Source organism: Aeromonas sp. MdU4, assembly GCF_041929505.1.
GTDB lineage: Bacteria > Pseudomonadota > Gammaproteobacteria > Enterobacterales > Aeromonadaceae > Aeromonas.
On record NZ_JBHFMW010000025.1, the window covers coordinates 1 to 113,068 of the forward strand.

Here is a 113,068-nt window from a genome sequence, read left to right on the forward strand (position 1 = left end):
ACCTTGAACAACTCACCCGGCTTACCTTCGGCTTTCGCAACCCTGACTATCAACCTCAAAGTGGTGGGGTCCATCCGGTTGAGATCCAGCTGATACGTGGTCTTGATGGTTGGCTATTCGACTACGTCACTGATTTTAGCTACCAAGGCTTGGGACAAAATACCGAGCTCTGCAAAGAACTCGACTTCAACTTCCTGGATAACGAGCACTACCTGCAAGGCTGGGGACCGTTCCCCATGGCGGATGCCCAAGAGTTATTCAACATGTGGCAGAACAGTTTTCTTGCCTACGCCCAGCTGGGCTTTTTTACCGTCTCCGTCAATAGTGACTGAGGAGGCATGATGCCCAAACAACCGATAGCCGTTGAGTTGGAGGCCATCAATCGAGAGGGAGAGACACAGGTGGTACGTGACAGTGGCCTGACGGTTCAGGGCTACAGCGTCTACCTGCGGGCCGTCGAAGCCAGTGGACTGGCAGAACGGCTGAGTGTGGCACTCGCTATCCCGCTCAACGTACTGGTACCCGAATCGCTGATGCCGGTGAAGCGTGAACCCGCAGCCACGGCAGGCCCCATCACAACGGACAGCTGAACCCCCCTCAAGATGAACCAACAACCTCTCTGTATTTAGCCCCGGTATGCCTCGCGCTGCCGGGGTTTTCTTTTTCAGGAGACCACCATGCGTTACCACAAACTGACAGCCGGGGAATGCCCCGGCACTTATGTCGTCACCGAACCAGTGACCGAGCAAGACCTGCTGCGTATTGCCAACCAAATTGCCCGCAAGCGCCTAGCCAAAGGCACCGCTATTACCAGTACTACAGAGGCCGCTGAGCGACTGCAAACCCTGTTGCAGGATCGGGAGCACGAAGTGTTTGGTGCGCTATTCCTTGACTCCCAGCATCGTGTCTTGGCCTTTGAAGAGCTGTTTCGGGGCACCCTCGACAGCGCCAGCATCTACCCACGGGAAGTGGTCAAGCGTGCCCTGCTACTCAATTGCGGGGCCATCATCGCGGTGCACAACCACCCCAGTGGTGACCCAGAACCCAGTCACTCTGACAGGGTATTCACCCAAGCCCTCAAAGAGGCCTTGGCGCTGGTCAATGTCCGGTTGCTCGACCATCTGGTGGTCGGTGCCGAGGGCGTAGTCTCGCTGGCCGAGCGAGGTCTGCTATGAACACTCCCCCTAGCAAATCACACCTCACCGTCCTCGATATCCTCATCGAGCTGCGCTGCTGGCTTGAAGATAACGTTCAGATGCAGGCCGAACCCGCCATCGTGGCTCACCTGCCTAACGGCTACCTGCTCACCCAGAGCGATTGTGTCGATGCTATTGATGCACTACTGCATCAGCTACGTCATTAGTCCGTTCCAAAAGAGAAATGAGCGATGCGATTACCTAATCCTTATTCCCTGGAGGAAACCCTCGAGAAGCTGCGCCATCGTCTGGCTGCCGCCTACAACGAAGATGCGCTGACGTTGCTGGAGAAGGCCGTCACCAAGGCTCGTGATGACCGGAGTTATGCCAAGCAGTTTGAAAAGACCTTGCAACGGGGATCCACTATCGAGCTCCGCGAGTGCCTCAGCCGCTTTGGCGACTACTTCGAGCACTCCCGCGACGCACCGTCCTATTACCCGCACCACGATGCCGTCAACGGTATTGATTGTGCGTTCTACGCCATCCTGTTTGAGGCTGCTCACCCCGACACACGCCAAGATCACCAATAACGAACCGTCGATCGCCCAATAACATGCCGATCACGTTTCCACCCGATCACCCGGATCATCAAACCAGGATCATCAAACCAGGATCATCAGCGCCAACACCATGATCCTGATATCCCGACACAACCCACAGGGCCACCTCACCGAAGGTGGCCTTGTTCATTTCAAGGAGTCATTCCCATGTCTGCCTTCATGATTGACCGCCAGGATTACCTGGCCTTTGCCGTGCAGTTGCACCGCTTTTGCAATGCCCCCATGCCACCGCACTACACCCTTGAGTTGCTGCGCACCCTCTGGTGGCTGCCGCCAGCAGACACGACCAGTACCTGGACATGGCGAGTTGATCGGTTGGTACGGTTGATGATGCTCGCCAACAGGCGGGCGGTCTGGCATCGCTATCAGTTAGGACGCCAGCAAGACCAGAAGGAACCACGCCAGCATGGCTCAACCAAACTGGGACCGCTTAAACCTGTCCACCGTTACCACCAGGCACCACTCACCGATGCCGAACTAGTGGCGCTCTACAAATTCACCTGCTGCGCCCTGTACCAATCGAGTGAATGGAGCGGGAGCCCTGAGCAGGCACCTCGGCTTGTGCAGGTACTACAGCAGTTGCAACAGGCTCTCGCACAAGACGTGCTGACCCGGTTGTCACTGTGGGAGCAAGCCCCTTGGGGAGAGATGTGATGAACCTTTCCATCACCCTGACGGTGACGAGCTCACCACCGAGCTCAACCGCCCAGATAGCCCAGCGTATCGACGATGACATGGCACACCAGCATCACCGTCTAGGGGATGGGGCCAGTGATGAACTGAGCATCAGCATCAGTTACCTGGTTGAACAGTTTGCACTGCTGGCAGCGGCTTACCGTTCACCTGCAGAAAGAGAGAAACACCCATGATCGAATTCAACGATAGCTTCACTCAGGTCGCAGTAGCTCAGGCCATGAGTGCACATAGCGATTTGCATAGGCTCATTACCTATCACCTATCAGCTCACCTTCCCGAAGTGGGCACACGACTATGACGAGACCGGCAAGCGCACTGGCCCCGACAAGATCAAGCCCGTACCAACGATGCACAAGACCACGCTGTTCGTGAGTCCACTGGACATGGTGGACAACCTGCCCCGCGAGATTAACTTTGCGTGGTGGGAGCGTGAGTGCAACGACCTCGGTTATCCCGTTGGGGAGTGGCGACGCACCATTGTGGGTGCCTACTTCAACCACGGCACCAACGACAACCCAAACTGGAGCAGCCACACATGAGCATCTTCGAGCACATGACATGGGGACTGGGCACCCCGAACCTGCCCAAGCTGGGGGCTCGAGCCATTCTGCAACGTGGTTATGTTGATTTCTTGGGCGACCGTGCCGGTATGTACGGCGAGCCAGACGAGGCGTGGCGGGCCGAGTGCGACACGGTGCTGCCGCACTTCCTGCGTGAGTTAACCAAGATGGCCAAGGCATACCAGATATGCACCGACATGGACGAGGTGTTTCGCCTTGAACACAAGGGCTGGGTGTGTGAAGCCAGTCCGAGGCGCAGCTACGGCTACCTCTACCTCGACATCTACCACCCCGTTAACTAGCGGGGTGTTTGTTTCAAGGATAAATATCATGAACAAGTTCTATCACGTGGGCACACTGGCCCGCCGTGAAGTCACCGCCCTGCTACACACGCTGACGCGCAATACAGCCGCCAATGCCGAGGGGATCCTCAACTATGTGGGCAGCAAGCTGACCCCCTACGACCAGCGCAAAGAGAAGGCCAAGGCACGGCACACATTGCGCCGGGTCAAGAAGGCTCTGAAGGTAGGGCGTATCCCGCTTGAGCTCACCGTGACCGGCTGCCGCATCGACCGGGAGAGCCATCAGGCAGACCGTTACTACTACGACCGCACGCTGCTGGCCCAAGGCTGGCAGCAGTACGATACCGAGGAAGACGCCCGGTATTTCGGTATCTGGATTCACACCGAGAAGCTGGAGACCTTTACTTACGCCGAGGGGGATACCAGTCATGTGATTGCACCGAACGTCGAGGCGTTTCGCGCTGAATTGGCGCGGCTCTACCAGTACCACCCGCAGGCACCAGCCTTTATCAGTATCGACCCGGAAGCGGGCGTTGTAACCCGCCACTTTGAACGCAAGCCGGAGGTGTGAAATGGCGAAAAACATCACCATCAAGGTACCGGGCAAGCACCCGCAGACCGGTGAACTCGCCACCTTCGAGCTCAAGGGCCAGCGCATGGATATCGACATCGGCGGCCAGGCCGTGCCCTTCCTTATTCACGGGAGGGGCATCGGCACCTCGCTCACCCACATCCCGAGCGGCTATCGCATCGCGCTGCTCGGCGGCTGGCTCACCGCGCGTTACGCCATACCCGAGAATAAACCCAGCAGAACGGCCTGCGCCCAGATGGCCATAGACCGACTGGTAGCCCAGTACGGTTCGCTGCATCTGCTGGACCGACTCAATTGCAAACCAGTTATCAATCAGATGTAACGCCCAGCCCAGACAACAAGGAACGTTGCAATGACCAACACCATCCCTGCAACACCTAACCCACTGGCAGGCCATTCGGTGATGCAGATGCTGGATGTCGCCATGAGTTCAATCCTCGGCGATTACGATGACGCAGACCTGGTGCCAGAATGGCAATGGGTCAAGCGTATGGCCTCCCATGAACATGTCGGTGTGAAGGATGACGCCGCATATTAGTTCACCCTGAACCTGGCCATGGCCCTCGATGCCATCCCGCCAGTACTGCACCCCTTGCTCACTGCCGCCCAGCAGGCTGGCGTGAACTACATCCTGTTTTACAACGACTAGCCACCGTGACCTGGTAACGGTCAACAGCCACAACAACCCTGCCACGCTTATCCACAAACAGCATAAAGGGCCAGCCCTCACTGGCTGGCCCTTTGCATCATTGGAGTCACCGAACATGACCCGTCTTATCACCGGGCTCGAATGCCCCCGAGCTCAACACACTGCATCTGCGCAACCGGAAAACGTTACCAGCCCCCGGCATCACCACCATCAAAGATGCGAAAGCTCGCCTGTTTGGCCGTTGGCAGCTAGGGCATCAGGTGACCATCACTGTGAGTCACCCTGACTACGTCAATCTCTCCCGGCTCTACCGGAGGCAGTTGGCCAGCCTGACAGAACTCCCGGAACATCTGAACAGACTGCGCCAGCGCCACAATGTGCCCGGCACCATCATCGACATTCAACTGAGGTATCGCTAATCATGACCACGACAGCTATCAACACCAATGACCAACAGCCCACAGCTCCAGACCAACCCACTCGAATTTTTGCACAGAGGGGCTTACCCCATACCGTGACGCCACGCTTTGGGCTCGTCTTATTCAAGAACATCATCGTCTGCTCTTTTTATCAGACCGAGCCTCATTGATTGGCGGATGGGAGGAGAACGCTATCGACCAACTGGAAATAACCTTCCCGGCCATCATTAAGGAACTGGAGAGCAAAATGCTGACGGGCGAGCTAGATGCCCGATGCCAGCAGCGTATCACCGTCCATCACCGCGGTTTCACCTGTGACGCCGATCCCCTTGGTAGTCACGGTTACGTCTACATAGCGGTTTATGCTGCATCTGTGATTGAGGTTACTCGCATAGCCAAACCCTAATCTCACTCATGAATAAAGAAAACCAATTTGTAGTTTTCTGAGTTGCCATATGTTCTGCCATACAACGCGTTCTCGTGCTAGCAGGTCAGGTCCTTAGGAGGCCTTTGCAGCTAACTCAGTTCGCATCTCTGATGCTGCACGAAGTATCGGCAGGCCTATCATTGCGATCACCACCATCGATAGCCCAGAGACTATCGCCACGCCGAAGCCCGCTCGCACACCATAGGTATCGATGACAAGGCCTGCCAACAGTCCGCCAAGCGCGACACCAATGCTGATGCCCGTCGTCATCCAAGTTAGCCCCTCGGTGAGCTTGGTGGGCGGCAGAATGAGAGTGCCAAGGTTCATAACAATGATCATCGTTGGTGCGAACGAGAGGCCCGCGATGAAGAGGATGCCTGTCATGATGTAGACGTTCGGAGAGAGGATCGGCAATAGCGCTGTACCGGCTGTGACCAGTATCCAAAAAATGAACTGCCTCTCAATCGGTAAGGCAATTCTCAATGCGCCGAACGTCAGGCCAGCAACCAACGATCCCAAGGCATAAGCAGCCAGGATGAAACTGGCGGCAGTTGGCCAACCTTGTGCATTGGCAAAGGCTACGACGGCTACATCGATCGAGCCTCCGATCACGCCCATTGCCCAAAGCGCCAAAATGATGATGCGAAGGCTGGGGATCTGCAAGATTGACTCACTGCTCCCCTTACTGCGCTTGACCACCTTTGGCTCAGTTTGCCGTTGCAGGACAAAGGCTGTTACACCAATAGCGAGCAGTAAGATGGCAGCAAGAGGCCCAGCTTCGGCGAAGGCACTCGTACTCATGCCAATTGCCAGTGGAGGGCCAATGATAAAGGCCATTTCCGTGAGGACCGTATCCAGGGAAAATGCTGTGTGCAACTGTGGCTTCCCGCGGAAAAGTTCTGTCCAGCGGGCTCTTATCATGGCCGGCATCGTTGGCATCGAGCCGGCCAATGCCGCTAGGATAAATAAAAGTGGCTCAGGAGCGGTCATGTAGGCAGCCGTCACTAGCATCAACAACATGCCAATACTGAATGCGGTCACGAATGGTAGAACCCGGCTCTGGCCATGTTGATCCACCAGTTTTGAGATCTGAGGACCTATAAGCGCATTCGATAACGTAAATGTGCCTGCGACCGCACCAGCCAGCCAATAGAGACTACCTTGTTGTACCAGCATAGTGATGATACCAATGCTAATCATTGCGTATGGCAGACGGGCTATCGAACTCGAGATCACCAACCCTTTTACACCAGGGATTGTCAGAATTTCGCGATAGGGGTTAGACATCATATTCTCACGTTGTAATTTTGTGTTGATCGACGTCCTGTAGTCAGGCCGATTTTTAGCTATGTTGTCGACAAGACAGGGGCAGAAACTTGTACATGCCCCCCATAAAATCACCGGAGAGAACGTTTTACCAGAAACTGGTGGTACTGATTTACAGGTCGAGTTGAACTATTTGCCCTCAGATCACTGTAGAGTTCCTTACGACGAGCATGGACACCAATCCAGACCGCAAGGCGTGACCACACATCCGCTTGTGGTAACATTTCGACACCTACTCATCCGTGATAAGTGTGTAGGTGTGAGGGGGAGACCAATTAGTGACCTTCCCTTTGTTTTTTATGGCCTTCACCCCAATGCCACCATCGCCCCCATAACCTGACGGGTGTCAACTTTTCCAATATCATACGGGCCATGTTTCATCATCAGTGATGGCATTTAATCACTGTGCCGCGACATACCAAAGCCGATGCAACGCTGGAGTAGATAAGTATGCAACCGTTTGAAATTCTGAATAATTAAGAGCTCGATTTGTTGGAAGCGCTGCTGGAGCGCTTTATCGATCTGGTGATGCACCACAGCAATGACATTGCGACCACTGACCTATGCAGCAGAAGACTATTCCCCGGTCGCGCCGGAGTTTGAACGACATGGTGAATGGGTCCCTCTGACCCACGACAGGAGTGGTTACCTAGGCGGTCTTGAGCTGGCGCCGTAGCAGACGCTACCGGCTCCTGAAACTGCTGCGCTGACGACGATCAGGGAACCGCTGGAGATCATGCCTGCGTCACTAGAGGCGCTCAGCAATGAACATCTGCAAGAGCAAGCCACCAAGGCCCGCTTTGCCGTTCGTATCCTGCATGCCTACTTTCTGGCACAACGTAGTGAGCGACCGGCACGCTCTCAACCATTGGTAAGGTTGGCCGCAACGAGCCGTGCCCCTATGTCAGCGGCAAGAAGCGAAAACAGTGCTGTTTGCACTGACCAACAAAATAGATAGCAAGAGAGGGCCATTGGCCCTCTCTTGCATTTGCTCACATCACGATGATAATCCCATCGCGTCGATAAAACGTTCGGTTATCTGTTGTGGACGAGTAATTGCGCCACCGACAACGACAGCATGAGCGCCTAGCTGCAAGCAACGGGCTGCCATTTGCGGGGTATTGACGTTCCCTTCCGCAATCACAGGCTTATTGACCGCCTCAAGCACAGAGCGCAGAAAGGCAAAATCATTGTCATAAAGCTTGTGGCCCCGAGTCTCGGCTGTGTAACCATGAAGCGTCGTGCCGATACAGTCAAAGCCCAGTACCTCTGCATGCTGTGCCTCTTCCACGGTTGCGATGTCGGCCATCAGCAGTAACTGTGGATAGCGTGCGCGAATTGCCTCCACCATCTGAGCTAATGTCAGTCCATCGGGACGTTGATGGAATGTGGCATCAATCGCAATCATCTCGGGTACTGCAGCCATTAACTCATCTACTTCCTGCATCGTTGCGGTGATATAGACATCAGAGCCTAGATAATCCCGTTTGAGGATCCCAATGACTGGCAAAGAGACCTCCTGCTTGATGGCTTTGATATCCACCACGCTGTTTGCCCGGATAGCACTGGCACCACCACGGGCTGCTGCCAGTGCCATCTTGCCCATGATGAAGTCACTGTGAAGCGGTTCATCTTCCAGCGCCTGACAGGAAACGATTAACTTGCCTTTGATCTGGTTCAGCATTGTACAACTCATGCTCCCAATAACTCCTCGATCTCGTTCTTGATAATGGTGACATGCGGGCCATAGATAACCTGAATACCATTGCCCTTGGTGATCACTGCAAGTGCCCCAGTCTGCTTTAACAGGCCTTCACTGACGCTCTCCCCGTTATGTACGGAGACGCGCAACCGGGTCGCACAACAATCCACATCCTTGATGTTGGTCGTGCCGCCAAGCCCGATGATGATGGCTTTGGCACGATCGGCGCCTACAGCTTCCGTTGTCTCTTCCTGCTGATCTTCGCGTCCCGGTGTTTTGAACTTGAAGCGCTGGATCATGAAACGGAATGAGAGGTAGTAGAGGCAGAACCAGGGAATGCCCACCAACGGAACCAGCATCCAGTTGGTTTTAGCTTGGCCTTGCAACACACCAAACAGCATGAAATCAATAAAGCCACCGGAGAAGGTCTGCCCGATAGTGATGTTGAGCATGTGCGCCAGCATGAATGCCAGACCGTCGAAGAAGGCGTGCAACACATAGAGCGGCGGTGCAATAAAGAGGAATGAAAACTCGATAGGTTCGGTGATCCCGGTCAGGAATGAAGTCAGGGCAGCCGAGATGAGCAGGCCTGCCACCCGCTTTTTGTTCTCGGGTCGAGCGCAGTGATAAATCGCCAGACATGCGCCCAACAGACCAAACATCATGGTGATGAAACGGCCGGACATGAAGCGGGCCGTGCCCTCATAGAACTGCACCGTATTGGGATCAGCCAGCTGCGCGAAGAAGATGCGCTGGGTTCCTTCCACCAGATGACCGTTGATCAGCTCGCTGCCACCCAGTGCGGTGGTCCAGAACGGGAGATAGAAGATATGGTGCAGACCAAATGGACCGAGCATCCGCAGCACAAAGCCGTAGATGAAGGTACCAAGATAACCGGTGGCATCGACCAGCCCACCCATCCCGAAGATCAGCTTCTGGAAATGGGGCCAGACGACATACATGACACACCCCAGCACTATGGCGGCGAGTGAACAGACGATAGGCACAAAACGGGAACCGCCAAAAAAGCCCAAAAACTGCGGCAGTTGTACCTTGTTGTAGCGGCTGTGCAGCCAATAGCTCATCAGTCCGACCACCACGCCACCGAATACGCCGGTCTCCAGCGTCTGGATCCCGAGCGCCATTCCTTGACCTGCCGCCCCCAGATTACCGCTCGCCAGGGTATCGGAGAGCTTGAGCAAGGTGCTGATACTGGCATTCATTACCAGATAGGCCAGCAACGCAGAGAGACCGGCGGTCCCCTTGTCAGAGCGGGCCAACCCCACTGCAACCCCCACGGCAAACAGCACCGCCAGGTTGGCAAACACAATGGCACCGGCATCGGCCATCAGCATAAACAGCCCCTGTAACCAGGGCACATCAAGGAATGGATAGGCAACCAGCGTGTTCGGATTGGAGAGCGAGCCACCAATCCCCAGTAACAATCCAGCAGCAGGCAAGACGGCGATGGGCAACATAAATGATTTGCCAAAACGCTGCGCCTTTTCGAAAAACGGGCTGCTTCCCGTCTTCTCGGACAGTGACATGATAAAAATCTCCATGAGTGAATCACATTGATGATAATTTTTACCAATACAACCCAAATGTCATGATAATTATTTTTATGCCGTGACCGCTCTCACATTCATAGCGTGAATCGCGTTAAAATCATGGCAGTTTGAATCCTCTCCCCTCCGAAGGAGTTCCCATTGAATCAACCTGTAGAAGCACCACGTGTTCTCTTACTGCTTCGTCATCAACTCGCCACATACAGCCAGACCCTGCAGCGGTTGGGACAATTCGTGCTGGAACAACCCCAGCGGGTGCTCTACCTGACCATCACCGAGCTTGCCCGTGAAAGTGGCACCAGCGAAGCCAGCGTGACTCGTCTCTGCCGTGGTGTGGGTTGTCGTGGTTATACCGAATTCAAAATGGCGCTGGCTCTGGAAACCCAGCAGGAACAAGCCAGCCAACCTCAGGCATCGGCGACCAGTGCATTCAGCACTCTGATTGAAGAGAGTGTGGCGGCATTGCGTGATACCGGGGCCTTGGTCAGCCAGCAGGCACTCTTACAAAGTGCCGAACTATTGGAGAAGGCCCGCCAGATCCAGATCTATGGTGTAGCCGCGAGTGCCATTATCGGGGAGTATCTAGCCTATCGCTTGTTGCGTATGGGTATATCCGCCCAACAGTTCAGTGATATGCATCGAGCCGCGATGAACGCGACTAGTCTAAAACCGGGGGATGTGGTGATAGCGGTCTCCAGTTCGGGCTCGACCAAAGACCTGCTTCATGCGGTACAACTGGGCAAAGAACATGGCGCTAACATCATAGTGCTCAGTAACACCAGTCGCAGCCCGCTCGCCACACTAGCAGATCAGTTGCTGGTTGCAGCAAAACCGGAAGGTCCACTGACAGCAGGTTCATTTCACTCCAAGATCAGTGCAATGCTGGTGATCGAGCTGCTGAGTCAACAGCTATTGGAAAATAGGCCGGAGCTGGGGGGAGCTATCTCGGATAGCGCCAAGGCCACGTTGCCTTGGTTGATATAATTGTTAAGCGAGGGAAGCGCCAACACTCCATGGATACCTGACAGGATCGGAGTCCAAAGTAATCCATCCAGATAGCACACTAGCCAACATCAGATGGCATAGTGAATGGCATGTCGAAAATCGCACATAAAGAAAAAGCCCAAGCAATTCAATTGCTTGGGCTTATCATTTGGCGGTGAGGGAGGGATTCGAACCCTCGATACGTTGCCGTATACACACTTTCCAGGCGTGCTCCTTCAGCCACTCGGACACCTCACCAAATTTTGGTCTGTGGTTTAACGTGTTCAGCCAACACGATGTTCACTGCGCTGTTGCGTTGGAACGGGGCGTAATGTAAGGGATACGATGGCTTTTGGTCAATGCAATTTTTTACTTTTTGCGTTCGTTTGCTCAATATCCGAACCAAGTGACCAAAAATATGCCGTTTCGTATCCCTTTCAATCAATTTACCGCCGCTTCGTGCAAATGTTCACCTTTGAGCGCCTCTTCCAGCGAACCGTAAAATTCCAGCTTGCCGGGCTGTGGCCGCACCTTGGCACGGGCCAGGGTCTTGAGCGGCTGGAACTGCAATTCAGCCACCCGCAACTCGACACCGGCTTTTGCCATCTGCTTGCCAAACTGGAGGAAGGCAGAAAGACCGCCCGCATCGAGGATGGAGACCGCCTCCATCTGCAGTATCAACACCCGGTGTCCTTTCACTTCCGCTTCCAGCTCGGCAAAAACCCGCTCTGCCGCAGCGAAGAAGAGCGGGCCATTGATCTTGTAGAGCAGACCGTTGTCTGGCACTTCATGGGCGTAACGCTTGTGCTCTGCCAAATCGTGCAACTTGGTCATCTTGGCAATTTCACGCATAAAGAGCAGGGAAGCGAGGATCACCCCGAAGGTGATGGCGATGACCATGTCAAAAATCACGGTGAGTGACAGACAGACCAGCAGCACCAGCACATCCGCTTTGGGGGCGCGACGCACCAGTTCCACGACCTTGTGCGCTTCACTCATGTTCCAAGCAACGATAAGCAGCAGGGCAGCCATGGCCGAGAGCGGCAGCCAGGAGAGCCAGGGTGCCAGCACCAGAATGGCGGCCAGCACCACCAGCGCATGGATCACGCCAGAGAGGGGCGAGGTCGCGCCGGCACGCACGTTGGCCGCCGAACGGGCGATAGCGGCGGTGGCGGTGATCCCGCCAAAGAAGGGGGAGAAAATGTTGCCAAGCCCCTGCCCCAGCAGCTCGGCGTTGGAGCTGTGCTTGCGCCCGGTCATGCCATCGAGCACTACGGCACAGAGCAGCGATTCGATCGCCCCCAGCATGGCCATGGAGAAAGCGGCGGGCAGCAGCCGCTCAAGGGCGGCCAGATCCCACACCACTGGTGCCCCATCCGGTCCGGGCAACGCCCAAGGCATTACCAACGTCGGCGCGATGGGCGGGATCCCCATCCCTTGTGTGCCATCGGCCAGGGTATAGCTGAACTTGCTGCCAATAGTGGCCACATCGACCCCAAAGTAATGCAAGCCAAAGCCAAGGCCCACACCGACCAGTACGGCAGGCAGATGGCCTGGTACTGGCAGACGTAACCGCGGCCACAGCAGCAGCACAGCCAGCGTTGCGATCCCCACCAGCGTATCACCCCACTGCCAGCTTGGCAGGGCGGCGGCCAGTGCATCGACCTTGCCCAGATAGGTTTCCGGCATGTGGGGGACACTCAAGCCAAAGAAATCCTTGATCTGCAAAGTTGCTATCACAATGGCGATACCGCCGGTAAACCCCAAAGTCACTGACGGCGGAATGTACTCAATCAGGCGACCAAGACGGGCCAGCCCCATCGCCACCAGAAAGAGGCCGGAGATAAGCGTCGCCATCAGCAGACCACCGACGCCAAACTGCTGGGCTACCGGATAGAGGATCACCACAAATGCAGCAGTCGGGCCAGAGATGGAGTAGCGTGAACCACCGGTTACAGCGATCACGATCCCGGCAATGATAGCGGTATAAAGGCCGTGTTGCGGCGGCACACCGCTGGCAATGGCAAGTGCCATGGCAAGTGGAATGGCGATGATGCCCACCGTCACACCGGCGATCAGGTCACGGCCAAAACGGGCCATGCTATAGGGCTCATCAATACAGGACTGGCGCAAGGCTATGGCGAGCTTCACGCTATTCAAAGGGGTTTGCTTGTGCATGTATATCGTAATACCAGAAGAGGGAGATAAAGGCCGGAGAGATCCGGCGCCCGATCATCATCAAGGGCCGGCAGAGCTGTCGACGCGGCGATGGTATCCTGCGTTACGTTACCCCAAACGGGCCTTTTTTTCGATGGGCAGGATCAATGAAACGTTCCCTCTCCTATTATTTGGCCTATTTCCCGCCAAATCGCCGATATTGACCTCTGCTCCAGCTCTTTTAGCTGCAAAGATTACCATTCGAGCCTCATTTGATGGCTAACACGTCTGCGACATCAGGTTCGGACTATTCGAGCTATAACGCTGACAAAAACAGGGTTCACCGACGCGACGCGGTTTTGTCCGACGAGATGACAAGGGACTGATTGTGCTGAAAATAAACCGAAAAGCGCAAGTTTTCGGCAAACAGTCCGAAAATCCGGTTTTCAAGAAGATCGCGGGTTGACACCCGTCTCCCCGGTCATTAATATTCGCCCCGTCTCAACGAGACAGGCAATTCCTCCTTAGTTCAGTCGGTAGAACGGCGGACTGTTAATCCGTATGTCACTGGTTCAAGTCCAGTAGGAGGAGCCAATTCCCTCGTAGTTCAGTCGGTAGAACGGCGGACTGTTAATCCGTATGTCACAGGTTCAAGTCCTGTCGAGGGAGCCATCTTCTAAAGCCCAGCCTTTTGGCTGGGCTTTTTCGTTGCTGTCGCTTTGATTATTACAAGCTGATCCAACCCCTCATCGACTGCATGCTCTCCCACAATATCCTTTCGGAATAAGCAACCAACTCGCCCTGATTTATCTCAATTCAAACCCTGACAAAAAATTGCTCCGGTACCTATCCGATCAGCTCAGATTGTCATATTTCCATTCTGTAGTCTGAACAACGACCAACCCCCTCCCCTTACGTCAATTCTTCCTGAAAGCACCTCCGGGCACCGCTTCCTGTCTTTCGACTGAGGAACCTTGGGGATGCTCAGACCAGAACTGGCTGCACTAGCGTGGAGATAACGCAGACTAAAAGATGAAGGCGCTCACCAAGAGCAAGAGAAGAAGAATGGTTAGTGGGCAAGACCGGAGCTGCTCTGGACCATATCCGGTCTTTGTGGCTGAGTTTGCCAAAGTTGCGAAAAATAACGTCGATGCAGATAAGGTGTCGGAAACGTACGCTGCGGGAGTAGGTACATACTCTAACACCAAGGGCTTGTTTGCACCCTACTAGGGGATCAATACACCTTACTGAAGTTTCTGCGCCATTCAGGCTGCTTATCTTGAAATGCCCAGTAGGTCTCCATATTGGTGATAACACCCGATGCAAAACTAAAGATGCTCGTCGCATAAAAACTGTCTGGACAACTGGGACTTGAAACATGAACAACACTAACTACCTTGTCACTAGTTGTTTCTTCCAGTGACAGGATTTCGAACGTCCAGTCTTTGCCAAAAGCTTCATTGACCACAATAAAATCATTTCGGCTTTCATAACACTCACGGCTTGTCGGCCACACAACTCTCAGATTTTCATGTAGTAATGCCTCACAGTCAACGTACTTGCCTAGGCTAAACCTAGCCCAAAGTTCTTTTACTATCTCTGTAGTTTTCATACACAAACCATTTGCTATGAGGGGTTTCTGAACCATGAGTACCATTTCTGGCTGAATGTCTAATTCTCCCAGACTTTATCAATAAAGCCCCTCCGCATCTTATTAGATTTTATATATCTACTTCTAGATGATGCATATTTAATTTTTTATGCCCATCACTTAAGAGGGGTCTATTGCAATAAGGGAGTGAGATCGACAAAAGTCCAGCTGCCGATTTTTCAGGCAACCAACAGATAGAACTGTTCTGCTGGGGACAATCCGTCCCCTTTCGGATAATGCAGGCTCACGCTTTTTGCTTCGCAAGCCAAGCCTGCTCGGACCGTCGAGTAAACTCCAGCATGTCATGGCACTCTTGTTGAGCTTGCTGAATCATCTCTGCCGTTAACACATCATAGACAGGTCTGTAGGCTCTCTGTATCGCTCGTCGCATTGCATCCCCAGGCCAGGGGTAACCTGCAACGTTTTCACTCTCAAAATCCGGTTTTGGGTTGAAGCTGGGAAGCACATATCCATGTTGCTCCAACTGCTCAACGAGTTGTTTAAGTTGCGTCTGCAATACCAGAGCTTCCGCTTCTGTTTGGGGTCGACTGCTTGAAAACACATACCGAAAGTTAAATTTCAGCACATCAACAACGGAAGGTTCATTAGACATAAAATTTTCCATGGCGTATCTAGTATCTAACTGGGCAATACAAATCACTGGGTTTATTGGCACCATTTATCCGCTGATAGACTCAGAACTTGCTCAAGTCCCTCATTAATTTGCGAATAACACGCTAGATGATGGATAAGTTCATTAGGTCTAAATGCGGCTGAGTTATGTCGGCCTGCAACCGACCACCGACAAACGTAACAGGTGCCATTCAAAGCGTGGACGGTCATAACGAGACCATTACCATCCTTCAAGCGGACAAGTTCCCCAACACTAAATTTTTCCATATACAACTCTCAAAATGAGCCTAGATACCATTAGCTAGGCAGGGTTGGCATGTTGCCAAATGTATCCTTAACCAGAGCTTGAGCACTGAACATAATTAAAAGAGATAACCCTCCTCCGGTGCGGGCGCATGGTTGTCTAGAAATTCTCCAGATCGTCAGGCCGCCGATAGCACAAAGGTGCCGTAAATCTCGGTAAGGCGATGAAGCGCCAAAGTGCTTGACCTGTCCATAAGGTTACGGCTTAGTCTGGCTGTGCTCCTCTGTGTAATAAGGATTGACTCATGCAACGCCGTGACTTTCTTAAACTTTCTGCAGCACTAGGGGTTGCTACGACTGTCCCTTGGTGGGATCAAGCTCTGGCAGCTGAACGCCCCATCCTGCCCATCCCAGCCTTACTTAAGCCCGATGAGGCTGGCGTGATAAAGCTGAACGTACAGCAAGGACAAATACAGTGGCGACAGACACCAACCCGAACCTGGGGCTATAACGGCAACATGTTGGGGCCCACCTTGCGGGCAAGGCAGGGACAGCAGCTCACTATCCAGGTCCACAACCAGCTAGCAGAAACAACCACGGTACACTGGCATGGTCTTGAAATCCCGGGCACTGCTGATGGAGGCCCTCAAGCGACCATTGCGACTGGTCAACAATGGCAAGCAAAATTCACTATCGAACAACCCGCTGCGACATGTTGGTATCACCCTCATACACATGGAAAAACCGGCCATCAAGTCGCGATGGGGCTAGCAGGGCTGTTCATTCTTGATGATGAGGAGAGCCTACGCCTCCCCCTGCCCAACCGCTGGGGTATCGATGACATTCCTGTCGTGATGCAAGACAAGCGCTTGAATGCAAACGATCAACTGGACTACCAGTTGGATGTGCTGAGTGCATCTGTGGGATGGTTTGGCGATATGATGCTGACGAACGGTGTCGAGTATCCCGGTCATACCGCCCCCAGAGGATGGCTGCGTCTGCGGTTGCTTAACGGCTGCAATGCCCGTTCTCTTACGGTAGCGGCCAGCGATGGACGTGCACTGTACGTTATTGGTAGCGATGGTGGCTTGCTGGCAGAGCCAGTGGCATTAACCAGACTCGACCTGCTGCCGGGAGAACGGTTTGAGGTGATGGTTGATCTCCGTAATGGTAAATCATTTGATCTCGTGAGCCTGCCGGTTCAACAAATGGGCATGACCTTAGCCCCGTTTGATGTCTTACTGCCCATTCTGAAAATTCAGCCGTCGCTCATCGAAGGCAAAGGCCTGCTGCCAGACACCTTGGCCAATCTGCCCCCCTTGCCAGACCTAAAAGGTGTGACAACGCGCACACTGACGCTATCGATGGATCCCGAACTGGATCACCAGGGCATGCAAGCCTTAATGGACCGCTATGGTCATGAAGCCATGGCAGGGATGAGCATGCCCGATAATGGCCACGACAAGATGGCCAATATGGACATGCAGGGTATGGATCACGGTGCAATGGATATGGGGGAGTCCGATATGCAGCACAGCACGATGGCTGGCATGAGTGATGACAAGAAGCCTCTTGATCTCTCTAACGGTAACAAGATCAATGGGAAAGCATTTGCCATGGGTAGCCCAATGTTTGACGTCAAACAGGGTCAGACCGAGCGCTGGGTCATCTCTGGGGAAGGAGATATGATGCTTCACCCCTTTCATATCCATGGCACGCGTTTTCGCATCTTGCGGGAAAATGGACAACAGGTCGCCCCCCACAGAGCGGGTTGGAAAGATATCGTTCGGGTTGAGGGAGGACGAAGCGAAGTTCTGGTGAAATTCGATCACCCGGCCCCGAAAGAGCGAGCCTACATGGCCCATTGCCACGTGCTGGAGCACGAAGATACAGGCATGATGCTCTCGTTCACGGTCAAACCCTAACCAGCAAAACAATGAAACGGGTTGCCTTCGCGGCATGCCCGGGTTCGCAATCGTGGGGACGCCTGTTTCAACAGCCAGGGTTCGTCCCCACAATCATGACAGCTCCCAGTGTTAAACCCTGCACACATCTCTTGAATACGCAGCAAAGGCTACCGATGTGACAGGGATCAAAAACGGTAAAGCAGCCCCGTAGCAATACCGCTGGAGCGAATGTCGTAAAAGTCGATCCCGGAGTCTGCATTGGCATAGCTGGCGCTGAGGAGTGCAGAGAGCGGCGCGATGCCAAACAGTTGGTGCCAGAAGAGGGTGGCATCGATGGCCATGTCGCGGCTGTCGGCACGCTGGCCAAACAGCGGGTTGGCCTCCTCATAGTCACGCTTGCCCAGATAGAGATTGCTGACAAATGACCAGCGGGGCGAAGTTTTGGCGTAAGTGATCTGCAACCCCTTACTCACATAAGACTCGGCGCTACCCGCCAGATCCGCCTTCTGATAGCGCAATGCTGGCTCGAGGAACTGATCGTCCGCCAGCCGGAACTGGTAGGAGAGCTCGGCGGAGTTGACCCGGCCATTACGATCCAGCATCCCCATCGCCGCGCGACCATATTGCTCGCCACTAGTCTCCCCATCCACCTTGACGTCGCGGCTGGTGACACTGCCACTGAGCGCACTGCCCCAGATGTTGTCCCACGCCAGACGGGCACCGTGGGAGCGCACAGCGCTCTCCTGACGCACCACCCCCAACGCAAAGGGATCGCGCCACACCTTGACCGGGGTGGCATTGAACACCAGCGAACCGGCCACGATCCCCTTGTCACCCAGCTGCTGACGCAGCCCGAACTGCTGGGTACCGTCGCCGCGGATGGCATCCTGAATGAGGTTGCCCAGAAACAGCTGGCTACCGGTAGAGGCAAAGGTGTAGCGCAGATCGCCGTTAATCACCGGATCAACGTGACGTTGCGGCGCCGCAGCACCCAGAGCGTCAATCCGCTCGCTACCTGCACTCCCCGTGGCAAAATTGGACTTGGTCTCGCCAACGCTGGCCCCCGCCAGCACACTGCCGGAAAAGCCCGACTCCCCGGGAATCGCCCCCAGCTCTTGTGCCTGAACCCCGCTTGCAACCAGCATCCCCATACTCAACAGCAGACCAATACGCATCGCAACACTCCTGGCAAGCGGCTACAAGCGTGAGCCGAGCCTGATAGATAGGAGGGAGGCTATCGCCCCCCGGAATCGAGAAGCGGCATGTTACGGCAGGGAAAAATCACAAATAAGACAGCGGGATGCGGTTTTATTTTTTATGATGGCTTTTTATTTTTTTATAGGCGCGAGCTGGGGGCGACCCGGCATAATGAATCCCGACTGTCGTGCAACGCTTCAGGCTGCTCGCGTCATACTCACTCTATTTACCACTGTTCCCAACATCGGAGTTCTCATGCGTCGATTCAATTTCATGCTCAATGGCAGCCGATTGATGATGTTCCCCTTCTACGTCTGCATTCTGGTGTGCGTGGCCCTGCTGATGGTGAAGTTTGCCATGCAGCTCTATCTGCTCTGCACCAACATCATCGAGATCCACTATATGGACCTCATCACCGGCGTGCTGACCCTGGTGGACTTCGTGCTGGTGGCCCAGATGCTGATCCTGGTGGCGGTCTGCGGCTACGTGCAGTTCATCCAGACCCAGGAGCAGCGCGAGGCCATCGGCGACAACTGGCTCAGCAAGATCAACTTTGCCTCTCTCAAGCTCATCGTCATCAACTCGCTGGTCACCATTGCCGGAGTGGAGGTACTCAAAGCCTTCCTCGAAGATGGCATCACCAACGAAATAGAGATGAAGTGGTCCGTGGTGGTGTTTCTCGCCTTCTCGATGGCGGCGCTTATCTATGCCGTGACCGAGCGGATGGCCGAACACAAGTCTTGATGCTCTATCACATGTGCTATTCAGCCTATATTCATCAGCAATACAATTGATAACTCTTTTCATTACCCTTTCTGCGTTATAAACTTGCTCCCCCCGGGCTGCCCCGCCCGGGTGCTGGAGCCGTTATGACAAGCCTTTCTCTCTCACCCCGACAATTCTGGCAGTGGCTGGCATACCACCATCAGGCCGCCGAGGGCACCCTCTATCTGATGTTCTTCTCCGGCCTGCTGCTGTGGGAACCGCTGACCCCGCTCTGGTCGCTGGCGCGCTGGAATCTGTTTTTCCATGTGATGCTCTCGCTCACCCTGTTTCCGCTGCTGTTTGGCGCCTTCTGGCTCTCCCATCGCAGCTTGTTGAACCGCAGCAACAAACCCTTTTTGCGCACCACGGGGCGGATTATCGAAGCCCTGCTGCTGGTCTGTCTGGCCAGCGGCCTGCTGCTAGTGCTGCACGGCACTCCGGGCGATACCATGGGCAACCTCGCCAGCTGGGCCCACTGGCTGAGCGCATTGGCGTTAACTCCTCTGGTGCTGCGCCACGCCTGGCGCTGGACCATCTTGAAATGGCGCTCCTGATCCCATGTTGAAGTCATCGTTCTCTGCATATTTGTCACCCCTGCTGGCCCTCGTCCTGCTGCTGGCCAGCCCCTTCGCGTTTGCCCAACAGATGGGCGCCGGGATGATCGCCTATGAGGAAGGAAGTGCCCCGCGCCTCGTCACCGCCAACCTGAGCGCTGGCTCGGTCACCCTGCTTGAGCGCGATAGCGGCAAGCGGCTGAAAGAGGTGCAATTGGGGGGCGATCTGCGCCAGCTTGCCCGCGCCGATGACGGCACCCTGCTGATCACCGACTACAGTGGCGATCGCCTGCTGCTGCTGAATGATGAGCTCGGTCTGGAAAAGGCGATCCCCACCGGCCATCGCCCCTACGGGGTCATCTTCGATGCCAAGCGGCAGTGGTTCTGGGTCACGCTGTTCGAATCAGCTCGCCTGCAGGCCTACGACACCGCCGGCAACCTCCAGCTGGATGCAGAAACCGCCGAGACACCCCGCGGGCTGGCCCTGACCGACGATGATCGCCTGCTGCTCACCCACGCCATGACAGGCCAGCTCGCCATCTATGATCTCGCCAAGCTTGGCCACGGAGCCAAGGGCTCCTCCCTTCCCAAGCCCAAGCTCATCACCCTGGCTGAAACCCACAGCAATACGCCAAGCGACTCGCAGGGTTTGCCGCGCCTGCTCGATGGCATCGCCCTCTCCCCCGATGGCAGCGAAGCCTGGCTGCCCCATGTGCTGTGGAGCTTCGATCACCCCTTCCAGTTTCAGAGCACCGTCTTTCCGGCAGTCTCCATCATCGATCTCGATGAGGAGAAAGAGCGGGTAGATGAAAGAAAACAGCTCTTTTTGCAGATCAACCTGCCAAGCGTCGGCAACCGTAGCCAGATCGTCTCCAACCCGTTCGCAGCGCGCTTCGCCGCCGACGGCAAGCGGGTCTATCTGACCCTGGCGGGCTCGGAAGATCTGCTGGTGTTTGACCTGTCACGCAGCGGCAAACAGAACAGCAACCGCCACCGCCGCAAGAAGTTTCAGGGGGGCGCCAAGGCGACCCAGCTCTTGCGTCACCTTCCGGGCCAGAATCCGCGGGATCTGCTGATCGACGGCGACTATATTCTGGTGCACAACGCCATGGGGCAGGATCTCACCCGCCTCAATAGCGGCGGCAGCGGCCCGTTTGCCCGGGTCACCGTCGATGTGCCCCACTTCGCCAAGCTGGTAGAGACTGATCCGCGCCCCGCGGCGCTTCAGCGCGGCGAGCGGCTATTCAACCTTGGTAACACAGCGTCCAACTCACGCTTCCCCATGGCGGGGGACAACTGGATGAGCTGCAACTCCTGCCATCTGGACGGGTTCAACTTCACCAACCGCTATCTGATGGCGGCCCATCGCCAGAAGAGCGGTGACAACGCCATCAACGGCCACGCCAACCTCACCAACATGGTGGCGGGGGATTTTGTCGGCGAATACCTGCGCATGACCCAGCAGACCCAGGGCGGCATGGGCCATGACACCCGCGATGGGGCCGAGGCGGTTGACCCCGCGAGGCCACAACCCGAGGTGAAGGCGATGATGGAGGACCTGCACGCCTTTGTGACCGATGATGGCAACCTCCCCTATCTCGCCAACTGGCTGCGGCTCGATGCCCCGCGCACGGATCCCGCCAAGGCGCCGACCACTCACCCGAAGGAGTGGCTCAACTCCGCCTCCTGCCAGAACTGCCACCAACAGGCGTTCCAGGATTGGAGCGAGAGCAACCACCGACTGATGGGCAACTCCCATCCCTATTACAAGGTGGTGCAGGCGCTGGCCCGCGAAACCGAAGGGGAAGCGTTCGGCCAGTGGTGTCAGGGCTGCCATATGCCCCAGCAGGTGATGAACGGCCAGATGGAACTGCCCAAGGGCTCCCATATGTTCGAGCAGGGCGGCGCCTCGCTCATTGCGGCCCACCAGAAAGGCGAACCTGTGGTGGAAGAAGGCACCGGCTGCGTGCTCTGCCATCGCATCACCAAGCTCGAGGATGCAGGCGGCAACAGTGCCTTTACGGTCAATTTGAAAGACCGCGAGAGCTATGTGTTCGAGGATGCCCCGGGCGGCAGCCTCCAGCACTGGCTGGCCGAGCGGCAGATCAACGCCCGTCCGGCGGCCCACAAAGCCTCCTATCAGAAGGATTTCTACCGCGACGCGGCCCTGTGCAAATCGTGCCACAACGAGTTTGCCCCGGGCACCGGCGCCAATATCGTCAACACCTGGGATGAGTGGGAAAAATCCAGCTTTGCGAACGCGGAAGACCCTGCCAAGCGGCGCACCTGTATCGACTGCCATATGAACCCGGAGCCGGGCAATAGCGGCGCGCCGGTGGCGGGCCAATCCACCGAAAATGGCACCATGAAAACACGGCTCTATCGCCACAACTTTACCGGCGCCCAGCACCAACTGGTGGGGCTGCGCAACCCCGACCTTGAACAGGAGAGTCTGGCCCTGCTGCGCTCAAGCGCTACCCTCTCGGCCCGGATCGAACAGGCTGCCGATAGTCAGCGGCTGGTGGTGCGGGTCGCCAATACCGGCGCAGGCCATGCCCTGCCCACCGGGGTGGCCGATTTTCGTGAACTCTGGCTGGAGCTGACCGTCACCGACGCCACTGGCAAGGTGGTGCTTGCCAGCGGCCAGCCGGTGGATGGCGCCGTCCCTGAAAATGCGCGGCTGTTCAGAAAAGTGTTCGGCGATGCCGAGGGCAAGCCGGTGGGGCTCAAGTTCTGGCGTTACGCCAAGCTCTTGGAAGATACCCGCATTCCGGCCGATGGCTGGCGCGATGAAGCCTGGCCGCTGCCCGCAGAAGCCCAAGGGCCCTTCAAGGCCGATATCAAACTTAATTTCCGCACCTACCCCAAGTGGGTCAATGATGCGGTGCGCACCGCCGAGCCGAGCTTGCCGGAGCCACCCATAGTGCTACTCAATCGGCTGCAACTCACCTTGCCGCCTCTTCCCGTCACGCCCGCTATGGAGCCTCAATCCTGATGTTTGCAAGTTTTCTCATTACCCTGCGCGAGGGGCTGGAAGCCTTCCTGCTGGTCGGCATCTGCCTCTCCTACCTCGCCAAGCTGGGGGCGAGCCGCTACAACAAGTTCATCTATCTGGGGGTGGGGCTTGGCCTTGTCGCCTCCCTTGTCGTCGCCTTCCTGTTCCAGGTGGTGGTGAGCCAATTCGAGAGCGAGCGCTACAACCACCTCTTGATGGCGGGGATCCTCATCTTCGCCACCTTGGTGCTCACCTATATGGCGATCTGGATGCAAAAGCAGGCCAAATCCCAGGTGGGAGCCATGACGGCGCGCATCGATGCGGCCATCGATGGCGGCAACCTGTTTGGTCTGGTGTTGCTCGCCTTTCTGGCGGTGATGCGCGAAGGGTTTGAAACCGTGCTCTTCTTCTCTGCCCTGCTCTACTCGGGCCAAGGGGTGGATCTGCAATCCGGCCTGATGGGTGCGCTGGCGGGGCTGCTGGTCTCCATCGTGCTGGTGTGGGGGCTGCTGCGCTCCACCCGCAAGGTGGCGCTGGCCCCCTTCTTCCGCTGGACCGGCCTGCTCATCATCATCATCGCCGCAGGCTTGCTCTCGTCCGCCGTCAACATGTTGCAGGCGGCAGACATCATCACCTTCTGGACCACGCCGGTGTTCGATATCAGCCACATTCTCGACGATCAGGGGGTATTTGGTACCTTCCTGCGCGCCCTGTTTGGCTACAATGCCTCACCGGCGGGCTTGCAGCTGCTGACCTGGGCCCTCTATCTGGCGATTTTCGTTACCCTCTGGCAGCGCAGCTACCGCCCGCAGGTGAACGCCGCGTCCAGCAAGGGCTGAGCCAACACTCCCTGTGGTAACAAGACCACGGGGTAACAACACCATTCGGGAGCCGCGCCCTGGTGCGGCTCCCTTATCTATCAAGCAGTTTCGGAATAGGTCATGAGCGATAACAACAAGAAGCACATTGCGGTACTGGGTGCCGGTCCTGCCGGTTTGATGGCCGCCTGGCGCCTGCGCCGCGCCGGTTTTGCAGTCACCCTGTTCGAGCAGGAGCCGGTGGTCGGCGGCATGTGTGCCACCCAGACTTTCCAAGGGCTCGATGGGGAGTATCGCTTCGACTACGGCGGTCACCGCTTTATCACCAAGAACCCCGAGCTGCTCGCCTTTATCGACGAGCTGATGGGGGACGACCTGCTCCACGCCGAGCGCAAGAGCGTGATCCGCTTTGGCGGGCGCACCTATGACTACCCCTTGAACCTGCCCAACCTGCTCAAGACGGCGCCGCTGGCCCTGATGGCCGGTGCAGTGAAAGACTTGCTGCTGTTGCCCTTTAGCAAGAAGCCCACCGATTTTGCCAAGGCGAGCTTTGCCGAGTGGATCCAGAGTCACTTTGGCCGCACCCTCTATCGCCAGTTCTTCGAGGGCTACACCGGCAAACTGTGGGGCATCAACCCGGACAAGCTCTCCGCCGACTGGGCCGGCCAACGCATCAGCCTGATCGATCTCAAAGACGTGGCGCGCCGCCTGCTGCCAAGACGCAACGGCAACCTCTCGGTGCGCACCTATGCCCGCAAATACCGCTACCCCAAATATGGCTTTGGCCAGATCTTCACCACCCTGGGCGAGCGGCTGGTGGCCGAGGGCGTTGAGCTGAAAACCGGCGCCACCATCACCCGCCTTGAGCAGGCTGATGGCCACATCGAACGGGTTTATTGGAAACAAGATGACGTTGAGCAGAGCGAGCAATTTGATCAGGTGATCTCCACTCTGCCGCTGCCGCTCACCTGCCAGCATCTGGGCTTGCCGTGCGATCTCCACTATCGATCGCTTCGCTTCGTCAATATGCCGCTCAAACAGGAGAACCTGTCGGACAACACCTGGCAGTACCTCTCCGACCCCCATATTCTGGCGACCCGCCTACAGGAGCCGCGCCGCCGCAGCCCCTTTATGGCGCCCCAGGGCCAAACCTCGGTGATGCTGGAGATCCCCTGCAATCCGGGGGATGCCACCTGGCAGGCACCGCTCTCTGATCTGCGCGGTCGGGTTACCGCTGATCTCGCCAGCCTCGGCGTCGATACCGCCAAGCTTGGCGATGAGACCTTCGAGGCCCGCAGCGAGTATGCCTATCCGCTGATGGATCTTGGCTATCAGACTCGCCGCAACGAAGCCATCAAGGCGCTGATGCCCATCACCAACCTCATCATGACCGGCCGTCAGGGGACATTCCGCTATATCTTCACCGACACCGCCATGGAGATGGGGATGATGGCCGCCGACATGGTGATCGACGGGGTGGACAGGCGCCACGCCATCTTTAACCATCGCAACGAAAATACCGTGATTGAAACCCAGAGCGTGGCCTGATGGCAGCGCCATTGGCATAACCTCTTGGCATAAATAAGGAGAACAGGATGACTATCCGCCCGGGTTTACTCGCCCTCACCCTGCTGCTGACCCTCAGCGGGCAGGCACAGGCTTACTCCTACGCCGCCGCCGGCAAGGAGCCACTGATCGACGCCCGCGAAGCGCTGCTGGGCGCCGCCACTGACGGCAAAGATGCCAGCGCCACCTTGAGCGAGATTGCCGAGGAGCTGACCTATCTGGAACAGCACCACCAGGTCGAGCTGCAAGCACCGCTGGCCGCCGCCATCAAAGCCAAAGACGCCGCGGCTACCGCGGCCCTGCTCAACCGGGCCTACAAGGCGGAGATCGAGCGCCGTCTCGAGGGGGCCAGCCAGAACCTTGGCGACTACCAGACCGCCAAGGTGCTGGTGGTCAAGAGCAAGCGCTTCCTCGACTTGATCCTCCCCTCTCTCAGTGAAGGGGATCGCAAGGCCGCCGAACAGGCGCTGGCCAAGGTGCTGGATGCCATCGGCAACCCGGGGGTATTCGGGGTAGGTGCCAAGCCCGCCGACGCCGCTGCCTTTGCCGCAGCGGAAAAAGCGCTGATGGCCGTGCTGGCGCCGCTTTGATGACCTCTCATCGATGATGACGGCCCCCCTTATCCCCAACCCTTCTCCCGCAAGGGGAGAAGGGGGGCGTCACCACGGCCGATTACGCTTCGCTAATCGACCCTACTTGCTGATCCTGCTGCAACTGGTCTGGCTTGGCTGGCTGCTGGCCTTCCCGGTGGCACTCGATTCCGACGATGCCCTCAATTTCGCCCATGGGGTGACGCGCTTTAGCGTGCTGGAGTTCTCCCCCCACTTTCCGGGCTATCCCGCCTTTATCTGGCTGGCGCGGCTGATCAATCTGGCGGTGGACGATCCGGCCCGCGCGGTGCAATGGGCAAGCCTGTTGGGCACAGCACTGCTGGCACCGCTCGCCGCCTGGCTGGCAGTGAGATTGTGGCAACGGTCAAGCCTGCTCGCCCCGGTCTGGCTACTGGTACTGGCTCTGCCGCTTACCCCGACGCTGGCGCTGTCCGGACTTTCGGATGGGCCCGCGCTGGCCGCCTGGCTCGGGGCACTGCTGGCCTTGCAGCATCGAAAGATTGCACTGGCAGGCCTAATGCTGGGCTTCATGCTGGCCCTGCGCCCCTCCTACTTTGTGCTGGCGCTGCTACCTCTGTGGCTCGGGATAGGACAGAAGGGAACGCGCGTCAGGTTTGTGCTCCCCATCGCGCTGGTGGGGCTTATCAGTCTGCTGTTTGTCTGGCAGGCCGACGGCTGGGCCTATTTTAGCGAGGGGCGCCGCTTTACCGACGGTCACTTTACCCTGTGGGGCAATACGGCGGCGGCCCACGGCGATCGGCTGCTAAGCTGGGCGCGCACCTTCAACGATCAGCTCACCCCGCTTTGGCCCCTGGCTGTCGGAGCCTTGCTGATGCTGCCACTTTGGCAACGGTCAAAGGATCACAATACAGCCTTCTCCCCGCTCTGGTCGCTCTACTGGCTTGCCCTGCTGCTCTGGACTCTGTTTGGCCAGAACCCGGACAATCCCCGCCATCTGGCGCCCGTCACCCTGCTCGGTATTGTGCTGCTGGCAGGCTGGCTGCCACGCCGTGGCGAATGGGTGATCGCGATGGCCGGATTGCTGCTGCTCGCGGCGACCTTCACCCTGCCCCGGCCGCCCGCCATGGTACTGGCGGCCAGACTGGCAGAAAAAACCTGCCCGGCACTGGTGACCCAGTGGGGGGTAAGATTGCTGCGGGAGACCACGGCACTGCCGGTGACGGACGGCTGGTACAAGGGGGATGCAAACCTCGCGCTGGCGCAAGGGGCTTGCCGCCTTAGCCGTCGATCCATGAGTGCGACCAAGATGCCAGCCCCGGTCAAACAGCACTGGTTTGCCCCACGCTTTCGGGCCGAGCCCGGACTCTGGCTTGCCATACCGGATCCATCCCGGCAACAAAACTGGTAGACTGCTCTTTTTCCGCGCTTTTCAACCGGACGTTTCGAATCAACTGGACACCCTATGCCCCAATCGCCCACTGCTCAGGCTGCAGCCCTCTCCCCCCGTTTCCTCTTTATCCTGCTGGGCGCCCTGGCGGGCCTGACCCCGCTGGCGGTGGATATGTATCTGCCTGCTATTCCGGCCATCGCCCGGGATCTGGCCACCAGCATCGACGGCGCCCAGCTCACCATCAGCGCCTTTTTGGGCGGTTTTGCCATCGGCCAGCTCTTCTACGGCCCGCTCGCCGACAGCTTTGGCCGCAAGCCGGTGATCCTGGCGGGACTCACCATGTTTGCCATCGCCTCGGTCGGTTGCGCCATGGCAGACTCCCTGCCGGAACTGCTGGCCTATCGGATGTTGCAGGCGGCAGGCGGCGCTGCGGGGTCGGTGGTGGTCAATGCCCTGCTGCGCGACCTGTTCGAGAAGGATGCGTTTTCCCGCGCCATGTCGTTCGTCATTCTGGTGATGACCCTGGCGCCACTGGTGGCACCGGTGGTGGGCGGCTATATCAGTGCCCACGCCAGCTGGCGGGTGATCTTCTGGCTGCTGGTGGGGATCAGCCTGCTGGTCTGTCTGGTGATGCAGTGGAAAATTCAGGAGACCCTGAAACCGGAACATCGTCAGCCTCTTAATCTGGGTCAGATCCTAAAGAACTACTGGGGGGTGCTCTCCCATCGCGGCGCCATGGGCTATGTGCTGTGCGGCTCCCTCTCCAGCTCCGGCATGTTCGCCTTCCTGAGTGGCTCCCCTTACGTCTATATCGAGTATTTCAAGGTGCCGACCGAGCACTACGGCTGGCTGTTTGGCCTCAATATCCTGCTGATGATGGTGGTCACCTTTGCAAATAGCCGACTGGTGAAGGGGTTGGGTGCCGAGCGGATGTTGCAATACGGTCTGCTGATCCTGCCCTGTGCTGGCGGCCTGCTGATCTACAACGCCTGGAGCCAGACCGGCGGTCTGTGGGGCATCGTCATTCCAGTGGTGCTCTTTATCGGCCATATCAGTCTGGTGGGGGCCAATGCCATGACCGGCCTGATGGGCCACTTCCCGCAATCTGCTGGCACCGCCTCGGCACTGGCGGGCACCTTGCGCTTTGGTATCGGCGCCGTGGTCGGCATTCTGGTCAACCTCAATCCACCCCAATCGCCGCTGCCCATGGCCATCGCCATCGCCTGCTGTGGAATAGGCTCCACCTTGAGCTACTGGCTGCTGACCGGCAAAAAATAAGCCACAGACAGCACAACGCCGCCCCTGTTTGGCCAGAAAGTCGACCAGAGGGCGGCGTTGCGGTTTTCGCGGTGGCTATCTGCGCCAGATTACTTCTTGCCAAAACCCGACTGTTTAAGGGTATAGCCTGCGCTGTTCTGCCAGGCATCCAGGCCACTGCGGTTATTGCCTGCCACCAAACTGGCGGCAAGGCTTGGGCTGTTGAACAGCTGATCGGCGGTAAAAACAAAACCCCCTTCACTGCGAGCCACCAGGATCCCCTTGTTTAACAACTCCAGCCGTAGATCGATCACCGCTTCACGCAGGGAGGCGGCATCCTCACCATTGGCGGTGGAGCCCGCCAGCACCATAAAGCCCGGATTTTGCCGCTTGCCTACCGGATAACCGTGGGCTTCAGCCCCTTTGCCGTTGAAGTGGTAGAGCTCTCGCTCCCCCGGCCGATTGTCGGAGAGCGCCTTTTGCAGGGTCATCAGCTCGTTGTAGATCTCGATGGGGACGACGGCAGCCTGCTTGTTGCCCTTGCTATCGATGATAAAACTGACTTGCTTGTGTAACATCCTTGCTCATCCTGTGACCCATGGAAGCCTCTATTCTAACCACCTCAGGCAACCATGATCCAGCAAGGATCCCCATCTCTTTTGCTGCATCGATCACTAACTGACGCACTCGCTGCCCCGCTGAAAGCCATTGGCCATCAAATGGTTATCTGGCCCTATATTGCTCTTCCACCATCTGGTTGAGCAGGTGCATCACCTGTTTGCTGGCCTGTTCCGCACTGTCCATCTCACTCAGGATCGTCTTCAGCAAGGTGTCATTATGCAACCAGTCGCCACGTGCTGCGGCCAGCGCTTTGTTAACCGCACCGTGTACCTGCTTGTGGGGAATGTCGAGCTGTTTGAAGCTTGGCAAGGCACCAAATTGCCCAGCACCCTCCCCTTCGTAATACCAGCGCCCCAGGCGACAATCGGCATGACTGGCCACGGCTCCGCTCTCACTCCCTCGGGATTCCAGCCCATGGTAACCACTCTGCATGAAGATGATGTGATCAAGCTTGATCAACGATGCAAATGCCAAGCCTCTGGCATAGTGCAGATGACCAATATTGGACTTGGCTCCCTCGGCAACCGCCTCGAAACTATGGCGGAATCCGTCCACATTATCGCTGATCCGCTGACTGCGCCCCCCGAGCGAGAGCACGCTGGATACGATCGCTTCGATACTGGTCGTCAACCCTTTGACCACCTCGCGGATCTCATTGGTCGACTGGCGAGTGCGCTCGGCCAGTGCCCTAACCTCATCAGCCACCACGGCAAAACCACGTCCCACTTCACCCGCTCGCGCCGCCTCAATGGCTGCATTGAGAGCCAACAAATTGGTCTGTGCGGTGATCTCGGTAATCAGGTTGACCGTCTCGGTGATCCGGGCGCTTTCACCCGCCAGTGCCGTAGCCACACGCCCGGTATCTTGCATCTCGCGGTTAATGCCGAGCAGCTCCTGACTCAGTTCCTCGACCACCGTCATGCTGTGTAGCGAAGCATCCAGTCCCTGCTGGGCAGTGCCGAGCACATCCTCAATCTTGTCGCTAAGGGTCAGCAGATCTTCCTGATTACCCGCCAGATTGCTGCGCAGGTTGTGGTTATTGGTCTGATGCAACCGGTTGAGCAGATCTCCCTGACGGGAGAGCTCAGTGGCTTCCTGAATGGCATGCAGGGAGAGATTGATATTATCCGCCGTTTTGGCGAACTCCCCCGGCAATCCCTGCTTGAAGGCGTGTCGATAGTAGCGTCCCTGTCCGGCATGCTCGAAACAGGAGACCATGTCCTTGATGTTGGCCTCGACGATGTCTAGAAAACCGTTGAGGTTCCATGCAATCTTGCCAAGCTCGCCGAGCCCCTTGGTTCGTGTCACCCGAACATGGGTTTCGCCCGAACTGGCTTTTACCAACACCTCGTTGATCTGATCCATGACCGCCACCAGACGCCGCTGCTCACGCAATGCCAATACGATAAAAAGCAGTGCCAGGGCCGGAATACCCAGATTGAACCAGGTTACCCCTACCGTACTGATGGAGAAGATCGCCAATGCCAGCACAGACAAACCAAACACGGTACAGATCAACAGAAACTTCTGGCTGATAAAAAGATGCTTCTTGCTGGCACTACTGGTTTTGGAGAGAACGGTAGACATAGGCTGACTCCTTAATCCTGTTGCACCAGATTGAGAATAAAGCGTTCATAATCAGTCCCCTGCGAGGCAAGATGTTGCTCAAGCCAACTCCAGGACTGCTTGGGGACATCACCAGCCATGCCGCGCTCCAGCTCGCGCATCTTCTGGTAAATCGGTTCAATCGCAGCAACAGCTTGGCGTGACGGGCAACGACGCACCGAAAAATAACCGATCGCCTTACCATCGCGAAAATCAGGACGCACGTTGGCCAGCACCCAATAAAAGTCGCCATTGGCTGTCATGTTCTTGACCAGACCGAAGAACTCCCGATTTCCCTTAAGGAAATGCCAAAGCCCCCAGAAAACACCACGAGGCATATCGGGATGACGCACGATATTGTGTGGGGCGCCCAGCAGGGTCTCTTCTGAAAAATCGCAGAGTCGCATGAAGATTTTGTTGGAGTAAGTAATCCGGCCTGCCAGATCGGTCTTGGAGACGATCAGCTCGTTTGGATCGAAAGTGACTTCTCGCTGGGTAGGAGTAATGGTCTTGCTCATGGTCGATATCCCATCCTTAGGTCATTGATAAACACTATATCTCTACCAAATCGTAATGCACATGAAAGGCATGGTTATTTGCCTTGCATCCTACCGGGAGAAAAGACGCCACATACATGTATGGGTAATGGCTATATCCATCTGAATATCGGCGACACCCGAAAAAACCTGAGCACACCAGATGAAAAGCGGGTCAATTGTGTGGTGTATCAATGAGAGCGACGAGCGGCCGACGTATAGCAAGTCGGCATCTTAGTTCAGGAAGGAAACTCGTTCGTAAACGGGCACTGACCGACCCGTATTCAGCAGCGGCGGCCAGTCAGAGAGTTGAGAAATGCCAGTGTGCGGCGATTAAACTGCTCCGGCTGCTCCACATTGCAGACATGGCCGCACTGTTCGATCACCGCCAGCGAAGCGCTGGCATCGCGGGCCACCTGCTCGCGGACCGGCGCCAGAAACATATGATCCTCCTCCCCCATCACATAGAGAGTGGGAATAGGCAGGGAGCGTTCGCGAAAATAGCGCATCAGCGGGTTGACCTCGGTTGCAAGGCGGAACCAGCGTTTGAACTCCTTCTGGCAGAGCTTGCGGGCCTCGCGCACAAAGAGGTTGCGCGACTCCTGATGGTGCTGGCGCGGCATGATGATGAAGGCAAACAGCCGGTAGAGCCACATATAGGGCAGGATATGCTGGCCGAGTCGACCGAGCTGTACCAGCACCCGCGAACGAATATCGAGCCGCAGGATGGCTCCGCCCAGTACCATGCTCTTGACCCGCTCCGGGCAGAGCTCGGCCAGATGGCGAATAAGAATAGTGCCAAGGGAGATGCCGACAAAGTGGGCACGGCGGATATTGAGATGATCGAGCAGCCGAACGATATCCTCGGTCACCGCCCGAAAGCTGTAGTGGCCCTGGATCACCTGCTGCAACTGGTGAGACTGGCCGTGGCCGCGCAAGTCCAGCAGCAGCACGTTGAACTGCTCGCGATAGGCGCGCAACTGCTTGAACCAGATGGAAGAGCTGCCACCGGCACCGTGGACAAACACCACCCAATCTCGCTCTGGACCCAGTTCGAAAGTCTTGTGATACAACATCAATAGGCTCCCTTGGTGATGGGGGGTATACTCGGCTGCGCGCATGTTAACAGAACATATTCTGTTAAAGATATGTGCCTGACATGACCCGGATCCCCCCTTGAGCGAGACCCCTTGATGGATTTGACCCGTTTGCGCCACTTTTTATTGACCCTGCCGGGCGCCACCGAAGACACCCCGTTTGGTCCGGAGATCCTGGTCTATCGCATCGCGGGCAAGATGTTCGCATTGGTGGATTGGCAGGCCGAACCGCTGACCATCAACCTCAAATGCGATCCCGAACTGGCTCTGCTGCTGCGCGAGATCCACCCCGAGGTCAAACCGGGATGGCACATGAACAAACAACACTGGAACACAGTGACCCTGAACCGCACCTTACCAGAGGATCTGTGGCAAGGCTGGGTGCACCACTCCTATGAACGGGTTGTTGCGGGTCTGCCTAAAGCCAAACGGCCACAGGCACCGCTGCCCCTCCAACCCACTGACGACCAGACCCCATGACGCCAGCACTTAGTCCAGCACTTTGCATTGTCCCGCTCAGCGAGCCACATATCCCCGCCCTCGCGACCCTGTTCGAGCTGGCGGTGCGGCGCAGCGGCCCCGAGCACTACAGCGCCGAACAGGTGGAACAGTGGGCCCTCGGCGCTCGCCATCCCGGTTTTGTCAGCCAACTGCGCGAACACCACGGCTGGGTAGCCGAGCTGGGAGAGGTGCCCCTCGGTTTTGTCACCCTGAGCCCCGATGGCCACCTCAGTCTGCTCTATGTGAGCGCCGACCATCAGCGGCAAGGGCTGGGCAATCTGTTGCTCACCACCGCCATGGCGGGTGCCCGGGCGCTGGGTCTGAAGAGTATGACGACCGAGGCCAGCGCCTTCAGTTATGAGCTATTTTTACGTCATGGCTTTACATTGACCGGGCTGGAGTGCGTGGAGCGGGGCGGCGTCAGTTTTACTCGCCATCGCCTGCACTGCTGCTTGCCAAGCTAGGGCAAGCCACTAAAATACGCTTAATTTTCGTATTGTTACTGTATTGAGGCAGCAACCATGGTGGTAGAAAGTGAAGGTTATATCTCGCTGATCGAGTATCTGGTGGAGAGTCTGGGATTGTTTGAATCCCAACAACAGAGCAACAGTAACGGTGAAGAGACCATCGAAGATCTGGTCAGTGGCCGTGTTGCCAGCAACCTGATGGCCATTTGCGAGCAGAACCCACAGCTCGATCCCAAGGTGCGTTTTGCCATCATGCAGGAGGCCGATGCCGTGGTCGCCGATCTGGAAGAGGTGCTCTCCGCCGTCTGGCTGCGCGCCCCAACCCCGGAGCAAAAAACCTTCCTCATCGAGTTTATCGACCTTATCAAAAACCTGTTCGACAGCACGATCGCCTGATCAAGCGCTGACGTATTCTGACAATACAACAAGGTTTCAAATCCAGCAGATATGAAAAGGGCCGCCTTGGTGGGCAGCCCTGCTTGCTATCATTTTCAACCCACCCATGCGTTCATTCATTGAGTGGCTATCAAGGCAAGAAATGTGTCTGGACTTTGCATCCGATCCCTGGACGCTAACTGGTTAGTCTTGCCCCGTAGCAATAAGTTCCCGCCAGACATCATTTATTTTCACTTTTTTTAAGAAAATCCCTACAAACCTGTTCAGCGGTTCAGGTTTGGCGGCAAACAGACTCCTATGCCACCCAGTCCGCAGTATCCATCCGGGTTCTTCTCCAAATATTGCTGATGGTAATCCTCGGCGTAATAGAAGGGCGCCAACGGCAGAATGCGGGTGGTGATGGCACGGCTGTCGCCGCTCGCGGCCATCGCCTGCTGATAGGCCGCCATGCTCTGCTGGGCGATGATCTGCTGGCTCTCGTCGCCATAGAAGATCACCGAACGATACTGGGTGCCGACATCTCCCCCCTGCCGCATCCCCTGCGCCGGATCATGCTGCTCCCAGAACAGTCTGAGCAAATCGCCGTAGCTGATAACGGCTGGGTCAAACACCACCTGCACCGTCTCGGCATGGCCGGTCAGTCCGCTGCACACCTCTTTGTAGGTGGGATTCTGGGTGACACCGCCCTGATAGCCGGCCGCAGTGGAATAGACCCCTGGCTGCTGCCAGAACAAGCGCTCTACACCCCAGAAACAGCCCATACCAAACCAAGCTACCGCCATCCCTTCTGGCCAGGGGCCCTGGGTCGGGTTGCCGTTCACCGCATGCTGCTGACCAATCACCATCGCTTCGCGTCGTCCCGGCAGGGCATCTGCCGGTGAAATAATCTGTTCCATGAATCCTGTCCTTGTATAAAACCCTGTGAAATCACACAGCTGACGAAAAGGAGCATCGAAGATAGCAGTTTATCGCGGCGGATCAACCGGCGAGCCTATCCTCGCTCACCCATCCTGCCATCAACGCCTCACGGTCCGCTTGCCCGATCTGAACAGCCCGGCCCTCCCCCATAGACCAGCAACAACCAAAATCAATATTTAGTCTTGATTTGTGAATTAATTTTCATATATTGAGCCAATCGCTGTTTTTTTATGGAAGAAACCTCAAGTGCGTGAACGCGAACCCAGTCTGGTCAATGCCTTCCGGCAATCCACCCCCTATGTCAATGTGCATCGGGGTGCCACTTTTGTGCTGATGATGGGGGGAGAAGCCCTCTGCCACCCCAACTTCGCCAATATCGTCAGCGATATCGCCCTGCTGCAGACACTGGGCATACGCCTAGTGCTGGTGTTTGGTTCACGCCCGCAAAATGATGAGGCGCTGGCCCGCGCAGGTATCGAGGCCCAGTACCACAAGCGGATCCGGGTCACCGATGACGAGAGCTTTGCCATCATCAAGCAGGTGTGTGGCGGGTTGCAGTACGACATCACCGCCCAGCTATCCATGGGGCTCGCCAATACCCCGATGCAGGGGGCGCGGATCAGCGTGGTGAGCGGTAACTTCGTCACCGCCCAGCCGCTCGGGGTGGATGACGGCATCGACTTTTGCCACAGCGGCCGGGTACGCCGCATCGACGTGGAGGGGATCACCCGCCAGCTCGACCAAAAGAGTCTGGTACTCATCTCCCCCATCGGCTGCTCGGTCACCGGCGAGAGCTTCAACTTAAGCTCCGAAGAGGTGGCCCGCCGGGTGGCAGTCGACCTCAAAGCAGACAAACTCATCTGTTTCAGCAGCACCCAGGGGGTAATGGACCGCCACGGCGAAGCCATCTCCGAGCTCTTCCCCGAACAGGCTGAAGAGCTGCTGGTGGAGCTGGAGCAGGCGGGCGAAGAGATGTCTGGCACTGCCCGCTACCTGCGTGCAGCGATTGCCTCTTGCCGCGGCGGGGTACCCCGCTCCCATCTGGTGAGCTATCAGGATGACGGCGCCATGCTGCAGGAGCTGTTCAGCCGTGACGGCCTCGGCACCCAGATCGTGCGGGAAAGTGCCGAGCAGGCGCGGGCCGCCAGCATCGAGGACATCGGCGGCATTCTGGATCTCATTCGCCCGCTGGAGGAGGAAGGTATTCTTGTACGCCGCTCACGCGAGCAGCTGGAGATGGAGATCGACAAGTTCACCATTATCGAACGCGATGGCCTGATCATCGGCTGCGCGGCGCTCTACTGCTTTATGGAAGAGGCGATGGCGGAGATGGCCTGCGTCGCCATTCACCCCGACTACCGCAACTCCAACCGGGGGGATCAGCTGGTGGCCAAGGTGGCTGAGCGGGCCAAGCGGCTCGGCATTCGCCGCCTGTTCGTGCTCACCACCCGCTCCATCCACTGGTTCCGCGAGCGGGGGTTCGAACCGCTGGAGGTGGAGGATCTGCCGGTGGCGCGCCAGCGCTTCTACAACTGGCAGCGTCGCTCCAAGGTTTTGTCAAAAACCATTGCCTAAGCCGTTGATTCTGTGCTGAGTTAGTCGATAAATTGAACTTTTTTACAAACTCGATTGACAGTCCAATCCAACGCAAGGTATTTCTAAATGCACTCCACCGCCATGGTGGAGCCAGAAGAGGAGCGCTGCCCAGGCAGCCCAAGGGAGGACACCAGCGTCCGGTGAACTTGGGTCAGGGGGAGCAGCGCCGAGACATCTGAGGAGACTGGAAAACTCAGTGTCGGCTGCGGGGGCTGAATCCCCCGGGTTGTCATCGGTAGTGATCATCCCCCACCGCGCTCTGTCAGGGGCGGTACGGGATGGGCTCTGCAGGTGGAGTGCTTCTGGCCGGGATAGTTTCGATCATTCCTGCCATTTTCAGCCTCCTCCTCTCTTATTTGCCCGATGGAACCGGAATCTTGAATTAAGACAGGAGTAAGCAATGAGCCCGATCAATGTCGCCAAGTTTGGCGGAACCAGTGTCGCCAACGCCGCGGCCATGAATAATTGCGCCGATATCGTGCTGGCCAATCCCGCCACCCGCGTCGTGGTACTGAGTGCCAGCGCCGGTGTCACCAACCTGCTGGTGGCGCTGGCGCAGGGAGAGTTGGACGAAACGGGCCGCGACGAGCAGCTGGCCAAACTGGCCGGGATCCAGCAGGCCATTCTGGCCGATCTCGGCCACCCCATTGATGTGAGCGCCCTCATTCATGGCCAGTTGGGCGAGATCCGTACCATGGCGCAACAGGCCAGCCAGCAGACCGATGCAGAACTGGCCGACCGCCTCATCGCCTGCGGTGAACTGATGTCGACCCGCCTCTTTACCGAGCTGCTACGCCAGCGCGGCGTCAATGCCCACTGGCAGGATGTGCGCCAACTGATGCGTACCGACAGCCGCTTTGGCAAGGCCACTGTCGATATCAATGCCACCCGCACACTCTGTCAGCAGACGCTAGCGCCCCTGCTTGGCGACACTATCGTCATCACCCAGGGCTTTATCGGTGCCGATGGTGATGGTCGCACCACCACCCTCGGCCGCGGCGGCTCCGACTACAGCGCGGCCCTTTTGGCCGAAGCGCTCGATGCCAGTTCCATCGAGATCTGGACCGACGTGCCCGGTATCTACACCACGGATCCGCGCCTGGTCACCCGGGCCCGCCCCATTCCCGAGATCAGCTTCGTTGAAGCAGCCGAGATGGCCACCTTCGGTGCCAAGGTGCTCCACCCCGCCACCCTGCAGCCAGCGGTGCGCCAGAATATTCCGGTGTTTGTCGGCTCCAGCAAGGATCCGCAGGCAGGCGGTACCTGGATCCGCTCCAGCACCGATTCGAGCCCGCTATTTCGCGCCGTTGCCCTGCGCCGCCAGCAGGTGCTGGTGACCCTGCACAGCCTCAACATGTTCCACGCCTACGGCTTTCTGGCCGAAGTGTTCGGCATTCTGGCCCGTCATCGTATCTCGGTCGACCTCATCACCACCTCGGAGGTGAGCGTGTCACTCACCCTGGATCACACCGGCAGCCAGAGCAACGGCGAGCCGATCCTGAGCGACAAGGTGCTGGCGGAACTGGGGCAACTTTGCAAAGTGGAGGTGGAAACCGGGCTGGCACTGGTGGCGCTTATCGGCAACCGGATGAGCGAAGTGAACGGGGTTGGCAGTCAGGTCTTCTCCACCCTGCGAGATCACAATATCCGGATGATCTGTTATGGTGCCAGCGCCCACAATCTCTGCTTCCTGGTCAAAGAGAGCGAGGCAGGCAATATCGTCAACCACCTCCATCTGGAGCTGCTCGACTAACCCTCGCGACCATGCAACAGGGTACCGTCAAGGTACCCTTGTCATATCTGAGTCGCCGTGATCACCGCTCAGGCAAAGGCGGTTATAGGTAGCTGACAAGCCACAACTTCGCGATGCAACTGCTGCAAACGGGCCAACAGTCCGCTCTGACCCAGTGCAGCGTCCTGAGACGATAGGTTATCCACCAGCTGCGGATAGTGGTCGGTCACTGCCTGCTCCAGCCAGTCGAGACGGCGCAGGGTCAGCGGGCCGCAGCTCTGACCGCTCAGATCATCGGCCACATCGAGCCGGTGGCTGCGATACATGTCCCGCCACCAATTGGCTGCCAGCGCCTCATCACTGGCCAGTGCCGCACTCCACTCCCCCTGCAGGGCGTGCAAGCGGGCCAGCACCGGGGCACTGGCCCCTTCGCGGATCAGGTGATGGATCTCCCGTTTCACCCATTTAAGACAGAGCTCGCGCCAGTAGCGAAACTGCGGCATCGGGTCGGCTTCATCAAGCCATAGCCCGGAGAGGGTGCGGGTCTCCAGCCGCTCCGGCACATGAAATTGCGGGTCGACCAGACCGTTGGAGTTGTACTCAAAACGGGGATCAAAGGGCCACATATAACCAAAGTCAAACACGCTGATCTGATCGCCATCGTCCAGCAAATTGCCCGGACTCGGATCCCAGTCAAACCAGCCCCAGCGCGCCAACTCTCCCTGCACCTCCAGCATCTGCGCCAGATTGCGTTCGTTGAGCTGATGCACCGGCACACCCCGCAACCAGGGAGAGACCAGAATACCGGCGCGGGCCGAACCAAAACTGGTGCAGACCACGTGAGAGAGGATGGTGGGGTGGAGTTCGCGCAACGCCTCGATTTCGCGCCGCCGCTCCAGCTCGGTGAGAAAAGCCGTCTTGCCGTCGAGGTTGGCCACCAGCGAATCCTGACGACGACGCTTGAGGCACCAGTGATGGCCATCAACCTTGAGGTGAAACACCTCGGCGGTGAGACCGTGGCGGTAAACCTTGAGTACTGACGGATGGGAATCCTTGATCCTGACCAGTTGTGCCAAAGGAAGCGGACAGTCACGTTCGCGTCCGATCCGGATCTCTTCCTTGCTCTCCAGCATACGCAACAATCTTGCCTGCCGCGCCATCACCTTGGGATTCATACATGTACCTCCTGTCGCTATTGAGAGACTAAACAGCGCCCTCCTCACAGGCCAGCAGCAAAACACCATGATGACGCTTTCATCACATATTCCGTACAACCTCTGGATCGGGATCACATTTTGCAGGGTTGCACGGTAACCAAATATTCATTAAATGGTCATTAAATTGACAACCGGGAACCGGCCCCGCACCATCGGGTCAAACAGTATGCAGCCCTACTGCGTCTCTCTTACTTGCTCAAAGGATGAGCTGATATGACTCTCTTTCGCTCTGGTCGCTGGCATCTGCACGTCCCGAGCCTCTCCTCTCTGCTGCTGGCCCTCCTAAGCGGCTTGCTGCTGCTGACCCTGCTGCTGCCGCTGATCAATCCCGGCAGCTGGCTTGGCCGGGCTCAGCCACTGGTACTGGGGCCTGCCGATCATCCTCTGGCTACCCTCACCCGCCACGCCCTGCTCTATAAAAGCGACAGTCGCGGCCTCTATCTGGTGGTGCGCAGCCAGTGGCAACTGCTCAATCCCCTGCAACCGGGTGACAAGGTGCGGGTAGAGCTGCTCAACGATCAGGGCAAACGGATCGATGAGCTGAGCCAGCCGGTAGACAAGCGTCAGGTATGTCGCCACACCCGTTGCACCCTGGATCTCAACAGCACCCTGCGCGCGCCGGACGACGCGCTGGCCAGCCGTTATCAATTGCGGATCGGCCTGCTGCTGGCCGATCGCCCCGAGAGCGGCGACTTTAGCCAGATCCTGCAGACCCTGCCGGAGCAGGGTTTCAACCTCACCTATCTGATGGTCAGCCTGACCCTGGTGCTGGTGCTGAGCGCCGCCGTGCTCAGAGCCGTGCTGCCGAGGCTGCGCCGCAATCTGCGCTGGCGGATCATCGGCAGCCTGCTTTTGGGCAACCTCACCTTCGTGCTGCTGCACGGCTTCGTGGTGTTCAAACTGGGAGAATTTCTGCTCTGGTCAGGCTTTCGGCCGGAGCACTACTACCTCGCCTGGGGCAGCATGGTGCTGGGCTGGAGCCTCTGTGCGCTGGCCGGGTTTAACCTCTATATGGGGCTGGTCTTCACCGCACTGTCCGGCATAGGGCTGCTGGCCAACTTTATGAAGATCGCCATCTACGGCGTGCCGCTCGGCGGGGATGACTTCGGCAACCTGCTGGCACTGCTGCGGATCCTGCTGGATCAACATCCGATATTGCCCATCTTCGGCGGCCTGCTATGCCTGTTTCTCTGCTGGCGTTTCGCCCTGTCACGCTGGATCCTGCGCACAGCCGCCGCCACCGTGGCCTTCTTTGCGCTGTGCGTCTTTGCCACCCAAACCAGCAACAAGCTGCTGGGGGCCAACATTCGCTACGTGGACCGCGCGGTCAACTATCACAGGGATATCATCCGCTCCGGCCCCGGCCTCTATCTGTTCAATCTGGTGGACGAGATGCTGCAAAGCGGCAGCGTATTTCGCTACCCCTTGCAGATCAACGAGCTGACCCCGCAGCTGAGCCATCCACCTCAGGGCATAGCACCACGCTGGGATCTGGTGATCGTGCTGCAATATGAGTCGCTGATGCTCGACTGGCAGGGGCGGATCTGTGCCCCCGCGCCCACCCTCAACCTGCCCGCCAGCGTGCAGCAGTGGCACAAGACCATCCACTCCCCCACCACCGGCGGCATGACGGTGCTGGCAGAGTTCGAGATGAACACCGGCCTGCCGGTGGGGCTGCTCAAGCAGGGAGTCGTGCCCTACTACTACCTCTCGGATCAGGTGCCGGGCCTGGCCCGCAGCGCCAACCAGAGCGGCTACCAGACCCTGTTCGTCCACCCCTATGTGGAGAAGTTCTGGGGCCGCGCCAAAGCGATCCCGGCGCTGGGCTATCAGGAGCGCTGGTTCGACACCCGCTTCACCACCCTTGAGCACAAGGGGCTCTATATCTCCGATGATGCCCTCGTCGATCACCTGCTCAAACGCAGCGAACAGGATGACAAGCCGCTGTTTGCCTACGCGGTCACCATGCAGGGGCACGGCCCCTTCGATGGTCCCCGCTATCAGGGTCAGGAGCGCAATGGTGCCTGCCCGAACGAGAGCGAGAGTGACAAACAGCAGCTCAACACCTACTACACCGGTGTGGTGGATGCCATGGCCTCGCTGGAGCGGCTGCTCAAGGCCCTCGATCAGTCGGGCAAGCGCTATCTGGTGGTCGCCTTTGGCGATCACCAGCCATTTTTGATGTCGGCAGGCAAAGGCATTCATGGTGACAAACCGGCGCGCGATGCCACCTACCAGATCCCCATGATGGCCTTCGCCCGTGCCGATGATCCCCTCAATCTGGCGACCCAGTTTGCCCCGGTGCGCCAGCTTTATCAGATGGGTCAGGCGACCCGCCAGCTGCTGGCGGGGGATCTCACCCCCATCGAGGACAAGCCCCTGCTCCATCCGGTGCTGGGGGAAGAGAAGGGATTCGACGTCTCGCCGCTGGTGCCGCAGATCCGCGCCAGCTTCCGGGCCGATGCCCTGCCCTGACAATGTCATCCTCCAACAACAGACAAGGCCGCATCAGCGGCCTTGTTGTTTGACATCCATTTTTGACATGCCTGTTTTTCACATCAATTGTGACGCTCACCCGGCTTGCCACCAGGGCTGCAGCAAGGTGAGCTGCTGGCGGTCGAGATCCAGCTCAGCCTCAACGCCCAGCGGCAACGTCAGCATAGGGTGGGTATGGGCGCAATCAAACTCCGCAAGGATGGGGAAGGTCGGCTCCCCCACCACCTCCAGCAGGATGTCGAGTGGCCGCCGACCGCTGCCCTGGCTGTCGAACAGCTCGTGTTTGCCAAGCACGAGGGCATCGATCCGCTCAAACACCCCGCACAGCTTGAGGTGGGCAAACGAGCGCTCCACCGTCTCTGCCAAATGGAGGCTGTCCTCCAGCAGCAGAATGTCCCCTTGCTGGATGGCTGGCATATAGGGGGAACCCCAGATCCCCGCCATGGTGTTGAGGTTGCCGCCGATCAGCCGCCCCTGCACCCGACCAGAGCCCACCGATATCAGCCGATTGGGCTGACAGAGCTTGGCCCGGGTCTGGTTCTCCCAATCCAGTCGTTCATCAGTCCACTGCACCGGGGTCGGCACTGTGTGGGGCACGGCGGCGCCACCGGCCTGGCAGATCTGGCGAAAGCCCGACAGCGTCTCGTCCACCAGCGGCGGCAACTCGCCAAAAGAAGCCACCAGCGCCGGGCCATAGAAGGTAACCAAGCCAGTTTGGGCATAAATACCGAGCAGCAGCGCCGTCACATCGGAGTAGCCGACGATGATTTTGGGATCGCGCTTGAGCGCCTCAAAATCGAGGTAGGGCAGCAGGGAGTTGGAGTTGCTGCCGCCAATCACCGACATGATGCAGCGCACCTCGGGGTCGCGAATAAGGGCGTTGAGCTCTTCGGCCCGAGCAGCGATGGAGCCGGAACGCCAGTGATCCTGCTGGCCAGTCAGGCTACCGGCCTTGAGTTTGAAACCCTGCCCCTCAAGAAACGCCCTGGCACGGGCAAAACGGTTGGGGGCCCAGGCGGTCGCTGCACTGGAGGGGGAGAAAAAAGCGATGGTATCGCCACGTTTAAGCAGCGGGGGAACCAGTAACGTCATAAATTGCTAATCCTTGCCAATATCCAGCCATCACAGAACCTTTGAGACTCCTACAAAACCCCTGTTAGTACAACGAGTTTCACCTCTTTTGTTTAGAAATACGAAACGCTTAATTCATTATTAACAGATATTCTAAACGCCACGCCCTTCTTAGAATGACCTCATTGCGATGGCCAACCCCGGTTGGCAATCAGAACGGTCGGCCTGACAGCCCGAACGTGTTCTCTCCGACTTATCAATGAGGTGCCTGTCATGAACAAAACCGCATCCCCCAGCGCATTGGTTGTAGAAGGCGGCGCCATGCGCGGCATATTTGCCAGCGGCGTGCTGGATGCGTTTATCGAGCATGACTATCGCCCCTTTGACTTCGCCATCGGCGTCTCGGCGGGGGCCACCAACTTGCTGGCCTACCTTGCCAGCCAGCATGGCCGCAGCCACGACATCCTGACCGAGCTGGCCTGTACCCAGGAGTTCATGGATCCCCTGCGCTTTGCCAAGGGGGGCAATCTGGTGGATATCCACTGGCTGTGGAACACCAGCTGCCGCAAATACCCCCTCGATATTCACACCTACCGGGAGACCGGCATCCCCTTCTATGCGGTGGTGACCAATACCCTGACCGGCAAGGCGGAGTACATCCGGGTCAAACCGGAGAACATGAACGAGGTGCTGCCCGCCAGTTGCGCCATTCCCCTCGCCTCCCACGAATACCCGGAGGTGAACGGGGTGCCGATGACCGATGGCGGCGTCGCCGACTCCATCCCGGTGATCGAGGCCTACCGCCGCGGTGCCCGTCATATGACGGTGATCCTCTCCGAGCCGCTCGGCTATCGGCTCAAGCCGATGCCGTTCCCCTGGATGATCCGCACCCTGCTCAAGACCCGTCCCGCGCTGGCCCATGCCCTGGAGCAGCGGGATCGCAGCTACAACGAGGCGCTCGATTTTATCGCCAATCCGCCGGAGGACTGCCAGATCGAGGTGATCGCCCCGGCCGACTACTTCCCCGTTTCCCGTTTCACCCGCGATATCAACAAGCTGGAGATGGGATACGTGATGGGCAAGTGCGCAGGCTATCAGGCCGCCCTGCTCAATTGACAAGGGTTTTACAGGCATGACCCGACCTGCCGCGACGCAAGCGCCGCCCACAACAACAATCGGGTCAGTTGAGCAACATGAGTCATAAAAACAGACCGTGGCGAGGCAAGCGTGGCCAGCACAGGTGCCAGACACTCTGAGCGGCCTGCTCCTCATCCCTATGCCAGGGCAGCTCGCCCTCATACAAGGTGTTTATTTATGTCGTTTCTTCTCACCCATCCCGCGCTGGCGCAGCTGTTCGAACGGCTGCTGCCCGATTACCGGATCATGGCCCCCGCGGCCGAATATCGGGGCGGCCGCTTCTCTGACACCGACAACGTCACCTACCACAGCATCCGTCATCCGGCCGATCTGGTGTGGCAGGAGAAGTCCCACTTCTCCCCGAAAGAGGTGGTGCTCCCCATCACCCAGACCCTGTTTCACTTCGACAATCTGGAGCTGCGCGAATCCAGGGTGGAGGCCAAACCCACCCTGCTGTTCTTGCGCAGCTGCGATATTCACGCCCTGCGCCGACTGGATCAGGTCTACCTGAAAAACGGCCAGAACAGCGACGTCTACTACGCCCGGCTGCGCAGCAAGCTCAAGCTGGTACTGCTGGAGTGCCGCGAGAGCTTCGAGAACTGCTTCTGCGTATCCATGGGCAGCAACGAGACCCGAGACTACGCCGCCGCCATTCGTATTAGCGATGAGGGGGCCCGCATCGAGGTCAAGGATCCGGAGCTGCTCGGCTACTTTGCCGAACTGGGTGAATCCGACGACTTCACCCCGGAGTTTGTCCAGAGCAACCCGGTCAAGGTGCGCACCCCGGACAGCGTCTGTGACGACCCCCAGCGGATCCGCCAGATCCTCACCGCCCATCCGGTCTGGGCCGAGTACGACAGCCGCTGCATCGGCTGCGGCCGCTGCACCACCTCCTGCCCGACCTGCAGCTGCTACAGCGTGCACGACCTCACCTATGCGGAGAATCCCAAGCAGGGTGAGCGCCGTCGCCAGTGGGCCAGCTGCATGGTGGATGGCTTCAGCGACATGGCCGGTGGCCACGGTTTTCGCGCCAAGCATGGCGAGCGCTTGCGTTATCGCGCCCTGCACAAGGTCAACGACTACAAGGCCCGTCAGGGGGAGGAGCACATGTGCGTAGGCTGCGGCCGCTGCGACGATCGCTGCCCTCACTACATCTCTTTTAGCAACATCATCAACAAGATGACCGATGTGGTCGAACAGACCATCGCGGCCGACCACGCGCAGGGGGCGAACTGATATGTGCCAGTGCCAACAAACCGCAACAGAAGAACAGCAGCAGGACGTGGTCGAAAACCGCCTGCTGCCCAAGGCCTACACCATTCTGGCGATCGAGCGCCACACCGAGCTGGAGTGGAACTTTCGGGTCTCCCGCGACTTTGATGTCCACTACGGCCAGTTTGTGGAGATCTCCCTGCCCACCGTGGGCGAGGCGCCCATCTCGGTCTCCGACTATGGCGATGGCTATGTGGATCTGCTGATCCGCAAGGTCGGCAAAGTGACCGATGCGCTGTTTGCCCTCGAGGTGGGCGATCAGGTGTGGATGCGCGGCGTCCACGGCAACGGTTATCCGCTGGAGACCTATCGCGACCAGCACCTCATCGTGGTGGCGGGCGGTACCGGCGTTGCGCCGGTCAAGGGGCTGCTGCGCCGCTTCAGCAAACACCCGGAACAGGTGAAATCCCTCGACATGATCCTCGGCTTCAAGAATGAGCAGGCGGTGCTCTATCGCCACGAGATGCCGCTCTGGGCCGAGCAGCAGAACCTCATCGTCACTCTGGACGAGGGCAAGGAGAGCGAGCAGTTTCGCATCGGCCGGGTCACCGACTACATCGATCAGCTGGATCTCGCTGACAAGGAGGATATCCAGGTGATCGTGGTCGGTCCCCCCATCATGATCCGCTTCGTGGTACTCGCCTTCCTCGAGCGCGGCATCCCCAAGGATCGCATCTGGGTCGACTACGAACGCCGCATGGCCTGCGCCGTGGGCAAGTGTGGCCACTGCCGGATGGGCGACACCTATATCTGCGTGGATGGACCGGTCTTTCGTTTTGACCAGGCCCAGCATCTGATCGACTGAGGGAGAACACCATGAGTCTCGATATCGACATCATCAAGGCCCGCGCCAAGAACGAATACCGCCTCTCCAAGGTGCGCGGCGAAGCGATGATCAGCGTACGCATTCCCGGCGGGATCATGCCCGCCCACCTGCTGGCCGTGGCCCAGCAGATCGCCGAACAATACGGCAACGGTCTGATCCACCTGACCACCCGCCAGAAGCTGGCGATGCCCGGCATCAAGTATCAGGACATGGACAAGGTCAATGCCGCCCTCGAACCCTTTATCAAGGAGATAGAGGTAGAGACCTGCGGCATCGAGGTAGAGGACACCCGAGCCGGTTACCAGACCATCGGCGGGCGCAATATCGTCGCCTGTCAGGGCAACACCATCTGCCAGAAAGGCAATATCGACTGTACCGGGCTGGCCCAGCGGATGGAGAAGCACCTCTACCCCAACCCTTATCACCTCAAGATGGTGATCGCCGGCTGCCCCAACGACTGCGCCAAGGCCAACATGGCCGACTTCGGCATCCTCGGCATCGCCAAGATCAACTTCAATGCCGAACGCTGCATCGGCTGCGGCGCCTGCGTCAAGGCGTGCAGCCACCACGCGGTGGATTGCCTCGCCATCAAGCATGGCAAGGCGGTCAAGGAGGAGAGCAAGTGCATCGGCTGTGGCGAGTGCGTACTGGCCTGCCCGACCATGGCCTGGCAGCGGGATCCCAAGCAGCTCTACATGGTCAAGCTGGGGGGACGCACCAGCAAGAAGACTCCCCGTACCGGCAAGCTGTTCCTCAACTGGGTGACCGAAGAGGTGCTGCATGCGGTGATCAAGAACCTGTTCGAGTTCGAAGCCGAGATGCTGGATGGCAAGCCCATCTACCTGCACATGGGTCACCTTATCGACCGGGCCGGTTATCACAAGTTCAAGGAGCGGGTGCTGCGCGGCGTCACCCTCAATCCGGAAGCCATGGTCGCTGACCGCATCTTCTGGGCCGAAGATCAGTACGTCGCCAACATGCACGTCAAAGCGGTGCAATAGAAAAACCTCGTTTGGGGAAGCGTGATCAAGTGGCCGACACCGGTGGGGATCTGTCGTTGGCCCGGGCGTAGATCACCCTTCCCCTTTTTTATTCCCGTTGGGGGGCCTTTCCCCCAACCATCCCGGGTGCGTCACGACGCGCCCTGCTATCTCGCCCGACGCGGCATTGCGAACGGGCCAGCATCCGGAGCCTGTTATGGACTTTCTCCCTCTCTTTTGTCAGCTGCAAAACAAGCCTGTGCTTATCGTTGGCGGCGGTGAGGTGGCGGTGCGCAAGGCGCGCCTGCTGCTCGATGCCAAGGCGAAGATCACCATCAATGCCCCGCACCTAGAACCCCAGTTGATGAGCTGGGCCGAGCAGGGTCACCTGACCGTCTGCGCCGCCGATTTTCACCCCGAGCTGCTCGATGGCAAGTGGCTGGTGATCGCCGCCACTGACAACCCAGAGGTCAATCATCAGGTCTTTCACGAAGCAAACCTGCGCCAGATCTTCTGCAACGTAGTGGACTCACCCGCCCACTGCAGCGCCATCATGCCCGCCATCATCGACCGCTCGCCGCTGATGGTGGCCATCTCCAGCGCAGGCGCGGCGCCGGTACTGAGCCGTCAGCTGCGGGAAAAACTCGAAGCCATGCTGCCGCAGCACCTCGGCCAGCTCGCGGCGCTGGCCGGACGCCTGCGCGAGCGGGTCAAACTCATTCCGGACAAGCTGGCCCGCCGCCACTTCTGGGAGCGACTGTTCCGGCACGAACGGCTCGCCCGCCAGCTGGCCCGCGGCCAGCAGCTGGCTGCCGAAGAGAGCATCAACAAGCTGCTGCTCGAACCACAACAGAGTCAGGGCAGCGTCACCCTGGTGGGAGCCGGTCCCGGTGATGCGGGGCTGCTCACCCTGAACGGCTTGCAGCAACTGCAACAGGCGGATGTGGTGGTCTATGACCGGCTGGTATCGCAGGAGGTGCTAGCTCTCATTCGCCGCGATGCCGAGCGGATTTTCGTCGGCAAGGAGGCGGGCCGCCACTGCGTACCGCAACAGGCGATCAACCAGTTGTTGCTGGAGCAGGCCCGACGGGGCAAGCAGGTGGTGCGGCTCAAGGGGGGCGATCCCTTTATCTTTGGCCGGGGCGGCGAGGAGCTGGAGACCCTGGCCGAGGCGGGTATCCCCTTCTCGGTAGTGCCGGGCATCACGGCTGCATCGGGCTGCGCCGCCTATAGCGGCATTCCCCTCACCCACCGCGACCATGCCCAGCGGGTGCAGTTCATCACCGGCCATGATAAAGAGGGCAATATCGCCCAAGAGTGGTCGGCGCTGGCCGCCCCTCATCAGACCCTGGTTTTCTACATGGGGCTGGCCCACGCCGCCCGCATTCAGGATGAGCTGCAGACCCATGGCATGCCCGATCACACCCCGGTGGCGCTGGTGGAGCAGGGAACCCAGCTCAGTCAGCGGGTGGTGCGCGGTGAACTGCGGCAGCTGGCGGCACTGGCTCGGCGAGTGAAAAGTCCGAGCCTGATCATCATCGGCTCTGTGGTGACGCTGGCTGACAAGCTGGACTGGTATGGCGAAGCCAATACCATCACCAGCATCTGACGTGGCACTGTGCCCCGAGCAGCTTTGACAGCTGCGCAAACTGATAAGCCCCCAGACACAAAAAAGCAGAGACCGGCCAACCGATCTCTGCTTGTTGCATCACAAGGCGCGCGTTACACCGTGTACAGGTTACTCCAGCGTGATGGGGCCGGTATTCTGAACATCAGTGTCGTTCCAGTCACTCTCATCGCGAATGTGCGGATCCCCCTGCAAAGTGTAGAGGATGGTGCCCTGACGAAACTGCAACGCACCGTCGGTACGTTTAGCCTTCACCTTCACATCGTTTACCCATACCTGTTCTTTGCCATCAACTTGTATGATCGCGACGGTCGCCCCCGTCTCGCTATTTTTGGCGATCCATTTGCCCTGATAAGGTGAGTTACCCTTGGCCATCGGCAACGAGGTAGCCTTGCCCGCTGACCAGGATTGCACGGTGCAGATGCCGTTGGCGCGACGATCGTGTTTGATCGCGTAATCAATGCTGGGTTCACTGTCGGCAGAGTCAGAGGTAATGCCGATCATGATCTTGCCGCTCTGGGCAGAATAAGCGGTCGGAGCATCAGTCTTCAGAGTGGCCTTCTTGCCATTGATGTAAACACTGCCTCCCTGCGACTTGACCTGAATGTTCATCGGGCAACTGGCGGTAAAGTTAGGTACCGCTGCCGCCGCGCTACCAGCATAAGCAGCGATGGCCAGAGTGATAACAGTCAACAGAGCAGATTTTTTGTGCATCTTGATACGCCTTCAAGAAATAGTGGTTCAAGCAAAGTGGGTTCATCCGTGATGAGGTGTCGTCCTGATGGCATCCACTCTAGTTCAGCGGTTCAAGGCGACCCAGTTAAAAAAAATAAAACCCGCACCATTGGGTTATGAAAAAATATAAACATTTAAAATCATGACGTTACCGTCATTCTCACCTGTTTTTTTCAACACGCGAAACTCGCATCTTTACTCACTGTTGGGCATCAAAAAAGCCGATAACCCGGTTATCGGCTTCTTGTCTGAGCGGCGGGTGGCAGAATATCAGACCACCACAGCGGTACCGCTGATGCTCACCATCAGCATGCTGCCATTTTGCCCCACCACCTCGTAGTCGATATCGATGCCGACCACCGCATTGGCGCCAAGGGCCGCGGCACGCGCTTTCAGCTCGTCGAAGGCGATCTCGCGAGCGCGAGCCAGCTCTTTTTCATAGGCGCCAGAGCGGCCACCGATAATGTCGCGGATCCCGGCAAAGAGATCCTTGAAGATATTGGCACCGAGGATGGCTTCGCCCACCACGATGCCGCGGTATTCACGAATGGTTTTGCCTTCCAGCGTGGGGGTAGTAGATAGGATCATCTTGAACTCCTGTGAGTAGCAGAAGGCCCCAGACTACCCCAACGGCCCGCAAATCCCAACCGGGTGGTGGCCTGTACGACTCCGACCTTAAAAATCACGACGGCCAGATAAAAAAACACCGCGCACGGGGCGCGGTGTTGATGGCAGAGGGTCTAGCCCGCAGCAACGCCGTTACGGATTGTAAGAGACCACCGAGCCACTGAGGCCGGTCATCTGGGAGATCCGCCCCTGCATCCCCTGCAACTTGGCCTTGGAGACATCCGGCCCGATAAAGACGCGGTTGAGTTGACCCTGCACCGGTGTGCGTGGCGAGGTGTGGGCAGAGTAGCCTGCCGCCCGCAGCTTGCTCACCAACGCATTGACACTGTCGACGTTCTTGAAGGCGCCAAGCTGGAGGATCCAGCTGCCTTGCGCCGCGGCTGGCGCAGGTGTGGTCGGCTGGGTCATCTTGCTTTCAATCAGATCGTCGAGGGACTTGATCTGACCCGCCTGCGGTTTGGTCGGCGCGGGCGCCTTGGCCACTTCAACCGGTTTGGCTGGTGTCGGCTTGGGTGCAGGCTTGGGCTGTTCGACCGGTTTTTTGGCCACCACTTCCGGTTTGGGCGCAGGCTTGGGTTGTGCATTCGGTTGCGAATTGCCCGGTGCTGATGCGGCAGGGGTTGTCGCCGACTGCGCGCCACTGCCCTGACCGGCGAGGGTCATGGGATCGGCCACCTCTTCCACTTGCCACTGCTGGGCTGCAGAGGCCTGTTGCTGGCTGGCCAGATGATCGGCAGGCAAGGTGCTGGCCGCCGAGACCTGCAGCGCAGGCTTGGCAGGCTCCAGATCAGGACGCAGCGGGATCTTGGCAAACGCCTCCTCCTTTTGCGCCAGCTTGTGACCATCCAGCAAGTCCGGCAGGAAAATAACAACCAGAGCCACCAGGATGACGGTGCCCACCAGACGGTTTTGAAACTTCGAAGCCAAGTTGAATCCTACCTTTACCTAACTCAATACACGATTTGACTCCCCTGCTGCAGGCAGGGGAGCAAGGGTGCAGCCTAGGAAGCAACACCCGCCAGAATGTCGGCGACAGTGTAAAACGAACCAAACACAATGACCATATCGTCCGGACTCGATGCGGCCAATGCTGCATGATAAGCGGCGCTGACCTCATCAAACTCCCAGGCAGGCCCCTTGCCTTCCCCCAGCGCAGCAGCCAGCTGCGTAGCGGTGGCGGCGCGCGGGCCGGTCAGGCTGGCCAGATACCATTCACCGATCAGGCCATCGAGTTCGGCCAACGATCCCGCCATGTCCTTGTCTTTGAGCATGCCGACCACGGCGCGGCGCACGCCTGCGCAGGGCATTTTACGCAGCTGGGCAGCCAGATAAGCCGCCGAATGGGGGTTGTGGGCCACATCGACGATAACCAGCGGCGCATTTTGCAGTTGCTGCATCCGGCCAGCCAGTCGGGCATTGGCCAACCCGTCGCGAATGGCAGACTCCGGCAATGGCAAACCGAGGGATTCCAGCGCTGCCAGCACGGTCACCGCATTCATCAACGGCAAGGCGGGTTTGGGCAGATCCCGCCACTGGTGGAGACCGTGGTAATCCCAGCAGCTCTCGTGCTCATCGCCACGAAAATCGATACCGACCTGACGCAGGTTGGCGCCGAGGCGCTGCGCTTCGCTGGCGATGGTCGCAGGCGGATTGGGCTCACCGCTGATGGCGGGTTTACCGGCGCGATACACCCCGGCCTTCTCCACCGCCACCGCTTCACGGGTATCACCCAGCCAGTCGCAGTGATCGAGGGCAATCGAAGTGATCATCGCTACATCAGACTCCACCACATTGGTGGCGTCGAGCCGACCACCCAGCCCCACTTCCAGCAGCAACACATCGGGCGCGGCGCGGCAGAAGAGCCACAAACCGGCCAGGGTGGCGAATTCGAAGAAGGTGAGCGCAATCTCGCCGCGGGCCGCTTCCACTTCGGCAAAGGCCGCGCAGTGCTCGCTATCGGCCAACTCTTGCCCGTTGACCCGCACCCGCTCGGTAAAACGCAGCAGATGGGGCGAGGAGTAGACGCCGACCTGATAACCTGCGGCCATCAGAATGCTGGCGGCCATGGCACAGCTGGAGCCCTTGCCGTTGGTGCCCGCTACCGTGACTACCTTGAATGGCAGTTGGGTAAGCCCCATACGCCGGGCAACGGCACCGACCCGATCCAGCCCCATGTCGATATTGACCGGGTGGATCTGCTCCAAATAAGAAAGCCAGTCGACAAGCGACCGGCTTTGGGATTGTTGCATGTTTGAACTCATCTTCACTCTTCGATGACGTGAGTATTCAGCATTTTGGCAAGCAGGCTGGCCAGACGGTTACGCATTTCGCGGCGATCGATGATGAGGTCGATGGCACCCTTCTCCAGCAGAAACTCGGAGCGCTGGAAGCCTTCCGGCAATTTCTCGCGCACGGTCTGCTCGATAACGCGCGGGCCGGCAAAACCGATCAGCGCCTTGGGTTCGCCCACGTTGATATCACCCAGCATCGCCAGACTGGCAGAGACGCCGCCAAGGGTCGGGTCGGTCAGCACCGAGATATAGGGCAGACCTGCCTTGGAGAGTTTGTCCAGCGCCGCACTGGTCTTGGCCATCTGCATCAGGGAGAACAGTGACTCCTGCATACGCGCCCCACCCGAGGTGGAGAAGCAGATCAGACCACGCCCTTCCTTGATGCACTCCTCGACGGCACGCACGAAGCGGGCACCGACCACGGAGCCCATGGAGCCACCGATAAAGGAGAACTCGAATGAACAGGCGACAACCGGTACCCCTTTAAGGGTCCCTTTCATCACCACCAGCGCATCTTTCTCTCCGCTCTCTTTTTGAGCAGCAGACAAACGATCCTTGTAGCGCTTGGAATCCTTGAATTTCAAGACATCATGGGGCTCCAGCTCGGCACCGATCTCGGTACGACCCTGCTCGTCGAGGAATCGCTCGAGACGGGCACGGGCGCTGATGCGCATATGATGATCACACTTGGGGCACACTTCGAGGTTGCGCTCCAACTCTGCCCGGTAGAGCACCTGTTCACAAGCACTGCACTTGGTCCACACCCCTTCCGGAATGTTGTGACGACGAGGTGTAGTGATCTTGCTCTTGGGAAGAATCTTCTCAAGCCAGCTCATGGAATTCCTTAATGCTTTTGTGCCTGACAACACGCATCGAGCCTAGGTTGTTCAATGACTTACTAGCTCGATGGCAACAAATGACGGGTCATTAAACCACAATTTTTCGGGCGCAGTTACTAAAAACTGGTCGTACCCGGTGCCGAGTCCGGCAGCCACAGCGGGCCGAGCGGCAACTGCGGCAGGGCGAACTCTGCCGGGTAATCAACATCGACCAGATAGAGACCACCCGCCTTGGCGGTCGGCCCGGCCAGATTGCGATCCCGGGCAGCCAGCACCTCGGCAATCCACTCCACCGGTTTGAGGCCCTGCCCCACCAGCAGCAGTGAGCCGGTGATGTTGCGCACCATGTGGTGCAGGAAGGCATTGGCCTTGATGTCGAGCACGATGTAGGGGCCGGAGCGGCTGACGCACAGATGGGTCACATTGCGCCACGGGGTATTGGATTGGCAGGCGACGGCACGGAAGGTGCTGAAGTCGTGCTCCCCGAGCAGGCTCTGGCCCGCCTGATGCATCAGGTCGGCATCAATGGTCTCGTGATAGTGACTGACGCCACTGCCGAGGATCGCCGGACGGTAGTTATGGTTGTAGATAACATAACGGTAGCGACGGGCGGTGGCGCTGAAGCGGGCGTGGAAGCTCTCGTCCACCTGCTTGACCCAGCGCACGGCGATATCTGGTGGCAAGTTTGAATTGAGCCCCAGGGTCCAGGCCCCTTCGGCACGGCTGGCATCGGTATCGAAGTGGATCACCTGACCGGTCGCATGGACACCGGCATCGGTACGCCCGGCACACTGGATGGAGACGGGGTGGTTGGCGATCCGGCTCAGAGCCTTCTCCAGTTCAGCCTGGACGCTGATCACTTCACGCTGACGCTGCCAGCCGAAATACCGGCTGCCGTCATATTCAATACCTAGGGCAATTCGCATGGATAAACTTGTCTTGTTGTGAAAACGCAGGAAAGAAACGGGGCGGATTATACGCGCTCAGCCCGAAAAGTCCCATAAAGCTCACAATTGGCTGGCACGCCCGGCCTCAACCCCATTAAACATCACCATAAAGAAGAGGGCAGCCCACTGGCTGCCCTCGTTATGCTCATCCCGTTATAGAAGGTGACTCACCCCAGCCGTTTGAGCAGTTTCTCAGCCTCGGCACGCTGATGATCAGTCCCCTGCGCTGCCGCCTCTTGCAGCAATTCGCGGGCACTATCCTTGTCATCAATTTCAAGGTAGGCGCGAGCCAGGTCCAGTTTGGCTCCCACACCGCCGTCATCGGCGTCCACATCAAAGCCGGTCGATTCCGGCAGCACCTCGGGGAAGCCATCCAGCCCCACATCCAGCGAGAACCCCTGATAAGGCTCCTGCTCCGGTGCCGTTTCATCTGCTTCGGCCAGCAGCTTGTCAATCTCGACGTAACCGCTCGCCTGAGCCTGTTCCCGTGGCTGCAGATCTGCCGGATGAGCATCCACTTCGGCAAAGGCATCCTCAAAATCGGAGAGCGCCAATTCGTTGGGATCCCACTCCAGATCCAGTTCAGCCTCCTTGAGATCCAGCTCAGCCTCTTTGGCCTTGGGTGGCTCCAGACCGAGCTCTGCCAGCATCTCGTCGGCACTGGCCTCGTCACTCAAGTCGTCACTCAAATCAATGGCGTGCTCATCCTTGCTGGCCACCGCTTCATCAAACGCATTTTCAAAATCGCTCAAATCAAAGCTGGCAAGATCATCTTCAACCGCGGCAGTTGAGCCAGCAGCGCTCAGCTCAGGCTCCAGATCGGCCGCAAGATCCGCATCAAGCTCAGCAAACAGGGCTGCTTGCAGCTCCTCTTCGCTCATGACTTCATCAGCCGCCTTGGGCTTGGCACTGACCTGATTCGCCAGCTCCAGAGCTGGTTCGTTGGCCAGAGCGACAGGTTCGTCATGGGAAAGATCCAGGTCTGGCACCAGATCCGGGTCACGACTTACCCCCTGAGGAGGCATCCGTTCCGGTTCAAAACCTTGCAGATCCATCTCGTCATCATCGCTAAACACCAGATCGACATCCGGCTTGCCCTGCTCAACCGGCATGAAACCATCAGGGGTATTGAGATCCGGCACCGGACGCACCGGTTCGTTATCGGTGATATCAACACTGAGCAGATCGTCGAACTCGCTCTGCTCCTGATCCATCATCATGGCGGTAGATTCAGAGAGGCTCTTCTCCTGCTCTTCCAGCTCACGACGGGCACGAGCACGCAGCCACAGGGTCACCAGTGCCAGCACCAGCAACACCGGCAGCAGGATAATCATCGCCAGGTTCAAAGGCGACGAGAGCAAATCCATCAACCAGTTCTGCTTGGGCTCTGGCGCAGGCGCCACCGGCGGAACCGGTCTGGCCTTCAGCTCGGCAATCTCTTTTTGCAGCGCGGTCTGATCCAGCAGTTGAGCCTTGAGAGTCTCCACCTCTTCAGTCAGAGATTGCAGACGCAGCTTGAGCCTGTGGTTCATCTCGGTAACTTGGGCCAACTGGGCATTGGCATCTTCCAGCGCGAGAGTCATCTCGGTCGCCGGTTTGCCTACCGGTTTATCCAGATCAGAAGGCAAAGGAGCCGGAGTTGTGCCTTCTGCGGCGCTCGGGACAGGCGCGGGCACCACGGCCTCTTTCGGCTTCGGTGCTGACTCGCTCACCTTGGCGACTTCTTTTGTGTCCGCAACCGGTGGCGGTGTCACCACAGGCACTGGAATGGGCGCAGCTTTAGCCACAGGCAATGGCGCTGGCGCAGCCTTCGCCGGTTCGGACTTGGCCGCCTCGGGCTTCACTGGCTTGGTCTTGGTGGTATGCGCCTGCTTGTTGGCCAGATATTTGGGGCTGAGACCTTTCCAGCTGGCGTTGTCGCTACGGAACTTGGCGCGGGCTTCGGCATCGGTGATGACGCGCGCCTCCGCCTCGGTGGGCAGTGTAATACGCGAGCCCACCAGAATATGGTTGATGTTGCCATCGGCAAAACTGCGGGGGTTTTTCTCGTAGATCGCCACCATAGTCTGGTAGACGCTGACACTACTGGAGGGTCGATACTTGCTCGCCAGACTCCAGAGGGTATCGGTAGGACGAATAGGGCCATAGCTGCCGGGATTGGCGGTTGCCACCTGACGGACAATGGGCTGAGCGGTTGCCCGAACCGGTTGCGCCACGGGCTGGGCCAGCGGCTGGCTATTGACAGCGGGTGGAGCGGGCTCGTCAGGGCCTTTCAGTTCGACAAAAAACGGTTCCCGCGCAGAATCTTCAGCCTGGACGGTGCCCAGCAGACCCAATGCGAGTAGCGTTGCCAATGTTATGCGGGAATGTCCCATATTCGTTCCTTCGTAAGACGGCCCTATCACATTGAAAAATCTGGATAGTTACCCCAAAACAGTCGGTTCAATATAAATCAGGCTCGCCTTGCAAGCCAGCAATCCGACACATTTAGCACCCAACTTGCCTTTGAGTGTAGAAAAAAACTTAATCATTTGATATCACAAAAGAATCTTGAAACACCGCAGTGCGGTACCGGTCACACACCACGGTGTTTCCTCATCGGAGGCGCCCTCTTCTTTCAGCGCCCCCTCGTGGTTATATGACCTTACAGATAGTCACGAACCAGCAGTTCGGCAATCTGGACACTGTTGGTGGCGGCACCCTTACGAACGTTATCGGCCACGATCCACATATTTACACCATTGGGGTGAGAAATATCCTGACGAATACGGCCAACCAGCACCTCATCCTTGCCGGTGGCATCGCGCACTGGCGTCGGATAGTCCCCTTCATCCTCGAACAGGGTGACACCCGGCGCTTCGCGCAACAGATCCTTGACCTGCTCGGCATCTAGCGGTTGGTGCAGTTCGACGTGGACCGCCTCGGCATGGCCGTAGAAAACCGGTACCCGTACACAGGTAGGGTTTACGGCGATGCTGGCATCTCCCAGAATTTTCTGGGTTTCCCACACCATCTTCATCTCTTCGCGGGTGTAGCCGTTATCGGTAAAGCTGTCGATCTGCGGAATAAGGTTGAAGGCGATCTGCTGCGGGTAGAGCGTCGGCTCCACCGGACGGCCGTTGAGCAACTGCGCGGTCTGGCCAGCCAGCTCGCTCACCCCCTCCTTGCCAGAACCGGAGACGGATTGATAGGTGGCCACGTTAATGCGGGCGATGCCCACCTCGTCGTGCAGCGGCTTCAACGCCACCAGCATCTGGATGGTGGAGCAGTTGGGATTGGCAATGATGTTGCGATTGCGAAAATCGGCCAGCGCATCCGGGTTCACTTCCGGGATCACCAGCGGAATATCTTCGTCATAACGGAAGCAGGAGGTGTTGTCGATGACGATGCAGCCGTGCTCGGCAGCAATCGGCGCCCACTTGGCAGAGACCTCGGCACCGGCGGAGAACAGCGCGATCTGCACCTGACTCCAGTCAAACTCCTCGACATCGAGGATCTCGAGGTTCTTGCCGCCAAAGCGTACGGTATCACCGGCGCTGCGGCTGGATGCCAGCGGATAGAGGGTCGCTATCGGAAACTCACGCTCTTCCAGGATCTCGATCATGGCCTGGCCCACGGCGCCACTTGCGCCCAATATCGCGACATTAAACTGCTGGCTCATTCTGTTCTCCTCTAATAAAACTGCGATGACGCTGGCTAGCGCCATGGTCGGCAGGCGCTCGCTGCATGAGGTTGCGCTGCCTGATATGGCCAATCCGGTACAAACGTGTTCGCACCGTATCAGTAAAAACGGGGGTCAATGTGGCCAGAGCGGTTCACATCTTCCGGGTAATCAAAAGTGCCGATTCAGGGGCGTGGCAGCGCAAATCCCAGCGCACCCAACCTCTGGCTGGCAAATGCCCCCTCGACCTGCAGGGAGGATAGTTCACGGCGCTCCGGATAGTGCTTGCGCTGCTCATCAAAACTGCCGGGCACACCTAGTCGGGCACGGAAACGGGCATCGTCACGCCGCACGTCGTAGACCAGATGCACCAATTGCTTGATCAGCGCCTGATCCGGTGAGCGCCCTGGCACTACCGCCTGCACATCAGCGGCAGGCAATAGCTGGCTCAGATCCTGACGTGGCTGACGCCCCAACTGCTGGCAGAGCGCTTCATAGAGCATCCAGGTACCACGAGCCTTGCCCTCCAGGCTATAACCGGCGATATGAGGGGTCGCCAGTTCGGTATGAGGAACCAGTGCCTGCAGTGGCTCGGGTTCGTTTTCCCATACATCCATGACCAGTCGCAGCGGCTGATCGCCCAGCTGACGCATCAACAACGCCCGGTTATCCCACACCTCGCCACGAGATGCGTTGATGAGGATCTGCCCGGCCGGACGCGCAGCAATCTGCTCGGCATCCAGTAGATGGTAGGTGGCATCCATCCCATCACGGGTAATGGGCACATGGAAGCTGACAATGTCGGCGCCAAGGGCCGTCTGATAGTCAACAAAACCGGCATCTGGAGCCTTGCGCGCCTTGGGAGGATCGCAGCGCAGCACCCGCATGCCGATCGCCTCGGCTTTACCGGCCACACACTCACCGGTATTGCCCGCCCCGATCACTGCCAGCGTCATGGTACCGAGAGCGAGCTCGTAACGCTCCGCCAGCACCAGCAGGGCCGAGAGCACGTAGTCTCCAACCGAATACTTGTTGCAACCGGGGGCGCTGAAGAAAGGAATATTGCGACTCGCCAGCAGGGTTTTATCCACATGGTCAGTCCCGATGGTGGCGGTGCCAACAAAAGAGAGTTTGGGGCTGGTCGCCAACAAGTCGGCGTTGACGCGGGTCACCGAACGCACCAACAACACATCGGCATCTTGCAGATCGTGGGCCTGCATCTGCCGCCCTGGCAAGGCGACGACCTCGCCAAACTCGGCAAACAGCTCCACGGCATGGGGCATATTCTCATCAACGACTATTTTCATCGGGTTCTCTTTGGTCACTGCACGCCACGGGGGCGCCATTCTAGCGTAAAGTAGCCTTATATTTCAGCCTGCGATGCAATAAGGAAACACTTATCCGCTCGAAGCGAGCGGGCAACCAGATCCGCTGACACAAACCGGTACCGCAAGCAAATATGTAAGCAGAGGTAACAAGGTGGTGGGTCTGCTTTGCCCATGCCGTGACTGGTGGCACAATGAGACTCTTTTTCACTTGCCTCTTAGCCATCAGATATCTCATGCCACCTCACTCATCTTCACTCTCCCGCAGCCAGGTGCTCTGCTTCACCGCCCTGTTGATCCTGCCGCTGCTGTTGCTTGCTCTGCTCCCCTGGCAGCCTTTTTTAACCGGCTCTCTGCAGGCAGGCTGGCTATGGTGGTCTTATGCCCTGAGCCGCATGGTTGATATACCGGGGATCGCAGTCAGTGGCGTGCTGCTGCTGCTGCTGACCCATTACAAGCTCAGGCTGAATGTAACGTCATTGATTGCGCTCGGTTGTGCCCTGGCGGCCCTGCTCGCCAGCGACTGGGTGCTCAAGAGCCTTATCAAACATCTGACCGAAGAACCCAGACCCTATCTGCTTTGGCTGGAGAGTCAGGCACTGATCCCGGCTATCAAGACTTTCTATGCCAATACCGCAGAAGTGCGCAGTGAACAGGTCCATGCCGCCAGCCAGTTACTGGCGCTGCCTGAATGGCTCGGTAATCACTGGCAACACGAAGTGAACTACGCCTTTCCCTCCGGTCACAGCATCGCAGCCATCAGCCTTGCCCAGTTCTTTGGCCTCATCTGGCTGGCCCGTGCACCGGCAGGCGTCTGGCTGCTTCCGCTCTGTGCCCTCGGGGTCGGATTGTCGCGCATGGTGATCGGCATGCACTGGCCCACCGATGTATTGGCCAGTGCCATTCTTGGCAGTATCACGGCGCTGCTGGCTGCCCGCTGGTGGCTGCACCGATATTGAACCCTGGCCCATCCCGCACGGGCTGCCAGTGTGGGATGGGAGGACAAGCCTGTGCTTTTTTGCCATAATGCCGCCTCATTTTACCCCGACCGAGATCCCATGACCGACGCAGTTCATACCCTAAAGGGCCGTTTTCGTGGTTTTTACCCCGTCGTCATCGATGTTGAAACAGCCGGGTTCAACGCCAAGACAGATGCCCTGCTCGAAATCGCAGCTTACACCCTGAAAATGGATGAGCAGGGCTGGCTCGTCCCCGATCAGGTTTTCCACTTTCATGTCGAGCCCTTCGAAGGGGCCAACCTGGAAAAAGCGGCGCTGGAGTTCACTGGCATCGACCCCTACAACCCGTTGCGTGGCGCAGTCTCCGAGAAAGAGGCGCTGACCGAGATCTTCAAGGGGATCCGCAAGGGGATGAAGGAGCAGGATTGTGGCCGTGCCATTATAGTGGCCCACAATGCCACCTTCGATCACGGTTTCGTGATGGCCGCCGCCGAGCGGGCTGGCCTCAAGCGCAATCCGTTCCATCCGTTCGCCACCTTCGACACCGCCGCACTCTCCGGGCTGGCGCTGGGTCAGACCGTATTGGCCAAAGCATGCCAGAGCGCCCGGATCCCGTTTGACAATAAAGAGGCTCACTCCGCGCTCTATGACACCGAGCGTACCACCGAGCTCTTCTGCCATATCGTCAACCGCTGGAAGACCATGGGAGGTTGGCCTCCGGCTCATCCGGATGATGATACGCCAGATGCCCCTGCCGATGATGGCGGGCAAGAATAGATAGATGAAGGCTGCCTCAGGCAGCCTTCTCTCTTTTAAACCCGGGATACCCCACCTGCATCACCAGAAACATCACGCTACCCACAATAAAATCCGTTCACAGTGACAAACAGGTCACAAACCCTACCTTTGATCAACTTTGTGCCACATGCTGCTGCGATATACGGGGTTTGACTGATTTTTTTCTCGACATTTGTCACGTTTTTCGCAAACTTACTCCCCTTCACATGACAGACAGCAATAACAAACTATAAGGAAATCAAATGAATCCAGTTGTTATCGCAGTCGGGCTGATGCTGGCGCTCAGTCTACTGCGGATCAATGTGGTGGTCTCACTGGCGCTGGGAGCCATTGCTGGCGGCCTGGTCGGGGGACTGTCGTTGACGGATACGCTCAGCACCTTCAGTGGCGGCTTGGGCGGCGGTGCCGAAATTGCCCTCTCCTATGCCATGCTGGGCGCGTTTGCGGTTGCCATCTCCCGCTCCGGGATAACCGACCTGCTGGCCCGCAAGGTGATCAGCCAGTTGGGCAAAGATGCCAGCAGTAGCCGTATTGTCTGGGTCAAGACCCTGCTGCTCACCTCCGTACTGGCAGTGGCCATCTCCTCGCAAAACCTGATCCCGGTTCACATCGCCTTTATTCCGATCCTGATCCCGCCACTCCTTCACGTGATGGCGCAAATGCAGATCGACCGTCGGCAGGTAGCCTGTGTCATCACCTTTGGCCTGACTGCCACCTATATGGTGCTGCCGATCGGCTTTGGCGGCATCTTCCTGAACAATATTCTGGCCAAAAACCTGATCGATAACGGTGTACCAATCACCGCTAGCCAGATCCCGCTGGCGATGGCCATCCCGGGCTGTGGCATGATACTTGGTCTGCTCATCGCGGTGTTCTTCAGCTATCGCAAACCCCGCCAATACAATCTCGACAAGATCCTGGAAGCAGAGCCTGAAACCGTTGAGCTCAATCTCAACCATATCTGGGTCGCGCTGCTGGCCATCGCAGTCGCACTCGGGCTGCAACTGATGACCAACAGCATCGTGCTGGGGGCATTGGCCGGTTTCGTCATCTTCACCTGCGGGGGGGTCATCAAATTCCGCGAAAGCCAGGATGCCTTTACCCAAGGGGTGCGCATGATGTCGCTGATCGGCTTCATCATGATCTCCGCCGCTGGTTTTGCTGCCGTAATGAAAGCAACCCACGGGGTAGAAAGCCTGGTGCAGGTCGTCTCCAGCTCCATCGGCCAGCATAAGGGCATTGCCGCGTTCCTGATGCTGTTGGTGGGTCTGCTCATTACCATGGGGATCGGTTCTTCCTTCTCCACCGTGCCCATCATCGCCACCATCTATGTGCCGCTCTGTCTGCAACTGGGCTTCTCTCCCATGGCGATCATTGCCCTGGTCGGTACTGCGGGCGCGCTGGGCGATGCCGGATCACCCGCCTCCGACTCGACCCTCGGCCCCACATCGGGTCTCAATGCCGACGGCCAGCATGACCATATCTGGGACAGCGTGGTGCCTACCTTTATTCACTACAATATCCCGCTGGTGCTCTTTGGCTGGATTGCCGCCATGGTGCTCTGATTACACGCCAGGCTGATCCCGATACACAACAATAAGGCGACCTTATGGTCGCCTTATTTATGAGAAGCTCTCTCGCTAGCCAAGCCATTTTTGATACAAGAAGCGTATCACGATCTAGCCCAGAGCAACCTCCTGCATGATGGAACGATTGATAAAATAGCGGTGGCAGAACTGTAGAAAATCATTCAGAGTCAGCGGTCTGGAATAGAAATAGCCCTGTATCTCGTCCACGCCTATGCTCAGTACCGCCTTGAGTTCATCATGATTCTCAACCCCTTCTGCGACGACTCGCACCCCGAGCTGATGCGAAAGCGAGGTAATCGCCTCAACAAAGAGCGCCTGGCGAGTATCGTTATCGATGGCAGTAATGAAGGACCTATCGATCTTGAGCTTGTCAAAGTAGAGTTCCCGCAAATACGAAAACGATGACCAGCCCGTACCGAAATCATCCAGCGCCACTCGCACTCCGATTTGGCGCAAAGAGTTAATGATCTGTTTACTCAACTCGATGTCATCCAACGCAATCGTTTCGGTCAACTCGACGATCAGTTGCTGCAACCCCAGCGGGCCATTACTCATCCTGTCTTCCACTTGTGTGGCCAGGCCCATATTGAACATGGAACTGGAGAGGTTGACCGATATTTCCAGCGGCTCGATCAAGTCGCTCGGGAATATTGCCAAATCATGCTGCAGGCGCCGAAAAATCCATAATCCCAGCGCCTCACCCACGCCGTTCTCCTCAGCGAGCGAGATGATGTCCAGGGGTGGTATAAAACCGTACTCAGGATGATTCCAGCGGATCAGCACCTCAGCACCCAGCCGAACAGCCCCCTGACCACGAACAATGGGTTGATAATAAAGGGCCAGTTGCTGACAATCGACGCAATTAATAAGCTCGCGCAGTTCTGCCGATAAACGGCGATTACGCAGATAGTGCTGATACATGACACTGGAAAACACAACGTAGCGGTGCAAACGCCTGCGCTTGGCGCTATCAAGAGCAATATCGGCAAACAGCAGCATCTCTTCCGGTGAATTGACCGGACGAACATATTGGCTAATTCCCATAAACACCCGGACTCGATGGGCTGGATCTGCGGCGAATGCCAGCTCTGCCAATTCTGTCCGCAGTTGCTCAAGAAAGGGGAAACGTAAATAGGAAGGCATTACCCCGGAAATAACGATGGCAAACTCATCACTACCGGTTCGGGCGGCGAAGATTCCATCAGCAGACACGCCGCGTATTCGCTCGGCCAATTGGGCCAGTAATGCATCCCCTACCTCATAGCCCAAGCTGTCATTGACCTCTCTAAAATGGCCAAGGTCAACCAGGCAAACGGTAATACTGCTTCCACCTCCCCGATAAGCCGAACGCTGTTTGAGGTGCTTGATTAGTGCGGCCCTATTGGGGAGACGGGTCAAGGGATCGTTCCATGCCAGAAACTGTTGGTGGCGAACTTCGCGAAACAGCATCACCAGCATCACCATGGTCGCCAACATCAGAAAGGCAAGAATGACAAAATTCTGGGTGCGAGACTCATTAAGCAGATCGCGTTGGGCAATGGCCGACGGGCCCGTGAAGTTCTTGACCATAACATCTCGAATTGCCGCCAGATCATGGGTAAGCTCCACCGAGAAACGGGCCAGACGCGCCGAATCGCGCTTGCCACTTACCACATCCTGCTCATACTCCTCAAACAGGAACATCAGCTTACCCGCCGCTTGATCCGCCCCGAAGCGAGACCTGACCGACTTTGCCTCTTCACCGTGCAGAAAGACATCCAACCGGTTCCAGGCAATATCAAAGCGCTTGTTCATCTCCTCCTGGCTCGCCGAGCCAGCACGATATAGCTCAAGCGCCTCGCCAAAACCATGTACTTCCAACTCCAGCTGAGCCAACGCCCAGGCTGACAGCTGGGTATATCGAGTCACGGCATTGAATGCGCGGTCATAGTTCCAGACCGACCAGATGGCAACCCCCAGAAAAGCGGTCACCATCAGGATCAGGCTGACAAACTTGCCGCGCAGCATGCTATTTGCTCTCGATGCCGATCAATTGCCACACCATGCGGCTGTGATAGACCTCTTTGTTCAATTCTGGATAATCAGAGAGCGGGTAGATCACCCAGAGTGGCCCCTTGTTACGCAAAGTGAGCACCTTGCCATCCTGCTTCTCTGCCACCAACACCGGATATTTATCGCCATCCTCCAGCGGCACCGCAGCCCAGTAATCATTGACGGCTATCGCTTTGACTTCAGTGCTCTTGAGACCATATGTTTTGACCAGATCTCGTAGCAGCACCCCGCGGTAGGTATGCTCCCCCTCCGTCCAGGGAGTTTTTGTTGTCACTTCATTCTGTGGCAATGCCTCAAACTCTGCCCGGGTCAGCACTATCTGCCCCTTACCATTGCAGCAACCATCTCCCTTGATAGTCAGGAATGCGTCATCAGCCAACACCATTCCCGACAAGAGACTCCCAGACAACAGCAATACTCTGCCAAACCATCCACCCATGGTGAACCTCCATGTCATATTGAGCGTTTTATCAATCTCACTCTACTACATCAGATGCAAATAACAGTGCCTGAATTGAGACCAAAGTAGTAGCCATACAGATACATCACAAAAGCACCAAATGGCCCACAACCAACCAAGACCGAAGAAAGCATGGCATTGACCCAGTGTGAGCTGCAACTGTCGCAAGCAAAATTTAATTCTCTTTTGGCTCTCAAATCAACCTGTCACCTTGCTATCACGGTGCCGCCACACCTTATAGACTGACGATAATCAGCCATAAAAAAAGCCGCTCAATGAGCGGCCTTCTTCATTACGGGATCAGCAATCAGCTTTCGCGACGCTTGCCACCGAATTTACGATCTTTGTTGAAGCCACCTTCGCGACGCTCACCGCTCTTGTTGAACGGGCGGTCACCTTGCGGACGACGATCCTTGTTAAAGGAGCGCTCCTTATTGAAGGGACGATCACCACGGGGCGGACGGCTGGCAGTATTGCTACCGGCAGGCACTTCGGTGTAGCGGGTGATTTGCAGCGGACGCTGGCAAACACGGGCTTTCTTGATCACTTCCAGCACATCGGCAGTCATGCCTTTCGGCAGATCAACGGTGGAGAAGTCATCAGCGATGTCGATGTTACCGATGAAACGGCTCTCGATGTTCGCTTCGTTGGCGATAGCACCTACGATCTGACCCGGTTTGACGCCGTGATGGGCACCTACGTCTACACGATAGCGCTCCATCTCCACATCCGGATTGTCTTTCAGCGGACGCGGCTCGAGGGATGGCATACGGCGGGCAGGACGATCGCCACGATCACCGCGGTCACCGAAATCACGGCCACCACGATCATTGAAGTCACGACGCTCGAAGCTACCGCGATCATTGCTGTTGTTGAACAGCGGATCCGGGATGGAATCATCCAGCAGCAACGGCTGATCACCCTGTACCAGCTTGGCTAGTGCAGCAGCCAGCTCCAGCGGATCGGCAGAATCTTCTTCGATCAGCTCATTGACCAGGTTCACATAGATCTCAAGCTCTTCGCCCATCATGGTTTCCCGGATGCGCTCTTTGAACTTGGTCAGACGATGCTGGTTGATGTCATCGGTGCTCGGCATCTTCATCGGCTCGATGGCCTGACGAGTTGCGTGTTCGATGGCGCGCAGCATACGACGCTCACGGGGAGCAACGAACAGGATAGCTTCACCTTTACGACCGGCACGACCGGTACGGCCGATACGGTGTACGTAAGATTCGGTGTCGTACGGAATGTCGTAGTTCACTACGTGAGTGATACGCTCAACGTCCAGACCACGGGCAACCACGTCAGTGGCGATCAGGATATCCAGTTGGCCCTGACGCAGCTTGTCAACGGTACGCTCACGCAACTTCTGCGGAATGTCGCCGTGCAGCGCTTCACAAGCGTGACCACGGGCGGCCAGCTTGCCAGCAAGTTCTTCGGCAGCATTCTTGGTGCGCACGAAAACCAGTACTGCTTCGTACGGTTCGACTTCCAGCAGACGGGTCATGGCGTCCAGCTTGTGCAGACCGGTTACCTGCCAGTAGCGCTGACGGATAGTCGGTGCAGTGGAGGTCTTGGAGATGATTTTGATCTCTTTCGGCTGCTTCAGGTGTTTCTGGGCAACACGGCGGATCTGCTCCGGCATGGTGGCAGAGAACAGGGCAACCTGACGGGAGCTCGGGCACTGTTCCATGATCCAGTCCACGTCATCGATAAAGCCCATGCGCAGCATTTCGTCTGCTTCATCCAGCACCAGAGCCTTCAGACCGGAGAGGTCCAGGTTTTTGCGACGGATCAGATCCATCACACGGCCAGGGGTACCAACGACAACCTGGGCACCACGACGCAGGGCGCGGGTCTGGGTTTCGTAAGAGGAGCCACCGTAGATCGGCAGTACGTGGAAGTCCGGCATGTGGTGGGCGTAGCGTTGGCACGCTTCGGCAACCTGCAGCGCCAGTTCACGGGTCGGTGCCAGCACCAAAACCTGGGTATTGCGGTTACCAGCTTCCAGACGAGACAACAGAGGCAAGGCAAAAGCAGCGGTCTTCCCTGTACCGGTTTGCGCCTGCCCCAGCAGATCGTGTCCCGCCATCAGGTGGGGAATTGCTGCGGCCTGGATCGGTGACGGGCGCTCATAGCCCACGTCTTGCAGCGCTTTCAATACAGGCGCGGCCAGTCCAAGCTCACTAAAAAGGGGCAGTTGTTCGGTATCAGACATAGATTCTTCCAGATTAAGGCAGGCGGCTAAGCACCGCGGAATAGCAAAAAGGCGGCGATTATAGCGCCACTTTGTTCTGCTGTCTTGAAAAATGTGATAAGCGTCTCAAGACGTTGGCAATTATAGAGGGATCTGACGAGTATGGCTTGCTTATTTTGCACTCATAGTGCGTTATTGCAGATCACTCCTCGCTGGAGTCCTTGCCCCGCTTGTGTTTGAGCACCGCCATGGTCAGTCGGCTGGTGCACAATAAACGCTCACGTTCGTCCCGAATTTCAATCTGCCACACCTGGGTCGTTGCCCCCAGATGCAACGGCGCGCAACGTCCGGTCACCACCCCTTCCCGTTTAGCCCGCAGATGGTTGGCGTTCACCTCCAGTCCCACACAGTAGCTGTCTGGCCCCACCGCCATGTTGGCGGCCAGCGATCCCAGCGTCTCTGCCAGCACCACGGACGCGCCGCCATGCAGCATACCGAGGGGCTGATGAGTACGGTGATCCACCGGCATGGTGGCTTCCAACCAGTCGGGGCCAAAGGCGGTATAGATGATATCGAGATGGGCCATCAGGGTGCTGCGAGAAGTGGCGTTGAGCCCCTCCAGGCTCATGGGTTTACGCCAGATGGGCGCAATATCGTGACTCATTGCGAGCTGACTCCTTGGATGATCAATTAATGAGTACCGATGTGGGCACACGCTCACCATCGGCAAAATGATTCGGTTACTTGCTATTCACGCAACGCAACTCCAATTCGGGGCTGCGTGTTACATCATACCTTTCACCCGGATGTCACCAGGGATAGGTGACGCCAGGCCACTCGTCCCAGGGTACTTCTCGTCCCGGCAGACGGGGCGCTGGCCACTGCCACACCTTGGCAAGCCAGTCGCGCAACTGCGCCTCAAGCTCTTCATCCGTGATGGGCGCCTCGGCCACCTTCCAGAAGAAAAGCTCCACCGCCACCTCCGGCAACACCGAGGGGTAGAGATAAACCCCGCCCCAGAACTGCGGCTCCCGATCCGGGCTCCAGAGGCCATAGGCGAACGAGCGCTTGGCCAGAAATTCTGACTGCTGCCACTCCAGATCCCCTTCGTGCTGGCTCAGGCTGAAGTTGGCGGAGGGCCAGATATCGTTCGGACGAAACAGCTGATGGAGTTGTTCCCGCTCGCGCAACATGGCGACAAACTCCACCACCGCCTGAGCGGGGGTGGCAGGCAGCAGCAAGAAGCATGGGTGCCGATAGGCCTTTGGCACCCGAAACCGCTTGGGAAAACGCAACATCAGAGCAGCTCCAGCAGGGCTTGCAATGGATGTTTCAGCTTCTCCCCCTCCATCCGTTTGACCTGACTGCGGCACGAATAGCCGGTCGCCAGACAACGCGCTTTGGGCAGGCGGGCAAGGGGGTCGGCCCAGCTCAGCCCATAGATCCCCTTGGAGTTTTCCACCTGTTTGACATCGTGACCATAGGTGCCCGCCATGCCGCAACAACCCACAGAGACCGGCTGCAAGCTGGCGCCAAAACGGCTGAACAGAGTGCTCCAGTCACCTTGGGTCGAGGGCTTGGCAGTCTTCTCGGTGCAGTGGGCAAACAGATACCAAGGCTCTGCCGTCTGATCTTCACGTTTCGGCAGCACTTCGGCTGGCAACGACAGCAGCCACTCCTGCGGCAGCAACACCTGGAAATCGCCGCGAGCCAAACCCAACGCCTTGGCATACTCGTCGCGGTAACAGAGCACCATGGCCGGATCCACACCCACCATGGGGATGCCAAGCGCCGCCACCTTGTTGAGGAACTGGGCGCTGTTGGCGGCGGTGCGGGCAAAAGCGCGCAGGAACCCCTTGATATGCTGGGGTTTGCCGTTGGGTTTAAAGGGCAGCAGATAGGGCTGGAACCCGAGCTTGCTTGCAAGTCTCACCAGATCGCGCACCACGGGGGCATCGTAATAGCTGGTGAAGGGATCCTGCACGATCAGCACCACCTGCTTGCGCTGCTCGGCACTCATCCGCTCCAGTCCCGGCAGATCAAAATAGCGAGCGCGGTTATCGTGCAGGCTCTCGGCCAGGGTCGGCACGCTCAAGAGCGGCACATCGACCATACCGATGCTCTTCTCGGTTGCCTTCCGGGCCCACTCTTTTTCGAGGAAGAAGTTGACCAGCTTCGGCGCTTTGGCGAGCAGCGGCGCATAGCTCTCTACCGTGCCGACAAAGTAATCCTTCGGCGCGCGCAGGTAGCGACCGTGATAAAGCTGCATAAAGCGAGCGCGAAAATCGGGCACATCCACCTTGATCGGGCACTGGCTGGTGCACGCCTTACAGGCCAGACAACCCGCCATCGCCTCCATCACCTCGTGGGAGAAGTCATACTCGCCACGCCGTTTGGCCCAGCTGTTGCGCACCTTGTCCACCAGCTGTTTGAAGCGCACGCCACCGGATTGCAGCGCCACCTCTTCCGCCAGCGGGTCGAAACCCTGCTCAGCCAGCTGACGCAGCCACTCGCGCATCAAGCCAGCCCGCCCCTTGGGAGAGTGGCGGCGATCGCGGCTGATCTTGACCGAGGGGCACATGGGGGAGTCGGTCTCGAAGGTGAAGCAAAGACCGTTGCCGTTGCAATCCATGGCGCGGGTGTAGCTGGTGCGCACGGCGAGCGGGATCTGGCGGTCATACTTGCCGCGCTTGGGGCCGTCTACCGACACCAGCTCGGCATCGCTGCCATACGGAATACAGATCTTGCCCGGGTTGATGCGGTTGGCCGGGTCGAACGCCCCCTTGACCCGCTGTAGCTCCTCCCACAGCTCGCCAAAGAAGGCGGGGCTGTATTCGGAGCGAAAACCCTTGCCGTGCTCGCCCCACATCAGGCCGCCATATTTGGCGGTGAGCGCCACCACCTGATCGGAGATGCGGCGCAGCAGCACCTCCTGCTCGGGATCGCACAAGTCCAGTGCCGGGCGCACGTGCAGCACACCGGCATCAACGTGGCCAAACATGCCGTAGTCGAGGCCGTGGGCATCGAGCAGGGCGCGAAACTCCATGATGAAATCGGCCAGCGACTCCGGTGGCACCGCGGTATCTTCGGTGAAGGCCACCGGCTTCTTGCGCCCTTCGGCGTTGCCTAGCAGCCCCACCGACTTCTTGCGCATGGCATAGATAGTCTCAATGCTCGGCAGGTGGTCACACACCTGATAACCGATGATCCCCGCCTCGCCTCTGGCCAGCAGCTCGTCGATACGGCGGCAGAGCTCAGCCACCTTGGCCTGATGCGCAGCCTCGTCGGTGTCGGCAAACTCGACAATATTGAGCCCTTGCAGATCCTTGCCGGGCACATCCTGAATAAGCTCTTTGACCGAATGCCAGATGATGTCGGCGCGGGCCAGCCCCAGCACCCGGGAGTCCACCGTCTCCACCGAGAGCGCCTCGGCCTCAACCATAAAGGGGGCATTGCGCAGGGCGGAGGGGAAGCTGTCGTATTTAACGTTAACGAGCGTGCGGTAGCGCGGGATGGGAGTGATGTTGAGTCTGGCTTCGGTGATAAACCCCAAGGATCCCTCCGAGCCGCACAGTACCCGACTCACATCCAGCGTATCGGTATCGGGTTGATAGAGGTGCTTGAGATCGTAGCCGGTCAGAAAACGGTTGAGCTTGGGGAAGGTCGCCTCGATGTCGGCACGGCGCTCCTTGCCGATGCGATAGAGGGTGCGATAGATCTCCCCTTCACGATTTTCCAGCGCCAGCTTGTCAGCAAGCCGTTCGCCGTTTAGCGGCTCGGTCGCCATCATGTCACCGTTCTCCAGCACGGCTTTGAGGCCCAGCACGTGATCCGAGGTTTTGCCGTAAACCAGCGAGCCCTGCCCCGAGGCGTCGGTGTTGATCATGCCCCCTAAGGTGGCGCGGTTGGAGGTGGAGAGATCCGGCGAGAAGAAGTAGCCGTGAGGCTTCAAATAGGCGTTGAGCTGGTCTTTCACCACCCCGGCCTGAGCGCGCACCCACCCCTCCTCCAGATTAATTTCCATGATCTGGTTCATATAACGGGAGAGATCGACGATAATGCCGCCGCCCAATGACTGACCATTGGTGCCGGTACCGCCACCACGAGGGAAAAAACTCAAGGAAGCGAACGCCGGTTCCGCGGCCAGCTTGAGCATCACTGCTATATCGTCCGCACTGCGCGGATAGAGAACCGCCTGAGGTACTACCTGATAGACGCTGTTATCCGTCGCCATCGCCAACCGGCTTGCATAAGACTTTTCGATATCACCACGAAATGCGCTGCGCTCTAGCAACTCAAGAAACTGCAGGGTTGCGGGTGACAAACTGTCCTGGTAATCGAGTCTCGGGATCATGAATCCTTGTTCCCATCCTTTGCTTGATGCCGGTACTCCGGCGACAACGACTGGCCAGCCATCTCTTGGTACGCTCCGGTTTTGGAGCCATCAGGCCAGCCCGCTCACATGTGAGCGGGCAGTATATCAGCTAGAAAACCGCTTGCGCTTGGCAATATTTATCATTTGAAAGGAGGACTTTTATGGCTCACCACAGCCATGTTATCAGTACGCTGGTCACCACCGAAAAACAGGCGCTCACCCTGTCGCTGTTCGGTTGTATCACCTTTGCCATCTTCGGCATCGGCTACGGCCTCTTCGTCGGCTCCAACGCCATCATGCTCGACGGCATCTTTACCCTGTTCAGCATGGGCATGACGGGCCTCGGTCTGGTCACCGCCTACCTCGTTACCCGCCCTTCCGATGCGCGCTTCCAGTATGGCTACGCCCACTTCGAGCCCATCACCAACGTCATCAATGGCACCATTATCCTGCTGCTCTGCCTTGGCGCCCTCTATAACGGCATCACGACTATGCTGGCTGGCGGACGAGAGATCGATCTTGGCCATGCCCTTATCTACGCCGCCGTCTGCACCTTTTTCTGCGCCATCATCTATCGCATCGAAGCCAGGGTCGCCGAGCAGATTAACTCCGAGCTGGTACGGGTCGACTCCAAGGAGTGGCTGGTCGATACCATTTTAAGCGCCACCCTGCTGATAGGCTTTCTGGTCGCCATCGGCCTCGATGCCATCGGCTATGGCCAATACAACCGCTACATAGACCCGGTACTGGTCTCGCTGCTGGCCCTCTGTGCCACCCTCATTCCCATCAAGGTGCTCGGTCGCAACCTGCGGGAAGTGTTGAAGATCGCCCCCAAAGGCGATGTGCCACGGCAAGTCGAGCAGGAGATCGAGGCGCTGCGCCAGCGCCACGGCATCGAGTGCTACAGCCATCTGGCGAAAAGCGGTCGCCGTTTTGATCTCGAACTCAATATTCTGGTCGCCCCGGGTCAGGAGTGGCCTGTCGAACGGCAGGATGCCCTGCGTCAGGAGCTCTGGTCTCGCCTCGGCGATACCTTGGGCGATGCCTGGCTCTCGGTCTGCTTCACCCGCGAAAAGCGCTGGTTGTAACCACCGAACGGGGGAGCGCGGCCCGGCCGCCTCCCCCTGCGTCAATACTGCCCAATCGCCTCCCCTGACACCGCACTTGCCAAATTGGCGCCAATCGTTATCATCAGGGCTCATTTTTCACCCGAGGTTTCATTGCCCATCATGGACAATCCCCGAAGTTGCCCTTCGTCTCTTTCTGTCAAAGCCTATCTGTTTCTGCTTCATCAGCGCCTCTGAATAACGCCATTGCCTTGCTGTTACTGCGGCCATCGCGCGCCGTGATCACTGTTTGCTCTGTCTGTTTTTATTGAGGTCATCACAATGGAATTGCTGCTGGATCCCCACATCTGGATCGGTCTGTTTACCCTGATCATTCTGGAAATCGTACTCGGGATCGACAACCTGGTCTTCATCGCCATTCTGGTGAAAAAACTGCCCCCCGCCCAGCGGGACAAGGCGCGTGTACTCGGTCTTGGCCTCGCCCTGCTGATGCGGCTGGTGCTCTTGAGCGTGATGTCATGGCTGGTCACCCTGACCACCCCGATTTTGCATCTGTGGGATCACCCCTTCTCCGGCCGTGATCTCATCCTGATGGGTGGCGGTATTTTCCTGCTGTTCAAGGCCACCTCCGAGCTGCACGAGCGGCTGGAAGCCAAACCCCATGACGATGGCCCGGTCGGTGCCTACGCCAGCTTCGGCGTGGTGATCGCCCAGATCCTGGTGCTGGACGCGGTCTTCTCGCTCGACTCCATCATCACTGCCGTCGGCATGGTGGAACACTTGGGCGTGATGATGGCCGCCGTGACCATCGCCATGGTGGTGATGGTGCTCGCCTCCAAGCCGCTGACCCGTTTCGTCAACGCCCACCCGACCGTGGTAGTGCTCTGCCTGAGCTTCCTGCTGATGATCGGCTTTAGCCTGGTGGCGGAAGGTTTCGGCTTCCATATTCCGAAGGGTTACCTCTACGCGGCCATCGGCTTCTCGGTACTGATCGAGTTTTTCAACCAGCTGGCCCAGCACAGCGCCATGCGTCACGAAGCCAAGCTGCCGCTGCGCGAGCGCACTACCGCCGCCATCTTCAAACTGATGGGCAGCAAGGCCTATCAGGACAGGCCGGATGACGATCTCGATGCCCCGGCTGCCGCACCGGTGAGCTTTGGCGAAGAGGAGCGCTACATGGTGACCGGCGTACTGTCGCTGGCCGAGCGCTCCATCCGTACCATCATGACACCGCGCTCCGATATGGCCTGGATCGATATCAACGACTCCAGCGACGAGATCCGCGCCCTGCTGCAGCGCGAGCCCCACAGCCTGTTCCCCATTTGTGACGGGGATCTGGACGAGGTGATCGGGGTGGTCAAGGCGCGCGATCTGCTGTTTGCCCTCAACGAAGGACAATCCTTAAGCGAACTGGCCAAGCAGAACGACCCCATTATCGTGCCCCAGACCATCAACGTGATTAAGCTGCTGGCGGAGCTGCGCAAAGCGAAGGGGAGCCTCATTCTGGTGGCTGACGAGTTTGGCGTGATCCAGGGGCTGGTCACCACCCACGATCTGCTGGAAGCGATCGTTGGTGAACTGCCAGATGAGGACGAAACTCCCGATATGATCCGCGATGGCGAAGGGTGGCTCATCAATGGCAGCACCAACATCCACCACGTGGAGCAAGTGCTGGAGCACGAGGGGCTGGTGAGCGAGAGTGACGAATACGTGACCCTCGCCGGTATGCTGCTCTCCCACTTCGGCACCCTGCCCACTCCGGGCCAGCAGTTGCAACTGCAGCAGCTCAACTTCGAGGTGGTCGAGGTGAGCGAGCGGCGCATCGAGCGGGTACGGGTAATGCCTGTCGCAGGCTAACCCTGTCGTCATCTACCATCAAGAGAGGGCCAGACGGCCCTCTTTTTTTATGTTTCAACGCCTCCGTTCTCGGCTATTTGCGATTATTGCTGCGTCAAGCGCAATTCTCTTGTGCAATTACCCCTCTTTTTCACAACAAGATGGCGGCATAAAGTGGCCTCACTCCCACCATGAGGAACTCAAGATGAGCCACGATCACCTGTTTTGCCCGCTGCGCCTCGGCCAGCTGCACCTTGCCAACCGCATCGTCATGCCTCCCATGACCCGCTCCCGTGCCAGTCAACCCGGTGACGTGGCCAACGCCATGATGGCCAGCTACTACGCCCAGCGCGCCGAAGCGGGCCTGATCATCAGCGAAGGCACCCAAATCGACCCCATGGGCAAGGGCTACGCCTGGACGCCGGGGATCTACAGCGCCGAGCAGATCGCTGGCTGGAAGGGGGTGACCGATGCCGTGCACGCCAAGGGTGGTACCATGTTCGCCCAGCTCTGGCACGTCGGCCGGGTTACTCACCCCGACAACATCGGCGGCGCCCAGCCCATCTCCTCGTCAGCCATAGCGGCCACGGGCGTCAAGGTGTTTGTCGATAACGGCAGCGATGCGCCGGGCTTTGTCGAGACCGTCACCCCGCGCGCCATGACTCAAGACGATATCAATGCGGTGGTGGGCCAGTTCCGTCAGGCGGCTCGCAACGCCATCAGCGCCGGTTTTGACGGCATCGAGCTGCACGCTGCCAACGGCTACCTCATCAACCAGTTCCTCGACTCCGAGTCCAACGCCCGCACCGACAGCTACGGCGGTTCGCTGGAAAACCGGCTGCGCTTCCTCAAAGAGATAACCGAAGCGGTCAGTAGCGAGATCGGCGCAGATCGGGTCGGGGTGCGTCTTGCGCCGCTCACCACCCTCAACGGCACCGTCGATGCCAACCCGCAAGAGACCTATCTGGCGGCCGCCCGCTTGCTGGGCCAGCTCAACGTGGTCTACCTGCACATCGCCGAAGCGGACTGGGACGATGCCCCCCTGATGCCGGAGAACTTCAAGCAGGGTCTGCGGGATGCCTTCCCCAACACCCTGATCTACGCCGGCAAATATGACGGCGAGCGGGCACGCGCCGCTCTCAAGGCGGGCTGGGCCGACATGATTGGCTTTGGCCGCCCCTTCGTCGCCAACCCGGATCTGCCGAACCGGCTGCGCCATGGCTATCCGCTGGCCCCCCATGATCCAGCCACCCTGTTTGGCGGCGGCGAGAAGGGGCTGACCGACTACCCGACCTATCAGACCGATGGTGCATAAACCGGCCGTTGCTTGCCAATGGCCAGCAGGCCACTCAAGCAGGCCCCACAGGTTGGGGCCTGCTGTATTGTTGCGCGGTTGCAACAGTGGCAGTTTCACTGTCTTGCTGTTGCAATAATCTCGTCAAGCTCTCCCCACGGTTTCACAAGGAGTCATCATGGATCACACCCAAGCCTGGTGCTGGCATGCCCCGGGTGAACCGACCCAGCTTACCCTCGCCGATCTACCTCTCTCCCCCCTTGGCCCCGATGCGGTACTGGTGGCCAACCGGGTCATCGCCTTCAATCCCGTGGACTGGAAGCTGATCGAATATGGCCACGCCAACTGGCAGGATGGTCAGGTGCCCGGCGTCGATGGCATGGGCACGATCGTAGCCCTCGGCGCCAACGTCAGCCATCTGCGTCTCGGCGCACGGGTCGCCTACCACACCGATCTGCGCCACCACGGCAGCTTTGCCCGTCATACCCGGGTGCCAGCGCGTGCCCTGCTGCCGGTACCCGATGCCTTAAGCGATGAGGCGGCAGCCGCCCTGCCCTGTCCCGGTTTCACCGCCTGGCAGGCGCTGGCCAAGCTGCCGCGCCTGCACGGGGAAGCGCTGCTTGTCACCGGCGCCGGCAGCAGTGTTGGCCGCTTTGCGGTGCAGCTCGCCCTCCAGCAAGGAGCGCGGGTCTTTGCCAGCGCCAGTCCACGCCACCATCAGTGGCTCAAGCAGATCGGGGTGCAGGGCGTGGCCGATTATCGGGATCCCGACTGGCTGGCCACCTTGCAGGCGGCCAACGGCAATGAGCCGTTCGAGGGGATCATCGATCTGGTCTCCAGCCAGCAGGCAGAAAGCCTGCTGCCTGCCCTTGGCTACTACGGCCACATGGTGACTGTGCTGGGGCGCATCCCGCACAATCCGCTGCCAGCCTTTAGCCATTGCCACTCGTTGCACGAGATTGCACTGGGTGCCCAGCACGCCTTTGGCACCGACAAGCAGTGGAGCCGACTGGTGGCCGCCGGTGTTGCCATGATGGAGCAGATGGCGAGTGGCGAGCTGACCCTGCCGCCGCTGGTGGTCGGCAACTTTGAGGCGCTGCCGACCCTGCTCGAGCGCTTCAAGCGCGAAGGACGGGGCGAAAAGTTTCTGGTGCGAGTGGCATAACGCTGACCTTCCCCGATAACCACACCGACCATTGAAACGAAAGAGGCCCGCCAGTGATGGCGGGCCTCTTTTTATATCAACTGCTTTTCATATCGGCGGCATTGGTGCCTGACTCAGTGCAGGCTCACCCCGTGGGTCGCGGCATAACTGCGGATCTCCCGGGTCAGCCGCGCCTTGTCGGCCAAAGAGAGCCAGCTTGCCTCAACGGCATTGAGCGACAAGCGGCAGAGCTGATCCATGGTTGCGCCGAGGCCATCGGCCAGCGCCGTAAAGTTGGCGCCCATGTAGCCGCCAAAATAGGCGGGATCATCGGAGTTGATGGTGACGCAGATCCCCTGCTCCAGCAGCCGCAGCACATTGTGCTGGGCCATATCGCCGAACACCTTGAGCCGGGTGTTGGAGAGGGGGCAGACGGTGAGCGGCAGCCGGGTATCGGCCAGATAGCGCAGCAGTTCGGGATCATCGGCCGAGCGCACCCCGTGATCGATACGGCACACCCGCAGCTCGTTGATAGCCTGCCAGATGTAATCGGCAGGCCCCTCTTCGCCAGCGTGGGCCACTACCGGCAGTCCCAGCTCGCGGCATTTGGCAAAGACCCGGGCAAATTTAGTGGGCGGATTGCCCTTCTCCCCCGAGTCGAGGCCGATGCCGTGAATGCGCGACAGGAACGGCTCAGCTTCTGCCAAGGTAGCAAACGCATCTTCCTCGCTCAGGTGGCGCAAGAAACTCATGATAAGGCGCCAGCTGATGCCAAACTCCCGCTCCCCGGTCTGCAGCGCCCGCTCAATGCCGCCCAGCACCGTAGCAAAGGGGATGCCGCGGGCAGTGTGGGTCTGCGGGTCGAAGAAGATCTCCACATGCACCACCTTGTCGGCGGCACAGCGCTCAAGATAGGCCCAGGTGAGGTCGAAAAAATCCTGCTCGGTCACCAGCACGCTGGCACCAAGGTAGTAGAGGTCGAGAAAGGATTGCAGGCAGTCAAAGTCATAGGCGGCGCGCACGCTGGCCACGTCAGGCCAGGGTAGCGGCACACCGTTGCGGCGACCCAGCTCAAACATCAGTTCGGGTTCGAGGCTGCCCTCGATATGCAGGTGCAGTTCCAGCTTCGGCAGCCCGGCGATAAATTGCCCGGCGGTGAGGTGTTCGGTTGTGATTGGCTTGGGAATAGGGGTGTCCATAGCGACGGCTCCATCAGCAAAATAATCCCGGCGTCAGCCCCTCCACCAGACTGACCCGACAGCAGCTTTATTGTGCACTGAAGTGACGAGACAGGGGAGACTTGTCATCAAACAGACTTATAATGGCGTCACAAAAATCATAAATGATTGAACATCTTACCGATTGGCGGCTCGCCTGCGCCCTGACAAGGAGTTTTCATGAACAAGAACGTTATCTGCGATATCGACGGTGTCATCCTGCACAACAATGATCTCATCCCCGGTGCCGACCGTTTCGTCCACCGCCTGCTGGAGCAGGGTAGCAAGCTGTTGTTCCTCACCAACTACCCGGCTCAGACCCAGAAAGATCTGCAAAACCGCTTCCGCTCCGCCGGGGTCGAGGTGCCGGAAGAGTGCTTCTACACCTCCGCCATGGGCACCGCCGACTTCCTCAAGCGGCAGGATGGCAAGAAGGCCTATGTGATCGGTGAAGGGGCGCTGACCCACGAACTCTATAAGGCCGGTTTCACCATCACCGACATCGATCCCGACTTCGTGGTGGTGGGCGAGACCCGCAACTACAACTGGACCATGATCCAGCTGGGCGCCAAGTTCGTCGATCAGGGGGCCCGCTTTATCGCCACCAACCCGGACACCCACGGCCCCATGATGCACCCGGCCTGCGGCGCGCTGTGCGCCCCCATCGAGCGGATGACCGGCAAAAAGCCCTTCTATGTCGGCAAGCCGAGCGCCTGGATCATCCGTGCGGCACTCAACCGGATGGAGGCCCACTCCGACAACACCATCATCATCGGCGACAACCTGCGCACCGACATTCTGGCGGGCTTCCAGGCTGGCCTCGAGACAGTGCTGGTGCTCTCCGGGGTGAGCAAGGTGGCCGATATTGACCGCATGCCGTTTCGGCCGAACCATATTTTCGACTCCGTGGTCGACATCGATATCGTCTAATCGCAACCCTAGAGTTAAACAGGGCAGGTCTCCCCTGCCCCAGCTGGACCTGTTATGGAACCCATTCTGATCGCCGTGGCCTTTGGCTGCGGCATGCTGGTCAATCTGATTGGCCTACCGCCCCTGCTCGGCTTTCTGGCCGCCGGTTTTATCCTCAACGGTATGGGGTATGAAAATAGCCCCGCTCTGAGTGAAATTGCCGATCTCGGCGTCACCCTGCTGCTGTTCACCATCGGCCTCAAGCTCAACGTCAAGACCCTGATGCGGCGCGACGTGTGGGGCACCACCAGCCTGCATTTGCTGCTCTCCACCCTGCTGTTTACCGTGGTACTGCTGGTGTGCAAGGGGATCGGGCTCCATCTCGCCCTGTCGCTGGACTGGAAACTGGCGCTGCTGCTGGGGTTTGCCCTCTCCTTCTCCAGCACCGTGTTCGCGGTCAAGGTGCTGGAAGATCGCAGCGACATGAACGCCCTCTACGCCCGCATCGCCATCGGCGTGCTGGTGATGCAGGATGTTTTCGCGGTGGCGTTTCTGGCGTTCTCCAGCGGCAAGTTGCCCAGCATCTGGGCGCTCTGGGTGCTGGGGCTGCCACTGCTGCGCCCGCTGCTGTTCAAGCTGTTGGAGCGGGCCGGTCACGGCGAGTTGCAGGTGCTGTTCGGGGTGTTTCTGGCACTGGTAGTGGGAGCCGCCGGTTTTGAAGTGGTCGGGCTCAAGCCGGATCTGGGAGCCCTCATCATCGGCATGCTGCTCGCCTCCCATCCGGCGGCGGCGGGGCTGGCCAAGGCGCTCTTCAACCTCAAAGATCTGTTTCTGGTCTGCTTCTTTCTCACCATCGGCCTCAACGGCCTGCCAACCCACGACACCATGCTGCTGGCACTGGCGCTAGTGTTGGCCCTGCCGCTCAAAAGCGCCCTCTACTATCTGGTCTATAGCGGCGCCCACCTGCGGGTGCGCACCGCCCTGCTCTCCACCCTGGCGCTCAGCAACTTCTCGGAGTTTGGCCTGATCGTCGCGGCCATCGCCGCCAAGGCGGGCTGGATTTCCCACGAGTGGCTGGTGGCGGTTTCGCTGGCGCTGGCGGCGAGCTTTATGATCTCCGCCCCCCTCAACAGCCAGAGCGAGCGCATCTACCACCGCATCGGTCACTGGCTGCGGGGGCTACAGGCAAGCAATCTCCACCCGGAAGACAGACCCATCGAGCTCGGCGATGCCGAGGTGATCATCCTCGGTATGGGGCGGATCGGTCAGGGAGCCTACTTCGAGCTGGAGAACAAATACGGCAACGTCATCCTCGGGGTGGAGAACGACAGCGAGAAGCTGCCCACCCTGCGCGCTCAGGGGATGAACGTCATCGAGGGGGATGCCACCGATACCGACTTCTGGGACAAGGTGCTGCTCTCCAATCAGGTCAATCTGGTGCTGCTGGCGATGCCCCACCACTCGGGGAATCTCTACGCCATCGAGAAGCTACGCAGCCACGGCTTTACCGGCAAAATCGCGGCCATCGTCCGCTTCGAGGATGATATCGCCTCCCTGCAGGAGCAGGGAGTAGATGCGGTATTCAACGTCTACAACGAAGCGGGCAGCGGCTTTGCCCGCCATGTGATCCACCGCTTGCAACCACGCTGAACGCGAGTCATTGAGCACTTGGCAAGGGGCAGGCCATCGTTTACGTTATGCTCAACCTCGTTTAATAAAACGAACAAACGCGGGGCCAGGATGGCCCCGCTTTCATATCGCCATTGCCAGGGAGGCACCATGAAAACCCTCAACGACTGGATCCTGCTCGACCGCCACGAGGCGACCCCGACCCCGCTGATGCCCGCCCCCGAGCGCATTCAAGCAGGCCATCCGAGCCAGACCGTGTGGAACCACTACTCCGACCCCAGCCAACAGTTTCACGTCGGTTTTTGGGCCTGCGAGCCCGGCCGCTGGGCCATCCACTACACCGAGCACGAGTATTGCCAGCTACTGGAAGGGGATGTGGTGATCCACGACAGTCAGGGCGGCCAGCTGGCCCTAAAACCGGGGGATCAATTCGTCATTCCGGCCGGCTTTGTCGGAGAGTGGGAAACCCTCACCCCCTGTCGCAAGGTCTATGTGATCTTCGCACCCGCCTCGGCTTGACGTTCACGTCACCCGGCCCCACTCCCTGCCCCACGACCTGCGCCACTGCAGGCACCCTTATCCCGTTGATCCGCTTGACGCTTACGGCATGATTTTCTGCGGTTTTCCCGCTTGCAAAAGGTTTTTCCGCTAGGCATTGTGTCTGACGAGGAATGTAAATGGAATTTCGAGCCCGGACGTGGGGGGCTCATATAAAAATCAAGAGGATAACCGCCAATGTGTTCTATTTTCGGCATTCTGGACATCAAAACCGACCCGGCTCTATTGCGCAAATCTGCGCTGGAGATGTCCAAGCGACTGCGTCACCGCGGGCCTGACTGGTCCGGCGTTTACAGCTCCGACAAGGCCATTCTGGTGCACGAGCGCCTGGCCATCGTCGACCCGGGCAATGGCGCCCAGCCGCTCTACAACCCCGAGCGCACTCACGTATTGGCCGTCAACGGCGAGATATACAACCACAAGGAGCTGGAGAAGAACCTCAAGGTCGATTTCCAGTTCCAGACCAAATCCGACTGTGAAGTGCTGCTCGCCCTCTACAAGGAGAAGGGCCCGGCGTTTCTCGACGATCTCAACGGCATCTTCGCCTTTATCCTCTATGACGCCGAGCAGGATGCCTACCTGATTGGCCGTGACCACATGGGGATCATCCCCCTCTATACCGGTCGCGACGAGCACGGCAACTTCTATGTCGCCTCCGAGATGAAAGCGCTGGTGCCGGTCTGCAAGAGCGTCGAAACCTTCCCGCCGGGACACTACCTGTGGAGCAAGGATGGCGAACTCAAACAGTGGTACAAGCGCGACTGGATGGAGTACGGTGCGGTCGAGCACAACGTCAGCGACAAGGCCGAGTTGAAAGCGGCGCTGGAAGCAGCGGTCAAACGTCAGCTGATGTGCGATGTGCCCTATGGCGTGCTGCTCTCCGGCGGGCTGGATTCGTCCGTCATCTCCGCCATCACCAAGATCTACGCCGCCCGTCGGGTGGAAGACGATGGCAAGAGCGAAGCCTGGTGGCCGCAGCTGCACTCCTTCGCCGTCGGCCTGGAAGGTTCACCAGATCTCGCTGCCGCCCGTAAAGTGGCCGACCATCTGGGCACCATCCACCACCAGATCCACTTCACCGTGCAGGAGGGTCTGGATGCCCTGCGCGACGTTATCTATCACCTCGAGACCTATGACGTCACCACCATCCGCGCCTCCACCCCGATGTACCTGATGGCCCGCTACATCAAGGCGATGGGGATCAAGATGGTGCTCTCCGGTGAAGGATCCGACGAGCTGTTTGGCGGGTACCTCTACTTCCACAAGGCGCCCAACGCCCGCGAGTTCCACGAAGAGAACGTGCGCAAGCTTGCTTCTTTGCACCTCTATGACTGCCTGCGCGCCAACAAGTCGATGGCCGCTTGGGGCGTGGAAGGTCGCGTACCCTTCCTCGACAAGGAGTTCATGGACGTGGCGATGCGCCTACAACCTGCCGACAAGATGTGCGGCAACGGCAAGATCGAGAAACACATCCTGCGCGAAGCGTTCGAGGATCTGCTGCCCCACGAAGTGGCATGGCGCCAGAAGGAGCAGTTCTCCGATGGCGTAGGTTATTCGTGGATCGACAGCCTGAAAGCCATGGTCGAACAGGAAGTGACGGATCAGATGTTTGCCGCCGCGGAATTCCGCTTCCCCATCAACACCCCGCTCACCAAGGAAGCCTACTTCTACCGCGCCATCTTCGACGAGCACTTCCCGCTGGAAGCCGCCGCCCGCACCGTGCCCTATGGCAAATCGGTCGCCTGCTCCACCCCGACCGCGCTGGAGTGGGATGCCAAATTTAAAGAGATGGCCGACCCATCCGGCCGCGCCGTAATGGATGTGCACCAACAAGGATATTAATCCTGCTCGGTTGAACCGGCCCCAAATAGCAAAAAGCCCTTCGTGAAAACGAAGGGCTTTTTAAGTATTGAATAACAAAACGCTATTCAATAAAAACATCAGTAATGACATAAATCATAGAATCTTCATTTAAGCTATTGGCAATCTGACATCGTAATATTCAGTTACTGTTCAGAAAGAGATTCCACAAACCGCTTTATATCAGTCAACATGGTATTGTGTACGTTCAGCTATCCATTCAACGCATCCACAATAAAGTCCAGGTTTTCTCTGATCCCATCAGATTATGGTGCGATTGCTGTTACATAAATGTCCAGCGTAACGAGAAGGTCGTTACCGCAACATGATCTCGCCCTACCACCCAGTGAACCTTGGGCGCATAACCTATCTCCAAAGCCAACGATTTGTATCCTATGGTCGCCATCGGCAGAGCGGCAAAACCATCCGTGCCGGAACCATGAAGATAACCAGCTTGAACGCCTAAACCGGCAAACGCATGCTCGGTAAAATACCACTCTTTACGATAAGAGAGCCCGGCATAAGTCGCTGTTTCTTCATAAGAATCTTTATAGAAACCACCACGCAGGGCCAGCTTGCCGGTATCGGTATCCCCCAGAAAAACCCACGCCATACCCAAACCGGGGTTCACGCCATTAAAGTCACAGGTTTTACTCTTTTTTCCTGTTCCTTTCTCACAACCACTATGAATCGATGCACCATGGATGAGTAGCGACAGATCATTCTCGGTTGCCGCCGCAAAACCGGGCAAGGCGACTAAACCAACAGCCAAAATACATTTTTTTATACTCATTTTTAACACTCCGCCTTTCTAGCTTACCTTACGTTTACATTACCCAAGGCAAGCCGAGTTGACAACAAGGTTATCAATATGAGTGTCGTCTCATGAAAATATTCCGTCAGACACTCAGTTCAGCGCTGCACATATTACGGATTAAGACTGAACTGAAGCTTTATTTTGAGATAACTAAATGCCGATGACTGTTTTCTGATAATTCTACCGCTGTCAAACCTATTTTCCCCATCACGGCTTGCGCACTGATATCCAGATGACAGTAGAAACTGGCATTGAGCTGGGTCAAATGCAGCAATGAGTGACGTACCCGCTTGAATGTTTCATGGCATACCGGTGCCTGCGTTCGCCAAAATGACGCCAGTGTGCCTCTGGTCGTCAAACCGGCAATATCGTAGAGTGCTCGCCCCATACAAAAGGTGGGTACGTCATGCAGCAACGCCGACAGCCCCACCGTACTGTTGATGGTGATGACCCCTTTAAGCAGCGGATACAGCGTTGGCAACGGCAACTCATAGCCGTAAAACACCCTCCCCTCCAGGCCAAGCACGGCACAAAGACGGTTGATCTGGGCACGGTAACTGACATACCCCCGATCCATCGGATGATGCTTGAACAGCAGCACATCGTCAGGTTTGGCATGCTCAGCAAACGAATTGATCACCTGAGCGACCATCTCCTCAACGCCACTCAGATCAGAGTGCTCTCTGATCTGGAAATCTTCGGTGACTTGCAGTGGCACAAAAAAGATATGGCCTTTATGGGCTGGCAGCTTCTTGAGCAAGGCGTGGTCTTTGGAGATATTGCCATATTTGACCAATCCGCCTCGCACCCATCCCATCGCTTCCTGCACCAGGCTCCAGGGGCGATGATTGACAAAGTGGGGATAACGCCAACGATGCAACGCCTTGTTGATATGGTAACGACTGGCATACCAGGCACGCTCGGCGAACGTTTTGCCTACCTCAAGAGGCGCGTCATAAGGAACCGGCCACTCCAGACGAGACAACTGATCGCGCCGCTCATACCAGGGACTGAAAGCATTAACGCCCCCCTGCTCCAGCGTGACGTAATCCGGCCGGAGATACCCCTCTTCCATCGCCCAGAAGGGCAATTTCTTCAGCTTGCAAATGCGGCCCGCAATCAAGTGATAGTGACGGCAGTCGCCGTAACAGATCACCAACTCTATGTCATGCTGCTTGAGCACCCGGCGAAAAAATGCGTTCCAACTCTCCGGTTTACCGCGAAAACGCAAATTTTCACCGACACACGGCCAGCACTCATCTCCCCCATTGAAATGGATCTTCACCACCTGGTGTCCCGCCTCGGTGAGATGCTGGCTCAGGGTCTGAAAAAACGGGCCTAGCGGTCCTTGCAACAACAAAATCTTCATTGACGACTTATCTCAAAAACTGGGGAAGTGGGGGACGTTGTATCAAGGTTTGAGTCAGGTAACTCAACTTGAGCTGCCAACGTTGCCAGCGGCTCGTTTTTTGGGCTGATGAGTGCCCCTGTTTTGCCAACTGGCGGATCAACTGCTCAGGGCTTATCCATAGTCCGGTTTGCCAGTCGATATAGAGCGGATAGGCGACCAGCGTCAGATAAACCAGCGCCGCCAGTGGCAAACTGCGTTGGCGCCTGACGGGCGGATTGGCATCCATTGTCAACCCCCAGCCACTGTAAAAAGGCTGCCCCCACGTCGTGACCTTGACCCCTTGCACCAGGGCCTCGAAGCCACTGAGCGAAGTCATGGTATGCAACTCATCCACATAGGGGTAAAGGCTGTTAAGGCCAATATCCAGCACCTGGCTATCGACACACTCCGCCAGACACGCCGCAGAAATCGCACCGGCCCGATTACCCGCCACCACATCAGGATGGGGCTTGTAGAGAATATGAGCCTCAGGCTTGGCAGCACGCACCGCCCACAACAACTGCTCGTTGCTGCGAATGTGCGGGCTCCCCGTCAGAATGGACGCATCACCATCTACCTGACCGACCACCAGTACCAGTGCTCGGCCATCACCCGGTGGCGAGTAATGTTGCGGCTCGCCAACATTGTATTTGCTGACCTGGTGTTCACGGAGTAATTCGATCAATGCGGTGCCACGGTTGACCTCAACTTCCGTGAGTTGCTGATAGTTGAGTAGCTGTTCAAGCCCGCTGGGAGTACGGCTGTCAAAATAGATCCCGACCGGATCCAGTGACAACGAGGAGGGGCGGCACAAATTGGAGCCCAGCCCTTTGGATCGGATAAAACCATCCTCAACCCGGATCGCAGAGGTGAGATCAGGGTGGCGGCTGCCCCACACCAGCACCTGCTCGTCACCGGTCAACCGCTTGGGCGGTTTGCGCACAAAGCAGAGTTCATCGGCCAGATGCTGGCAAAAGGCCTGCATAAAGGCCCGCTTCCACAAAGAGAAACCGACCAGATAGAGTCGGCGCCAGCGCGCTGCCGAACGGCGCTGATTGGCAATAATAGCTAGCACCTCCTCCACCTCACACCGCTGACCCAGTACCGGATCCAGGTAACGGGGATACTGGATCAATGCCGCTGCAACCAGCTGCGCCAAAGAGACCTCTCCCTGACGGCGCTCGCACCGCTTGCTGTCATGGGTCAAGCCCCAACCGGCATAGAAGGGCATACCAAAGCAGTAGACCGGTTTGCCCAACAGCAACGCCTCAAAACCAAGCTGGGAAGAAACGGTATAGACAGCATCCACCGCATTGAGCAGCGCATGGGGATGACAATGCTCGGCAACCACCTCGACATCATTTAGCTGCAAGCGCGCCAGCACCCCGCTTTTCTTGCCAAAACGCGTATCAGGATGCGTTCGCAGCAACAGACGCGCATCAGGATGATTGCGGCGAGCCGCCTCCACCATCGCCACAAAATCGGCCTCACTGGCCAGCGCTCCCGGAATGGAGAGATCGCCCACCACCTGATCGACCAGCAGGATCCGGGGTTTGCCACTCAGCTGCAACCGCTCGGCCAGAGCCGCTGGCAGGCCATCCAGCGCCCCTTGTGCTGCAAAATGGCTCACGCCACCATGGGCAGCAGAGTGGGCTGGCACAGTGGCATAACAGTTGTATTTGGTAACACCGAGGCGTACCAGCTCACGGCTCAATCGCTCGGCACGGGCCAACATCGCGGGCTCACAAGGGGTTGCGATCAACTGCTCAAGCTGGCTGGGCTGGCGGGCATCGTAATAGATACCGATCGGATCGGCGATCAGCGATACCGCCTTGCCTCCCCTTGCCGGGTGGCCGATATAACCGATAAATCCATCTTCCAGCTGCCAATAAGGCAGACCCAACTCTTGGGCCTTTTGTTTAATCTGCCTGGTATTGGCCTTTTGCCCCCAGCCAACCAGCACATCACCCGCTTGAAGGGCGTCAGGAGAAGTAAAGCGAGCCAGCGGCTGGCCAAGACAAGCGCTGATCTGGGCACTACGAGCCAGAATACCGCCGGATTGTGTCCATAACGTCATGAAAATTTCTCGGATGTCAGTAAGGATGATAGTGCATAAAATACAAGCATTATTATTTCCATAAACACAACCCTATAAAACGCTTTCATTTACACTATTATTTATTACACCTACCGAATTAGCATGAATTAATTTCCTATCTGAATGCAGTGCTCGTTCAAACGCATCAAGCCAAGAGTCCAGACTATCACCCGCTATAATCCCGGCAGCCATCCCTTTAATTTTATCTGAGTATGGAAATCCAGCAGAGTAAATTCCTATAGCACCCTGTCGCTGTATATCAAGAAGCTTACAGTGAGAACGCGCAGCATTGAATGGTGAACAAAAAAGTGGTGCCAAACCGATATCCATTTTACGACTAGCAATATGTGCCTGATAATTATCCCAACTCATCGGATGCAATACTGTCACCCTTGGCACATGCCTTATTCGCTTATACAGACTGTGATCACCTATTAACTCAAACCAGACACTTTCATATTGCCCTTGGATTTTTTCTATAAGCTTAATAACAAAGTCCCACTCCTGTGTATGGCTGGCGCTACCATGGTAAAAGCATTTTATTTTTAACGCATCAGCCCCTGTAATTTGCAGAGGAGGTAAAATGCTATGGCTAGGCAAACTGTATTTCTCTGCCAAGTATGGCGTGGAAACCCAAATGTCATTACATATTTCCCCAAGAATAAAATATGCTTGATTAAACCAGGATGATAACCGTTTGCGATATGCGATTGGTAAAGTCATATCATCCACGACAGCGGGAATATCATCATCAATAAACCAGATTATGTGTCTTCTGGAATGACCACACTTGAGCTTTCTCAACAATGTTACTGGCACATCTCGAACAAGTATCACTCTATCATCTAGGCTTGTCCAAAATGGATGAGAAATATCAACCAGTTCATTAACATCCACTGCATTAAATCCAGCAAACATAGTTGGACGACTACGGAAGTAGAAATCCATAGTAGGAGTATTTAATCTCCCCACGACCCAAGTCATTCTGATGACAGTTTTTGACTCCGTGACGTATATATTTGGCAGGCTACGTTTTACACCTGCCAATTTTGATAACATTGACTTCAACATATGTTCATAATTCTTATAATGTCACTCATCAAGCCATTCTTTTAGCGCAGCACTAGCAATGGTTGCAGGCAAGGCACCCAAAACACAACAGGCAAATCTATGGACAGTTTCTGCTTCAGTTAGTCCTTCAGTCTTCAACACAATTCCTGCATGGTGATAGATATCGGTACGATTTTTAGAAAACTGAGTAGATACATATTGCTCATAAGAAATATCGAGTTGTCTTGCTTTTCGAAACCGATCAAATGCACTAGCGGATTCAGCCATCACAGAGATTGAGGGATGAGATACCACCCAACTCAGAGAGCCAGGCGCATCCAAAAAACCAGTACCAACATCAATGATGACTGGCTTACCTTGAGTCTTTTTAATATGGTGATTAACTGCCTCGATACCAAAATTCAACAACCGTTCTCTATCTCCATCCAGAACTGAGATCAAGGCATTTAGGTCATCTCTATGGCCGATCAACCCCATCTCTCTTGCCACACGATGAGCAATATTATCCATGGTCAGAGTATTAACAGATTTTACTTTTTTGGTGAAATGCTTCAATACTGTAGTTTTACCGATACCTGACGGTCCCAGAAGAAGAATTTTTGTGTTACTCATATGATATTCATTCTTGTGTTCGACATGAGAAATCTTCATGTATTAAAGTCAAATTCGGATTATAACAGGGATCTTTAAGCAAGTGTTCACCCCATCGGTCTCGCATCAAGTTTATCTCCTGAGTGAATCTTGCCTGCTTCTGTGGTGTATCCTCTCCCCCCCTACTGACAGACTCATGATGGATCATTTCTGCAAATGGAGTCCAAATATTTCTATATCCAGCTTCACGCACTTTGAGACAAAAATCTACATCGTTGAAAGCAACTTTAAGTTCCGGGTCAAGGCCACCAACTTCAAGGTAAACTGATTTACGAACTACAAGTGCTGCAGCAGTGACGGCTGAATAATTTTGTACCAAACTTAAACGAGAATGATATCCATTGTGATGTTTTCCGAAGTATTTATGACTATGGCCAGCAATACCACCGATGCCCAATATCACCCCCGCATGTTGAATTCGGCCATCAGGGTAATAGAGTTTTGCGCCGACACAGCCAATGTCTGGTCGACTTGCTTGCCTTACCATTTCATCAAGCCATTCTGCATTGAGAAACTCTATGTCATTGTTGATCAAACCAACTATGCTCCCCCTAGCCTGGACAACTCCAGCATTATTGATTGCAGAGAAATTAAACTCGTCATTGAAATCAATAATCCTGGCCTTATTCTCTCGCTCAAGTAGGTTGAAATACTTTAGCGTTCTAGGGCACTGACTCTGATTATTTATTATCAGCACTTCGAAATTTTTATAGTGGGTACATTTATAGAGGCTATCAATACATTTGTTCAACAAGTCATAGCCATCCCGTGTAGGAATGATCAAGCTTACTAGCGGCTTCGGCTCAGGTATTGGCCATTGCACCCGGAAACAATTATTCAAAGCATGCTTGCGAACTTTAATGTCAAGGCAGGTGGGTTTGAAGAAATCCTGTAACGCCTTCAGTCCAGCTTTATGTGTATATCGTTTTTCATTACCGCTAAGTGCCGTTGAGCCCTGTATTGCGCGCCAGTGATAAAGCACATGTGGCACATGAATGATTTGTTTATTCCCCAAATGGGCGATGACCCGCAAACACAAGTCGTAATCCTGGCTACCTTCTACCCCTTCTCGAAATCCACCAATTATATTAACCAAATTACGCTTCAACACACAAAAATGAGTAATGTAATTGTGGGAATAGAAGAGATCACGATTCCAGGAAGGTTTAAAGTGGGGCTCACTTCGATTGCCCTGTTCATCAATCTTATCTTCATCAGAATAAAGCAAACCTGCTGAAGGGTGCAGGTTAATCTCTTGGACCATCATTAACAGTGCATGGGGTGCCAGCAAGTCATCATGATCTAACAACCCAATATATTCACCATTTGCCAAGTTAAGGGCTGTGTTACAGGCCGCAGAAATATGGCCATTTTTATCACGAATAACAAAATTAATGCGGGAGTCCAGTGTTGCATACTCGGTGATCAATGCAACAACAGCCGGATCGACCGAGGCATCATCAGCAATACATAGTTGCCAGTGGGGATAGTGCTGTGCAATCACCGAGTCTATACAAGCTCTAAGTAAAGTCGGAGGTGTATTGTAAGTAGCCATCACCAGTGAAATAACAGGCTTGCTGTCAAGTGCCTGATAAATTCCTTTCAGCTTAACCGGGTTAAGAGATTTATACTCATATTGTTCAAGCCATTGATTGTAGGTCATCATTGTATGACTTCGATTAAAGCACTGGTTATAAAATGATATTAATTCACTCGTCCCCAGACCAATAAAGTGCTCTCTTTCACGGCGGCTTTGTAACTTTTTCAACATCAACTCTCTTGCCCTGTTTTCTGTGAGCTTTGAGAGTGTCAATTCACTTACATTAAAATTCAGATTCTGATTGTATACGGTTAACCTAATAGCAGACGGTTTTTGTGGAAAAAAACATACTCGCTTATTCACCGCTTTATTTTTTATTGTTAAAGTGACGACACTTTCCTTTGAAAAACCAGCGCCGTAATCTGCTTGCAACTCTACATATAGCAGACTCTGGTCTGAATCCAAAGAAATATTAAGCATATACCATCCCTTGGGACTAGCCACGCGATTAAATAGCTTAAAACTCCCTACATCACTGGGTGTTTTCCATTGAAAACCAGCCGCAGACACGCTATTAAAATCCGGTTCCAATGTGTACTTTATTTTTGGAACCAACCAATCCAATGAATCTCTCAATATTTGCATTAATAACTACTTGAGTGGGTGTGAATGTGACAGAGAGCGTTACGAATATATTGCAACCAAAAACGGCTCAAAGACTATAATGAAATAGCATGAAAAACGATGTTTTTCATGCTATTTCCCGATCAAACAAAACGCATATTATATTTTAAGTGGCTAACACCATCTCGATTTTTATCTTGGGTCAAGGAAGAAAGATATATTTTCGAGCAGATATTTACTGATGACTTTTTTAGGTTTTATTTTGAACACAGCTAAGCGGTTATCGATTATATCAATTGGTTTGAACAACGTTTCAATACAGTGATAATGCTCTCGCGATACATAATCATCAAACAATAAGGTTGTCGTCTTTGTAACATTAACGCAAGAGGTTAAAAAACTGGCGACCCGAAACCGACCATCAATCAAAATAAGATCTGGTGTTATCTGATGTTCGTTACAAAAATGCCAAGGCTTTAAAGAATAATCGGGCCAGCGTTTAAACTGACTCTCATCTCTGGGATATCCCCACTGCTTGGTCTCACCGATATCTGACCAGATCGGTATGATATCACCGGGCAATTGCTGCTCTTTGTAAGCCCCCATCAACTCGATCAACCAGCGGGGATCAGTCTCTGTAGTAATCACCTTTTTGCCTCCCTTGGCTGCCAAAAGAGTTGACCCCCCAGCACCATACTCGAGGATCACCTCATGCTTGGCATAGCATCGGGCAATATATTCTGAACATAACGGACTAAAAGTCAGCTCAAACGTTTTAAACATATGACGCCTTATAGATAACCATCTACATCAGTATAATCAGCATTGCATGATGCAAATATCAATCAGAGCCAAAGAGATCACGGGTATAGACTTTTTCAGCCACATCAGCTAGCAACTCGGTATTACGGTTGCACAAAATCACATCACTCAATGCCTTGAATTCTGCAAGATCGTTAAGTACCCGTGAATTGAAGAATTGAGTATCTTTACAAGTCGGCTCATACACCACTACCTCAATCCCCTTGGCCTTGATCCGCTTCATTACCCCCTGAATGGCCGAGGCTCGGAAATTATCAGATCCCGCTTTCATGACCAAACGATAAATACCTACCACCTTAGGTCTGCGCTCAATCACACTCTGCGCAATAAAATCTTTTCGAGTGGTATTCGCTGTAACAATTGCTTCAATCAGATTGTTAGGTACATCCTGATAATTTGCCAACAATTGCTTGGTATCTTTCGGCAGACAGTAACCACCATACCCAAAAGAGGGATTGTTATAGTGACAACCAATTCGTGGATCAAGACCAATCCCTTCAATGATTTGGCGACTATCCAGGCCATGAATCTGAGCATAGGTATCCAACTCATTAAAATACGCCACTCGCATAGCCAAATACGTATTAGCAAATAATTTAATGGCTTCAGCCTCCGTACTATCTGTCAATAGAACAGAGATATTTTCTTTCACTGCTCCTTCAATCAATAGATTGGCAAACTGTTGCGCACGCTCACTTTTTTCACCAACGACAATACGCGATGGATGCAAATTATCATACAGAGCTCGTCCCTCTCGCAGAAATTCTGGAGAAAAAATAATATTGTCACAACCAAACTTGCTTTTGATCTCTTTGGTATAACCAACTGGCACCGTAGATTTAATTATCATGACCGCTTTGGGATTAACAGCCAACACATTATCAATAACAGTTTCAACTGAGCGAGTATTGAAATAGTTTGTCTTAGGGTCATAATCGGTGGGTGTCGCAATAACGACAAAATCAGCATTTTTATAAGCTGAATGATAATCAATGGTCGCCTTAAGTCGTAAAGGTTTCTCTTTCAGAAATTGCTCAATCTCGGCATCTTGAATTGGCGAACGGCCAGCATTAATCATTGCCACTTTTTCTTCTAAAATATCAACAGCGACCACATCATGGTGCTGAGCCAATAATACTGCATTAGACAAACCAACATAGCCAGTTCCAGCAATAGCTATTTTCATCACACTAAACCCTCAATAATCACATCGAATTGATAATAAAATTTCGAGATTGTTTTTAAATCACTTCCCTGCTGAAGCATTTAAAATACGCATTAAAAGACAGAGATTTTAATCTAGATTAACCAGATATGGGGATTAGCCCGTCATACGAGTGGGTTAACTCGGACTGAAAGCGCTTTTCATTGAATTTTTCCTGAGCAAATTCTTGTGCAGATAGCCCAATCTCGTTAAACAACTCTGGCTGATGGCATAACATGGCAAGACGTGCAATCACACCATCGATATCCCCCAGATGCACCAACAAACCATTTACACCATTGATTACCAACTCTGACAGAGCTCCCCAGCGATAAACAATGACCACTTTACCTGCCAGCATGGCCTCAGCCACAGTGCGACCAAATGACTCCTGAAAATGTGACAAATTGAGTAAAATATCCAATTGTTCCAAGGCTACTTCAGGTGAACGGGCATAGCCTGCAAGGCTCATATTGCTCGGCATCACACCTGCAATCTCATCGGTATGTTCATTGTCAGGACCAATTAGAACAAACTGCAAAGGCAAATTATTTGCATAGGCGGCCCTCGCTACATTAAGAAAGTCATCCAACCCTTTTTTAGGCAAATTGCTGCTCACCATCCCCACCCGCAGCTTATCATTTGCTGTATGAGACCCTGGTTGCCAATTGCCTTCGAGCGTTACCGTATTAGTCACCACCCTGAGTTTACTGTGCCATTGTGGCTGTTTTGCCAACAAACTTCGGGCGGTATAACTCGAATTAGCAATCAGTCGATCAGCCAGCAGCAGGGGGTCACACTGTGCAGCCTGTGTCGCCCCCCCCATAGCCTTGATCAGTGAACTATCCCACCCCAGTAACTCACGCACATGGAGGACTGATTTAACCCCAAGCTCACGGGCAGCCAGCAGCGGAACACGGTTAACCAGCGTATTAACATGTACCAAATCCACCTTGAAATGTTCAATCAAGCGGCGATAAGCATTCAACGCAATAGGCCACACCTCCTCATCTTCCCGCCAGGGGCTGGGCAACAGCACTATGTCACTACAGCAGGGGGCGAGAGCATCAATGTAAGCCATATTGCGCTCAGGCAAGGTCACCACCAGTCGATAGTCCAGAGCGGCAATGGCTTTAGCCAGATCCAGAAGACTGCGCTCAGCGCCAAATTGCTTGTCACCGGCTGCATGACCACAGAGCAAAATACAGGGTCGCTTATCGCCCCCCTCTTCGGGATATGCCTGCTTGCCCTTGATATGGGGCCATACCTGCTCACCCAACTCCAGCACAGCTCTGTCTATTAACGCGGGCACAGGAAAGGGGCGCTCTTTCGGGGCAAAGGGCATATACCAGCGACCTGTCTTGGCGCACTCCTTATGCCACTCATGGGCGGCATCCATATATTCCTTACGCACCCCACCAAACTGGGTTTTCCAGTGGGTCTCCGGCTGCATGGTCAGGCTTGCCTCGTGACGCCGTCCCAGTGCCAATGGTACCCCAGGCAGTACTTCCACTATACTGTTCGGCCCATAGGCAGCCAGAATACGATAGTAATACTCGGTATCAGCATTAACCGATACCCGATCCCAATAACCAAGTCGCTCAAACACCTCGCGGCGGATCATCAGAGACGAAATATTACGATGTACAACAGTACCATCTGGCCGGGTTTCAAACTGCAGATCGGTGGTGCAACGCGCCCAGTGGGAGACACTGGCCACAGCCTGGGGGTTCTCCAACAGCGCTTTAACCTGCATCTCCAGCTTTTGTGGATGGGACCAGTCATCGGCATCATGTACGGTAATAAACTCGCCAGTGGCGTGCTTTAGACCATAATTACGGGCACCGTAAGCACCAGTATTTACGAACAGCTCAAAATACAACTCAGAACCTAAGCTTCGACTTTGATATTTAAACTGTGGCGAGCCATCATTTACTAAAACCAGTTGCACATCATTTATGGTCTGCCATAACATTGTTTTCACTGAAGTTTCAAGATATTTAAAGCATCTACCAACTGGAACCAAAATGCTTACTTGACCGGTCTTAAATTCAATTTTAGGATTTATTAAATAAATATCTTCAATATTTTTAAAGTCAGAAAATAGTCCGAGTTCCATCAAATTCACATTTACAAAGTTCAAGCTTCAGTCAAAACTGATAAATAACCCACTAGGGATCTAATGGCTGATACTTCGACTGCTGGCGTATGTTCTGAATAAGTTAAAAACGTCGATAAAAAGTCGCGATATTCCGCTTTTAAGTTGACCATTCGAAGAAGTTCCTCATACTTGCCATAATAAATATTTCCAGTTTTTGTCAGCATAGCTGTAGTACGCGTACCCAAAACTTTATCATTTACATCGACAGGGAAGTTTTGTTGCTGAAAACAATTCGAGGATGGCAAATACTCGAAATCATCGCGGTACTTATTAATCGACTTACCAGCTAGCGGTAAGAGAGCAAGTTCTTCACCAAAAATCTTACAAATTAAATCTACAACGATCGCACCCTGTTGCTTTGAAGAAGAATCATAGGGACAGCGTTCAAAAAGACTAATTAACATCGGGTCATATATGATATCAAAAGAATGGTGACTCTGATTATTCACAACGCTATGCATTCCAAAATGACATTTTGACCTATTACTCAAGTATAAGTAATTTTCCAAAGTTAAATTTTTAAACCTTCTCCCCTCTGACATAGTTGAAAGAGCTCTAAAAGCTGAGGAATTGAAAATGAAATCAGGCAAGCTCGAAATGGACGACTGATACCTGAATGGATTAAATGCTCCATTATAGTAATAGTTTCCAAATCCTTTTATCAGACCTTCAGAAAAGTAGCCTGTAACCTCTGAATGAGAAGGAGTCCAATGAGTAATATAATTAGTTTGATTTGTGAATTTCAACCCTGAGAAGCTTATGGACGATTCGCGCAAATGCTCTATAGATTTAATATTTGAACCATTTAAAACAATCTCACCTTTAACCAAATTAAATTTATCACATATATGGTTAAATACTAATTTATCTTGACTGTTTCCGTCTCCAAAACAAAAAACAGAGTAGTCATCACTATTTGATGATGCTTTTATAATAGCTGATAGCGCTAGCCTTGAGTCTAGCCCACCAGTCAAATGCACCACTGGTTTGTGATTTTTCAGTATAGCACCAGCCCTAGTTATTGCTCTTTGCGCCAGAACATCCAACAACTCCTGATAGTTCATATCAGTTGCTGGTATCTCTATTTGCATTTGAGTAAGAGTCGGCACCTCCTTATTATAATCAATCTGAATAAAGCTAAATGGCTTGGTCGTATGACATCCATTGATTATGGTTTGATTCATTAGAGGAGAGTAGTAAGACAGGCAATCAAATATCGCTTCCTTATTTAACTGCCCAGCAGTATAACTAGAAGTTTCAAAAAAATCGTTTGAGACACAAAATTTATTCGCTTCGGAATAAATAAAAATTGGGTATTGAGCTAAAGGGTCAGTAAAAACATTTACAACACCATTATCTTTTTTTATGGCGCAAAAAACACCACAGTTATTTGAAATATTCTCAAACAATTCATTAATATTGGGAAGGTTACTTTTGTAATGAAAAACTTCGTCTCCAATAGAGTAACCAAAGAAACCTTCGGCTATAGAATCGTAGCTTGTATTGTGATCTAACTTAAATTTTTCAACGTTCATTTTTAATCACCGTATTCTGGAGTTCAATACCAAGCTGTTTTTCACCAAAGTTTGTTAAGTGATGGGGATCTTTTTGTCCACCTATAACATTGTAACCAAATCTTTCAAAAATAGATCTATTGTCGAAAAAAACTGCCTTGTCCACTTTCGAGACCGCATTTTCGATGATTTTATTCAGATTTGTACGAGTATATGAAGACTGATCATTAATATGTCCAGTTACAATAAGCTTGACTTTAGGGAAAAAACCTAACAACTCATTTAATGAATTAACTAAAAATTTCTCATCGCATTCACACTTCTGTACTAAATTACCTAAACCAATTTTTTCATAGTATCCATCAGGATATATATCACCATATGAAAAGCTTGATGAGTAATTTGGGTTCCAGTGCAGAAACATGCCAGAATTTTGACATTTAAAATATGTTAAACTAGAAACCTCAATGATAATATAGTCGATTTCTTCGATTGCACGAATAACATCATCCGCAAAACGCCCATCTGTCCAAATCGATTCTGAAAACTCATTACATGGTGTTGTAAAAAATGGTTCTTTCCTGAATAATTTAGTTCTAATATCAAGACTAATGCCATCGAGACCATTAACAAGTAACTTGGCAGATTGGCAGACCTCAGCAATAGAATGGAAAAAACCAAATTTTGGATAGACGACTTCTATCTCTTTGAATGTATTGCTTACAATAGTGCCAGCATACATTTTCATAAAAGGTCGGTATATCCTACATGATCCAATAGGCAATATTTTAATTTTCTTCAACTTATTCTCCGATTCCATTCGAAATCATTAACATCACATTATGATTCTGTATTCTCATTTGGTTATTAAATTTTTCTTTATCACGGATATATCTAACAACTTCATGGATATGTTTGCTGTAAATATCACGACTAACATCTTCACCTAAATCAGAAATTATCGATGAAAACTGATTTAGGAATTTATTTTTCAACAGCGCCATGTCCATATCAAAAACTTTGTTACTAATATCTGATGGTGCAGGATTCAACCTCACCAAAGCTTCCTTGGTCGCGGAAATAATATATTTCTGAAAGAATCTAATGTTGAACTCTAAATCTTGATGACGTCGATAACTTTCGTCAAACCCATTCAATTCCAATACAGAGCTTCGCTTATAGGTTACCGTATTAGTATGTACATAGTGCTTAAAATAATCTAGAAGCAATATGTATTTTGTTAGATCGCCTTCTGTATATCTTTGAAGATTATTCTCTGGCGAGTTCCACCCTAAAAAGCCACAATATGTTGCACCGATATGATTACCACTGCATTTTAAATTTTCAACAGTTTTAGTGAGCCTTCCAGGAAGATAAATATCATCATCGTCAAGGAAACTAATATATTCTCCAGAAGAAGACAAAAAACCTGTATTTCTGGCTGAAGATCCATTTCTATTAATACTGTGTTCTATTAATTTTATATCTACATTAGTAAATTCTTGTCTTACTTTGTTGACTACAGCCCTAATCTGGAAATTATATTCTTCTTCTGGGCCCGTATCATTTACCACAATGATTTCTTTGTTTACATAGTCCTGTTCTGCAGCCGAGCGAACAGCAGCATAAAGGTTAGTAGGTCTTTTATAAGTTGATATGATTACTGAAAATTTTTCTTTCTCTGTCTTAATTTCTTCTGGAATGAACTCCATAATACCAGTGACATCTACCTCATATCCCTCGTATTTTGAACTTATGTATTTGAACAGATCATCTTCAGACAGTATATAATTCTCATCTAACGTAATATAGAAATCACTAGGTTGCATCTTAAGTTGATTGGCATGTATTACTGGCTCAATCCAATCCAAATTTTCAAAGTTGTGTATTGGCCTCAAGCCATCACTAGTGGATGCAAATAGTCTTATATTTACGAATTGCCTCTTCAAGCAAGAAAACTGAGATGCGTATTTAAGATTGTGTTTACTATTAACAATTACACTTACACTTACACTATCTAATGGGAACTGGAAATTGTCCACTCTCCATTTCATTTTTTCGCCATGAAGGAATTGATCTCGACCACCTCTAATATTGCTATCTGTTACATCTGGCATTACTATGTTTGGATAACAGACATAACATTTACCTATATACTTTTCATAAATCTCACCCATCGGAAGGTGATCAAAAGGGGCCTCAAATGCAGACTCCAATTCTATAAGTTCATCTATAACATCATGGGAAAAAGCAATTGCGAATGAACCGCAAGTATCTAATCTTCTAGGGTGATAATATCCAGCAATATTTGCATCACTTTCATTAAATGAGTTCCATCCATATTGGGAGGCCCCCAGCTGAAGAACTTTCCAATCCTTATCTACACTTGATATGAAAGTTTCAAACCTTCTGTCGAAATCATCACAAAGAATTATGTCATCCTCAATAATCAGAAACTTGTCATAATGATTGACCTTTGCATCATTCAGAATGGAAAGGTAAGTGTGGATATATCCAAATGCTCCAGGTGACTCAATGAAGCCTTTCCCTCTTTTTATTTCAAGATCATTAAATCCTGGAAATTTCATTAAAGTTCCAAGCTGTCTTTTCTTGTATTCATTAAATTGAGTTAATGAATTACCTTTATAACCATTGGTAGCGTTCCAGCGTTGAACTTTTACACCCATTTTATGTAAGTGTTTGAATACAGTTAGTCTTTCCTTTTTAGATTTATCCAGATTAACAAGATAGATTTTGTCAAAGTATTTATTTAATATAGACTTTTTCTCATGCTCAATCTTTTTAACTGGAACTGCACGGCCTTCTTTTTTTCCATATTGAATATAATGAGCCAGAGGATTGATGTCACTTAGTGCTACATCTTTGTGAAACTCTAAATATTTTTTTGCATCAAATATTTTTGATGGCTGGCGGTTTAACTTATATCCATATTTGAGATAGTGCTCTATCGGTGATAATTCACTCTTGATTACATCAGGATATTGCTTTAGATACCATTCTGTATCAAACAGACCGCTATTTTTTATTTCTTGAATAAGATTTTTCATAATATTTCGACGATATTATTAAGTTGAAGTTTAGAAGTGTTTGAGCAAGCGGCTCTCTTTATAGCCAAATTTTAGGTAGTGAAATAGCGGATTCATTCCGGCATCTTTCACATCCTGATAAGTTTGCAGGTACCAGTTGCCATCAAAAGCGGCTGACGGGTTGGCCCCCAGCCCCCCCCCAAATTCCAGATAGTGGCCAGCAGCTCCCTGTTTATGGTTGGCGGCCTCGGGATATTGCTCAAGATACCAAGGCTCATCAAACAGCTCTGACCCGCGGATCAAGGCCACATCGTTGGCAAATTGGTGTGCTTTGAACCGGCGCTGTTTGGCTGCTTTAAAGGTCTTTTTAAGCTTGTCGGTCACGGCCAAGTGTTGCGGTTCGCTTAGCTTATGCTCTGCAACCTGCAGCTCACCTAAGGTAGCCTCATACTGCAGCTCTTTTTGCTGCAACATATTGGTCAGAATAGCCAATTCATCAAAACGCTCGTTCAGGGACTGCTGCAAAGCCAGCTCTGAGCGGGCAAGTGTGGATATTTTGTCTGCCGCAACCTGTTGATCCCGCTCCAACAGTACGCCAAGTTCTCGCTGTTTGCTCAACTCTTTGTTGACTTGGGCCAGCTCTACTTGCTGTTGCTGCAAGCGCTTCTCTTTGTCTGCCAGTTGTTTGATATGCTCGCTTTGAGCTTTACTCAGCTGCTGCTTGAGTTGATTCACCTCATCGATGCGCTTGGCCGCCAGCACTTTGATTTCAGCCAACTCTTGCTGGGTCTGATTGAGTGAATCTTTCAATCGACTATTATCTGTTTGTTGCTTACTGAGCTTGCTACTTAATTCCACAATCTGTTGCTTGGTTTGCTGTACCTCTATATTGGCTTTTTCGAGCACAGCTCTTGCATTTTTCTGTGCCTGACTCAGCTGATCACGCAGTGACTGATTATCCTGTTGTACGGTTTCCAGTCTGGCTTCAGCATCAACCAACATCTGGGTAAGTTTCGCCAGCTCATCGAAACGCACGTCGATATCCTGCTGCAATCTGGCCACATCGGCGGCGGCCAATTCACGGCTGTGCCTGATCTGGCCCAGCTCTTTATCAAGCCGTGCTTTCTCCTGCTCCAGTTTGTGCTTCTGCTCGCGATTGGCAGCAGTTTCATCACCCAGTTCAGCCAGCGTGGCAACAAGCTCAACCTGCCTGGCCTTGGCGGCAGCAATTTCCTGATTCGCCTGCTTCAGTGTATCGGCCAAGGTCTGTTTAGCCCCCTGAAGCTGCTGAATATGATGGGTATGCGCCTGCAGTTGCGTGCTCAACTCCTCAATTTGGCGCTCATACACCAGGCACTGCCAGGCATCTTCATTGGCACTTCCCAGACGGCCATAGATATTCTGAATAAGACGCCTTGCACTAAGATCTTTGCCCTGATTGATGAGAGCTTCCAGCCGCTCCGGGATCTGTTTTCCCATGCACAACAGCAGCAAGCCCTGACCCTGAGTCAGCTCAAACGAGGGATATATGTTACGCAATGATGTGCACTGTTGACGCACCGTGCTCAACTTGCTGCCGTGAATAAGTACAACCGCACTGGCGGTCAGTTTTTTCTGTAGTGCAATCCGGCTGGCTTCTGTGGCCAGCATCACACTGTCATATTTGAGCAGCAGTAGATCGATGCTGGCATCATCTAATGTATTGATAAAGGTCTGCTCATCCTGCTCTACCAAATACGAAAATTCACGGTAATGCTCATGGTTATAGGCCTTGACCGTGGGAATATCGCACTGCATCCCAAAGGCGGCATAAGCAACACAGTCAACATTCAGTTTGTCAATCGCTTGACAAATAGCAAAATAACCCACCGCACTATTCAGGTTGGATTCAACTACTGTTTTTGGTTGCAAGACATCCGTCAACCAGAAATAGAAAGGAATATGCTGCAGCCATTGTGACTCGGCCAAAAAACGTGGGCGCCAAAACATCACTTTTGATGAGAGAGTTGGCACTGGTTGTTCAATAACAGGTGTTGCTAGATAACTTGAGGCGATAGACTCACTCTCATTGTTTGATCTCATTTGCTCCTGACTTTTTTCCGTCAATGCAGTAGGTATACTATCTGCTAACCTTTTGCTTACTGGGCTATTTTTACGATATTTATATTGTTTTACTTTCATGGCAGTAATTGGCCTTGAAAATTGATGGGAAACTAAATGAAGAATATCGACATGCTATATATGGTCACAAACTGTCATGACAGTAAATATTTACATACCATTTTTTCTAATGCCAATATTTATTAACCTGAATATAGAATGTATTTATGGGCATGTTTTACACTATGGAATGAATATACTCCTTGAATTCATATTTAAGCTGGTGATGGCGCAGCCCATACTCAACAAATGCCTTCATATATCCCAGTTTATCGCCACAGTCATGCGACTTGCCCTGAAGACAAAAAGCGTCGACATCTTGCTCTTGTATCAGTGTGGCAATGGCATCGGTCAATTGAATTTCATCGCCCGCCCCTGGCACGGTCTTCTTCAGATGCGCCCAAATGGCAGGTGAAAGCACATAACGACCAACAATCGCCAAGTTTGAAGGAGCCTCTTCTTGCGCAGGTTTTTCAACCACGGCGTCCATCCTGGCGGAGATGCCAGCATCAACCTGTTGTCCACCACAATCTACCACACCATATTTAGATACTTGACTCCACTCAACAGGCTCAACCATCACTTGTGAGCGCCCGCTCTCCTTGTATTGGCGAATCATCCTGGCGAGATTATCCTGTTTCAGATCAGCAGCCGCATTATCCAGCAGCACATCGGGCAGAACAACGGCAAATTCACTGTCACCTATCAAAGGATATGCACACAAGATGGCATGTCCCAATCCCTTTGCTTCCCCTTGACGCACATGCATGATGGTGACGTCTTTGGGGCAAATAGACTGGATCTCATTAAGCAACTGGCGTTTTACCCGGCTTTCCAGAGTAGCTTCGAGTTCAAATGATGTATCAAAATGGTTTTCGATAGCATTTTTCGAAGAATGGGTCACTAGCACAATATCCTTTATACCGGCAGCGATACATTCATCAACCACATATTGAATAAGTGGCCGGTCAACAATTGGCAACATCTCTTTGGGAATGGCTTTGGTAGCAGGAAGCATACGCGTGCCCAACCCTGCAACAGGAATAACAGCTTTCATTATATTCTCTTCTTCTATTTATTATTGATAACAACCCGCACAGCCAATAAAAACCAGACTGGCATCCCGTAGTGATTTTTTGGTAAAGTTAATCCTGGTGCTCCCGTAAAGTAGCCAACCCCATAATAACCAGCCCGTAAAACAGACACAACAATACTGCAACGGTCGCCAAATTATAGAGACGACGTGGATATTCAGCCTCTTCCGCCAACGTTGGCTGTACGACTACCAGTAAATGTTTCAATTTTCGATAGGCTTCCACTCTAGCCTGCTCCAGACTAATCAGACCGGTCTTGTAAATATCTGCAGCCAAACTAGCCTGAGTTTGCAAATCCAAATAACGAGCAGTGATCTCGTTCATCGCTTCGGGAGCAACATGATTGCCGCTATCATTGGTGGTCAATTTGGCCTTTTCCTGTTTCAGTTGCTTGCTTAACGCATCAACACGGCTTTGCACCGACACCACCCCTGGCGCACTCTCTTTCATGTAGCTACGCAATTGCTTTAGCTCTGCCTGCTGGCGAACCAGTTCTGCTTCAATTTCGCTGACTACCCCAAGACGCGCACTGCTAGTAGATTCCGGGCTTATCAATTGGTGGCTGTTTTGAAATGCCAACACCTTGTCTTTTTCATCTTGTAGCCGTTGATGGGCACGATTGACCTCTTGTTCTACAAAGGCAAGTTGATCCATGGCTACCTGATGACCCAATTTGTTGATGAAGGTCTCAGCCTCTTTCAGCATCAGGCTTACCACCTGCTGGCCATATTCCGGATCAAAGGCCTGCAATTCTATGGTCAATACCCCAGACAACTCATCAAGGTGCAAGGTCAAATGATCGAGATAATATTCAAGAAACTCCTCCCGACTCGCCTCACTGGACAAGCGCGAAAAGATATCGATCCCACTATCTTGATAATGTGATTTCAACGCCAGCTCGCGATCGAGCTTGGCCAGCAGATCGGCTGAGCGCAGATAGTTTTGTACCAATAGCACATCCTGATGGTTGCTCCCCCCCAGCCCAAGCATCGACAGCGCATCGGGCAACATTTTAATCTGTTCCGCATTCTTGATGATAATATTACTTCGACTGACATAACGATCGGTTGCTATCCCGCCAAAATAGATCAATGCCATAGAAAAACAAGCGACCACCCATAAAAAGCTGCCCAATTTCAAGCTCTGCTGCCACGAACGATGTGCAATTTGATATCCACTGGAATCAATAAAAAATTGCTTAGGACTATTACTCAGCTTGCGAAACTTGCGAACCAAGCGTGAGTTTTTTTCAGATTTAGTTATTTGAGTCATAATGAATAAAGCTTATTAGAGATTCTGATATATTTGGATGGCGTCATCGATATTATCGAATACTTCCAGTTGGCTATTGCGCAATATAATTCCCATATCGCACTGCTGGCGTAGGTTTTTCATATCGTGCGATACCATAATCAGACTGGCAGTTTGGCGTTTTTTATTAAAAACATCCTGACATTTTTGCTTGAAGCGTGCATCACCCACGGAAGTTATTTCATCAGTGAGGTAAATTTCAAAATCAAAGGCCATGCTGACAGCAAATGAGAATTTTGACTTCATCCCACTCGAATAACTCTTGATGGGTAATTCAAAATGCTGGCCAATCTCGGAGAACTCTTTAACCCACTCTTCAACCGCATGGCTATCTCGCACACCGTGAATACGGCAGACGAAACGGGTATTTTCTCGTCCCGTCATGCTGCCCTGAAAGCCCCCCCCTAGTGCCAGCGGCCAGGAAACCCGACAGTGGCGGGTTACCTTACCTTTGCTTGGCATATCCATGCCACCAAGCAACCGCAACAAGGTGGATTTTCCAGCGCCGTTAGCCCCCAGAATACCGATATTGCGATCCCTGGGCAAAGTAATAGTTACATCACGCAATACATAGTTACGACCAAACTTTGTAGGATAATACTTACTGACATTTTCGAGGGTGATCATCTTTTTTCACTTTAACTGGCGATAAGACGGCGATGGCTCAGACGATAACAACTCATCGCAAAGGTGAGCAGCACTAAAGTGACGGTGGCCAAATAACCACTACTCACATTAGGACTTTGGTAACCGGCCAGCCAGCCGCTACGAATTAACTCCAGGGCATGCACCAACGGATTCCATAAAAACCAGTGCTGGTATTGCGAAGGGATAGTCGCCAGCGGATACATCACGCAAGAGATAAAAAGCAGCGGCATCATCAGTAGCCCCAAAAATTTATCTGCCTCTTGGAACAGGCTACATATAACGCAAAAAACAATCCCCAAGGAAAAAGATAATATCATTAACAACAAGTAATAGGTAATAACCTGAAGCGGGTCTGCAGGTATGGCAGCAAAACCAAACCATAATAGACCCAGAACTAAAATAATACCAACCATCATGCCAATTATTACTTCCAGCACAAAGCGGGCAATAAAGGTAGCAAAAGGGGTGACTTGTCGATAACAAAAGAGCCCCATATTGGAACTAACTGCCGATTGCAACTTACTTACCACATTTTTGAAAAATAAAAACGGCAAGTATCCCGCCGTAATAAATAGTGGCGCTGGCGCCCCTCCAAAGCCGCCCTGACCACGAAGGCCAAAAATCAGGCTAAAGGCACTAAGCATCAACAACGGATCAAGCAGGGCCCAAGCGTAACCCAACCGGTAACTACCAAAACGGGTTTTTAGCTCACGAATAAGCAGACCAAACACGACATCACGCAGCACCTGCAAAGAGGTACGCGGAGTCTGATTGAGTATCGGTTTATGCATTGGTGTTCTTTATCATTTGACAGGCTTGCCAATCGGCAAGCCTGCTTATGGAGACCAATCAGATTTACTTGATCGCTACGTTGGCAGCCACGGCAATCTGATAGATGATTTGGGTAACGTCTTTGACCGATTGCATGGTTTTGCTATCCACCTTCGGCAGCACCAGGATCTGATCCCCCGGCTGGACACTCCCCTGCCCTTTGAACTCGACCAAGCCATTGGCATGAACAACCGCAATGCGCTGGTCATTGGCACGTTCAGTAAAACCGCCTGACCATGCAATATAGTCATCCAGGTTTGCCTTGCCGTTGTAGACCACAGCTTGCGGCATCAGCACTTCCCCACCGACCTGAATAAGATCTGTTTTATTGGGAATGACGATCTGATCGCCCTGTTCAAGCTGAATATTGGCAATGATGCCCTTATCAGCGACCACAACCTTGCCAAGCGGCTGCACTTTTCTCGCTTTTTCGACAAACTGCATCACCAGCTCGGCCTCTTTGGCCCGGATAGTCGCTTCGCCATCCGAACTGGCTGGCGCGGTAAAAACACTGCGCTCCAGTCGATTGAGCGATTCATCCAGCATCTCTTTTTGCCGCGCAGCCACACTCTTGCGCATCAGATAGATGGATTGGTAATCAGCCAGTTGTGGATCAATCGGGATATGATCGAGCAGGTCGTGCAACTTGGTCTGCTTGCGTACCGTGAAGTAGGATGGCCCCATATAGCTGCCAGAGACCTGCACGTCATAAACCTGAGCATGCATATCATCGTTAAACAGCACCTTGTCGCCATCTTTCAGCTGAATATTGGCAAAATCTTTGTACGGTAAATAGACAGAGAAGGGTCCCTTGGCTCTATCCCCGATTACCCCGACATGGCTTACCTTGGCAAGCGGCAAGGCGTAGTTGATAAGCTCAGAACCCTGAGTGTTACGCTGGGTCAGTTCAAACCGAAAAGGATTGCGCACCTTGCCAGCTACATTGATCATCGGCCCTTGCGGCTCAACCAGGATCACATCTTGATCCTTAAACGCCAAGGTAGGCATTTTGCCCTGTTGCATGAACTCATAGAGATCAACCTGCTGCACAACCCGATTCTGGCGCAAGACCTTGATCTGGCGATAGCTACCTCGCTCGGAATCAATACCACCAGCACGCTTGAGAAAATAGAGCACACTATCGGAGGATTGACCGGCATATTGCCCCGGACGAATAACTGGGCCAGTCACAAATACGCTCACTGGTGTTGCAGTAAGCAAATTGACGTAGACATTGACATTGTTGGTGAAAACATCACCAATCCGGCTTGTCACCAGCCCATTCACCTTGCTGGCGGCTACATTCTTGACATTGATTGGGCCCACATCAGGAATAAAGATGTTGCCCTGATTATCAACCGTCACCACATTGGAAAAATTGACTGCCCCCCAGATCCAGATATTGAGTTTGTCACCTGGAGCAATCAAGTAATTGTCATTCAAACCATCGCTGCGTTCGGTCTCATATCCCCCGGCAAACAAGTTGGCTCCGTAGGGAGGAGGCAAGCCAGTTTCCGCTTGCGGTAGCAATTTATGTACATCGACTTCACCTGGCAATAACATGCCTTGCCGATTTTGCTGGGCAAAAGTGCCGGTTGTGGAGTCGGTGTTGGCTTGACCGCTTTGTGCAGAGAGCGGGCCTTTATTACTCGTCAGTTGATAACCGAACGTTTGTCCATTTGCTTGCGCCAAATTGGGCGCACTGGCAGAAAAAACGGGAGAAGAGGCCGTAAATAACCAAAAAACAATACTCAAACGACTAGTGTTAATCTTCAAAACCTGACCCTTCGCTATTACTCGGCAAACAGGTTGCCCAGAGATGCTTGTTCCAATTGAGGAACCTGATACCACTGTTCTGCACTCTTGCAGGCAGCACTTCTTTGCTGATGGCCTTGCTGATAACTGAACATCAGTTCAACACAGTCACGTCCCAATGCTGAAACATAACGTTGACCCAAGGTGAAAGTGGTGGTGTTGTGACTAAACGTTGCGCCTTGAGGCAAGGTATTAAGCGCTTGTTGTACATTGCTTGGCAAAGCGGGGTAAGCCATATCAACCGGATTGACCAAAGGACGAGAGGCCTCGACCTGCTTGGGTTGATATGCGCAGCCCCCGAGTTGAAAGGCAAAGAGTATCGCCAAGAACCGGGTTGCATTATTCATCTATCAATATTTCCCACATGCATCATTTGTTAAATAACTAGAGTTAATACTTCAACTTTTTCGCTAATTTATTTCCAACATGCTCAACAGGCTGTTTGTTCAACAAACAGCCTGTTGTCTACTGATTCAAACCGTTGACTGCAGGACGATTTTTGCGCGTCGACTCTTCCTGACAGACTCTGCATATTAAAATGAATCAAGCAACCCCCAACACGCTCCACTCCACACTGACATAACATATGTCACATGTTCATGGATCCTGAGGGTCATTAACTGAAGTGAATGAAATCGCAGAGTCAAATTTTGGAACGTTTACTACAGATGACAGAAAGGGGGACTATACATACTTTCAGGTAGTAGGCAATCTCTTGGGTGTACGGTGCCAGTTGCAGTAGACATAGCTACCGCACGACGATTGCCACAGGGTTAAATAGACATAGCTACCGCACGGCAATGACACGTTCCCGGGTGAAAAAACGGACAAATTGAATGGAAAAACCAAAAAAGGGATGATAGCGAGGCTCTGTCAGTTCATAAAACCAACAAAGTTAACTGCAATGTAAACACCAACCCGTGCATGCAAACGTCACCATGTGACGAACACTATGCTTATTTTTATTTGCCGCAGATGCTACCAACCAGCCACGATTGGGTCAAGACTCAAAAAATTCTTACCACCATTCAACTCAAGGTAACAAAATGAAGGTAAGTAATTGTTTTTAAAAAACTTATAATTAAGCCAAAAACTCTATTTCAAATGAAATTTAGCAATATTAATAGATGTGACGATAAGATTTTTTATTTAGAAACTTCTGAATTACGTTATCCCAATGTGATTTAATTTGTTTTTGGGATCTGGCGCTATTGAAATACCCCCTCAATTATGATAAACGAAATTCAGATCGATAAAGTAGCACTCACTTACCAGTTTTGATATTCCAATTAATCAAACTATCCATATACAAAAACCAAACATCTCCCGTTCCCATCAGCCACTCAGCTATATCTGCTCATTTAACGCTCAACAACGAAGCAAGCCCAGCTGATGGTAAATTGCATATTAAGTGCATTTATTCACCGCCGCTGTTTAGTTTTTTATCAATAATTGACAACCCTCTCGCCTGTTGACTATGCCTAATATGTGACCGATGGATACGGCACCACGGCATAACAATCAGGTTGGAGGAAGCATGGACGCTAACACTCTATTACGCTGCGGGTTGCTGGCTTCGCTAATTGCCAGTAGCGGTGCAATCGCCAATGACAACATCGTGGTCTTGCAGCTCGGCACAGCTTTCAGCAATGAGAAACTCGATATCCATATCGCGGATGCCAAATACCACCATATGTTCTGGCGCTGGGGAGATTCAGGCTGCCAATTCGGCTTGGGGGCTCGTGCCGGGGTACTCAAGGTAGAAGATGAAGAAACAGCCAGACTGGGAGGCGGGGCGCGTATCGAATGCCAATGGGGAAACTGGGTAGCCTGGATTCCCGGCGATGTGCTCTGGCTGGAACAACATGAATTCGGGAAACTGGGCCACAACCACAAAGACTATGGCGGCCCGTTCCAGTTCTCTACCGGTCTCGGTCTGGGCTATGCACTGACCTCAAATTGGCTGATCGGCTATCAATACGAACACATGTCCAATGCTTATATGTATGACCATAATCCGGGGCTGGACAGCCATACGCTCCACATCGAATACCGTTTTTAGCCCAACAGGCTCAGCCTGTTATCAACGCAGCACAGCATAAAAAGCCTTCACTTTCGTGAAGGCTTTTTGTTTATGCCTGTCCCGTTACAGATAGAAGAGACCTACGATCAGAATGTGAGCGACAAAACCGGCCATCAGGGGGACCGAGGTGCGCTTAATCACCGCAAACGGGGTCAGCTTGGCACCGCTGGAGACCGCGATGATCACGCCGGATACTGGCGACATGGCACGCCCCATATGGGAGGCCTGCTGCATCGGCAGGATCATGGCGGCGGTGTTGACCCCCATGCTGGCCGCAATCTGCGGGATCAGCTCGACAAAGGCGAGGAAGGGCGCATTGCCGGAGCCCATGATGATGGCAGCCGCCAGGGTCACCAGCGCAAAGACGATAGCCATGGCAAAGGCCGGCAGCCCCACATGCTCGGCCCCGACGATCAGGATGTCGATCACCCCCAACACCTTGATGCCGTGGGCGAAGATCCCCGCCGCTACCAGCAGCCCTACCACGTTGCTGAATGCGGAACCCATACCGTTTAAGAAGTGGCTGAAACCGCCGCACACCTGCTTCATGTCACGGGTTCTGGCCGCCTCAACCACCATGCTGATAAACATCGAGATCATCACGATGGTGATGACGTTGAGCTTGATGTGATCAACAAACAGGGAGGAAAATCCTACCGCCATGATGATGGGCAGCATTGGCAAGATGGCATAAAAACCGGGCACACCCACCTGCTGCGCCGACTCATCCACTGCGGCCGCCCCCTGGTGCTGGTGCCCGTCCTGCAGATCGCAACGACGCTGCCAATAAATGTGCATCAGCCCCACTACCAGCACGGTCGCGAGCGCGGCCGGTCCCTGATAGGTGTAGACATACTCGATCACGTTGTGACCCATACCCACCGCATCGGTCGCCCGGATGGCGTCGATAGCGGTCGGGGTATACGCCACGCCGAGGGAGGTGGCAATCACCCCGGCTGACGAGGCAGCCGACAGCCCCAACCCGACCATGATGGGGAAAAGGGTTGCCATCAACAGCACCGCCAGACCGGTCGCCGAGGGGATCGCCAACTGCAAGCCACTGGCCAGCAGATAGGAGAAGAAGAGCAACACATAGGGAGAGCGCAACCGGCGCAATGGCCGGATGGCGATGCGCACCACCGCATCGTTGGCACCGATATGATCCATGTAGTGAGCAAAGCCCATCAGCGCCATGATCATCAGCCCCAGATCCGCCGCCCGCGAACTGAACAGATCCCGCATCACTTCAAAGGGATCGAACAGGGCAAGCCCGGTGCTCGCGACCCCTTTGGGCAGCACACTCCCCCACCCTGCCAACTGGCTTGCCACCATCAGCACCAGACCGGCGGCAAACAGCACCGGCTCGGCCCGATAGCCTTTGAGGATCAACCTGGCCACCAGCACGATGACCAATACCGCAATAACTACCTGAAACATGACGACTCCTTAGCGGCTGAAACGGGAGTGAGTGAGCTTGATGATCTCGACCACCACGGCACTGGCCGCCTCAAGGGATTTGACCGGCAGATACTCATAGATGGAGTGGAAATTGTGAGCACCGGTGAAGAGGTTCGGGCAGGGCAATCCCTTCTGGGAGAGCACGGCGCCGTCATAACCGCCGCGCATCGGGATCGGCTTGGGGGTGATCCCCAGCGTTTCATAAGCGGCCAGCGCCAGCTCGATGGGATAACGATTATCGCCCTGCAAACTGTTGAACACATTGCTGTAGCGATCACTCAGGCTATAACGCACGCTCTGCTCACCCCACAGGGCCTGGCAGCTCTTGCCGAGGGTGTCGAGCAGTGTCATCCGCTGTTGATAACCCGCTTGAGTGAAGTCACGCACATCCAGCTTGAGCACGGTTTTGGCGCTGTTGCCCTGCATCTGCTTGACCCAGTAGTAACCCTCGCGCCCCTCGGTATATTCGGGTGCTTCGCCCCCGGGCAACATGGCGATAAATTTGTGCGCCATCAGCAGGGAGTTTTTCAGCTTGCCCTTGGCCGACATGGGGTGCGCCGAGGCACCGTGAAAAACAAACTCCGCATCCCCCGCATTCCAGTTCTCATAAACCAGCTCGCCAATCCCGCAGCAGTCGAGGGTGTAGGCGAAGTCAGCGCCAAAACGCTCGGTATCGAACGCCTTGGCCCCGCGCAATCCCTGCTCCTCGTCCGGTACCAGACCAATTTTGATGGTGCCGTGGGGGATCTCCGGATGCGCCTGAAGGTAAGCCACCGCATTGACGATGGCGGCGATGGCCGCCTTGTCATCTGCGCCCAGCAGGCTGGTGCCGTCGGTCACGATGATGTGATCGCCAACATAATTGGCCAGCTCGGGAAACTCGCTCTGACGCAGGGTGATCTGTTGCTCGGCATTGAGGCAGATATCCCCCCCGTCATAAGCCACCACCTTGGCATGGGTATCAGCGGTGTGTTCGGCGCTGGTATCGAGATGGGCAAAGAACGCCACGGTGGGCAGATCCCCGCCCACATTGGCTGGCAGAGTGGCGGTCAGGATGGCGTTGTCCGCCACCTCCACGGTCAGACCCAGAGCAATCAGCTCCTGCGCCACCTTGTCAGCCAGCACCCGCTGCCCCGGGGAAGAGGGCATCACCCCGGCCGCCCCCGCTTCACGGTTGGTGGTGGTGTTGATGGCGGTGTATCCCAAAAATCGGTCGACAATATGCATTGCGGTAGCCTTGTGAGTAGTTACGGAGACATTCCGTGACGAGATCCGGCGGTCCAGTCGTTGATTGCCGCAATATGCAGCGATAACGCCTTGGATTAACGAGAAAAAACAAGATGGATAAGAACCGGCCCAGTCCCGTCGGATGACAATGAACCGTGACATGTACCACAAGATCAGCGCAGCAAAACAGAGGAATAGCCCAAAGTGGGTAGTTGATCACACTAGTTTTCAGATTTTTGGCGGTACAAACCATGCTTATGGCCCGAATGAATCAGCCATCCTTGCGATCAGGCTGCGCGGCCATTGGCATTAAGCCATGGCCACCTGATGACCATCACATTCGATGAAACCG

General features: G+C 55.0%; 97 protein-coding genes, 3 tRNA genes, 1 pseudogene and 1 riboswitch. Of the genes and pseudogenes, 49 read left to right on the plus strand and 52 right to left on the minus strand.

Annotation, left to right across the window (positions count from 1 at the left end; all coding sequences use genetic code 11):
- From ACE1BR_RS15445 to ACE1BR_RS15510, 14 genes are all read left to right on the plus strand, one after another.
- Positions 1-332: DUF2787 family protein (locus ACE1BR_RS15445; protein ID WP_374871756.1), on the plus strand; the 332-nt coding region annotated here is incomplete at its 5' end.
- A gap of 9 nt (positions 333-341) precedes the next feature.
- On the plus strand, positions 342-590 hold the full coding sequence (locus ACE1BR_RS15450; protein WP_374871758.1) for a hypothetical protein: 249 nt from the start codon (positions 342-344) through the stop codon (positions 588-590).
- Positions 591-677: 87 nt separating this feature from the next.
- Positions 678-1,175 (plus strand): DNA repair protein RadC, encoded by a 498-nt coding sequence (radC, locus tag ACE1BR_RS15455; protein ID WP_374871760.1) that lies wholly within the window; start codon positions 678-680, stop codon positions 1,173-1,175.
- The gene (locus tag ACE1BR_RS15460; RefSeq protein ID WP_374871762.1) at positions 1,172-1,363 is read left to right on the plus strand and encodes a hypothetical protein; all 192 of its coding nucleotides are present in this window, start codon (positions 1,172-1,174) and stop codon (positions 1,361-1,363) included. The genes radC and ACE1BR_RS15460 overlap by 4 nt, the downstream gene beginning before the upstream one ends.
- 24 nt (positions 1,364-1,387) lie before the next feature.
- The gene (locus ACE1BR_RS15465) at positions 1,388-1,726 is read left to right on the plus strand and encodes a hypothetical protein (RefSeq protein ID WP_374871764.1); all 339 of its coding nucleotides are present in this window, start codon (positions 1,388-1,390) and stop codon (positions 1,724-1,726) included.
- A gap of 177 nt (positions 1,727-1,903) precedes the next feature.
- Positions 1,904-2,410 (plus strand): hypothetical protein, encoded by a 507-nt coding sequence (locus ACE1BR_RS15470; protein WP_319901019.1) that lies wholly within the window; start codon positions 1,904-1,906, stop codon positions 2,408-2,410.
- Positions 2,410-2,625, plus strand: a complete 216-nt coding sequence (locus tag ACE1BR_RS15475; RefSeq protein WP_374871766.1) for a hypothetical protein — start codon at positions 2,410-2,412, stop codon at positions 2,623-2,625. The genes ACE1BR_RS15470 and ACE1BR_RS15475 overlap by 1 nt, the downstream gene beginning before the upstream one ends.
- 48 nt (positions 2,626-2,673) lie before the next feature.
- Complete coding sequence (locus tag ACE1BR_RS15480; RefSeq protein ID WP_374871768.1) at positions 2,674-2,991, plus strand: hypothetical protein; 318 nt, start codon at positions 2,674-2,676, stop codon at positions 2,989-2,991.
- Positions 2,988-3,314 carry a type IV toxin-antitoxin system YeeU family antitoxin gene (locus ACE1BR_RS15485; RefSeq protein WP_374871770.1) on the plus strand — a complete coding sequence of 109 codons (327 nt, stop codon included), beginning with the start codon at positions 2,988-2,990 and terminating at the stop codon, positions 3,312-3,314. Before ACE1BR_RS15480 ends, ACE1BR_RS15485 begins: the two co-directional genes overlap by 4 nt.
- Positions 3,315-3,342: 28 nt before the next feature.
- Entirely contained in the window at positions 3,343-3,885 is a 543-nt protein-coding gene (locus ACE1BR_RS15490; protein WP_374871772.1) for a hypothetical protein, read from the plus strand.
- Between the two features lies 1 nt (position 3,886).
- Positions 3,887-4,228, plus strand: a complete 342-nt coding sequence (locus tag ACE1BR_RS15495; RefSeq protein WP_374871774.1) for a hypothetical protein — start codon at positions 3,887-3,889, stop codon at positions 4,226-4,228.
- A gap of 30 nt (positions 4,229-4,258) precedes the next feature.
- Entirely contained in the window at positions 4,259-4,444 is a 186-nt protein-coding gene (locus ACE1BR_RS15500; protein ID WP_374871776.1) for a hypothetical protein, read from the plus strand.
- Between the two features lie 383 nt (positions 4,445-4,827).
- A complete protein-coding gene (locus ACE1BR_RS15505) occupies positions 4,828-4,974 on the plus strand; it encodes a hypothetical protein (RefSeq protein WP_374871777.1) in 147 nt (48 codons plus the stop codon).
- 166 nt (positions 4,975-5,140) lie between these two features.
- The gene (locus ACE1BR_RS15510) at positions 5,141-5,380 is read left to right on the plus strand and encodes a type IV toxin-antitoxin system YeeU family antitoxin (protein WP_374871779.1); all 240 of its coding nucleotides are present in this window, start codon (positions 5,141-5,143) and stop codon (positions 5,378-5,380) included.
- A 93-nt stretch (positions 5,381-5,473) separates the two neighbouring features.
- On the opposite strand, the gene ACE1BR_RS15515 is transcribed toward ACE1BR_RS15510, so the two are convergent.
- The 3 genes from ACE1BR_RS15515 to ACE1BR_RS15525 form a co-directional block, all read right to left on the minus strand.
- Positions 5,474-6,688, minus strand: coding sequence for an MFS transporter (locus tag ACE1BR_RS15515; RefSeq protein ID WP_374871781.1), 1,215 nt, complete (start codon positions 6,686-6,688; stop codon positions 5,474-5,476).
- A gap of 1,036 nt (positions 6,689-7,724) precedes the next feature.
- On the minus strand, positions 7,725-8,411 hold the full coding sequence (locus ACE1BR_RS15520) for an N-acetylmannosamine-6-phosphate 2-epimerase (RefSeq protein WP_374871783.1): 687 nt from the start codon (positions 8,409-8,411) through the stop codon (positions 7,725-7,727).
- 8 nt (positions 8,412-8,419) lie between these two features.
- On the minus strand, positions 8,420-9,976 hold the full coding sequence (locus ACE1BR_RS15525; protein WP_374871785.1) for a PTS transporter subunit EIIC: 1,557 nt from the start codon (positions 9,974-9,976) through the stop codon (positions 8,420-8,422).
- 162 nt (positions 9,977-10,138) lie between these two features.
- Here ACE1BR_RS15525 and ACE1BR_RS15530 point away from each other — a divergent pair, with 162 nt between their 5' ends.
- Positions 10,139-10,981, plus strand: coding sequence for a MurR/RpiR family transcriptional regulator (locus ACE1BR_RS15530; protein WP_374871787.1), 843 nt, complete (start codon positions 10,139-10,141; stop codon positions 10,979-10,981).
- A gap of 170 nt (positions 10,982-11,151) precedes the next feature.
- Here the strand turns inward: ACE1BR_RS15530 and ACE1BR_RS15535 are convergent.
- Together ACE1BR_RS15535 and dauA are read right to left on the minus strand one after the other, a co-directional pair.
- Positions 11,152-11,239, minus strand: a tRNA-Ser gene (locus ACE1BR_RS15535).
- Between the two features lie 183 nt (positions 11,240-11,422).
- Positions 11,423-13,159, minus strand: a complete 1,737-nt coding sequence (dauA, locus tag ACE1BR_RS15540) for a C4-dicarboxylic acid transporter DauA (protein ID WP_374871789.1) — start codon at positions 13,157-13,159, stop codon at positions 11,423-11,425.
- Between the two features lie 497 nt (positions 13,160-13,656).
- On the opposite strand from dauA, the gene ACE1BR_RS15545 reads away from it, so the two are divergent.
- Positions 13,657-13,732, plus strand: a tRNA-Asn gene (locus tag ACE1BR_RS15545).
- A gap of 2 nt (positions 13,733-13,734) precedes the next feature.
- Positions 13,735-13,810, plus strand: a tRNA-Asn gene (locus tag ACE1BR_RS15550).
- A 562-nt stretch (positions 13,811-14,372) separates the two neighbouring features.
- On the opposite strand, the gene ACE1BR_RS15555 is transcribed toward ACE1BR_RS15550, so the two are convergent.
- Both ACE1BR_RS15555 and ACE1BR_RS15560 read right to left on the minus strand, forming a co-directional pair.
- Positions 14,373-14,750: a hypothetical protein gene (locus ACE1BR_RS15555; RefSeq protein ID WP_374871791.1), complete on the minus strand. Its 378-nt coding sequence runs from the start codon at positions 14,748-14,750 to the stop codon at positions 14,373-14,375.
- Positions 14,751-15,033: 283 nt separating this feature from the next.
- Entirely contained in the window at positions 15,034-15,402 is a 369-nt protein-coding gene (locus ACE1BR_RS15560) for a hypothetical protein (protein ID WP_374871793.1), read from the minus strand.
- A gap of 568 nt (positions 15,403-15,970) precedes the next feature.
- Here ACE1BR_RS15560 and cueO point away from each other — a divergent pair.
- Entirely contained in the window at positions 15,971-17,590 is a 1,620-nt protein-coding gene (gene cueO / locus ACE1BR_RS15565; protein ID WP_374871795.1) for a multicopper oxidase CueO, read from the plus strand.
- A 167-nt stretch (positions 17,591-17,757) separates the two neighbouring features.
- Here cueO and ACE1BR_RS15570 read toward each other — a convergent pair whose 3' ends face one another.
- Entirely contained in the window at positions 17,758-18,747 is a 990-nt protein-coding gene (locus ACE1BR_RS15570; protein WP_374871797.1) for a DUF2860 family protein, read from the minus strand.
- A gap of 277 nt (positions 18,748-19,024) precedes the next feature.
- Between ACE1BR_RS15570 and ACE1BR_RS15575 the strand changes: the two genes are divergently transcribed.
- The 8 genes from ACE1BR_RS15575 to ACE1BR_RS15610 all read left to right on the plus strand — a co-directional run bounded on the left by ACE1BR_RS15575 (position 19,025) and on the right by ACE1BR_RS15610 (position 28,707).
- On the plus strand, positions 19,025-19,513 hold the full coding sequence (locus tag ACE1BR_RS15575) for a YqhA family protein (protein ID WP_374871799.1): 489 nt from the start codon (positions 19,025-19,027) through the stop codon (positions 19,511-19,513).
- A 125-nt stretch (positions 19,514-19,638) separates the two neighbouring features.
- Entirely contained in the window at positions 19,639-20,088 is a 450-nt protein-coding gene (locus ACE1BR_RS15580; RefSeq protein ID WP_374871801.1) for a hypothetical protein, read from the plus strand.
- Between the two features lie 4 nt (positions 20,089-20,092).
- Positions 20,093-23,083 (plus strand): hypothetical protein, encoded by a 2,991-nt coding sequence (locus tag ACE1BR_RS15585; protein ID WP_374871803.1) that lies wholly within the window; start codon positions 20,093-20,095, stop codon positions 23,081-23,083.
- Positions 23,083-23,922 (plus strand): FTR1 family protein, encoded by an 840-nt coding sequence (locus tag ACE1BR_RS15590; RefSeq protein WP_374871805.1) that lies wholly within the window; start codon positions 23,083-23,085, stop codon positions 23,920-23,922. The genes ACE1BR_RS15585 and ACE1BR_RS15590 overlap by 1 nt, the downstream gene beginning before the upstream one ends.
- 102 nt (positions 23,923-24,024) lie before the next feature.
- Positions 24,025-25,449, plus strand: a complete 1,425-nt coding sequence (locus ACE1BR_RS15595; RefSeq protein ID WP_374871807.1) for an NAD(P)/FAD-dependent oxidoreductase — start codon at positions 24,025-24,027, stop codon at positions 25,447-25,449.
- Between the two features lie 47 nt (positions 25,450-25,496).
- Positions 25,497-26,057, plus strand: coding sequence for a hypothetical protein (locus ACE1BR_RS15600; RefSeq protein WP_374871809.1), 561 nt, complete (start codon positions 25,497-25,499; stop codon positions 26,055-26,057).
- 106 nt (positions 26,058-26,163) lie between these two features.
- Positions 26,164-27,447, plus strand: coding sequence for a hypothetical protein (locus tag ACE1BR_RS15605; RefSeq protein ID WP_374871936.1), 1,284 nt, complete (start codon positions 26,164-26,166; stop codon positions 27,445-27,447).
- A 54-nt stretch (positions 27,448-27,501) separates the two neighbouring features.
- Positions 27,502-28,707, plus strand: a complete 1,206-nt coding sequence (locus ACE1BR_RS15610; protein ID WP_374871811.1) for a Bcr/CflA family multidrug efflux MFS transporter — start codon at positions 27,502-27,504, stop codon at positions 28,705-28,707.
- Positions 28,708-28,796: 89 nt separating this feature from the next.
- Here ACE1BR_RS15610 and ACE1BR_RS15615 read toward each other — a convergent pair whose 3' ends face one another.
- The 4 genes and pseudogenes from ACE1BR_RS15615 to ACE1BR_RS15630 form a co-directional block, all read right to left on the minus strand.
- Positions 28,797-29,264, minus strand: coding sequence for a DUF4357 domain-containing protein (locus tag ACE1BR_RS15615; protein ID WP_374871812.1), 468 nt, complete (start codon positions 29,262-29,264; stop codon positions 28,797-28,799).
- A 145-nt stretch (positions 29,265-29,409) separates the two neighbouring features.
- Positions 29,410-30,126, minus strand: a pseudogene (locus ACE1BR_RS15620) (methyl-accepting chemotaxis protein); the annotation flags it as partial.
- A 779-nt stretch (positions 30,127-30,905) separates the two neighbouring features.
- Positions 30,906-31,430, minus strand: a complete 525-nt coding sequence (locus ACE1BR_RS15625; RefSeq protein ID WP_374871814.1) for a PAS domain-containing protein — start codon at positions 31,428-31,430, stop codon at positions 30,906-30,908.
- Between the two features lie 302 nt (positions 31,431-31,732).
- The gene (locus ACE1BR_RS15630) at positions 31,733-32,524 is read right to left on the minus strand and encodes an alpha/beta fold hydrolase (RefSeq protein ID WP_374871816.1); all 792 of its coding nucleotides are present in this window, start codon (positions 32,522-32,524) and stop codon (positions 31,733-31,735) included.
- A gap of 117 nt (positions 32,525-32,641) precedes the next feature.
- Between ACE1BR_RS15630 and ACE1BR_RS15635 the strand changes: the two genes are divergently transcribed.
- The 3 genes from ACE1BR_RS15635 to ACE1BR_RS15645 are packed head-to-tail and all read left to right on the plus strand — an operon-like array spanning position 32,642 to position 33,909.
- Entirely contained in the window at positions 32,642-33,025 is a 384-nt protein-coding gene (locus tag ACE1BR_RS15635; RefSeq protein ID WP_374871818.1) for an MmcQ/YjbR family DNA-binding protein, read from the plus strand.
- Complete coding sequence (locus ACE1BR_RS15640; protein ID WP_374871820.1) at positions 33,022-33,510, plus strand: GNAT family N-acetyltransferase; 489 nt, start codon at positions 33,022-33,024, stop codon at positions 33,508-33,510. Before ACE1BR_RS15635 ends, ACE1BR_RS15640 begins: the two co-directional genes overlap by 4 nt.
- A 57-nt stretch (positions 33,511-33,567) precedes the next feature.
- Positions 33,568-33,909 (plus strand): DUF3802 family protein, encoded by a 342-nt coding sequence (locus ACE1BR_RS15645; RefSeq protein ID WP_374871822.1) that lies wholly within the window; start codon positions 33,568-33,570, stop codon positions 33,907-33,909.
- Between the two features lie 263 nt (positions 33,910-34,172).
- Here the strand turns inward: ACE1BR_RS15645 and msrA are convergent, their stop codons facing one another.
- A complete protein-coding gene (gene msrA / locus ACE1BR_RS15650) occupies positions 34,173-34,805 on the minus strand; it encodes a peptide-methionine (S)-S-oxide reductase MsrA (protein WP_197930462.1) in 633 nt (210 codons plus the stop codon).
- A 268-nt stretch (positions 34,806-35,073) separates the two neighbouring features.
- Here msrA and argA point away from each other — a divergent pair, with 268 nt between their 5' ends.
- Both argA and lysC read left to right on the plus strand, forming a co-directional pair.
- Positions 35,074-36,402: an amino-acid N-acetyltransferase gene (gene argA / locus ACE1BR_RS15655; protein WP_374871825.1), complete on the plus strand. Its 1,329-nt coding sequence runs from the start codon at positions 35,074-35,076 to the stop codon at positions 36,400-36,402.
- A 107-nt stretch (positions 36,403-36,509) separates the two neighbouring features.
- Positions 36,510-36,733, plus strand: a riboswitch (Lysine riboswitch).
- 90 nt (positions 36,734-36,823) lie between these two features.
- Positions 36,824-38,176 (plus strand): lysine-sensitive aspartokinase 3, encoded by a 1,353-nt coding sequence (gene lysC / locus ACE1BR_RS15660; RefSeq protein ID WP_374871827.1) that lies wholly within the window; start codon positions 36,824-36,826, stop codon positions 38,174-38,176.
- Between the two features lie 68 nt (positions 38,177-38,244).
- On the opposite strand, the gene ACE1BR_RS15665 is transcribed toward lysC, so the two are convergent.
- On the minus strand, positions 38,245-39,330 hold the full coding sequence (locus ACE1BR_RS15665; protein ID WP_374871829.1) for a hypothetical protein: 1,086 nt from the start codon (positions 39,328-39,330) through the stop codon (positions 38,245-38,247).
- 255 nt (positions 39,331-39,585) lie between these two features.
- Here ACE1BR_RS15665 and ACE1BR_RS15670 point away from each other — a divergent pair, with 255 nt between their 5' ends.
- A complete protein-coding gene (locus ACE1BR_RS15670) occupies positions 39,586-41,847 on the plus strand; it encodes an LTA synthase family protein (protein WP_374871831.1) in 2,262 nt (753 codons plus the stop codon).
- Between the two features lie 96 nt (positions 41,848-41,943).
- On the opposite strand, the gene ACE1BR_RS15675 is transcribed toward ACE1BR_RS15670, so the two are convergent.
- Complete coding sequence (locus ACE1BR_RS15675; RefSeq protein WP_374871833.1) at positions 41,944-42,960, minus strand: S66 peptidase family protein; 1,017 nt, start codon at positions 42,958-42,960, stop codon at positions 41,944-41,946.
- 252 nt (positions 42,961-43,212) lie between these two features.
- Here ACE1BR_RS15675 and ACE1BR_RS15680 point away from each other — a divergent pair, with 252 nt between their 5' ends.
- The 5 genes from ACE1BR_RS15680 (at position 43,213) to cysG (ending at position 48,763) form a co-directional block, all read left to right on the plus strand.
- Positions 43,213-44,055: a patatin family protein gene (locus ACE1BR_RS15680; RefSeq protein WP_374871835.1), complete on the plus strand. Its 843-nt coding sequence runs from the start codon at positions 43,213-43,215 to the stop codon at positions 44,053-44,055.
- A 198-nt stretch (positions 44,056-44,253) separates the two neighbouring features.
- A complete protein-coding gene (asrA, locus tag ACE1BR_RS15685; protein ID WP_374871837.1) occupies positions 44,254-45,312 on the plus strand; it encodes an anaerobic sulfite reductase subunit AsrA in 1,059 nt (352 codons plus the stop codon).
- A 1-nt stretch (position 45,313) separates the two neighbouring features.
- Positions 45,314-46,153, plus strand: coding sequence for an anaerobic sulfite reductase subunit AsrB (gene asrB / locus ACE1BR_RS15690; RefSeq protein ID WP_374871839.1), 840 nt, complete (start codon positions 45,314-45,316; stop codon positions 46,151-46,153).
- A gap of 11 nt (positions 46,154-46,164) precedes the next feature.
- Entirely contained in the window at positions 46,165-47,175 is a 1,011-nt protein-coding gene (asrC, locus tag ACE1BR_RS15695) for a sulfite reductase subunit C (protein ID WP_374871841.1), read from the plus strand.
- A gap of 196 nt (positions 47,176-47,371) precedes the next feature.
- Positions 47,372-48,763 (plus strand): siroheme synthase CysG, encoded by a 1,392-nt coding sequence (gene cysG, locus ACE1BR_RS15700; protein WP_374871843.1) that lies wholly within the window; start codon positions 47,372-47,374, stop codon positions 48,761-48,763.
- Positions 48,764-48,892: 129 nt separating this feature from the next.
- On the opposite strand, the gene ACE1BR_RS15705 is transcribed toward cysG, so the two are convergent.
- The 9 genes from ACE1BR_RS15705 to ACE1BR_RS15745 form a co-directional block, all read right to left on the minus strand.
- A complete protein-coding gene (locus tag ACE1BR_RS15705) occupies positions 48,893-49,495 on the minus strand; it encodes a hypothetical protein (RefSeq protein ID WP_374871845.1) in 603 nt (200 codons plus the stop codon).
- A 291-nt stretch (positions 49,496-49,786) separates the two neighbouring features.
- Complete coding sequence (locus ACE1BR_RS15710; RefSeq protein ID WP_236350395.1) at positions 49,787-50,104, minus strand: heavy metal-binding domain-containing protein; 318 nt, start codon at positions 50,102-50,104, stop codon at positions 49,787-49,789.
- 171 nt (positions 50,105-50,275) lie between these two features.
- Entirely contained in the window at positions 50,276-51,070 is a 795-nt protein-coding gene (gene dedD / locus ACE1BR_RS15715) for a cell division protein DedD (protein WP_374871847.1), read from the minus strand.
- Positions 51,071-51,144: 74 nt separating this feature from the next.
- Positions 51,145-52,404, minus strand: a complete 1,260-nt coding sequence (folC, locus tag ACE1BR_RS15720) for a bifunctional tetrahydrofolate synthase/dihydrofolate synthase (RefSeq protein WP_374871849.1) — start codon at positions 52,402-52,404, stop codon at positions 51,145-51,147.
- Between the two features lie 2 nt (positions 52,405-52,406).
- Positions 52,407-53,270 (minus strand): acetyl-CoA carboxylase, carboxyltransferase subunit beta, encoded by an 864-nt coding sequence (gene accD / locus ACE1BR_RS15725; RefSeq protein WP_374871851.1) that lies wholly within the window; start codon positions 53,268-53,270, stop codon positions 52,407-52,409.
- Positions 53,271-53,389: 119 nt separating this feature from the next.
- Positions 53,390-54,199 (minus strand): tRNA pseudouridine(38-40) synthase TruA, encoded by an 810-nt coding sequence (truA, locus tag ACE1BR_RS15730; RefSeq protein WP_374871853.1) that lies wholly within the window; start codon positions 54,197-54,199, stop codon positions 53,390-53,392.
- 188 nt (positions 54,200-54,387) lie between these two features.
- Positions 54,388-56,595, minus strand: coding sequence for a FimV/HubP family polar landmark protein (locus tag ACE1BR_RS15735; RefSeq protein ID WP_374871855.1), 2,208 nt, complete (start codon positions 56,593-56,595; stop codon positions 54,388-54,390).
- Positions 56,596-56,864: 269 nt separating this feature from the next.
- Positions 56,865-57,881: an aspartate-semialdehyde dehydrogenase gene (locus ACE1BR_RS15740; RefSeq protein WP_374871856.1), complete on the minus strand. Its 1,017-nt coding sequence runs from the start codon at positions 57,879-57,881 to the stop codon at positions 56,865-56,867.
- A gap of 185 nt (positions 57,882-58,066) precedes the next feature.
- The gene (locus ACE1BR_RS15745) at positions 58,067-59,188 is read right to left on the minus strand and encodes a 4-phosphoerythronate dehydrogenase (RefSeq protein WP_374871857.1); all 1,122 of its coding nucleotides are present in this window, start codon (positions 59,186-59,188) and stop codon (positions 58,067-58,069) included.
- Positions 59,189-59,442: 254 nt separating this feature from the next.
- On the opposite strand from ACE1BR_RS15745, the gene ACE1BR_RS15750 reads away from it, so the two are divergent.
- The 3 genes from ACE1BR_RS15750 (at position 59,443) to ACE1BR_RS15760 (ending at position 62,528) form a co-directional block, all read left to right on the plus strand.
- Positions 59,443-60,165 carry a phosphatase PAP2 family protein gene (locus tag ACE1BR_RS15750; protein ID WP_374871859.1) on the plus strand — a complete coding sequence of 241 codons (723 nt, stop codon included), beginning with the start codon at positions 59,443-59,445 and terminating at the stop codon, positions 60,163-60,165.
- 99 nt (positions 60,166-60,264) lie between these two features.
- Positions 60,265-60,942: a ribonuclease T gene (rnt, locus tag ACE1BR_RS15755; protein ID WP_374871861.1), complete on the plus strand. Its 678-nt coding sequence runs from the start codon at positions 60,265-60,267 to the stop codon at positions 60,940-60,942.
- 263 nt (positions 60,943-61,205) lie between these two features.
- Positions 61,206-62,528 carry a Na+/H+ antiporter family protein gene (locus tag ACE1BR_RS15760; RefSeq protein WP_374871863.1) on the plus strand — a complete coding sequence of 441 codons (1,323 nt, stop codon included), beginning with the start codon at positions 61,206-61,208 and terminating at the stop codon, positions 62,526-62,528.
- A 114-nt stretch (positions 62,529-62,642) separates the two neighbouring features.
- On the opposite strand, the gene ACE1BR_RS15765 is transcribed toward ACE1BR_RS15760, so the two are convergent.
- The 6 genes from ACE1BR_RS15765 to ACE1BR_RS15790 form a co-directional block, all read right to left on the minus strand.
- Entirely contained in the window at positions 62,643-64,559 is a 1,917-nt protein-coding gene (locus ACE1BR_RS15765) for a putative bifunctional diguanylate cyclase/phosphodiesterase (RefSeq protein WP_374871865.1), read from the minus strand.
- Between the two features lies 1 nt (position 64,560).
- Positions 64,561-64,989, minus strand: coding sequence for a molybdopterin-binding oxidoreductase (locus ACE1BR_RS15770; RefSeq protein ID WP_374871938.1), 429 nt, complete (start codon positions 64,987-64,989; stop codon positions 64,561-64,563).
- Between the two features lie 382 nt (positions 64,990-65,371).
- Positions 65,372-67,282 carry a DEAD/DEAH box helicase gene (locus ACE1BR_RS15775; protein WP_374871867.1) on the minus strand — a complete coding sequence of 637 codons (1,911 nt, stop codon included), beginning with the start codon at positions 67,280-67,282 and terminating at the stop codon, positions 65,372-65,374.
- A gap of 181 nt (positions 67,283-67,463) precedes the next feature.
- A complete protein-coding gene (locus ACE1BR_RS15780; RefSeq protein WP_374871869.1) occupies positions 67,464-67,925 on the minus strand; it encodes a hotdog fold thioesterase in 462 nt (153 codons plus the stop codon).
- Positions 67,926-68,070: 145 nt separating this feature from the next.
- A complete protein-coding gene (locus ACE1BR_RS15785; protein ID WP_374871871.1) occupies positions 68,071-68,559 on the minus strand; it encodes a hypothetical protein in 489 nt (162 codons plus the stop codon).
- On the minus strand, positions 68,559-71,615 hold the full coding sequence (locus ACE1BR_RS15790; RefSeq protein WP_374871873.1) for an FAD-binding and (Fe-S)-binding domain-containing protein: 3,057 nt from the start codon (positions 71,613-71,615) through the stop codon (positions 68,559-68,561). The genes ACE1BR_RS15785 and ACE1BR_RS15790 overlap by 1 nt, the downstream gene beginning before the upstream one ends.
- A gap of 182 nt (positions 71,616-71,797) precedes the next feature.
- On the opposite strand from ACE1BR_RS15790, the gene ACE1BR_RS15795 reads away from it, so the two are divergent.
- The 4 genes from ACE1BR_RS15795 (at position 71,798) to ACE1BR_RS15810 (ending at position 76,998) form a co-directional block, all read left to right on the plus strand.
- Positions 71,798-72,724 (plus strand): cation diffusion facilitator family transporter, encoded by a 927-nt coding sequence (locus tag ACE1BR_RS15795; RefSeq protein ID WP_374871875.1) that lies wholly within the window; start codon positions 71,798-71,800, stop codon positions 72,722-72,724.
- A gap of 300 nt (positions 72,725-73,024) precedes the next feature.
- A complete protein-coding gene (locus ACE1BR_RS15800) occupies positions 73,025-74,560 on the plus strand; it encodes a TerC family protein (RefSeq protein ID WP_374871877.1) in 1,536 nt (511 codons plus the stop codon).
- A 184-nt stretch (positions 74,561-74,744) separates the two neighbouring features.
- Positions 74,745-75,854 (plus strand): alkene reductase, encoded by a 1,110-nt coding sequence (locus tag ACE1BR_RS15805; RefSeq protein ID WP_374871879.1) that lies wholly within the window; start codon positions 74,745-74,747, stop codon positions 75,852-75,854.
- 157 nt (positions 75,855-76,011) lie between these two features.
- Entirely contained in the window at positions 76,012-76,998 is a 987-nt protein-coding gene (locus ACE1BR_RS15810) for a zinc-binding dehydrogenase (protein WP_374871881.1), read from the plus strand.
- 113 nt (positions 76,999-77,111) lie between these two features.
- Here the strand turns inward: ACE1BR_RS15810 and ACE1BR_RS15815 are convergent, their stop codons facing one another.
- Entirely contained in the window at positions 77,112-78,176 is a 1,065-nt protein-coding gene (locus ACE1BR_RS15815; protein WP_374871883.1) for an adenosine deaminase, read from the minus strand.
- A 198-nt stretch (positions 78,177-78,374) separates the two neighbouring features.
- Between ACE1BR_RS15815 and ACE1BR_RS15820 the strand changes: the two genes are divergently transcribed.
- The 4 genes from ACE1BR_RS15820 (at position 78,375) to asnB (ending at position 83,132) form a co-directional block, all read left to right on the plus strand.
- A complete protein-coding gene (locus tag ACE1BR_RS15820) occupies positions 78,375-79,124 on the plus strand; it encodes an HAD-IIA family hydrolase (RefSeq protein ID WP_374871885.1) in 750 nt (249 codons plus the stop codon).
- Positions 79,125-79,178: 54 nt separating this feature from the next.
- Entirely contained in the window at positions 79,179-80,753 is a 1,575-nt protein-coding gene (locus ACE1BR_RS15825; protein ID WP_374871887.1) for a cation:proton antiporter, read from the plus strand.
- Positions 80,754-80,882: 129 nt separating this feature from the next.
- Complete coding sequence (locus ACE1BR_RS15830; RefSeq protein ID WP_374871889.1) at positions 80,883-81,251, plus strand: cupin domain-containing protein; 369 nt, start codon at positions 80,883-80,885, stop codon at positions 81,249-81,251.
- A 216-nt stretch (positions 81,252-81,467) separates the two neighbouring features.
- Positions 81,468-83,132, plus strand: a complete 1,665-nt coding sequence (gene asnB / locus ACE1BR_RS15835; RefSeq protein ID WP_374871891.1) for an asparagine synthase B — start codon at positions 81,468-81,470, stop codon at positions 83,130-83,132.
- Positions 83,133-83,433: 301 nt separating this feature from the next.
- Here the strand turns inward: asnB and ACE1BR_RS15840 are convergent, their stop codons facing one another.
- The 19 genes from ACE1BR_RS15840 to ACE1BR_RS15930 form a co-directional block, all read right to left on the minus strand.
- Positions 83,434-83,943: a hypothetical protein gene (locus ACE1BR_RS15840; protein WP_374871893.1), complete on the minus strand. Its 510-nt coding sequence runs from the start codon at positions 83,941-83,943 to the stop codon at positions 83,434-83,436.
- 160 nt (positions 83,944-84,103) lie between these two features.
- On the minus strand, positions 84,104-85,336 hold the full coding sequence (locus ACE1BR_RS15845) for a capsule biosynthesis protein (RefSeq protein WP_374871895.1): 1,233 nt from the start codon (positions 85,334-85,336) through the stop codon (positions 84,104-84,106).
- 7 nt (positions 85,337-85,343) lie between these two features.
- Positions 85,344-87,434 (minus strand): capsular polysaccharide biosynthesis protein, encoded by a 2,091-nt coding sequence (locus ACE1BR_RS15850; RefSeq protein WP_374871897.1) that lies wholly within the window; start codon positions 87,432-87,434, stop codon positions 85,344-85,346.
- Positions 87,435-87,506: 72 nt separating this feature from the next.
- On the minus strand, positions 87,507-88,526 hold the full coding sequence (locus tag ACE1BR_RS15855) for a hypothetical protein (RefSeq protein ID WP_374871899.1): 1,020 nt from the start codon (positions 88,524-88,526) through the stop codon (positions 87,507-87,509).
- A gap of 21 nt (positions 88,527-88,547) precedes the next feature.
- Positions 88,548-89,138 (minus strand): hypothetical protein, encoded by a 591-nt coding sequence (locus ACE1BR_RS15860; RefSeq protein ID WP_374871901.1) that lies wholly within the window; start codon positions 89,136-89,138, stop codon positions 88,548-88,550.
- 7 nt (positions 89,139-89,145) lie between these two features.
- Positions 89,146-91,341, minus strand: coding sequence for a glycosyltransferase family 2 protein (locus ACE1BR_RS15865; protein ID WP_374871903.1), 2,196 nt, complete (start codon positions 91,339-91,341; stop codon positions 89,146-89,148).
- Positions 91,342-91,533: 192 nt separating this feature from the next.
- Positions 91,534-92,124, minus strand: a complete 591-nt coding sequence (locus ACE1BR_RS15870; protein WP_374871905.1) for a hypothetical protein — start codon at positions 92,122-92,124, stop codon at positions 91,534-91,536.
- Between the two features lie 58 nt (positions 92,125-92,182).
- The gene (locus tag ACE1BR_RS15875) at positions 92,183-93,349 is read right to left on the minus strand and encodes a nucleotide sugar dehydrogenase (protein WP_374871907.1); all 1,167 of its coding nucleotides are present in this window, start codon (positions 93,347-93,349) and stop codon (positions 92,183-92,185) included.
- A 118-nt stretch (positions 93,350-93,467) separates the two neighbouring features.
- A complete protein-coding gene (locus tag ACE1BR_RS15880; protein WP_374871909.1) occupies positions 93,468-95,486 on the minus strand; it encodes a glycosyltransferase in 2,019 nt (672 codons plus the stop codon).
- 20 nt (positions 95,487-95,506) lie between these two features.
- A complete protein-coding gene (locus ACE1BR_RS15885; protein ID WP_374871911.1) occupies positions 95,507-97,063 on the minus strand; it encodes a hypothetical protein in 1,557 nt (518 codons plus the stop codon).
- On the minus strand, positions 97,053-97,790 hold the full coding sequence (locus ACE1BR_RS15890; protein WP_374871913.1) for a hypothetical protein: 738 nt from the start codon (positions 97,788-97,790) through the stop codon (positions 97,053-97,055). Before ACE1BR_RS15890 ends, ACE1BR_RS15885 begins: the two co-directional genes overlap by 11 nt.
- 55 nt (positions 97,791-97,845) lie before the next feature.
- The gene (locus ACE1BR_RS15895) at positions 97,846-100,110 is read right to left on the minus strand and encodes a glycosyltransferase (RefSeq protein ID WP_374871915.1); all 2,265 of its coding nucleotides are present in this window, start codon (positions 100,108-100,110) and stop codon (positions 97,846-97,848) included.
- A 30-nt stretch (positions 100,111-100,140) separates the two neighbouring features.
- Positions 100,141-102,270 (minus strand): hypothetical protein, encoded by a 2,130-nt coding sequence (locus ACE1BR_RS15900; protein ID WP_374871917.1) that lies wholly within the window; start codon positions 102,268-102,270, stop codon positions 100,141-100,143.
- A 157-nt stretch (positions 102,271-102,427) separates the two neighbouring features.
- Positions 102,428-103,306, minus strand: coding sequence for a UTP--glucose-1-phosphate uridylyltransferase GalU (gene galU / locus ACE1BR_RS15905; RefSeq protein ID WP_374871919.1), 879 nt, complete (start codon positions 103,304-103,306; stop codon positions 102,428-102,430).
- 88 nt (positions 103,307-103,394) lie between these two features.
- The gene (locus ACE1BR_RS15910) at positions 103,395-104,615 is read right to left on the minus strand and encodes a sugar transporter (RefSeq protein WP_374871921.1); all 1,221 of its coding nucleotides are present in this window, start codon (positions 104,613-104,615) and stop codon (positions 103,395-103,397) included.
- Positions 104,616-104,630: 15 nt separating this feature from the next.
- Complete coding sequence (locus ACE1BR_RS15915) at positions 104,631-105,281, minus strand: ABC transporter ATP-binding protein (protein WP_374871923.1); 651 nt, start codon at positions 105,279-105,281, stop codon at positions 104,631-104,633.
- A gap of 11 nt (positions 105,282-105,292) precedes the next feature.
- Positions 105,293-106,093, minus strand: coding sequence for an ABC transporter permease (locus tag ACE1BR_RS15920; RefSeq protein ID WP_374871925.1), 801 nt, complete (start codon positions 106,091-106,093; stop codon positions 105,293-105,295).
- 64 nt (positions 106,094-106,157) lie between these two features.
- The gene (locus tag ACE1BR_RS15925) at positions 106,158-107,909 is read right to left on the minus strand and encodes a polysaccharide biosynthesis/export family protein (RefSeq protein ID WP_374871927.1); all 1,752 of its coding nucleotides are present in this window, start codon (positions 107,907-107,909) and stop codon (positions 106,158-106,160) included.
- A gap of 17 nt (positions 107,910-107,926) precedes the next feature.
- On the minus strand, positions 107,927-108,295 hold the full coding sequence (locus tag ACE1BR_RS15930) for a hypothetical protein (RefSeq protein ID WP_374871929.1): 369 nt from the start codon (positions 108,293-108,295) through the stop codon (positions 107,927-107,929).
- Between the two features lie 1,190 nt (positions 108,296-109,485).
- Between ACE1BR_RS15930 and ACE1BR_RS15935 the strand changes: the two genes are divergently transcribed.
- Positions 109,486-110,010 carry an acyloxyacyl hydrolase gene (locus ACE1BR_RS15935; RefSeq protein ID WP_374871931.1) on the plus strand — a complete coding sequence of 175 codons (525 nt, stop codon included), beginning with the start codon at positions 109,486-109,488 and terminating at the stop codon, positions 110,008-110,010.
- Between the two features lie 84 nt (positions 110,011-110,094).
- Here the strand turns inward: ACE1BR_RS15935 and dcuC are convergent, their stop codons facing one another.
- Positions 110,095-111,468, minus strand: coding sequence for a C4-dicarboxylate transporter DcuC (dcuC, locus tag ACE1BR_RS15940; RefSeq protein WP_374871932.1), 1,374 nt, complete (start codon positions 111,466-111,468; stop codon positions 110,095-110,097).
- A 9-nt stretch (positions 111,469-111,477) separates the two neighbouring features.
- Positions 111,478-112,716 carry a peptidase T gene (gene pepT, locus ACE1BR_RS15945; RefSeq protein WP_374871934.1) on the minus strand — a complete coding sequence of 413 codons (1,239 nt, stop codon included), beginning with the start codon at positions 112,714-112,716 and terminating at the stop codon, positions 111,478-111,480.
- Positions 112,717-113,068 lie beyond the last annotated feature (352 nt).

Coding starts and splice junctions, on each gene's coding strand:
- dauA (WP_374871789.1), bottom strand. CDS start 13,159: ATGCACAAGCAAACCCCTTTGAATAGCGTGAAGCTCGCCATAGCCTTG.
- ACE1BR_RS15820 (WP_374871885.1), top strand. CDS start 78,375: ATGAACAAGAACGTTATCTGCGATATCGACGGTGTCATCCTGCACAAC.
- ACE1BR_RS15930 (WP_374871929.1), bottom strand. CDS start 108,295: ATGAATAATGCAACCCGGTTCTTGGCGATACTCTTTGCCTTTCAACTC.
- cysG (WP_374871843.1), top strand. CDS start 47,372: ATGGACTTTCTCCCTCTCTTTTGTCAGCTGCAAAACAAGCCTGTGCTT.
- ACE1BR_RS15775 (WP_374871867.1), bottom strand. CDS start 67,282: ATGTCTGATACCGAACAACTGCCCCTTTTTAGTGAGCTTGGACTGGCC.
- ACE1BR_RS15765 (WP_374871865.1), bottom strand. CDS start 64,559: ATGCTGCGCGGCAAGTTTGTCAGCCTGATCCTGATGGTGACCGCTTTT.
- ACE1BR_RS15850 (WP_374871897.1), bottom strand. CDS start 87,434: ATGACGTTATGGACACAATCCGGCGGTATTCTGGCTCGTAGTGCCCAG.
- rnt (WP_374871861.1), top strand. CDS start 60,265: ATGACCGACGCAGTTCATACCCTAAAGGGCCGTTTTCGTGGTTTTTAC.
- asrC (WP_374871841.1), top strand. CDS start 46,165: ATGAGTCTCGATATCGACATCATCAAGGCCCGCGCCAAGAACGAATAC.
- ACE1BR_RS15615 (WP_374871812.1), bottom strand. CDS start 29,264: ATGTTACACAAGCAAGTCAGTTTTATCATCGATAGCAAGGGCAACAAG.
- ACE1BR_RS15750 (WP_374871859.1), top strand. CDS start 59,443: ATGCCACCTCACTCATCTTCACTCTCCCGCAGCCAGGTGCTCTGCTTC.
- ACE1BR_RS15475 (WP_374871766.1), top strand. CDS start 2,410: ATGAACCTTTCCATCACCCTGACGGTGACGAGCTCACCACCGAGCTCA.
- ACE1BR_RS15675 (WP_374871833.1), bottom strand. CDS start 42,960: ATGACGTTACTGGTTCCCCCGCTGCTTAAACGTGGCGATACCATCGCT.
- ACE1BR_RS15490 (WP_374871772.1), top strand. CDS start 3,343: ATGAACAAGTTCTATCACGTGGGCACACTGGCCCGCCGTGAAGTCACC.
- ACE1BR_RS15910 (WP_374871921.1), bottom strand. CDS start 104,615: ATGACTCAAATAACTAAATCTGAAAAAAACTCACGCTTGGTTCGCAAG.
- ACE1BR_RS15800 (WP_374871877.1), top strand. CDS start 73,025: ATGGAATTGCTGCTGGATCCCCACATCTGGATCGGTCTGTTTACCCTG.
- ACE1BR_RS15670 (WP_374871831.1), top strand. CDS start 39,586: ATGACTCTCTTTCGCTCTGGTCGCTGGCATCTGCACGTCCCGAGCCTC.
- ACE1BR_RS15935 (WP_374871931.1), top strand. CDS start 109,486: ATGGACGCTAACACTCTATTACGCTGCGGGTTGCTGGCTTCGCTAATT.
- ACE1BR_RS15710 (WP_236350395.1), bottom strand. CDS start 50,104: ATGATCCTATCTACTACCCCCACGCTGGAAGGCAAAACCATTCGTGAA.
- ACE1BR_RS15460 (WP_374871762.1), top strand. CDS start 1,172: ATGAACACTCCCCCTAGCAAATCACACCTCACCGTCCTCGATATCCTC.
- folC (WP_374871849.1), bottom strand. CDS start 52,404: ATGAGTTCAAACATGCAACAATCCCAAAGCCGGTCGCTTGTCGACTGG.
- ACE1BR_RS15500 (WP_374871776.1), top strand. CDS start 4,259: ATGACCAACACCATCCCTGCAACACCTAACCCACTGGCAGGCCATTCG.
- ACE1BR_RS15520 (WP_374871783.1), bottom strand. CDS start 8,411: ATGCTGAACCAGATCAAAGGCAAGTTAATCGTTTCCTGTCAGGCGCTG.
- pepT (WP_374871934.1), bottom strand. CDS start 112,716: ATGCATATTGTCGACCGATTTTTGGGATACACCGCCATCAACACCACC.
- ACE1BR_RS15810 (WP_374871881.1), top strand. CDS start 76,012: ATGGATCACACCCAAGCCTGGTGCTGGCATGCCCCGGGTGAACCGACC.
- truA (WP_374871853.1), bottom strand. CDS start 54,199: ATGCGAATTGCCCTAGGTATTGAATATGACGGCAGCCGGTATTTCGGC.
- ACE1BR_RS15785 (WP_374871871.1), bottom strand. CDS start 68,559: ATGTTGCGTTTTCCCAAGCGGTTTCGGGTGCCAAAGGCCTATCGGCAC.
- ACE1BR_RS15680 (WP_374871835.1), top strand. CDS start 43,213: ATGAACAAAACCGCATCCCCCAGCGCATTGGTTGTAGAAGGCGGCGCC.
- ACE1BR_RS15555 (WP_374871791.1), bottom strand. CDS start 14,750: ATGAAAACTACAGAGATAGTAAAAGAACTTTGGGCTAGGTTTAGCCTA.
- ACE1BR_RS15635 (WP_374871818.1), top strand. CDS start 32,642: ATGGATTTGACCCGTTTGCGCCACTTTTTATTGACCCTGCCGGGCGCC.
- ACE1BR_RS15595 (WP_374871807.1), top strand. CDS start 24,025: ATGAGCGATAACAACAAGAAGCACATTGCGGTACTGGGTGCCGGTCCT.
- ACE1BR_RS15770 (WP_374871938.1), bottom strand. CDS start 64,989: ATGGTGTTGGCTGATGACGCATTCCTGACTATCAAGGGAGATGGTTGC.
- ACE1BR_RS15805 (WP_374871879.1), top strand. CDS start 74,745: ATGAGCCACGATCACCTGTTTTGCCCGCTGCGCCTCGGCCAGCTGCAC.
- ACE1BR_RS15920 (WP_374871925.1), bottom strand. CDS start 106,093: ATGCATAAACCGATACTCAATCAGACTCCGCGTACCTCTTTGCAGGTG.
- ACE1BR_RS15815 (WP_374871883.1), bottom strand. CDS start 78,176: ATGGACACCCCTATTCCCAAGCCAATCACAACCGAACACCTCACCGCC.
- ACE1BR_RS15840 (WP_374871893.1), bottom strand. CDS start 83,943: ATGAGTATAAAAAAATGTATTTTGGCTGTTGGTTTAGTCGCCTTGCCC.
- ACE1BR_RS15745 (WP_374871857.1), bottom strand. CDS start 59,188: ATGAAAATAGTCGTTGATGAGAATATGCCCCATGCCGTGGAGCTGTTT.
- ACE1BR_RS15625 (WP_374871814.1), bottom strand. CDS start 31,430: ATGAGCAAGACCATTACTCCTACCCAGCGAGAAGTCACTTTCGATCCA.
- ACE1BR_RS15855 (WP_374871899.1), bottom strand. CDS start 88,526: ATGTTGAAGTCAATGTTATCAAAATTGGCAGGTGTAAAACGTAGCCTG.
- ACE1BR_RS15600 (WP_374871809.1), top strand. CDS start 25,497: ATGACTATCCGCCCGGGTTTACTCGCCCTCACCCTGCTGCTGACCCTC.
- ACE1BR_RS15645 (WP_374871822.1), top strand. CDS start 33,568: ATGGTGGTAGAAAGTGAAGGTTATATCTCGCTGATCGAGTATCTGGTG.
- ACE1BR_RS15870 (WP_374871905.1), bottom strand. CDS start 92,124: ATGTTTAAAACGTTTGAGCTGACTTTTAGTCCGTTATGTTCAGAATAT.
- ACE1BR_RS15780 (WP_374871869.1), bottom strand. CDS start 67,925: ATGAGTCACGATATTGCGCCCATCTGGCGTAAACCCATGAGCCTGGAG.
- ACE1BR_RS15580 (WP_374871801.1), top strand. CDS start 19,639: ATGACAAGCCTTTCTCTCTCACCCCGACAATTCTGGCAGTGGCTGGCA.
- ACE1BR_RS15740 (WP_374871856.1), bottom strand. CDS start 57,881: ATGAGCCAGCAGTTTAATGTCGCGATATTGGGCGCAAGTGGCGCCGTG.
- ACE1BR_RS15665 (WP_374871829.1), bottom strand. CDS start 39,330: ATGAATCCCAAGGTGATGGCGCGGCAGGCAAGATTGTTGCGTATGCTG.
- ACE1BR_RS15875 (WP_374871907.1), bottom strand. CDS start 93,349: ATGAAAATAGCTATTGCTGGAACTGGCTATGTTGGTTTGTCTAATGCA.
- lysC (WP_374871827.1), top strand. CDS start 36,824: ATGAGCCCGATCAATGTCGCCAAGTTTGGCGGAACCAGTGTCGCCAAC.
- ACE1BR_RS15705 (WP_374871845.1), bottom strand. CDS start 49,495: ATGCACAAAAAATCTGCTCTGTTGACTGTTATCACTCTGGCCATCGCT.
- ACE1BR_RS15760 (WP_374871863.1), top strand. CDS start 61,206: ATGAATCCAGTTGTTATCGCAGTCGGGCTGATGCTGGCGCTCAGTCTA.
- ACE1BR_RS15885 (WP_374871911.1), bottom strand. CDS start 97,063: ATGAACGTTGAAAAATTTAAGTTAGATCACAATACAAGCTACGATTCT.
- ACE1BR_RS15895 (WP_374871915.1), bottom strand. CDS start 100,110: ATGAAAAATCTTATTCAAGAAATAAAAAATAGCGGTCTGTTTGATACA.
- ACE1BR_RS15880 (WP_374871909.1), bottom strand. CDS start 95,486: ATGGAACTCGGACTATTTTCTGACTTTAAAAATATTGAAGATATTTAT.
- ACE1BR_RS15495 (WP_374871774.1), top strand. CDS start 3,887: ATGGCGAAAAACATCACCATCAAGGTACCGGGCAAGCACCCGCAGACC.
- ACE1BR_RS15450 (WP_374871758.1), top strand. CDS start 342: ATGCCCAAACAACCGATAGCCGTTGAGTTGGAGGCCATCAATCGAGAG.
- ACE1BR_RS15630 (WP_374871816.1), bottom strand. CDS start 32,524: ATGTTGTATCACAAGACTTTCGAACTGGGTCCAGAGCGAGATTGGGTG.
- dcuC (WP_374871932.1), bottom strand. CDS start 111,468: ATGTTTCAGGTAGTTATTGCGGTATTGGTCATCGTGCTGGTGGCCAGG.
- cueO (WP_374871795.1), top strand. CDS start 15,971: ATGCAACGCCGTGACTTTCTTAAACTTTCTGCAGCACTAGGGGTTGCT.
- asrA (WP_374871837.1), top strand. CDS start 44,254: ATGTCGTTTCTTCTCACCCATCCCGCGCTGGCGCAGCTGTTCGAACGG.
- ACE1BR_RS15470 (WP_319901019.1), top strand. CDS start 1,904: ATGTCTGCCTTCATGATTGACCGCCAGGATTACCTGGCCTTTGCCGTG.
- ACE1BR_RS15575 (WP_374871799.1), top strand. CDS start 19,025: ATGCGTCGATTCAATTTCATGCTCAATGGCAGCCGATTGATGATGTTC.
- ACE1BR_RS15485 (WP_374871770.1), top strand. CDS start 2,988: ATGAGCATCTTCGAGCACATGACATGGGGACTGGGCACCCCGAACCTG.
- ACE1BR_RS15890 (WP_374871913.1), bottom strand. CDS start 97,790: ATGAAAATGTATGCTGGCACTATTGTAAGCAATACATTCAAAGAGATA.
- ACE1BR_RS15585 (WP_374871803.1), top strand. CDS start 20,093: ATGTTGAAGTCATCGTTCTCTGCATATTTGTCACCCCTGCTGGCCCTC.
- ACE1BR_RS15845 (WP_374871895.1), bottom strand. CDS start 85,336: ATGAAGATTTTGTTGTTGCAAGGACCGCTAGGCCCGTTTTTTCAGACC.
- ACE1BR_RS15735 (WP_374871855.1), bottom strand. CDS start 56,595: ATGGGACATTCCCGCATAACATTGGCAACGCTACTCGCATTGGGTCTG.
- asrB (WP_374871839.1), top strand. CDS start 45,314: ATGTGCCAGTGCCAACAAACCGCAACAGAAGAACAGCAGCAGGACGTG.
- galU (WP_374871919.1), bottom strand. CDS start 103,306: ATGAAAGCTGTTATTCCTGTTGCAGGGTTGGGCACGCGTATGCTTCCT.
- ACE1BR_RS15560 (WP_374871793.1), bottom strand. CDS start 15,402: ATGTCTAATGAACCTTCCGTTGTTGATGTGCTGAAATTTAACTTTCGG.
- ACE1BR_RS15915 (WP_374871923.1), bottom strand. CDS start 105,281: ATGATCACCCTCGAAAATGTCAGTAAGTATTATCCTACAAAGTTTGGT.
- accD (WP_374871851.1), bottom strand. CDS start 53,270: ATGAGCTGGCTTGAGAAGATTCTTCCCAAGAGCAAGATCACTACACCT.
- ACE1BR_RS15515 (WP_374871781.1), bottom strand. CDS start 6,688: ATGTCTAACCCCTATCGCGAAATTCTGACAATCCCTGGTGTAAAAGGG.
- msrA (WP_197930462.1), bottom strand. CDS start 34,805: ATGGAACAGATTATTTCACCGGCAGATGCCCTGCCGGGACGACGCGAA.
- ACE1BR_RS15860 (WP_374871901.1), bottom strand. CDS start 89,138: ATGAGTAACACAAAAATTCTTCTTCTGGGACCGTCAGGTATCGGTAAA.
- ACE1BR_RS15790 (WP_374871873.1), bottom strand. CDS start 71,615: ATGATCCCGAGACTCGATTACCAGGACAGTTTGTCACCCGCAACCCTG.
- radC (WP_374871760.1), top strand. CDS start 678: ATGCGTTACCACAAACTGACAGCCGGGGAATGCCCCGGCACTTATGTC.
- ACE1BR_RS15590 (WP_374871805.1), top strand. CDS start 23,083: ATGTTTGCAAGTTTTCTCATTACCCTGCGCGAGGGGCTGGAAGCCTTC.
- ACE1BR_RS15525 (WP_374871785.1), bottom strand. CDS start 9,976: ATGTCACTGTCCGAGAAGACGGGAAGCAGCCCGTTTTTCGAAAAGGCG.
- ACE1BR_RS15825 (WP_374871887.1), top strand. CDS start 79,179: ATGGAACCCATTCTGATCGCCGTGGCCTTTGGCTGCGGCATGCTGGTC.
- ACE1BR_RS15795 (WP_374871875.1), top strand. CDS start 71,798: ATGGCTCACCACAGCCATGTTATCAGTACGCTGGTCACCACCGAAAAA.
- ACE1BR_RS15640 (WP_374871820.1), top strand. CDS start 33,022: ATGACGCCAGCACTTAGTCCAGCACTTTGCATTGTCCCGCTCAGCGAG.
- ACE1BR_RS15830 (WP_374871889.1), top strand. CDS start 80,883: ATGAAAACCCTCAACGACTGGATCCTGCTCGACCGCCACGAGGCGACC.
- asnB (WP_374871891.1), top strand. CDS start 81,468: ATGTGTTCTATTTTCGGCATTCTGGACATCAAAACCGACCCGGCTCTA.
- ACE1BR_RS15900 (WP_374871917.1), bottom strand. CDS start 102,270: ATGAAAGTAAAACAATATAAATATCGTAAAAATAGCCCAGTAAGCAAA.
- ACE1BR_RS15610 (WP_374871811.1), top strand. CDS start 27,502: ATGCCCCAATCGCCCACTGCTCAGGCTGCAGCCCTCTCCCCCCGTTTC.
- ACE1BR_RS15465 (WP_374871764.1), top strand. CDS start 1,388: ATGCGATTACCTAATCCTTATTCCCTGGAGGAAACCCTCGAGAAGCTG.
- ACE1BR_RS15570 (WP_374871797.1), bottom strand. CDS start 18,747: ATGCGTATTGGTCTGCTGTTGAGTATGGGGATGCTGGTTGCAAGCGGG.